This window comes from Oikeobacillus pervagus (assembly GCF_030813365.1).
In the GTDB taxonomy this organism is placed as follows: Bacteria; Bacillota; Bacilli; order Bacillales; family DSM-23947; genus Oikeobacillus; species Oikeobacillus pervagus.
Genome location: NZ_JAUSUC010000013.1, coordinates 1 through 83,344, shown reverse-complemented (window position 1 = coordinate 83,344; position 83,344 = coordinate 1). Strand labels below are relative to the sequence as shown.

Sequence of the window (83,344 nt, the reverse complement as noted above, 5' to 3'; positions counted from 1 at the left end):
CACCAAGCGTTAGCGCGGTAGATGTAAAAAGTGTACAAAATAGAGTGCTTAAAATATTGGTGTAAAAGCAACACCGAGAAAAACTTGACACATACAATTTTCTTCGAACATAGACATCGTTAACAAATGTCTTTACACTAGTAATGTACGATTACAATTGGAGGGAAGCATATGAAAGCATATTTACAAAAGAAGGGGATCTCACTCTCTCCTAAAGTTTATTTTGTTGAAGCCTTAAGCTATATGGCTCTTGGGCTATTTGGGTCATTAATCATAGGGTTAATTATACAAACGATCGGACAACAATTTTCACTCCCATTTTTCATTGAAATGGGGAAATTGGCAATGGGGTTAATGGGGCCAGCCATTGGGGTTGCGGTCGCATTTGGATTAAAGGCTCCTCCTCTTGTACTTTTCGCAAGTGTGGTAACTGGGGCGGCTGGGGCGGCACTCGGTGGACCAGCGGGCAGTTATGTAGCCGCTCTTCTATCAACTGAAATCGGAAAATTGGTAAGTCAAACAACCAAGGTAGATATTATCGTGACCCCTTTTGTTACGATTTTTTCAGGTTATGCTGTGGCCGCTTTTATTGGGCCGGAAATTGCAACATTCATGAAAGTCTTTGGTGGGTGGATTGAATGGGCTACCATGCAAAAGCCTATTACAATGGGCATACTTGTGGCAACTTTAATGGGACTTGCCCTAACTGCCCCTATTTCTAGTGCCGCCATTGCGATGATGTTAGATATTAGTGGTCTTGCGGCTGGTGCAGCCACGATTGGGTGTAGTGCCCAAATGATTGGTTTTGCGATTAGTAGTTATCGGGAAAACAAACTTGGGGGCTTTATAGCACAAGGCTTAGGGACTTCGATGTTGCAAGTACCGAACATTGTCAGAAGCCCACTTATTCTGATTCCACCGACAGTAGCAGGGGCAATATTAGCTCCAATTGGGACGACCATTTGGCCGATGCTAAATAATGCCGCAGGAGCAGGAATGGGGACAAGTGGATTAGTTGGCCAGATCATGACATTTACTGTTATGGGGTTTAGTGGGGAGATTTTATTGAAAGTTCTCATCCTTCATTTTATTGGTCCACTTGTGATAAGCTTAATCATATCCGAATGGATGAGAAAAATGGGATGGATTAAGTATGGTCAAATGGCCATTGAAACTGGAGGGAAATAAAATGGAAAAATTAAAGTCTATTGAAGAATTCTCAACTTTAAAAAATAGTGGAAAATACATATTCTTATTTACAGCGGATTGGTGTCCAGATTGTCAAGTCATTAAACCGTTTTTACCAGAGATTGAGGAAAGTTATTCACAGTTTACATTTATTTATGTTGATCGTGATGATTTTATTGATTTATGTGGAGAACTAGATGTGTTTGGGATTCCGAGCTTTCTTGCCTATGATCATGGGCAAGAGTTGGGGAGATTTGTAAGTAAGGACCGCAAATCAAGAGAAGAAATCGAACAATTTCTTGAAAGCCTAAATAAATAAACAATGAACAGCCCTACGATAAGTCAACATCAGCTCATGGACTACCTCGCTCGTGTTTCCTTTATTCCAGTCGAAATAGAGAAGGAGAGGGAAAATGGATACGAAATCAATGAGAAAAGAGCTGGAAAATCGATTGAAAAAAGAAAATCGTATTTTCAGCTTTGATCGAAAAAATGATGTGTTGCGTATTGAAAATAAAATAACAGGTAAGGGGATTGACATCTCTCTTCCAGGTATCATTGCCAAATGGCACAGAAAAAAAGAAAAGGCTATTGAAGAAACCGTTTATTATGTGGATGAAGCCATAGAAGTCATGGGGACAGATCCTATACTTAAAGACCGGGAGAAAAAAATCTTTCCGGTTATTCGCTCTCGTTCTTTTCCAAAGGAATCAAGTGAAGGGGTCGCTTTTTTATTTGATGAACATACAGCGGAAACAAGAATTTATTATGCACTAGATTTAGGCACAACTTATCGATTGATCGATGAGCAGTTGATCAATAAAGAGAAATGGAAGGCAGATCATATTCGTGAGATGGCCAAATTTAATGTTCGTTCATTGCCATCTTCACTTAAGAAGGACGAGGTAGCTGGTAATCTATTTTATTTTTTAAATACAAATGATGGCTATGATGCAAGTCGAATACTGAATGAAAAGTTTTTGAAGGAAATAAGTCTAACTATTGAAGGGGATATGACTGTCGCTGTTCCCCATGCGGATGTATTGATTATAGGAGATATCCGCAATGAAACAGGATATGATATTCTTGCTCAAATGACGATGAGTTTCTTTACAAATGGTGCTGTTCCAATTACAGCATTGCCATTTATTTATGAAAATGGAGAATTAGAACCGATTTTTATTATGGCAAAAAACCGGAAAAAATAAAAAGTAAGCAGGTATAATGTACGCTTTTATCGAAATAGAACAGGGATCACGATCAATGTAGATGACTGATTTAAAGCGATTAAATCCGAACCGATAATATTTTTTGTCGAGTTCGGATTTTTTCTATCTTTTTTCCCATCATGAATTTCCCTATCGAAACGTTTCGTCAACTGTTAAAATATAAAGTGCAATTTTATTCAGTGAGCTTTTTTTCTCACTGAATGTTAGTTGAACTTGCCACGTTAAAGAACGCCACGTCCTGTGGCTTAGCCTGGCTAGGCTACCCGCTTTAAGGGTGGCAGTAAATGATTCTCTAAAATAAGAAAGAGTGATAGTGTTGAATTGGTTTAAAAATTTATTTAATAGATCTCGTCATGAAGACGAAAGCGAGGATTTTGAACAAGAAAATGTCAGGAATGGCCATGATGACTCGAATCATCACGAACATCAAGAAAAGCATCGTTCAAATGATGTAGAAGCGCGCATGGTATTTCAATATCCGAAAGGGAATTTTCGATTTCCGGTCATTCCAGACGATAAAAAAGAACGTTCTGCACGCAGAAAGAGACAACAATCAGGCGTAGAGGAACAGGTGGCCCCATTATATTCACAAGAAACACGGAAAATAAAGAAGACAAATACAGCTCTGCCAAATAAGCCAAAACAAAAGGAATTCCGTTCGAAAAAACCATTTCGTCCAACTGAAATTCCTTCCCCGATTTATGGCTTTCATAAAAATAATTTAAAAAAACAGAAAGAGCAAACTGAATATGAATTAAAAGATTCATTCTTAAGGAAAAATCACCTAGATCATAAAAGTAGAAAAGAAGAACTTATTCAAAAGCAGGTTGCAGAAGAAATGGCTGCGACGCTTTCCACTCAGCAATTAACGGAAAAGGAACCGGTTGTTTCGACTGATCAAGAGGAAAGACAAACGAAAAAAACAGAAGAGACTTTATCCCGTTATGACTTGGAACAAAATGAGGGGATTTTAATGGATAAGCAAGAAGAAATCCAAAAATCGGACGGCCTTTCTACCATAAAGGAAGTGGAGGACTTAATAGATTCTTTAGATTCCTCATTAGAAGAAAAGGAATCAATCGACGATTCTGACCTAGAGGAAACGTATGTGACTGACAAAGAAGGAAAGGAACGAGGATTAGAAGGGATTGAAGAAATTCATCAAGATTCTGTCGAGATTCACGTGGTTGAGGATCCTTCGGGGCATGAACCTTCTCACATCAGTGAATCTGCAAAACTAGAGAAAGAACACGAAATCAATGAGTCCGTAAAGCTAGAGAAAGAAAATGAAATCAATGAGGCTATAGATGAAACACCTGAAGAACATCTTCCTGAGGTGGAACAACAGGATCATGAATTCGAAATGAAAGAGGAGCCAGTTGAGAAGTCTAATATCGAACAAGAGCAAACGGCTGTACATACAGAGGAATCGACAAATAAGGAAGAGCAGAAAGCCGTTGCAAATGAAGAGAAACCGGCTAAAAAACGGACACATCTTCCGTTTAATGTGCTGATGTTAAAACAAGATAAACGCTATTTCGAACGAAAGCAACAGCTGAATCAAATGAAAGAGAAAGAGGCCAAACAGACCAAAGAGGAGCTCGTTAAAGAAGAAGAGAAAGAAAAGCATGAAGATTATCAGTACCCTTCTTTCGATTTTTTAAATCCTCCAATCGAAAAAAATTCTGATAACCGATGGATTGCCGAGCAAATGGAAGTATTGGATCGGACTTTAAAGAATTTCAATGTGAAGGCCAATGTAGTTAATGTAACGGAAGGACCATCTGTTACACGATTTGAAGTTCAGCCTGAGCCGGGTGTGAAAGTAAATAAAATTACAAATTTAATTGATGATATTAAATTAAGTTTGGCCGCAAAAGATATTCGAATGGAAGCACCTATTCCTGGAAAGCATACGATCGGAATTGAAGTTCCAAATAAAGAAAGCCGTCCAGTACTTATAAGGGAAATCATTGAAAGTCCTGTATTTACGAAGAGTGATTCTCCTCTAACGGTTGCTCTTGGTTTAGATATTTCAGGAGAACCGATCATTACAGATTTAAGGAAAATGCCACACGGTTTAATTGCAGGGGCTACAGGGTCTGGTAAGAGTGTTTGTATTAACTCCTTATTAGTAAGCTTGTTATATAAAGTATCTCCACGGCAATTAAAGTTGATGTTAATTGATCCGAAAATGGTAGAACTTGCGCCGTATAATGGCATCCCACATTTAGTCAGTCCGGTTATTACCGATGTAAAAGTAGCAACTGCCGCCTTAAAATGGGCTGTAGAAGAAATGGATAGACGATATGAATTATTTGCCCATTCAGGTGCTCGTGATCTAAAACGATATAATGAAAAAGTCGAGAAAAAAGGGAATAAGTCTGAATATTTACCGTATATTGTCATTGTTATTGATGAATTAGCAGATTTAATGATGATGTCACCTGCTGAGGTGGAGGAAGCGATTTGTCGGATTGCCCAAAAAGCTCGTGCGTGTGGAATTCACTTGATTGTGGCTACTCAGCGGCCATCGGTGGATGTAATAACAGGATTAATTAAAGCGAATATTCCAACGAGAATCGCTTTCTCCGTTTCTTCCCAGGCAGATTCGCGGACCATTTTGGATAGTGGTGGAGCGGAAAAACTTTTAGGAAGAGGAGATATGCTGTTCCTAAATAATGGGTCATCACAATCATTACGATTGCAAGGAACCTTTGTATCAGATGATGAAATCGATACAGTCGTAGAACATGTTCGAAACCAGCTTGAGCCTCATTATTTATTTCAACAAGAAGAACTTTTACAAAAAGCGATTGTACAAGAGGAAGAAGATGAGCTTTTTATGGAGGCATGTGAATTTGTTATCCAACAAGGCGGAGCATCAACCTCCCTACTACAAAGACGATTTCATATAGGATATAATCGGGCAGCTAGATTAATAGAAATAATGGAGGCGCAGGGAATTGTTTCAGAACAGAGAGCGGGAAAACCGAGGGATGTGCTTATTTCTTTAGAGGAATTAGCGGAAATGAATGACACTAGTGCATTCTAAATTTCCGTGGTATGCTTTATACTGTTATTTAAAAATGTTAATTTATTAAATAGAAATAAGAGTACGAAAACCAAAAAGAATAGAAAGAAAGGATGATTGAGTGGGGAGCTTTAGGCTATGAAGGAGATGGAATTAAAGGGGCAGGGAAATTAAAACGTTTGACAAACGAAACGTTTAAGTTTGACCCGCAAATTAAAGAATTTAAAAGGAAAGTATCTTTTTAGATGTTTGTGGGGTTGGAAGTAATTTATTAAGAGTTCATATAGGATTCACAGGAGATCTCGTTCCTCGCAATAACCAGCATCAAGCAAAAGCAGGAATAAGACATCGTCCGAATTCAAGGCTAGAGAAAGTGGATGAGAAATGAATGGTTTCCTGTTGAAGCAGGCAATTAGCAATTCAATCCATTCTAATATATTTTTTGATAACTAATAGACATGGCTATTTTGTATAAAGAAATGGCCGATTTTTTAAGGAAAAGCGCTTATTTTTGAATGCAATATGTTCATGTTTTCAATAAATTCGCGATAATGAAAAATAATGCTATAATAATTGGATGATACATGGAGTACGTGTCCCATCCATAAATGGCAAAATTCACTTCTGTACATATACTGCTTACAGAACAGATAGACGATTGTTGGAGGTTCTATTATGTCAATATATCATTTTGTAGGAATAAAAGGTTCGGGAATGAGTGCCCTTGCACAAATTCTTTATCAAATGGATTATGATGTCCAAGGTTCTGATGTAGAAAAATATTTCTTTACTCAAAAAGCGTTAGAGGAAAATGGAATTCCAATCCTGCCTTTTCAAAGATCTAATATCAAGCCTGGTATGATTGTCATTGCTGGCAATGCTTTTCCGGACACACATGAAGAAATTGATGAAGCAATAAAGCTAGGGATTCCTGTCGTTCGATACCATACCTTTTTAGGTGATTTTATAAAGAAATTCATCAGTGTGGCCGTAACAGGTTCACATGGAAAAACGTCGACAACAGGGTTATTATCCCATGTAATAAGTGGCGCCAAACCGACTTCTTTTCTTATAGGTGACGGTACGGGAAAAGGTGAGAAGGATGCGACCTATTTTGTCTTTGAGGCCTGTGAATATCGTCGCCACTTTCTTTCCTATTTCCCTGATTATGCGATTATGACGAATATTGACTTTGATCATCCGGATTATTTCGCAAATATTGATGATGTTTATTCTGCTTTTCAAGAAATGGCCATGCAAGTAAATAAAGCCATTTTTGCCTGTGGAGATGATGAGCAGCTTCAAAAAATACAGGCTCAAGTTCCTGTTGTCTTTTTTGGATTTGATGAGGAAAATGATTTCCAAGCTCGTAATATAGAAAGAAGCACAACCGGTACGACATTTGATGTATTCGTACGAAATACATTTTATTCAACTTTCCATATCCCGACATTTGGTGATCATAACATATTAAATACATTGGCCGTTATAGCCCTTTGTCATTATGAAAATATCGATACGGATATTATTCAAGAATACTTACAAACCTTCCCGGGCGTCAAACGACGTTTTTCTGAAAAAGTGATGGGAACTCAAATCATTATTGATGACTATGCTCACCATCCAACAGAAATTAAAGCGACGATTAATGCAGCAAGACAAAAATACCCTGGAAAAGATATTGTATGTATCTTCCAACCTCATACATTTACAAGAACGCAAACTTTTTTAGCTGATTTTGCTCAAAGTTTAAGTACAGCAGATGCTGTATATTTATGTGATATTTTCGGGTCGGCTCGTGAAAACCATGGGAAATTATCGATTGTCGATTTACAGGAGAAAATCGAGTCATCGAAGATCTTAACAGAGAACGATACCTCTCCATTATTAAAACATGAGGACGCGGTTTTGATTTTTATGGGAGCTGGAGATATTCAAAAGTTCCAAAAAGCATATGAAGAAGTATTAAAAGCAACTTTATAATCTGTCTGTTTTTGGAGAGACATCTTGAAAACACGTCGGCTATTCGGCGTGTTTTTTGACATTTCAAGAAAATGTCAAAAAGATTCCTTATTTTTAAGGGAAGTTACGGTTGTTTAATAGTTTAATCTTGAGGGAAATAAATAAATATCATATGATAAAACGAAGGAATAATCATCCAAAGGGATAATCGAGCAACTGGTGGAGGTGTATATTAAATGATTATTATATTATATGTAAGCGTAGCTGTAATTGCATTGGCATTTTTAATATTAGTCATCAATCTGTCTACCACTTTAAAATCTGTTAGCACTACATTAAACAGTGTTTCAAAGACATTGGATAGTTTAGAAGGACAACTTCAAGGGGTTACGAAAGAAACAGCTGATTTATTGCATAAGACCAATGAACTTGCAGAAGATGTTCAAAAGAAAACAGAACAATTAAATACGGTTGTATATGCTGTAAAAGATGTAGGGACAACCATTCAAACATTAAATAATTCTGTTAAAAAAGTGACCATGAATGTTTCATCACAAGTAGAAAACAACCAAGATAAAATCTCTCAAGCAGTTCAGTGGGGAAGTGTCGTCAAACAAATTGTTGATAAGTTTAAAGCAAAAAAAAATCATCCGATAATTGAAGATGATACTTCTATCCAAAAGCAGCCAGTCCGATCAGATGGGACTGAATAATCCTGTTAATAAGTAGGTGTTCGTTCTTTCATCATCTTTATAAAGTGTATGTCTTTTTAAATAGTATGGTTAATGAACGACAATTGGTTAAACACCGGTTGATTCTATTCTAACAACAAAAAACTCGCACCTCATGAATGAAGTAAGAATGCATCTATTTAACCATAAAGTTACCTGCAAGTAGTAATCAAAAAATAGGAGAGAGGATGGATATAATGGCAAACGAAAATAAAAAAGTGAAGACAAATGATGAAAATATGAATACGAAGGATTTTCTAATTGGGGCTCTAGTTGGTGGAATTATTGGAGCTACAACGGCCCTTTTCCTTGCTCCGAAGTCGGGAAGAGAACTGCGGGATAATCTTAATGGACAAGCTATCAATCTGAAAGAAAAAGCCACATCATGGACAGAAACGGCTAAGGAAAGAGGATGCGAAATGGCCTCCATAGCTAAGGAGAAAACAGGGGCGATTTCAAAAACGGTGCAAGATCAATCAAATGATTGGATTAGCAAAGTGAAAACATTAAAAAAATCAACAAAAAATGAAGTTGATGAAATCAATGATTCTACAACAGAAGATTGGACAATCAAGCTAGATGAGGCAAAAAAAGCTTTTGATGAAACCGAAAAAGCTTACCAGCAATAATTAAAAGCAAATGTAAAATGAAGAGATATGGCTAGAAATAATAATAAAAGCGGCAAAGTGGATTTTCCATTTGCCGTTTTTTTTATCGTTTTTTTTGTCGCTAATGGCCAAAGGATTTCTAAATGATCACCAGCTTGAATAGGATCGTAAAAGGTCGCTTCTACATTATTCTTTAATAATATAAATGTTCCTTTTGCATTTTCAGGCATATTCACTTCAACATGGCGAAACACATCTTGAAAAATAAAGGAATCGAATTTTTCAGTTCGAACCGTAATTTTATCTTCCATATGAACGAGGTCCTGCTCGGTTAATTTTTGCTTATTTCGGTAAAACTCTGTAATGTTCTTCGTTATGGTAATGTTCTTGCCGTTAAATGTAATCGGAATGGACTGTTTCAATTTGTATTTTTTCAGCTCTGCAATATTTTGAACTGTAAGATGAATCATTTCATAAAATTCGATTTGATCTCCATGCTGAAGTGGATGTGTAATCTCTCCTCTTTTGTTGTTAATCATTAATTTGGCTGAAAACGTTGGAAAGAAGGTCTTTTTCTGGTTTAGATGAATAAAAAAAGGTTTTAGCTCTTTCAACCAATGTTCTTTCTTTTCTTGGATAAAGAGTTCTTGAACTGTTAAAAAACTCGTTTCAATTATATCCCCATCGATCACCCAATCATTATGTTCAACTATTTCACCGTTTTTCATTATCATTAAAGGGATTTCTACTTTTTTCTCATTTAAGAAGACATCTATTCGTTCAGGATCATTAATTAAATCTTTTATTTTAACAGCAGCATCTTTCCCGTCTTCCCCTTTTTTCACGATAATCTGATCGCCGTCTTTTATGGGGTCATCTATTTGGCAAGCATTCCCGTTTTTTAACAAAGTAGGTGGCTGCCCATATTGACCAGGAATGGTGATCAATTGCCCGTTGACTGTAGTCATAATGGCTGCGCCTGGTTTTCCATAAAGTTTGTTCACCTTTATTCCGGATGCGAGCAAGCCATCCCCGACTGTTAAATCCTTCAATTCGAACAGCCGAACAGGTTCTTCATTTAAGTAAATCGTTTTATAGTGAACGGGTGCCTTTCGTGCTGCAATGGCAATGCCGACCGGTGTAACTAGAGTAGGTGCATGAGTTATTTCCGGGTGAATCGTTAAACTTTGGATAGCATCTGATCCTCGAATGGCTACACGATTCGAAGGTAATTGGAGTTTTTCGCTAAGCCGTTTTGGTAATTCAGGTGTTAAACTTCCCCCACCCACAAGCATGACTGCTTTAGGAGGTTGGCCGTTATTCAGTTTCAATATTTCTGTCGCAATAGCATCCGTTAATTTATCAATGGCAGGACTTATTTTTTGGATGACTTCCTTTCGTGGAATCGTACTGTCAAATCCTAATATGTCCGTGATGGTGATTTCTTCATCGGTTATTAAATTTCTTTTAACATTTTCAGCTACTGGAAAATCGAGTAGATACTCATCACTTAGGCTTTCAGTAATTTCGTCTCCCGCAATGGGGACCATTCCATAGGCGATAATCGTATTATGATTGGTCATCGCGATATCAGACGTCCCAGCTCCAATATCCACTAAAGCGACATTTAAACGACGCATGGAGGGGGGGATTAAGATATTAATCGCAGCAATCGGCTCTAATGTAAGTGCCTCCATCTCTAATTGTGAACGATTTAATGCAGCAATTAAGGATTCAACAACAACACGTGGAAGGAAAGTTGCAATAATTTCAACAGAAGCTTCCTCTCCTTGTTGATCAATTAAACTACCAATCTTCTCACCATCTAACCGATAGTAAAGAACAGAATATCCGACACAATAATAATGATAATGCCGATCTGATTGATCTTTACTAGCTGCTTGAGATTGGGCTTTTTGAACGGCAGAAAGCTCCAAGTGAAGAATGTCATCCTTTGTGATGATTGGCTTTCCTTTAATGGAGATGGTTTTCGTTGCGGTTTCTGTTCGTAATGCTCGACCTGCAGCAGCAACGCAGACCCTATGAAGTGGACCGTGTTTTTCTTCCAATATTTCTTTAATCTCAGTAATTAATTTTGAAACAGAAAGAATATCATGGATTTGACCATCAAGCATTGCGCGCTTATCATGTTCTTTCATCGCTATATCAATAACATGGTAACTTTCACCATCCACTTCTAATATAATGCCTACGACAGAACGTGTCCCAATATCAAGGGCAAAGATCTTTTCTTGAGGTTGCAAATATAACACCTACTTTACGAAGTATTCACAAGGTACTTTATCACTTAAAAGCGTTTAATAATTAAAGTAAAATTATCGTGACAATTCAATTTGAATGATTTATAATAATCCTAATATATACAAAAATGTATCACAGTTTTTTCTAATATTAAAGTTTGAAACTTACAATTTTTTCTTCTTAGATCGGACAGCAATGAGCGAATACAAAAAGACAATTGAACGAAAGGATGGATGACAATGAGTAACCGAGGGCTTGAGGAATTAAGAAACTCAGTAGATGAAATCAATCTTAAGCTGCTTGACTTAATAAATGAGCGTGCAAGTCTTGTACAAGAAATTGGACGTGTGAAAGAAAAGCAAGGTGTCAATCGATATGAACCTGTTCGGGAAAGAGATATGCTTAACTTAATTATTGATCATAACGATGGTCCTTTCGAGAATTCAACTATAGAGCATCTTTTTAAGGAAATTTTTAAAGCTGGTTTAGAATTACAGAAGGATGATCACCGAAAAGCTTTACTTGTTTCTCGTAAAAAGAAACCTGAAGACACGATTGTCAACATTAAAGGTGAAAAGGTTGGAAATGGTACACCAACCTTCGTATTCGGACCATGTGCTGTTGAATCATATGACCAAGTGGCTCAGGTAGCTCAAACTATTAAAGATAAGGGCTTAAAATTGATCCGCGGTGGAGCTTATAAACCACGTACATCTCCTTATGATTTCCAAGGGCTAGGTGTGGAAGGTCTTAAGATTTTAAAACAAGTAGCTAAAGAATTTGATCTAGCTGTTGTGAGTGAAATTGTAAACCCTGCTCATATCGAAAAAGCACTTGATTATATTGATGTTATTCAAATCGGTGCTCGTAATATGCATAACTTTGAATTATTAAAAGCCGCTGGCGCTGTGAATAAACCGGTATTATTAAAGCGTGGATTAGCTGCAACAATCGAAGAATTTATTAATGCTGCGGAATATATTATCTCTCAAGGAAATGATCAAATTATCCTTTGTGAACGAGGAATTCGTACGTATGAAAGAGCTACTCGAAATACATTAGATATTTCTGCTGTACCAATCTTAAAACAAGAAACACATTTACCTGTATTTGTTGATGTTACCCATTCAACTGGACGCCGTGATCTATTGTTACCTACAGCTAAAGCTGCTTTAGCTATTGGAGCTGACGGAGTGATGGCAGAGGTGCATCCAGATCCAGCTGTTGCCTTATCAGATTCAGCTCAACAAATGAACTTAAAGCAATTTGATGAATTTTATAATGAAATTCAAAAGTTTATGCCAGTAAGAGCTTAGTACCGATTTCTGGAAAATCTAATGATGCATTAGTAAATGTAAACTCCCTATGACGAATTGTGATAGGGGGTTTTTTCATGGTTAGGAAAATAAAAATGATCAAGGCGCTTTCGCTTTTGAACGTCTAGCTCCAGCGCCTATCGTCTAGCGGATTACTTCGTCTTTTCCCTACGATAAGTCAACATCAGCTCGCAAAACCGTCTCGCTGTGTTTCCTTTATCTTGGTCGAAACCTACGAAATCCGTACGCCGATGAGCAAGGCGCTTCCGCTTTTGTTTTTTATTTTAATATACTTTTTACAAAAAATTGATCTTTCTTTACTTTCTGAAAGTTGGTTAGAAATTGCATAGTTACTGATACTGTCGTATGATAATAAACATAATTTGGTTAAATTAAATCTATATTTCGAAAATATTATGAACTTTTTATGTGGAAAATAACTTCTTTGACTTTTCTCATATAAAATAGAGTGCATAAATGTGGCCTTTTAAGATTAGGAGTGATTGGTGATGAATGTAACAATATATGATGTGGCAAGGGAAGCAAATGTTTCAATGGCTACCGTCTCAAGGGTGGTAAACGGTAATCCCAATGTGAAACCCGCAACAAGGAAAAAAGTATTGGATGTCATCGAAAGACTAGGATATCGCCCGAATGCAGTGGCCCGGGGGTTAGCTAGTAAAAAAACAACGACAGTTGGTGTGATTATTCCTGATATTTCCAATATTTTTTATGCTGAGCTTGTGAGAGGGATAGAAGATATTGCGACAATGTATAAATATAATATTATTCTAAGTAACTCAGATCAAAATAAGGAGAAAGAACTTCATTTATTAAATACAATGCTAGGCAAACAAGTGGATGGAATTGTATTTATGGGAGGACAAATTAGTGAGGGACATGTGACAGAATTTGAGCGCTCTCCTGTTCCTGTCGTGTTGGCTGGGTCTGTAGAACCTTCAGAGAAAATCCCATCTGTTAATATCGATTATAACCGAGCAGCTTATGATGCGGTCTCCTTACTTGTGAAAGAAGGTCATAAAGATATCGCCTTTATCGCAGGTCCTTTTAACGATACGATCAATAAAGAGCTTGTGTTAAGAGGGTATGAGCAAGCACTACAAGATGCCAATCTTCCAATACGTGAAGAGCTGATCGCAGAGGGAGATTATACATATGATTCCGGGATTGAATGTTGGCAAAAATTTTATGAGTCTCCTCTTAAGCCTACAGCGATCTTTGTTAGCAATGATGAAATGGCATTAGGGGTCATTCATGGAGCACAGGATGCTGGGGTAAAAGTCCCGGATGAATTAGAAGTGATCAGTTTCGATAGTTCTCGATTAGCCTTAATGGTACGTCCACAGCTTACGTCAGTCGTACAACCTCTTTATGATATTGGCGCTGTATCGATGAGGCTTTTGACCAAATTTATGAATAAAGAAAAAGTAGAGGATCATATTGTTGTTCTTCCCCATCGAATCGAAAAAAGAGGGTCAACAAAATAAAAAATTTGCCGATATATGTAGTAGAAAGAGTTCTTTAAAGGAAGGAAATAGGGGAATCAATTATGAAAAAAATAGATGCACTTACACCTATTGGACTTTTATTTGGGATTATACTACTTATTTTGGCCATTTTTACAAGTGGTGGGATGTCTGGCTTCAGCTCTTTTTTACACATTCCTTCTTTTCTCATTGTGTTTGGTGGGGTAACGACAGGGCTTTTAATCAGCTTTCCAGTTAAGGATATTAAGCATATATTCGTCGTCATCAAGCAGGCCTTTAATGTCGAAAATTATCAGCTTCAAAGTTTAATCGATATTTTTGTTAAACTTTCAGAAAAGGCACGACGCGAAGGATTGTTAGCCCTCGAAGCCACGGTAGAGGAAGTGGATGATCCCTTTATACGAAAAGGAATTTTATTAGCAGTTGATGGAATTGAGCAAGATATGATTGTCGATATTATGAATGCAGAAATATTAGCATTAGAGGAGCGCCATCGAAAAGGAAGAAGCCTTTTAGAAAAAGCGGGAGATTATGCACCTGCATGGGGAATGGTTGGGACATTAATTGGTCTGGTTTTAATGTTAAATAATTTGAATGACCCAAAGTCATTAGGTCCTAATATGGCCATTGCGATCCTCACGACATTATATGGTTCTTTATTGGCCAATATGGTTTTTATTCCGTTGTCATCCAAGTTGCTCTTAAAAACTGAAAAAGAAGTGTTCTTTAAACAGGTCATTATCGAAGGTGTTATTGGAGTGCAGTCTGGACAAAATCCTAAACTGTTACAGGAAAAACTATATGCCTTTTTATCTGCAGAAGAGAAGAATAAGGTATTTGCTCGTCAGGAATCAGCTGAAAGGACTGTTCAATCATGAATATGCGAAGACGGCCACCTGAAAAACCGAATGGTGCACCGAAGTGGATGGTTACGTTCGCAGACTTAGTAACACTTGTTTTAGTCTTTTTTATTTTACTCTTTTCAATGTCGCAAATTGACCAATTAAAATTTAAAACGATGATTGAATCGTTTAAAGATAAACCGATCATGGAATTCTATCCATCTATTATTCCTGCAGATGAACCTTCTTCTTTACCTAAACCTATAAAAAAAGAAGAAGATGGACAAGGTTCTTTAGATAAGCTGTTAAATGAAGTTCAGGCTTCTCTCAAAGAGTACGGCTTAGAGGAAGTAGCCACAGCCACAAGAACAGAGCGAGGGGTGGTACTCGTTCTTCAGGAGCAAATATTATTTGATACTGCAAAAGCAACTGTGGTCGAGGAGGCTTATCCATTTTTAAAACAGCTTGGAAAAATGTTAGCAGGGAAACCTAATATTGTGAAAATTGAAGGCCATACAGATAATCGACCTATTAAAAATGATCAGTTCCCTTCTAACTGGGAACTTTCAAGTGCCCGTTCCAGCAGTGTGATCCGTTTTTTAGTAGAAAATGAGAATTTAGATCCAAGTCGGTTTATTGCTGTCGGATATGGATCCACTCGACCTGTTGTACCAAATGATAGTGAAGAAAATTTCCAAAAAAATCGGCGAGTGGAAGTGATTATTTCTGATCCAAAATATGATGATAATGACGCTGAATCTACCATGAAATAAAAATTTGAGCAATTGATTCCCCGCCAAGTTTATGGACGGGGATTTTTTAAATTTAAAAAGCAGCAATTGATGAAAGATCTCAATTGTTGCTTTTTAGGCTTGTCTTATTTAAAAAGTAGATGAAAGATTGAATTGAAATTTATTTTTTAGATCTATGTCTAATGGGGTATAGTAGCTTCTCTAATGTCAGCTGATTTTTTTCTTCAATTTCAGCCTTTCTTGGTATTGGTTTATAAATTGTTTCAGCGTCTTCCCATGTAGTTGGAAGGGGAAGGGAGGTTAGCTTCTGCCAATAGGATACCCATTCTTCAGGTAAAGGGCCAGAAAAATGGGAGTTTTCAGTCATCTCTAACCAGATTAACGACCAAGCCCTTGGAACGACTCGCCAAATATCATACCCTCCACCCCCAACAGCAATCCATCTTCCATCACAATATTGATGGGCTATTTGATGAGCTAATTTTGGGATTTGGCGATAGATTTTCATTGTGGCCGATAAATGTGTCAAGGGATCATAATGATGGGAGTCGGCTCCATTTTGAGTTAGGATGACATCTGGTTTAAAGAAATCGGCTATTTCAAGGAATGCTGTTTCATAAGATTGAAGCCAAGATTCGTCTTCTGTAAAAGCATCTAAAGGAAGGTTAAATGAATAGCCATAGCCACGTCCATGTCCTCTTTCATTAATGCTCCCTGTTCCTGGAAATAAGTATCTACCTGTTTCGTGAATGGAAAAGGTACAAACATTTGGGTCATCATAAAATGACCATTGTACACCATCGCCATGATGAGCATCTGTATCGACATACAAAACCCTTGCATGATATTTCTCTTGTAAATATTTAATGGCTACAGAACTATCATTATAAATACAAAAACCAGATGCCTTGCCGCGAAATCCATGATGGAGTCCACCACCTAGATGCAAGGCATGGTTTGATTTCTCTGACATCACATAATCAACGGCTGTTAAAGTGCCCCCTACTAATAGAGAACTAGCATCATGCATGCCGTTGAAGATTGGGGTGTCTTCCGTTCCTAGACCATAACCTTCAGCTATTTCTGGCAACAGTTCTCCTACACTAGCTTTTTTCACTGCTTCAACATAAGCTTTGTCATGGTTCAGCCATAATTCTTCTTCTGATGCGCTTCGAGGTGAAATGATACATTGATCATCAAGTGCGTTCAATTTCCTTAATAAATCGATAGTTAAAGTTAAACGGAATTGATTAAATGGGTGATTTTCCGAAAATTTATAGGATAGCAATTGATCGGAAAATACAAAGACTGCATCATGATTCATGATGAAATCCCAGGCATATTTGGCCAGAGGACCATATACCCGTCTTTCTTCAAGTCATCGATAGTACCAACAGGATTCATCGTCCGAACCCGAAAAACTAAAATTTTATACCGATCATCTGATTTATCAGGGTAAACAAGCACACTGTGGATCATAGAATTTCGTTTTTTAATAATTTTTACAACCTCATAGAGCACACCAGCTTTATTCGGGACTTTGATTTCAAATCTTGAACCAGGTTGATTAGCTCCCGTAAGTTCTACAAATGTCCGCATTACATCCGTTTCTGTCACGATTCCAACAAGTTGATCCTCATTTAAAATAGGTAGACATCCGATATTATGCTCATAAAAGATCACGGCTACATCCTCAACAAAATCTAATGGATGTCCTGTAATTACATCCTTTTTCATGAAAAGATGAATAGGTTTCGATAATAAATCTTCTTGTGATTCTTTTTGTAAAATAGATGGGATAGCTTCTTTTATATCTCGGTCAGAAATAAGTCCGATTAATTTCAAGTTGTTATCAATTACAGGAATATGGCGAATTTTGTTTGTTCTTAATAAATGAAGTGCAGTTTTGATTGTAGCATCTGGTTGAAGGGTAATAAGGTCCTTCTTCATTATTTCTTCTATTATCATTCATTAACCCCCTACATTCAAATTTAACAAAAAATTAATACATAAATCGATTCATGAACCGGAGTTGATCGAATTTCTGGATGGATTCTTGATTCACTCGGTTCCCAACCCTTACCATCAGACAATTTGCTGGATGTGAACTAATTTCTGGATCATCAGTGGCAAACCATTCTAGACCTCCAGCGTTCATCATTCTCTCCATCATCTTTCTGTAGTCCCATACATTCAAACCTGTCCCTTTCAAGTCCCAATGCCAATAATATTCAGTTGTGATGATAATATAATCTTCCATTGCATGGTCCATCATCGACACTTTAAGCAATTGTTTTCCGACAGAACATCCACGAAATTTCGAACTAACTTCTATAGCTCCTAATTCGATAAGATTTTCCATTTTTCCTTCCGACCATCGTTCTAAAGGATCAGGATATAAAAAAGTAACATAACCAACTACGGTATCTTCTTGTTTCGCAATGATGATTCGTCCTTCAGGTAAACTTGCAATTTCTATTAATGCTTTATGTTGTTGTTCGGGTTGTCGAAATGCTACTAAATCCTCATGAAAGTTAAGATTCGACAAGTACTCTGGAGAAACTGGTCCTTCAATTAGTAAGGTTCCCTTCGGAGTCTCGAGTTCCCTAGCATGATAGGATTTAACATGTTTCATTTGGCCACCACCTTAAAATTTCCATAGCTTTATTATACATAAATCTAAGGGGAATAAAGCGTTTTCACAAAGTTTTCAGACATTATTTTCATCGGGTTAGATTTTACCCCCGCAAAACTTGTTCCTAGGATCTGAAAGCACTTTTTTGTAACCATTGTTTTTACGCAACCCCCATTTTTCAAACCATTTCTTACATTCATCAACATACCATCATTGCTTTTAACCATATATACTATACCTATTTTCTTCAAATGATTCTATTGGACTAGTGTAGTTTTTCGATTGTTATAGAAATGCATATTATTTGTCACAGAAAAGACAAATTTATTTACTTTTTTTCTTTTTGTCGTTATGATTGAACTATAGGAAACATTGAATTTGAATATTTCTAAAATTGTGAAAAATCAAAATTTGTTATATAATAAATTTGTAATTTCTTACATAAGGGGGATGGTCAAATGAAGTTGGAAGCGTTACCAGTGATCAAAGGGGATTTTAATTTACAAAATTATGAAGAAACTTACAACACATTTGATTGGCAAGAAACTGAAAAAAATTTCACATGGTCTGAAACTGGAAAAGTCAATATGGCTTACGAGGCGATTGATCGCCATGCAGAGTCTGATCGAAAAGATAAAATTGCACTTTATTACAAAGACCCTGAAAGAAATGAGAAATATACATTTAAAGATATGAAGGATTACACAAATAAAGCGGCAAATGTTTTAAAAACTTATGGAAATGTTTCAAAAGGGGATCGAGTTTTTGTTTTCATGCCGCGTTCACCAGAGCTTTATTTTGCTGTGTTAGGAGCGATCAAAACAGGTGCGATTGTTGGCCCATTATTTGAGGCATTCATGGAGGGGGCTGTACGCGATCGTTTACAGGATAGTGAAGCAAAAGTTCTCGTTACGACACCTGAATTGCTTAAAAGAGTTCCAGTTGATGAACTTCCTGCCTTGAAAACGGTTTTCTTAGTAGGAGAAGGGATTAAGGAAGATGAAAAATATATTAATTTCTTAGAGAAATTAAATCAAGCGAGCGATCAATTTGAAATTGAATGGGTCGATCGAACAGATGGATTGATTTTACATTATACTTCTGGATCCACTGGAAAACCTAAAGGGGTTTTACATGTTCATAATGCTATGATCCAACATTATCAAACAGCAAAATGGGTGTTGGATTTACAGGAAGAGGATATTTATTGGTGCACAGCTGACCCTGGTTGGATTACAGGAACGTCTTACGGAATATTTGGCCCGTGGTTAACAGGAACGACGAATGTCATTGTAGGTGGCCGATTTAAACCTGATAATTGGTATGAAACGATTCAGGACTTTGGTATTACTGTTTGGTATAGCGCTCCTACAGCCTTTCGTATGTTAATGGGAGCTGGAGATGAAATTGTAAAGAAATTTGACTTAAGTTCCCTTCGCCATATTTTATCCGTTGGGGAACCGTTGAATCCTGAAGTAGTTCGCTGGGGAATGAAAGTCTTTAATCTTCGTATTCATGATACTTGGTGGATGACGGAAACGGGTGCACAGCTTATTTGTAATTACCCATGTTTGGAAATTAAACCAGGTTCCATGGGCAAACCAATTCCAGGTGTAGAAGCTGCAATTGTTGATAATCAAGGAAATGTACTGCCACCAAATCGAATGGGGAATTTAGCCATCAAAAAAGGCTGGCCAGCGATGATGCACTCCATCTGGAATAATCCAGAGAAATATGAGTCTTATTTCATGCCTGGTGATTGGTATGTATCAGGTGATTCCGCTTACATGGATGAAGAAGGATATTTTTGGTTCCAAGGTCGTGTTGATGATGTAATTATGACATCTGGAGAGCGTGTTGGACCATTTGAAGTAGAGAGCAAATTGATCGAGCATCCAGCCATTGCTGAAGCGGGGGTTATTGGAAAACCAGATCCAGTTCGGGGGGAAATTATAAAAGCATTTGTTGCGTTAAGAGAGGGAATTGAACAAACGGATGAACTAGTTGAGGAAATTCGCCAATTTGTTAAAACTGGTCTATCAGCACATGCAGCCCCAAGAGAAATTGAATTCCGTGATAAATTGCCGAAAACACGAAGCGGGAAAATTATGCGCAGGGTTTTGAAAGCTTGGGAGCTTGACCTTCCAACTGGAGATTTATCGACAATGGAAGACTAAGAAGAAAAATTTTTATTGAAAAGGGTGTCAACTAAACTGCGACACTCTTTTCTGTTAATTCATTACTCAAAAAAATTTGACATGTAATGGTTCATATGATAAAAATACTTATATATCCAATTGCATAGTGAAAGGCGACGAAAGGATTCAGTAGTTTTACTATCCCTGTTAGTAGAGAGTCGATGGTTGGTGAGAATCGATACAAATAGTAAAACGAATTACCTCCTGGAGCTGTTGTTGTGAAAATCGAAGTAGCGACAAACGGATGAACCGTTACGTATTTAAGTGGAGAATATTTATTATTCTTAAGTTGGGTGGTACCGCGCATACTGCGTCCCTGCATTTTTGCAGGGGCGCTTTTTTGTTTAGGAAACTATAAAATTTAGAACTGTGGATAACCTTTTAAAAAATGTTGTCCACAGCAAGTGGATTTATCCATTTTCTTCCTAAAACACGAAAAATTTTATGGCATAAGGAGAAAGAAAAATGAATTTAATTGAAGAGTTGCAAGGTAGAGGGATTGTTTACCAACAAACAGATGAGAAAGGAATTCAAGAACTTTTAGAAAAAGAAAAGATTGCTCTTTACTGTGGTGTCGATCCGACTGCAGATAGTATGCATATTGGTCATTTGTTACCATTTCTTACATTGCGTCGTTTCCAACAGCATGGTCATAAGCCGATTGTGCTAGTAGGTGGAGCCACCGGAATGATTGGAGATCCTAGTGGAAAAAAAGAAGAACGTAAGCTACAAACGATTGAAACCGTACAACATAATGTTTCATGTATCAAAAAGCAGTTAGAGCGAATTTTTGATTTTGATGGTGAAAACGGAGCGATGATGGTTAACAATTATGATTGGACAGGTTCGATGGATATCGTGACATTCCTCCGCGATTATGGGAAGCATTTTGGAATAAACTATATGTTATCAAAGGATATTGTGTCTTCCCGGTTAGATGTAGGTATTTCTTTTACTGAATTTACCTATACGATTTTACAATCGATGGATTTCTTACATCTATATGAGAATTACCAATGTAAAATGCAAATTGGTGGAAGTGATCAATGGGGCAATATTACAGCCGGTTTAGAGCTGATTCGTAAAATGAAATCTGAAGGAACAAAAGCATACGGATTGACAATTCCACTTGTAACGAAAGCGGATGGAACGAAATTTGGAAAAACAGAAAGTGGTGCGATTTGGTTAGATCCGGAAAAAACAACTCCATATGAATTTTACCAATTTTGGATCAATACCGCAGATGCAGATGTTGTGAAATATTTGAAATACTTTACTTTCTTATCTCTTGATGAAATTGCGGAACTTAAAAAATCTGTTCAAGAAGAACCACATTTAAGAAAAGCACAAAAAGCATTAGCAGAGGAAATGACTCGTCTGATTCATGGAGATGAGGCATTGATGCAAGCTGTGAAAATATCTCAAGCCTTATTTAGTGGAGAAGTAAAAGAATTATCAGCTGAAGAAATTAAGCAAGGGTTTAAAGATGTTCCGTCTTTTGAACTAAAGAGTGAAGAAGAAACTGGATTAGTGGACCTTTTAGTTCAAGCAAAAATTTCTTCATCTAAACGCCAAGCGAGAGAAGATATTCAAAACGGAGCCATCTATATTAATGGGGAACGAGTGACAGATACAGCATACATGTTAGGGGATCACGATAAAATTGAACAACGATTTACCATTATTCGTCGAGGAAAGAAAAAATATTTCTTAATTAAATATTAATGAAAAAAGTTCACCTGTTCAAAGGTGAGCTTTTTAGATATTTTTTCAAAGGATAAAAATCAATTCGTGCACTGTGGGAACTAGCGCAAATCTAATGAGTTATGACGCATATAAACCGAGGAAATAGGCAAAAAACATGGGAAATGATGCATATTCTAACTATTGTGGTGCAAATCTGTTCGGGAAATGTGCATATCCATGAAGTAAGTAGTTTATTGTATATACTACCACAACACCCCCTCTAACAACCTTCCCTAATTATTGGGGGAAGAATAGTGAATTCATAAGGCAAAAGAAAGAAAAAAATCTGTTAACCTCTCAGGTGAATCCCGTCTACACATTATAAAGAATATTTTCCCCAGGTGCCAAATCAAGAATCCTAAAACAATGCTAGTGCCCCAAAGTGCCCCTAAAGTAATACGTTAGTTTACATTAATTTTACACATATCCGGAAAACAACAAAAAGCCCTGAAAAACCTTTAATATCAGGGTTTTCAGGGTCTTAAATACTGAATTACAAAATCTAGTTTTATTAACGAGAGTAATACTCAACGATGAATGCTTCGTTGATTTCAGCAGGAAGTTCAGAACGTTCTGGTAAACGTGTGAATGATCCTTCTAATTTCTCTTCGTCGAAAGTTAAATATTCTGGAACGAAATTGTTCACTTCAAGTGCTTCTTTTACAATAGCAAGATTGCGTGATTTTTCACGAACGCTAATTGTTTGGCCAGGGCGAACTTGGTAAGATGGAATGTCTACACGACCACCATCAACGATAATATGACCATGGTTTACAAGTTGACGTGCTTGACGGCGAGTACGAGCTAAACCAAGGCGGTAAACAAGGTTATCTAGGCGAGATTCAAGAAGGATCATGAAGTTTTCACCATAAACCCCTTTCATTTTACCAGCTTTTACGAAAAGATTACGGAATTGGCGTTCAGTTACTCCGTACATATGACGAAGTTTTTGTTTTTCTTGTAATTGAAGACCATATTCAGATAATTTTTTACGTTGGTTAGGACCATGTTGACCAGGTGCGTATGGGCGCTTTTCTAGTTCTTTACCTGTACCACTTAAAGAAATGCCAAGACGGCGAGATAATTTCCAGCTTGGACCAGTATAACGAGCCATGAAAGACTCCTCCTTTGTTTTTATTTTGTTGTAAAATAAAAACAGGTGTGAAACAACAGTTAAGGCTATTTTGTTTTCATGTACCATCGCCCTAGCAGCAAAGGGTTACGCGATACACCTCAAATTAGTTATAGAACATAATGAAAGTAGTATGGCTGCATCTTTCATTGATCTAATAAGAGGAACAAAATAATCACAAAAGGGTGTTCACAAAGGCTGCATTATTTTACACAAAGTCTATTATAATTTTTATTTAGGAAAGAGTCAAGGATCTGTTGATAAGTATTATAAGTTTATCCGTGTGAGGTTGCTAATTATTCAATTCATGCATATCGCTAGGAAATATGATATAATTTGGTAATGAAAATATATATATATTTCATATACATCTTTACTTAATTTTTTATATAAAATTAAGTCTATTCATCCTTCCGTATGATTTTTCATAAATAAATAAGGAAGGATTTTATGTTAAGGTAAAGCGATCCATAATTGGGATGAATCTTTTATTTTGTAAAAATAGGACGTGGGTGTTTTGAATGGGTCTAAATAATCAAATTGATTTTATATCTATATATAAAATGAAATTATATGATTTTATCATTGCTCAACAACACTTTTGTTTTAGAAGAGAACCATTTATTAAAGGATGGAAAAAGGTGATTAAGGAACTCTTTTCTGCTGAAAAAATTGAAGTATTAAATATGCAGATTAAAAACTATTTGTACCATGATCACCATGCTAATCATTTAATTTCAAATGAAATAAAAGACTTGTTTGGCGAAAAATTCATCATTCGATACAATATACTTCAAAATACGGTTTATTTTTCACAATATTCAATCGGAATTCATTTGGGTAATGAAAAAAAGTCCTTCGGTTATTTATTTATTAAAATGGATCATTCCTTCTTAGATTCTATAACAGAAGATGAGCTTATTTCATTCATTTCGGTCAGTATTGATCTATTTAAAAGCTGTGAAAACCAACATCATATTGTAGATGAAGAGCACCGTTATAAGGAATTATTCCGGGTTACGGAGAAATTTCATTCATCCATGGATATCGAATATGTACTCGACGAAATTATTTCAACATTGGAAAGGGTCTTTCCTTCCTATACGTATCTTTTTCTTCTGTCCATTGAATATGTCTATGACGATCTACCTATTGAAAACTTTGACTTCGAAACAGCCAGTTCTTCGGCGATGGAGGCCTATTTAAATGGGAATTCCAAACTGGAAGTGCTCATGAATGGAAATTCTAATTTTTATGTCCCTCTAAAGGGGAAACAAGGAGTTTACGGGGTTCTTCAAGTGAAAGTACCGGAAAGGTTAATTTTAAAAGAGGATGAAAAAGAATTTATTCGTCTTTTAGCCAATACGGGTGGAAGTGCGATTGAGAATGCCAAGTTGTATGAGCAATCAAGACGACTGATTTCCGACTTACAACTTATAAACGAAACCTCCCATCAATTAAATTCGAATTTACGCTTCTCAGATACGATCCAATTTTTGCATTCGCAAATTGTTCACTCCTTTAATGCTGCAAAGGTAGGATTTGTTTTTATAAATGATTCTTCTTATCATATTATTGAAGGAAGTTCCGCTACTTTCTTCCGGAAAGATGGAAAGCAATATATCGATTATGTTGTCAATAAAATAATAAAAGAAAAGGATTCTTTGTATATCGGGGACACTACAGCTAAATTACATATGAAATCTTCTATTTACCAATCTTTAATGGCCGTTCCCATGATTGAAGGAGATGAATTAAAAGGATTTTGCATTGTGTTAAAAAAAGAGAAATATGGATTTACATTTGAAATGTATAAGCTATTGCAATCTCTCATTCATCATTCTACACTAGCATTAACCAATTCGATGTTGCGTGAGAAATTAGAAAAGTTAGTCATTACCGATCATTTAACCAAATTATATTCCCGGAATTACTTAGACGAGACCATTAGCCATTCTTTTCAAAATGATGCAAGAGGTGTTTTTATTTTAATAGATATTGATAATTTCAAAAAAGTAAATGATACATTAGGTCACCAAGTAGGGGATGAGGTGATTGTTCAGGTAGCCAAGTTGATGAAAAAAAACATTCGGCAAAGTGATGTGGCGGCTCGTTGGGGAGGGGAGGAGCTGGTTATTTATTTATCAAACCTTTCGTTAGAAGATGGGATCTCCGTTGCCCATAGACTAGTAAAAGAGGTTGCTATAACGACCAAACCAAGAATAACGATTTCATGTGGGATTTCTTATTGGTCAAGAGAAAAAAACATCGAAGTGAAAAATCTCTTCAACCTCGCCGATGAAGCCTTATATATTGCGAAAAAGACGGGAAAAAATAAGGTTGTAGTTTACAAGTAAAAATAGAAAATGAATAATCCATCATTACAGAGAATGGTTTTCAATGTTGGTGAGAAAGATGATCACCATGTTGAAAGGATTCCTGTAATTTTTTACCCGGTTGAAAATTCAGAATATATAATTAATAAAAGATGAATATCTATTCTAATTTAAGGAGGCTCACCAATGAGCAAAAAATTTCAAAGATTTGAAACAAAAGTAATCCATCAAGGCTATGATTCGAAGCAATATTCTGATAGTTTAACTCCTCCTCTCTTTCAAAGTTCAACCTTTGCTTTTGCGAATGCAGAACAAGGAGAAAAAAGATTTGCGGGTGAAGAAGCGGGATTTATTTATAGTCGCCTAGGGAACCCAACAGTGCAACTATTAGAAGATCGAATTGCTTCATTAGAAGAAGGAGAAGCAGGATTAGCATTTGCATCGGGAATGTCAGCTGTATCCGCGGTTTTGCTCTTTTTAACGAAAACAGGGGATCATGTTTTATGCTCCCAAGGATTATATGGTTGTACATTTGGATTATTGCAACTGATCAAGGAAAAATATGGGGTGGATCATTCATTTTCGATGATGGAAAGCGAAGAAGAAGTGAGGAAAGCACTCAAGCCAGAAACAAGTTGTATTTATATTGAAACCCCGATCAATCCTACTATGAGATTAGTCGATTTAAAAATGGTTGTAAAAGTGGCAAAAGAGCAAGGAATTCCAGTTGTGGTCGACAACACCTTTTGCTCTCCTTACCTTCAAAAGCCCTTAGCTTTAGGTTGTGATATTGTCCTCCATAGTGCGACGAAATATATTGGGGGACATGGTGATGTGATTGCTGGAATTGCGGTTGGAAAACGTGAAATCATGGATCAAATCCGGGTATCTACATTAAAAGATATTGGAGGGGTTATTTCACCATTTGATGCATGGCTTTTATTAAGAGGACTAAAAACTCTTCCTATACGAATGGATCGTCACTGTGAAAATGCAAGTAAAATAGCGAATCTGCTTAAAACGAGCGATATGGTAGAGGAGGTATTTTATCCAGGTGATGAAAACCATCCACAATACGAAATCATGAAAAATCAAATGTCTAAAGGTGGGGGAATGATCTCTTTTACTATGAAAGGGAGTAAAGAAGAGACCCAAAGATTTTTAAATCAATTAAAGATGATCAAAATCGCTGTGAGTTTAGGGGATGCGGAAACATTAATTCAACATCCTTCTACGATGACCCATTCGGCTGTAGATGAACAGTCACGAAAAGCGATGGGGATCCCTGATCATTTAATTCGTTTATCTGTCGGTTTGGAAGCATGGGAGGATATTTGGGAAGATCTTAAGCAAGCGTTGGAAAAAATGAAAAAGTGAACAGGGTTTTTTTAAAGAAAAAGGTTGTTACACTTATTTTATGTAACAGCCTTTTTTTCTTAAACAGAAAAAAGATTAGTCTTTATTTTTTCCTAAAAATGGTGTGAGAGTTTCGACGAATTTCTGCAACAATCTTTCATCTATTTCATCAAATCTATTTTTTTCAGGACTATCAATGTCCAGGACACCAAAGAGTTGACCATCTATTAGGATGGGGATGACGATTTCTGATTGCGAGGCTGAATCGCAAGCAATATGACCTGAAAATTCATTCACATCGGCAACTCGTAATGTTTTTCCCTCTTTTGCGGCAGTCCCACAAACACCACGACCTAAAGGAATTCGGATACAAGCTGGCAATCCTTGGAATGGCCCGAGTACAAGTTCATCCCCTTCTAGTAAATAAAACCCAACCCAGTTGACCCGATCTAAAAAATAGTTTAATAAAGCACTGGCATTACTTAAATTAGCGATCGTATTATACTCATCCTTAATTAGAGCCAATAATTGTTTCGTTACAAGATCGTATTTTTCCTCTTTGGATCCCTTATATTCTTCAACAATAAACATAAACTTCCCCTCTCTTACATAAAGTAGCAGATTTCACCAAAATTCCTATTGAGAATTGAAAACTGTCGAGAAATATAGGCAGGAAATGTCTTCAATTTTCCGAAAGATAACTATATAAACCTATCTGTAAAAATTCGACAGTTGGAAATAAAGATTGTTATATTTTTAACATAACCATTTACAAATTTCAAGGGAATAAAAGAAAGGTAGGGCGAAGATGAGCAGAAATAAAACAAGATCAGATATTATTGAAGCAGCCGTTGAGCTCTTTAATACGAAAGGTTATGCGGGTACATCTGTTCGAGATATTTCTAAAAAGGCCAATGTAAATGTCGCTAATATATCGTATTATTTTAAAGGAAAACAAGGTTTGTTAGAGGAATGTTTGACTAGTTTTTTTGAAATGTATTTAACGAATTTAGAAAAAGAAGTCTTTTTATTAGAAACAACTTCTCCGCATGAATGCCTTAAAAGAGCTATTCGGAATATTCTTACCTTCCAACGTGAAAATCATTTATTAACCCGTTTTGTTTGGAGGGAGGTTACGATTGATTCGCAAATCGTCCGTGAGATCATTTCCTCCTACTTAGTAAAAGAAAGGTACTTTTTTAAATCGATTATTGAAAAAGGGGTACAGGAGGGAGCGTTTGTCAATTTACCAATCAGTTTAGTGATTATTCAATTAAAGTCTATGCTCTCGATGCCCTTTTTGAATAGTCAATATTTACGAGAGGTTTGGCAAGTATTCCCTCATGAGAAGTACTTTATTGATAAGTATATGGTGCTGATAGAGAGGTGGATTGATGAAACATTATCCACCCCTACAACAGCAATTAATATGGATAAAAAAGGTGTTATATGATTAATAACGATCTGCCTTGATGAAGATCCTTTGCTTGATGGGCATCCGAACCGTAAACTAACGGAATGCCCATCTTTTTTGCCTTCTCTGCAATATCATTTGAAGGATATGGCTCCCCACAAAATGGCTTCATAACGCCAGCTCCATTATAGTCTAGAGAAAATCCTCTCTTTTTGATTTCATTTAAAATTTCATCCATGACTGAAGTGTATTCCGTGTGAACGGGGTATTTTTTTTGAAATTTACGCACAAGGGTGATGTGACCAATCCGTTTTGGTCTGTATTCCCCTAAGTCAACACGAATAGATTTTAATACGGTTTGATAATAGGCCTCATAGATGGCTTCTACTGATCCAAATGTCGAAATCATTTCATTGAATAAATCAGGACTGTAATCGAGACAGTACCATTCAGAATCTTTTTTTAAAAAATGGACAGATAGAATGGAATCATCTAAGAAAGGCCCATACTCATTTAAAAATTGTTTCGTTTCTTCCTCAAATCCCTCGATATAATCTACTTCTAATCCGACTGAAATTTCGATCTTATTCTTATACTCCTCTTTCAATTCTAGAACTTTTTGAATATAAGGTTTTAGTAAATCGAGTTCCATTCCACTATCTTCTGTTGGGGTGCTATCATGAAAACCGGCAGGCAATGGAGCGTGTTCAGTAAAACTTATTCTTTCATAACCTAGTGAAATCGCATTTTCAATATATTGTTCAAATGAATCTTTCGAGCCATGAGGACAAAAAGGGGTATGGATATGGCCATCTACTTTCATTGAATTCACCTCATTTATTATGATAGTTTTATTGTATCAAAATTTTTCTTTTGTTTGTCGCATCAGAGCAGTCGCCTCCGCTTTTTAATTAATCCAGCTGCGGCTCCTAGGGGCTCGAGGTCAAATGCCCATCCTTTCTGTGGCAAAGTACGCCACGCCAAGGCTGGTCATTTGCTTGTCGCCCCTGAACAGTCGCCTCCGCTTTTTGTTGAATCCAGCTGCGGCTCCTTGCTGCTCGAGGTCAAAAGTCAATCTCCTACAGAAGGGAAGGTCATCCTTCTTTCGGAGCTTGCCTTTTGCTTGTCGCAGCAGAGCAGTCGCCTTCGCTTTTTATTTAATCCAGCTGCGGCTCCTAGGGGCTCGAGGTCAAGTGTCAATCTCCTGCAGAGGGAAAAAGCACCCTCTTTCGGATCTTGTCACTTGCTTGTCGCCCCTGGACAGTCGCCTTCGCTTTTTAATTAATCTAGCTGCGGCTCCTAGACGCTCGAGGTCATCTGCTCATCCTTTCTGTCGCAAACTGCGCGACGCCAAGGATGATCAGATGCTTGTCGCGTCTGATCAGTCGCCTTCGCTTTTTGTTGAATCCAGCTGCGGCTCCTTGCTGCTCGAGGTCAAAAGTCAATCTCCTACAGAAGGGAAGGTCATCCTTCTTTCGGAGCTTGCCTTTTGCTTGTCGCAGCAGAGCAGTCGCCTTCGCTTTTTATTTAATCCAGCTGCGGCTCCTAGGGGCTCGAGGTCAAATGCCCATCCTTTCTGTGGCAAAGTACGCCACGCCAAGGCTGGTCATTTGCTTGTCGCCCCTGAACAGTCGCCTCCGCTTTTTATTTTTGTTACCAAAAAAATAGAATTTATTAGTCAAAAATTTTCATTTACATGGTATCATTAAGTTATTAGGAATTTTTTTGGATTGATACGAATATATGCAATGGGCGTATGAGGAACAGGAGGCTTACGATGGAATTTGTCATCGGTGCAATTCTTTTAATTTTCACCTTGTCAATAATCGGATACATTATTAGAAAAAAATATATAAAAGAATTAAATCAAATAGAGTTACGTAAAGTTGAAACAATGAATAGACCTGTTATAAATGAATTATCGAAAGTGAAGCAGTTAAATATAACAGGACAAACAGAGGAAAAATTCGAATATTGGCGACTCATATGGGATGATATTGTGACGGAAGAGTTACCAAAGATTGATGATTTATTATTTGATTGTGAGGAATATCTTGATCGATTTCGATTCAAAAAAGCGAAATCTGTTCAAATAGAGATGAATCATCGGTTGCTTGAAATTAACAAAAAAATAGATCAACTATTAACGGAAATAAATGAATTAGTGGGCACTGAAGAACAAAATCGAATGGAAAATGAAGAATTAATGGAAATATATCGTATTGCGCGTAAACAATTACTTGCACATCGCCATACGTTTGGGAAAGCCGCAGCAAAGATTGAGTCAAAATTAGATGCTTTTTCTTCATTATTCGAGCAGTTTGAAGAACTAAGGGATCAGGGGAATTATATAGATGCCAGAGAAGTCATTTTGAAGATTCATAATGATCTTCATGAATTGGTTCATAAGATGGATCGTATTCCTATACTTTTATCTGAAAGTCAAAGTATTTTACCATCGCAGTTAAATGAAATAGAAGATGGTTATAAAGAAATGGAACAAGAAGGGTATTTATTAGATCATTTACAAATTGAGAAACAGATTACACTTCTCCGTAAAGAAATCGATCGCTACCAATCATTAATTGAATTAACAGAAATCGAAGAAGTAGAAAATAGTATGGTAGAAGTGAAGGAGAATATTGATCTTCTATACGATTTATTAGAGAATGAAGTGGAATCTAAACACTTTATTTTCAAAAATAGCAATGCAACGCTGGAAAAAATTCAGTCTATGAAAAAGGAAAATGAACAGCTGAGGGAAGAGACGGAATTTGTTCAACAAGGTTATCATTTACTAGAGAATGAGTTAGATGTGCCAAAAAGATTAGAAAAAGAAATTGCGCAAATGGAAAAACGATATGAACTTCTTGCACAAAAAATATTCGATCAACGCTCTGCTTACTCGTTATTGAATATTGAATTAAAAGAAATTCGCCAAATTTTGGAGCAATTACAGAAAGATCAACAGTCCTTTACTGAATTTCTTCAGACTTTAAGAAAAGATGAGATGGAAGCTCGGGAAAAAATGACTCTTCTCAAAAAGAAAATCATTGAGGCTAGTCGATTAGTGACTAAAAGCAATGTACCTGGTTTACCTGATTACTATATTTCCCTCATGGAAAATGCGAAGGGAAATATTGAAGAAGTGAATCGTTGTTTGAATGAAAAACCATTGACGATGAAATCAGTCCAAGAACATTTAGAAATTGCCGTTGATTCAGTGGATAACTTATATGAAAAAACAATCGAATTAATTGAACAAGTCTTAATGGCAGAAAAGATTATACAGTATGGGAATCGGTATCGAAGCACGAATTCCTATGTGTCGGATCGGTTAAATGAAGCCGAAGCGTATTTTAGAAACTATGAATTCCGTCAAGCGCTTGAGCAAGCCGCTACAGCTATTGAAAAGGTAGATTCCAAAGGGTTAAAAAAAATCGAAGAAATGATCAATGATGAGATTACGATAAAGGAATCATAATGAACTTCCAAAAAAATAAAAGCAGGTGAGAAAGAAAAATCATCTTTCTCCACCTGCTTTTATTTTTGCTTAGCGAATTCTCCGTCTTCTTCCTCCGATAAGTCAACATCAGCTCGTGAAGGCCCTCGCTCTCGGTTCCTTTATTTCAGTCGAAACTTGCGAAATCCGTACGCCGATGAGCAGGCGCTTACGCTTTTGTAGTTTCTGCTGCTTTTCCGGCTAATCTAAAAAGAATGGCTAAAATATATCCTATAATTGCCCCAATGATGGCTGGTACAATCCAGCCAATTCCTTCATTAAATAATGGTAACTTGCTGAAAAGTGAAGATAGAAAATCGGATTGGATTCCTAGTACATTTAAGCCGTCCATTACACTTAACACTCCTGTAGGAATTAAAGAACAGTAATAAACAATTGAATAACCATTGAATAAAGAATGAGCAAAAGATAAGAAAATGAGAACAATCGCGATTGGATAAATCATAATTAAAACTGGTAAAGAAACTTTAATTAATTGAGTCAAACCAATATTTGCGATGAACATGCTGAATATTGATAACACAATCACAATAAGGCGATATGAAACGTTAGGCATTAATTTATGGAAATATTGTGCGCATGATGAAACTAATCCTACGGAAGTTGTAATACATGCAAATAAAATAGCTAAAGCTAATATTGTTTTCCCAATTGTTCCATATAAATAAGTAGTCGATGCAGAGAGGATGGCTCCCCCATTTTCTTGCATCCCAATGGCTTGGGGGCTCGTAGCTCCGATATAAGCAAGTGCTAAGTATACTAAGGTTAAACCAGCAGCAGCGATAAATCCTGCCTGAATGCAAATTTTTGTAATCGACTTCTCAGATTTGACACCTAAATCTTTAATCGCAGTTATGACAACGATTCCGAATACCAATGCTGCGATTGTATCCATCGTTAAATATCCTTCAATAAAACCTTTAAACACAGGGCCTGTTGCATATTCCTTACTAGCTGGCAATGGTTCTCCCATCGGTGAGATAAGGCTTTTACTAACGAGAATAGCCAAAATAATTAATAATGCAGGTGTTAAGATTTTCCCGATTCGATCGACCAATTTGGTTGGATTCATCGATAACCAAGCCGTTAAGGAAAAAAAGATGATTGTAAATAATGCTAATGGCAAGGATGAACCTTCTAGTCCTTCATTTAAAAATGGAGAAATAGCGATTTCGAATGCGACGGTTCCTGTTCGTGGAATCCCGAAAAACGGGCCAATAGCTAAATACATAATAACAGTAAAGACCACTCCAAACTTTAGCGAAACACGGCTAGCTAGTAGTTGTAAATCTCCTCCTGTTTTGGCAATCGCAATCACTCCCAATAAAGGAAGTCCGACACCTGTAATTAAAAAGCCTAATATTCCTTTCCACATATTAGCTCCTGCTTCTTGTCCTAAAAAAGGTGGAAAAATCATATTTCCCGCACCTAAAAATAAGGCAAAAAGCATGAGTCCAATGGCAAAGGTATCTTTAAATGGCAAAGATTTTTTACTCATGAAAGGTTCCTCCCTAAGTTGTAATAATTATTAGAAAATTTAGTATTTTTAAATAACAACATTATCAAGCGCATACCCTATTTTACAGATTGTATTCAAAAAATCAAGAAGAACTTTCTATCTTGATATATTAAAACATTATTTTAAAAAACTTAATGACTATGCCATCTACGTGAAATTTGAATATAACTAGAGGAGACTTCGGAACGGAAGAAGCAAATAAGTGGAGAAACAACGTCCACTGTTAGAAGTTCTACTTTATTTAGCTCTGTTGAGTATGGTAAGATAAATAATTGCAAATAGATTAAACTGAAGATGGTGTACGAAATGATTTATTTTGATAATAGTGCTACGACAAAACCATATCATGAAGTGTTGCGAACCTTTGTTAAAGTAAACGAGCAATTTTACGGAAATCCTTCTTCCTTACATCATTTTGGTGTACAAGCGGAAAAGTTACTGTCCCAAGCAAGAAAACAAATTGCGACCTTGATGAATGTGAAGGAAAAAGAAATCTTTTTCACTTCAGGTGGAACAGAATCTAATAATTTGGCGATAAAAGGTACAGCCATTCATTATAGAAATCGAGGTAATCATATCATTACTTCTAGCATCGAACATCCTTCTGTTCTTCTTGCATGTGAACAGTTAGAACAGCTTGGCTTTCGTATTACGTACTTACCAGTCAATTCGGAAGGAATTGTGAAAGTGGAAGACGTCGAGCGGGCTATAGACAATGAAACCATTTTAGTCTCGATTATGCATGTAAATAATGAAATTGGTTCAGTTCAGCCAATTGATCAAATTGGAGAACTTTTACGAAATCATTCCAAAATCTTATTTCATGTGGATCATGTCCAAGGAATTGGAAAACTTCCGTTGCTTTTGGGTCATAACATTGATTTATGTACGATTTCTGGTCATAAATTTCATGGATTAAAAGGAACAGGAGCTCTTTTCATCCGTGAAGGAGTAAAACTTTCCCCCCTTTTATCTGGTGGGAGCCAGGAGCAAAATATAAGAAGTGGAACGGAAAATACGGGTGGAATGGTTGCCATGGCAAAAGCGTTAAGACTAACGGAAGAAAATCGAAAAACTAAGAGGACAGAAATGCAAAAGATCCATCAATTTTTACGAGAGGGGTTATCGGTTATAAAAGATGTAACGATTCATACCCCTTCTCGTCATTTTGCACCTCATATATTGAATTTTTCAGTTGCTGATGTGAAAGGGGAGGTATTAGTGCATGCCTTAGAGGCGGAAGGGCTCTTCGTGTCGACAACAAGTGCCTGCTCTTCCAAAAGAAATACACCGAGCAGAACACTTTTAGCCATGGGAGTTCAAAAAGAAGAGGCGGATGGAAGTATTCGGATCAGCCTATCTTATGAAAATACAATGGATGAAGCAAAACAATTTATCGAAATTTTTAGCCAAATATTACCAAATATTACAAGGAACTCGAGGGGTTGACTATGAGTTACGATCGTGTATTAATTCGTTATGGTGAGATTTCAACTAAAGGAAGAAATCGCAACCATTTCATTTCAAAGATGAAGCAAAATATTCAAAATGTCCTTCGAAATGTTGGAAATGTAAAAGTTCATTCAAATCGAGAGCGAATGATTGTCTATTTAAATGAAACTCCTTTTGAACCTGTAAAGGACAAACTTTCTACTATTTTTGGTATTCAATCTTTTAGTCCGGTTGTTAGAACAGAGCAAAATATGGAAGAAATGAAAGAAGAATCATTAACTTTAATGAAAGAACAATTTAAAGATGGGAAGACTTTCAAAGTTTCAACTCGCCGTTCTGATAAACAATTTGAATTTGATACGAATGATATTAATCATGCTATTGGGGGACATATCCTAAAAAATATCCCAGGTATAAAAGTGAATGTAAAACAACCTGATATCGAATTATTAGTAGAAGTAAGAAAAGAAGGAGTCTTCCTTTCATGTGAAAAATATGAAGGAATGGGGGGGCTTCCAGTCGGAACAAGTGGAAAAGCCATGCTGCTTCTTTCCGGTGGAATCGATAGCCCAGTTGCTAGTTATTTAATGATGAAACGTGGGGTTGAAATTGAAGCCGTGCATTTCTATAGTCCACCCTACACAAGTGAACGAGCTAAACAGAAAGTAATCGATTTAGCACGAATTTTGACAAGCTTTGGGGGATCTATTAAACTGCACATCGTCCCATTTACAGAATTACAAAAAACAATCTATGAACAAATCCCTGAAAACTATACCATGACGTCTACTAGACGAATGATGCTGTTGATCGCAGATGAAATTCGTCGAAGAAATAATGGTTTAGCGCTCATCACAGGGGAAAGCTTAGGGCAGGTAGCGAGCCAGACGATGGAAAGTATGTTGGCGATCAATGATGTAACATCTACGCCGATTTTACGACCACTTGTTGCAATGGATAAACTAGCCATTATTGATATTGCAAAAGAAATTGGAACATTTGAAACATCCATCCTCCCATATGAAGATTGTTGTACGATTTTTACACCACCATCCCCTAAAACGAAGCCAAAGCTTGAGAAGGTTCAACATTACGAAAGTTTTGTTGATTACACACCATTGATTGAAAAAGCTGTGGAAGAAACAGAAACAATCTATATTTCTAGTAAAGAGCAGGATCCAGTAGATGAATTTGCCGATTTATTTTAGTAGGAAAACTTCTTAGGTGATGATCGAGCATATTTCATAAGATAAAAAAGGAGCAACTATTAATAAGTTGCTTCTTTTTGTCCCTTTGAAAAAATAATAGAAAATTGACAATAATTTAATATTTCAAATTATGAATATTTTTAGTATAATGAAAGCGTATTCAAAAAAGGGGGTTATGGAATGAGAAAAGAAGACTTAATTGCACCTGAGAAATATAATATTGTGATGGAGTTTGAAAGAACTGCGGAACAAAATCCAACAAAACTAGCGTTAAAATGGGAAAATGAACAAGGGGAAAAAAGGGAGATTACATATGGAGACCTAATGAAAGGTGCTAACCGCATCGGGAATGCCTTTTTAAAGAATGGTCTGAAAAAAGGGGACTCCATTTTAATCATTGTTCCGCGTTTAATAGAGGCATACCAAATTTACATTGCTGCATTAAAGTCTGGAATCATTATTATTCCAAGCTCCGAAATGCTTCGTACGAAAGATTTAAATTATCGTATTGAACATGGTGATGTGAAATCAATTGTGTCATATGCACCATATTTATCTGAATGTAAGCAAGTGGAAAAAGTAGATGAGTTAATAAAATTTGTATTCGGTGGGGAAGAAGAGGGTTGGATCAATTTAGAGAAAGAAATGGAAGTTGTTTCTGATGAGCTAAAGGTAGCAGATACGAATCGAGATGATATGGCATTTTTACCGTATACATCCGGAACGACTGGAAACCCAAAAGGAGTTGTGCACACTCATGGATGGGGATTTGCCCATTTAAAAACAGCGGCTCCTCATTGGTTATGCATTGAAGAAACCGATACTGTTTGGGCTACAGCAGGTCCAGGGTGGCAAAAGTGGATTTGGAGTCCATTCCTATCTGTATTAGGTTCTGGAGCAACGGGTTTGATCTACAATGGAAGATTCGAACCGAAAAAATATTTACAATTAATGGATGAAAATAATGTAAATGTATTATGTTGTACACCAACAGAATATCGTTTAATGGCAAAAGTGGATAATTTATCTGAGTATAAATTAGAAGGTTTGCATAGTGCTGTTTCAGCTGGAGAGCCACTAAATCGTGAAGTAATCGATACTTTTAAGAAACATTATAATGTAGTCGTACGTGATGGATATGGGCAAACTGAAAACACTCTATTAGTAGGGGTCACAAAAGGAATGGAGATTCGACCTGGGTCCATGGGGAAACCAACGCCTGGAAACCGAGTGGAAATTGTCAATGAAGATGGTGAAGTTTGTCCAGTAGGTGAAGTGGGAGATATCGCTGTTCATATTGAAACACCTGCACTATTCAAGAATTATTTTAAAGACCCTGAACGTACAGCGATGCAGTTCCGCGGAGAATACTATATTACAGGGGATAAGGCGAAAATGGATGAGGACGGCTATTTCTGGTTTGAAGGTCGAGGAGACGACATCATTATTAGCTCGGGATATACGATTGGACCATTTGAGGTTGAGGATGCATTAGTAAAACACCCGACTGTTAAAGAATGTGCAGTTGTTGCGAGCCCAGATCCAGATAGAGGTCATATTGTAAAAGCATTTGTCGTATTAAGGGAGGATGTAAACCCTGAGGATCCTAAGCTAATTCCTACATTGCAAGATCATGTAAAGGAATTAACAGCACCATATAAATATCCTAGAAAAATCGAGTTTGTTCAGGAATTGCCGAAAACCACTTCAGGGAAAATAAGACGAATTGAATTAAGAAAACAAGAAATGGAAACCTCAAAATCATAAGATATAGAAAAGCACGATATTAGGAGACAGTTTTAATAAGCTGTCTTTTTTTGTTTTCTAGGAAACTATACTACGAAATTCGTTCGTCGATGGTCAAGACACTTGCGCAGTTGTTCTTATTAACAAAACTAATAAATATAAAATTATATTGTCGTGACGGTTCCTCACCATGTATAATAGGAATATTTCGAGTATAGAAAGAATTGAGGCGACAATTATGAAACATAACCTACGAGCAGGTGTCCTTTATGTTGGAATGGCGTATTTAATTTGGGGATTATTTCCACTCTATTGGAAATTGTTGCAACATGTTTCTTCGGATGAAATTCTTACAAATCGAATTGTATGGTCGTTTGTGTTTATGATTCTTTTATTGGCGGTCATTAAAAAGTGGAGGATTTTTCAAGAAACGTTCAAGGAGATTATTCAATTTCCGAAAAAAGGTCTGGCATTATTTGTAGCTTCTGTTTTAGTGAGTGGGAACTGGTTCATTTATATTTGGGCTGTAAATCATGACAGAATTATTGAAACAAGTTTAGGTTATTACATAAATCCTTTAGTTAGTGTGTTATTAGGAGTTTTAGTTTTGAAAGAGAGTTTATCTAAAGCTCAAATTTTAGCCTTTATACTGGCCTTAATAGGTGTCCTGATTCAAACATTATCATATGGCGAATTTCCTTGGGTTGCATTAGGAGTAGCCTTCACCTTTAGTTTCTATAGTTTGGCTAAAAAAATGATTAAAGTCGATTCATCTGTTGGCTTAACACTGGAAACCATGTCCATTACGCCATTTGCCATCCTCTTTATGATGATCCTTTCCCAAAGAGGGCAGCTCGCATTATTTCATCAATCATTGTCTACTGATTTATTACTAATAGGCGGAGGCATATTAACCGCGATCCCATTGCTTTTCTTTGCGAAAGGAGCTCAACAAATTCCACTTTATTTGGTCGGGTTTTTACAATATATCACACCAACAATGACATTACTTCTTGGAATTTTTGTATATAATGAACCATTCACTACGAATCAATTAGTGTCGTTTATGTTTATTTGGACAGCATTATTCTTATTCTCCTTGTCCCAAATGAAATGGGGCAAAGCGGTCGTAAGGAAGAAAGCAAAAAATGAGTTTTTAGCATAGCCGATCAAAATAAGAACTGTCCCATTTGATGATTTTTTAATATGAAGGAAATCATAGGAAACTAAAATTTTAGAATAGTGGATACTCAGTTAAAAAAATGTTGTTCACGTCAAGCGGATTTCTCCATTTTCTCCCTACGATAAGTCAACATCAGCTCGCAAAACCGACTCGCTCTTGTTTCCTATATCTCAGTCGAAACCTACGAAATCGTATGTCAATAACCAGGCGTTTCCGCTTTTGTTTATAATTACCTAAAAATTTGTTAAAATATTTTTATATGTTGGTTTTATCGTGATTTTGAAACTTTTTATGATGTCAATCGTTATAGTTTATGGGAGGTTGTAAAATGAATAGAAAAAGGATCATCGCTTTAGTCATTGCCATTAGTGTATTTTTTGTCTCCATTATTGTCAATTTTGCAAGTATGGCCTTTACGACAGATATTACGAAAGCGTTAGACACGATGTTTAAAGGGAGTGACCAGGAATTTATTGAAACAGTAAAAGAAGATGGAAATGAATTTAAAAAAATAGCTGTTCTTGAAGTAGAAGGGGTTATTCAAGACACGGGTACTACTGGTTCGATGCTAAGGTCTGCTGGTTATAACCATCGCTTTTTTATGGATTTATTAGATCAAGTTCAACATGATGATACGGTCAAGGCGATTGTATTAAGAGTGAACTCTCCTGGTGGTGGAGTTGCAGAAAGTGCAGAAATCCATGATAAATTAAAGGAAATTAAACAAAAAGCGAAAAAACCAATTTACGTATCCATGGGTAGTGTTGCGGCTTCAGGAGGGTATTATATTTCAGCTCCTGCAGATAAAATCATGGCAAGCCCAGAAACGTTAACAGGATCTTTAGGCGTTATTATGCAAAGTGTAAACTATTCGAAATTAGCTGACAAGTTTGGTGTTGATTTTGTGACAGTTAAAAGTGGACCTTATAAAGATATTATGAGTCCAACAAGACCTATAACAGATAGTGAAAAACAAATTCTTCAAGAGATGATCAATAATACTTATAACGGGTTTGTAAAAGTGATCTCAGAAGGCCGTAAAATTCCTGAAAGTCAAGTAAGGAAGATTGCGGATGGGCGAATATATGATGGTCGCCAAGCAAAAGAATTAAAGTTAATCGATGATTTTGGTTATTTAGATGATACGATTCAACAGTTGAAAAAAGATCATCATTTGTCTGGAGCCGAGGTTGTGAAATATGAACAACAACTAGGTTTCTCCTCTTTGTTCAGCGCAAGTGCACAGAAGATTATAGGGAAAGATGCAGAGATGCATGATTTAATGAAAGTATTATCGAATCCTAATTCACCTCGATTAATGTACTTATACGCGGAATAGGAGGAGTCAGAATGGATCAAGATCAATTTTTATCAGAACAGCGGGATCAAAACCAGCCAGTGGAACATCCTACGCAACAAGTTCCTATAGATGTTCATTATGCTGGTTTTTGGATGCGTTTCTGGGCTTATTTAGTTGATTTAATTGTAATAGGGAGTATTTCACGATTGTTTATCTATCCCACCTTTCGTTCAATGGGATTAGAAGTCGTTTCAGATTCTATCTTTTCCCCAGTTAATATTGCAACAGCCATCGTGTTTTATTTGTACTTTATATTGTTTACAAAGTATATAGGTCAAACATTAGGAAAAATGGTTTTCGGTTTAAAGGTTGTCCCGGTAAATCAAGAGAAGTTATCGTGGGGGACGGTCCTATTTCGAGAATTAGTCGGTCGATATATATCTGCGACGTTAATATTTCTTTATTTGCTCGTGGCGATTTTACCGAAAAAACAGGGACTTCATGATTATTTTGCGGATACAGTGGTTGTCCATGAACGGTCTTTATTATTAAGTAAACCTGCTTATTAAAGCAGGTTTATTTTTTTTGTTCTTTGTCGATAATGGCAAGTTGAAAGGGAGTGAAAGAATAAATGACAGTCGTTTATATGATCATTTTTATTTTGGTCGCACTTTTTTTCATTTTTCTTTTTTCAAAACTAATGGTGCTTCTTTCGATTTATCATGGACAAGATAATGACCATATTACAATAGAATTTATGCTTTGGTTCGGATTAATTCGATACAAAATTGACATCCCTTTCGTGAAAATAATCAATCACGATGAAAATATTGTGCCTACTATCGCTTTTCGAAAAGAAGAAAAAAATCAGGGAAAAACTTCAAATGAAAAGCAAGAGAAATTAACCCCACAGGAAATGGTCAGAAGAATATCAAACATAAAAGAAATCGTTCAACATGTATTTGGTATGAATATCATTATAAAGAAATTCTTAAAGAAAATCTCAATTGAAAAGATTGAATGGCATTCATCAATCGGTGTGCGTGATGCAGCTTTAACAGGTATATTAGTCGGTTCACTTTGGGCTGCCAAAGGGGGATTGATAGGGATTATAAGTAATTATATGACATTAAAACAAATGCCGAAGATATCGATTACCCCTTCCTTTCAAATTCCCCTATCACAAACTGAACTCACATGTATGGTTCATTTTAGGATAGGAAATGCTATAGCTGTAGGCTTGAAAATATTTAAATATTGGCGCGGATCGAAAAAAAGTTTGAAGTTCATGCTGCCGAAACAAGGTTCTCGGGAGAAAGTGAACAAAGCTACCTGATGTTGAATTTTAATGCAGACAAAATGGGAGGAGACAATATGACAGATCATCCAATACAAGGTTTGATGTCGACGGCCATGGAAAATTTAAAAGAAATGATTGATGTGAATACGATTATCGGTGATCCTGTAGAGACCCCAGACGGAAGTGTTATCCTTACTGTTTCCAAAGTAGGTTTTGGGTTTGCTGCAGGTGGAAGTGAATTTATCATTGAAAAGAAAGGGCAAAATGGGAACCAGTCACAACAACAAAAGCAGCCATTTGGTGGCGGTAGTGGAGGCGGAGTATCAATCACTCCAATTGCTTTTCTCATTGTAAATAATCAAGGTGTAAAAATGTTACACTTAGATGAAAACACTCATTTGCTCGACAAAATCCTAGATCTTGCACCAGGCGCCATCGACAAAATCCAATCGATGTTTAACAAAAATAATTCTAGCCAAAATCAACAAAAAAGTATGAATTCAAATCAAAATAGTTATCCACAACAAGACCTTGGTATATAGTTAAGGAGAGAAAGGAACTTTCAAACTAGAAAGTCACCTTTCTTTTTCTATGAGAAGGGAAAGGGATTAAGTGAAAATTCATTTCATGGGATTTTATATCCGTTACGATATGATAATGAATATTATTTGCTTTTCATTTCCTCTTTTCAGTATGATGGAAAGGAATTAAAAACATTTATTGGAGGGATCTAGATGGCAAATGTCACATTTAAAGGGAATCCGATGACACTTGTTGGACAAGAAGTGAAAGTGGGAGATACTGCTCCTAATTTCACAGTATTGGCGAATGACTTATCAGAGGTTACACTGAATGATAGTAAGGGAAAAGTTCGACTCATTAGTGTCGTCCCTTCCATTGATACGGGTGTTTGTGATGCTCAAACTCGTCGTTTTAATGAAGAAGCATCGAAACTTGATGCGCAAATTTTAACCATTTCAGTTGACTTGCCATTTGCGCAAAAGCGTTGGTGCGCTGCAGCAGGAATCGAAAACATTCAAGTGCTTTCCGATCATCGTGATTTATCTTTTGGAGAAGCCTATGGTGTCCATATGAAGGAATTACGTTTGTTAGCACGGTCTATTTTCGTCGTGGATAGTCAAGATAAGGTTACATATGTAGAGTATGTGAAGGAAGGTACGGACCATCCTAATTACGAAGCTGCCATCGAAGCGGCAAAATCTGCAAAGTAATGGAATAATGCCGGACGAGATTGTTTCGTTCGGTTTCTTTATTTTGAAAGATAAGAGAGGGGAAATCATGATGAAAACACATGTCCCAGTAGAGAGATTATTTAATCAATTTAATGAAATCGCTATGATTCTACAGGAGGAACTATCATGTACCTATTTAGAAGCATTAGCTGAAACGGTTGAAGATATTTTTCATCACAAGATTCTACAAGAAGAGTTAAGTGATTTCACAAAGAAAAGGGTTATGAAGATACTTGAGGAAAACTCCCTTGATTTTTTTACGAAGGAACAAATACGAAAAGCGTATCAATTGGCGATTTTAAAAGGGATGAAGGAATATGTTCAACCAAATCATCAAATGACACCCGACTCCATTGGAATGTTCGTAAGCTTTCTAATCGAAAAATTTATAAACGAACAAAATGAATGGACCATCATGGACCCAGCTTGTGGAAGTGGCAATTTATTAGCCACGATCTTGAATCAACTACAAGGCAAGCAATTGGAAGCTTATGGCCTTGATATAGATGATTTATTAATTAAATTAGCTTTTCTTGGGGCCAACTTATTAGAACAAACTGTGCAATTTTATAATCAAGATTCTTTGGAGCCAATGTTTGTTAACCCAGTTGATGTAACGGTATGTGATTTACCAGTTGGTTATTATCCGAATGATGAAAGAGCAAAAGACTATGAAGTTAGTGTGGAAGAAGGCCATACATATGCTCATCATTTATTTATTGAGCAAAGCATCAAACATACGAAACAAGGAGGATACTTATTTTTCCTTATTCCAAATGGATTATTTGAGTCAGAACAAGCACCAAAACTTCATGAACTATTAAAAAAATATGTGCATATACAAAGCGTCATCCAACTCCCTATATCAATGTTTAAAAATAAACACAACGCCAAAAGCATTTTGATTTTACAAAAGAAAGCACCTTCCATCCAAGCACCAAAACAAGTATTACTAGCCAATCTACCATCATTAAAAAACAAAGAAGCAATGGAAAAAATAATCATCCAAATAGACGCATGGATAAAAGAAAATAAAAAATAAAAAGCGGAGGCGACTGTCCTGCTGCGACAAGCAAGTGACAAGATCCGAAAGAGGGTGTTTTTTCCCTCAGTAGGAGATTGACACTTGACCTCGAGCAGCAAGGAGCCGCAGCTGGATTAAATAAAAAGCGGAGGCGACTGATCAGACGCGACAAGCATCTGATCATCCTTGGCGTCGCGCAATTTGCGACAGAAAGGAAGAGCAGATGACCTCGAGCGTCTAGGAGCCGCAGCTAGCTAGATTAAAAAAGCGGAGGCGACTGTTCTGCTGCGACAAGCAAGTGACAAGATCCGAAAAAGGGTGCTTTTTCCCTCAGTAGGAGATTGACACTTGACCTCGAGCCACAAGGAGCCATAGCTAGATTAAATAAAAAGCGGAAGCGACTTCCCAGACGTGACAAACAAATATGATATACTAAAAAAACAATTGAAAACTTCTATGTAGGAGGTTTGGTGATGGCTTGGTCCAATAGAGATGAAGTGGTTTGGAATGAAATTGTCGAATGGGAGAAATCATTATATCAATATGAAGGAAATGATTTGACCAATACATATGTAAAATGGTTAGATGCGACTTTTTCAACCATTCCTGAAGAGGTGCAACAAAAGTTTTATTCAAAGTTAGATCAATGGTTATTCCATTTACATTCATTATTGCAAGGTTCAACTATTCAAAGTGAGGCAAGAGAACAAATTTTATCGTCGGCTCGTTCCTTTCATCCGGCTCTACAGGATCTTTCCGATATGAAAAAATTAACGATTGATCAGCTGCATTATTTAAATCAGCAGCACACAGCAAGGCATCGACTATATTCCTTCATACAAGGAGGGGTCACGGGTTCAGGTGGAGGAGTCACAATGATGACGGACTTCCCATTAATGGCCATTATTAATTTACGAACCGTCCAATTAACGGCAATGACCTATGGTTATGATGTCAGGATTCCGTATGAGATGATGATGTCATTAAAAGTGTTTCATGCGGCAACTTTACCGAATCATATGAAAATGTATGGATGGGAAAACTTATTGGATGATCTTGAGACGAAGGATTCATTATATTTTTATGATGGTAGTGAGCAATTAACGAATGCCACTTGGTTACAGGAACCGCTGAAACAAATCATGAAGTTAATGGCAATTTCTTTATTCAGCAAGAAAAAAACATCCAAATGGCCGATCATCAGTATGGCAATTGGGGCCGGAATCAATTACCAGTTAACAAGAAAGGTCACACAATATGCAGAAAAGTATTATCAATACCGTTATTTACAAGCGAAAAGAGAGGATCAATCGTGAGTGTAATCGAACATAAAAAGAATGCAGCGAAACGAATAGTGGTTGGAATCATTACTATTAGTGATACGAGGACAAAAGAAACAGATAAAAGTGGATTACTTATAAAAGATCTTCTTCATCAACATCAACATGAAGTCGTTTTTCATGAAATCGTGAAAGATGAAAAAACACCGATTCAGTCTACTATTCAATCGTTCATCAATTCAGGACAAATCGATGTCATTCTTCTAAATGGGGGAACTGGACTGGCCCCTCGAGATGTAACGATTGAAACGGTGCAACCAATGTTTGAAAAAGAAATATCCGGATTTGGTGAAATATTCCGAATGTTGAGCTATACAGAGGATATTGGTTCTGCAGCGATTCTTTCAAGAGCTGCCGCAGGTGTATTAAAGCAAGTGGCGATATTTGCTATGCCTGGGTCTACAGGTGCTGTGAAATTAGCTATGAATAAATTAATTCTCCCAGAAATAGGGCATATTGTAAGTGAAATAAAAAAAACAAAGTAAAAGCCAGTATCGAATAGGATGCTGGCTTTTACCTTGTTTTGGTTTAATCTAATCTTTAGAAAATGAAATTTGGGGATCGGTTCGAAACCAAATCCATAAATCATTAATCGTAGAGGCTAGATGACTAATTTCACTGTTTAGGCTGCATGACTTTTGAAAGTTCTCCTCTTCCTCTAATTGGCTTTGCTTGTAATTAATCAGGTTTTCAATTTCTTTAATACGATCGGGAATTTTTCCTCGAATGACTTCCCAATTATCGATGATTTTCTTTTGTTCCTCTTCCTTATAATCCTCCCAATTTTTCGTCCATGCAGGAATGCGAATACCGAGACGCTTATTATAAATGAAAGTCAATTTTCTCAGTCCTTTTTTTATTTTAGCGGTTAAAATTAACAATTGGATTGGCACTATTGCTAGGCGATGTACATGTTCACTATTAACTTTATTCTAGCCCTTCAAATGGTGCAATGATGATTCCGCAAATTCTTTTCTGATCTGTAAAATATGATTTTCCATTAAATTCTTCGCAAGTTCGCCATTGCCAGAAGCAATCGCTAAATAAATTTGTTTATGTTCATCGATCGTATCCTCTATACGTTCAGGGTTTGAAAACCTTTGCATACGAGTAGCCCGGATGTTATCTTGCAGTTGCCCGTTAAGTGTTTGAATTAATGTTAAAAAGATCGTGTTGTTAGAGGCGCTGACAATATTGATATGAAAATTCACATCTGCTTTCAATCCCAATTCCACATCGTTTTTGGCAATCACCATGTCTTCAAGCGCTTGACGGATTTTCTCCAAATCTTTTGAGGTTGCTCTATGGGAAGCAAGGTAAGCGCACTCCATCTCAAGCACACGGCGAAGTTCAAGCATTTCATAGACGAGTTTTCTCTCTGTATTTACAATAGCAGAGGAAAGCTCCTCTCCGAAAGATTGAAATTCTATTGATTTTATAAAACTACCACTTCCTTGCCTAGTCTCAATGATCCCTTTCATTTCTAATTTACGAAGTGCTTCCCTTACCGATGTTCGACTAACCTTGAATTGGCTAGCCAGTTCCCTTTCAGTTGGAAGTTTATCTCCTTGCTTCATATCACCGTTTAAGAAGTGTTCTTTTAGTTGATCCACAATCACTTGGTAAGTTTTTTTCTTTGATTGCGGTGCCATTTAAGTCACATCCTTCTTCATCACTTAAATTGTAATTATCATACCGGAACTAAGTAATTTAATCAATTTTACGAAATGTTTCAATTATTGATATTTTCAGACATATAGGTATAATAAAAATGGTTAGACCAATTAAAGTTTGGTAGGACCAATTATATTGATAAAAACGAGTTTCTAAAAAAATAAAGCGGGGGAAAGAGTAATGAATAGAGCAACAGATGAATTTGTAGCAGAATTAAAAGAGATTTTATCAGAGAGTCAAGTTTCGATAAATGAGACGGTTTTGGAGCAGCATAGCAAAGATGAATCCTATCATGCGATCAGTAAGCCAGATGTCGTGGTGTTTCCGATGACGACTAAAGAGGTGAGTGAGGTAATTAAGCTCGCAAATCAGTATCAAGTGCCGGTCGTTCCATTTGGTCTTGGTTCAAGTTTAGAAGGACATGTCATCCCGTATGATCGGGGAATGACCATCGATTTTTCACTTATGAATAAAGTATTAGAGATCCGGGAAAATGACTTTCTAGTAAAGGTTCAACCTGGAGTGACACGCTCACAATTGAATAAAGAGTTAAAAAAATATGGTTTGTTTTTTTCAGTCGATCCTGGGGCTGATGCGACGATGGGAGGAATGGCAGCAACAAATGCTAGCGGAACTACAGCGGTCAAATACGGTGTCATGCGCGACCAAGTTCGTGATTTAGAAGTGGTTCTTGCAGATGGTTCTATTATTCATACAGGAAATTTAGCAGCGAAATCTTCTTCTGGTTATCATTTGAATGGTCTTTTTGTTGGGTCTGAAGGGACATTAGGTTGTTTTACGGAATTAACATTAAGAGTTTACGGGATCCCAGAATACATATTGGCGGCCAGAGCATCCTTTCCAACGGTTGATGATGCGGTAGAAGCGGTTGTAGCTATTTTACAGGCTGGTATTCCAGTTGCAAGAGTGGAGCTTGTAGATGAGCCCTCTATGAAGCAAGTAAATCAATATAGTGAAACAGACTATAAAGAACAACCGACACTATTTTTAGAGTTTCATGGGAATGAGGCTGGATTAAAACAGGATGTCCAATTTATGAAGGAAATTGTTTTGGATAAAAACTGTGTAGGGATCGAATTTGAAACAGACAATGCTGCCCGCCACCGGTTATGGGAAGCTCGTCATCATTTAGCTTATGCATATGTTCATGGATATCCAGGGAAAAAGCTAATGGTCACAGATGTATGCCTTCCAATCTCTGAATTATCGGGGGCTATTCACCATTCAAGAAAGACGCTTGATTTATTAGGATTAAATGGGGGAATCGTTGGCCATGTTGGAGATGGAAACTTTCATGTTCTCTTAATGATTGACATGAATGATAAAGAAGAGGTGGCCAAAGCAGATGATTTTAATGAACAGATTGTGATGTATGCATTAGAACGTGGAGGAACTTGTACAGGAGAACATGGGGTAGGCATAGGGAAACAGAAATACCAAGAAAAAGAGCATGGAGAGGCCCTGAATGTTATGAGAAAAATCAAACAAGCACTTGACCCACACCATTTATTCAATCCTAATAAAATTTTGAAGATGGGGAAATAGGGCTATATAGATGAAGATTCTAGAAACCATCAGTATGTTAGCTGGGAAGTATTTTGCTCTTTGGGTCATTTTAATTGCTTGTATTGCTTTTTTTATCCCTGCCCCATTTTTATTTTTTAAAGGATATATTACGATCCTATTAGGAATTGTGATGTTTGGGATGGGATTAACACTAAAGGCGAATGATTTTAAGATTGTATTTACTAAGCCACTTCCGGTCATCATTGGTGTTTGTGCACAGTTTATCATCATGCCGCTCACTAGTTTTGCGATTGCGTATTTATTGAATATGCCAGCCGAATTAGCTGCGGGACTCGTGTTATTGGGATCTGTTCCGGGGGGAACCGCTTCAAATGTAATGGTGTATCTAGCGAAAGGGAATGTACCATTGTCGATCGCGATGACATCGGTTTCTACTTTATTAGCCCCAATTGTTACACCATTTATTTTGCTATGGTTGGCTGGACAATGGATGCCTGTAGATACAATGGCGATGTTTATGTCTATTATTCAAGTGATCATTATTCCGATTATTTTAGGCCTTGTCGTTCGAAGATTTTTACCAAGTGTAGTGGATAAAAGTATCCATGTGATTCCCTTAATTTCGGTCCTTGCGATTATTACGATCGTTTCGGCTGTCGTTTCTGGGAATGCGGAAACAATCGCTTCAGCGGGATTCATTATTTTCATGGCTGTGATGCTTCATAATACGTTCGGGTTATTCCTTGGGTATGTTGTGGCACGTATACTCGGCCTGGATGAAAGTAATCGTCGGGCGATCTCCATAGAAGTTGGCATGCAGAATTCTGGCTTAGGAGTCGCTTTGGCCACCGCTCATTTTGGTCCATTAGCTGCATTGCCAAGTGTTGTTGGTGCTGTTTGGCATAATATTTCTGGACCGATTCTCGCCACATATTGGTCGAAAAAGCCTGTGGAGCAAGAGCAACTATCTCATTCACATCCATCCAATCATACGAAAGATGCACATATTTAATGTGTAAAACAGTCTTTTCTTTGTGAAAAGGCTGTTTTTAAGAGATGTAGTATCCAATTAAACTAATAAATTTAAAAAATAATAAATTTTTATGCAATAACTACTTGAAACGTATGGGAGAAAGTGATATTCTTTATTCATATTAAACAGGAATAAAAATAAAATTATATGAATAATTATACTTTTCAAGGAGGATATACATTATGGGAAAAAAAGTCGTTCTTGCTTATTCTGGGGGCTTAGATACTTCCGTAGCGATACAATGGTTAATTGATAAAGGGTACGAAGTGGTTGCATGTTGTTTAGATGTAGGTGAAGGAAAGGATTTGCAGTTTGTCCAAGAGAAAGCATTGCAAGTAGGTGCGGTTGAAAGTTATATGATCGATGCAAAAGAGGAGTATGCAAATGATTATGCATTAACAGCTCTTCAAGCACACACACTATATGAAGGGAAGTATCCGCTCGTTTCTGCACTTTCTAGACCACTTATTTCTAAAAAATTAGTTGAAGTAGCTGAGAAAGAAGGAGCAGTTGCAGTCGCACATGGATGTACGGGAAAAGGAAATGACCAAGTGCGTTTTGAAGTATCTATTAAAGCATTAAATCCAAATCTTGAAGTGCTAGCTCCTGTCCGTGATTGGAAATGGTCAAGAGAAGAAGAAATTGAATATGCAAAAGAAAGAGGAATCCCTGTTCCAATCAACTTAGATAGCCCATATTCAATTGACCAAAACCTATGGGGAAGAAGTAATGAGTGTGGAATTTTAGAAGATCCGTGGGCTGCGCCACCAGAAGATGCTTATGATTTAACAGCAAGTCTTGAAGATACTCCAGATACACCAGAAATCATTGAAATCGGATTTGAAAAAGGAGTTCCTGTTACACTAAATGGAAAATCTTATACATTGGCTGAATTAATTCTTGAATTGAACGAAGTAGCTGGAAAACATGGAGTTGGAAGAATTGACCATGTAGAAAACCGTCTTGTAGGGATTAAATCAAGAGAAGTGTATGAATGTCCAGGCGCAATGACATTAATTACGGCTCATAAAGAACTGGAAGATTTAACACTAGTAAAAGAATTAGCACACTTCAAACCGATCATCGAAAAGAAAATGACGGAGCTTATATATGAAGGATTATGGTTCTCACCATTAAAAAGTGCGCTTCAAGCATTCTTAAATGAATCTCAAAAATTTGTAACAGGTACAGTACGTGTGAAATTATTCAAAGGGCATGCAATCGTTGAAGGAAGAAAATCAGATTTTTCCTTATACAATGAAAAATTAGCGACTTATACAAAAGAGGATGAATTTGATCATAATGCAGCGGTTGGTTTCATTGAACTTTGGGGACTTCCAACAGTTGTGAATTCAATGGTTCATCAAGATAAGGAGAAGGTTCAAGCATGAAAAAATTATGGGGCGGACGTTTCCAAAAATCAGCAGAAAAATGGGTAGACGAATTCGGAGCTTCCATCTCATTTGACCAAGAATTAGTGTTTGAAGATCTTGAAGGAAGTTTGGCTCATGTTACCATGCTTGGTAAGTGTGGGATTCTGACAAATGAGGAAGCAGAGCAAATAAAAGCGGGATTAAACAAATTAAAAGAAAAAGTCCTTAATGAAGAACTTTCTTTCTCAACGGATCAAGAGGACATCCATTTAAATTTAGAAAAACATCTTATCGATGAAATTGGCCCAGTCGGTGGAAAACTTCATACAGGAAGAAGCCGTAATGACCAAGTTGCGACAGATATGCATCTATATTTAAAGAAGCAAGTGTCTTTCATTATTGAATTAATCGAGAAGTTTCAAGAAGTAATCCTAAAAAAAGCTGAGGTGCATGTTGAGACACTTGCACCTGGCTATACCCATTTGCAAAGGGCCCAACCTATTTCCTTTGGCCATCATTTAATGGCGTATTTTTGGATGCTTCAACGGGATAAGGAACGTTTTCAAGAGGGAATAAAGCGTACGGATGTTTCACCACTTGGGTCAGGTGCCCTTGCAGGAACGACATTTCCGATAGACCGTAAGTTGACGGCATCCCTTTTAAATTTTTCATCTGTTTATGAGAATAGTATGGATGCTGTAAGTGATCGGGATTTCATTTTAGAGTTCTTGAGTGCCTCTTCCATTATGATGATGCATTTATCTCGTCTTGCCGAGGAAATGATTCTTTGGTCAAGTCAGGAGTTTCAATTTATCGAAATGGATGATACATTTTCCACGGGAAGTAGTATTATGCCACAAAAGAAAAATCCTGATATGGCCGAGCTTATTCGTGGGAAAACGGGACGCGTGTATGGAAATCTATTCTCCTTGTTAACGGTTCTTAAAGGTTTACCATTAGCCTACAACAAGGACATGCAGGAAGATAAAGAGGGAATGTTTGATACTGTACATACGGTTATCGGCTCATTGAAGATCTTTACAGGCATGATTGAAACGATGAAAGTAAATGAAAAGCGTTTGCATGATGCTGTTCACCATGATTTTTCGAATGCAACAGAATTAGCAGATTATTTAGCAACAAAAGGCATTCCATTTAGGGAAGCTCATGAAATTGTTGGGAAACTTGTTCTCCATTGCATTCATAATCAATGTTATTTAGCCGATTTGTCCATGGAGGATTTAAAAGAAGCTTCACAAGTTATTGAAGAAGATATCTATGAAGTGCTATCCCCTTTCCAAGCAGTGAAGAGAAGAAATTCTCTTGGCGGAACAGGGTTCGAGCAAGTGAAACAACAAATTAAAACAGGACAACAATTGATTTAATAAAAAAAGGGCTGTTGTTATGCAGGATAGCCCTTTTTTTGTTATTTCTCTATTGAATGGTTGGAATCATGGGTTTCAGCTTTAAGGGACGATCCCTGTTTGAAATAAAAAAGCTGTCCTAGAAGGAATCCCCTTTTTAGGACAGCTTTTTCTATTGGTGATCTTACCTTCTTATTCTTTATCAGTTCGTACAACAAGAACATCGCAACGGGCGGAACGAATAATATGTTCGGAAACGCTTCCAATTAAGAAACGTTCCACCGCATTTAATCCTGTAGCCCCACAAATGATTAAATCTGCTTCCACTTTTTTCGCAATATCTTTTGAAATCACTACTTTTGGTGAGCCATATTCAACAAAAGTGTTAATAGATGTGACTCCTTTTTCTTCCGCTTGTTTTTTATAGTCATCAAGTAATTCATTTCCATATTTTTCGGCACGCTCAGCAATAGAACGGTCATACGCTTCAATAGCAGCGAAAGAGCGAGTATCAATCACATGTACAAGGTTAATAGTTGCGTCATTACGTTTTGCAATTTCAATTGATTTTTTAAATGCCCATTCTGCTTCTTTAGAACCATCAACTGCAACAACAATATTTTCATATTTCATTGTCATAGCTTATACCTCCCTTTTACTAGATTTTACAATAAAAATGGTTGAATAGCAGTAAGTTTTTATCAAATTCTATAAAAGAGTTACAAAATTTTGTCTTTTATTACGAAAAGGTGAACAAAGGAGTGAAGAAGTTGAAATTACGTGAAAAGAATGAAGTTTTTTCTTTCGATTCCCAAGCTATCCAAGAAGTAACAGACCAAATAATGGAGGCTTATTCAACTGGAGTCGTTGATCATTTTGATCAGGGGAGAGAAATCGAAGTGGTTGAAAAGGATTTAGGTTAGGGATAAAGAGGGGGCTGTCTCAAAATTTTCTATGACCTTTAGGATCAAGGAAGGGATGAGACAGCCTCCCTATCATCCTGCCTTAACGGGCAGTAAAACCTCCACTGAATTATTTAACTATTTGTAATTCTTTCGGAAACTTAGTTAATACTTCAACACCTGTTTCCGTCACATATACATCATCTTCAATTCGTACACCTGCGATTTCTGGTACATAAATACCAGGTTCAATTGTAAAGACCATTCCTTGTTCGATTTTGAGTTCGTTTGTCTCTGTTAGGGAAGGATATTCATGAACACTAATTCCTAAACCATGGCCTAAGCGATGAGGGAAATAATCTCCATAGCCTGCTTCCGCAATGATTTTTCTAGCGGTTAAATCTAATTCTTTTGCTTTTACCCCTGGTTTTACTGCATGAACGGCAGCTTTTTCTGCTTTTAACACCGTTTCGTATATTTCCAATTGCTTATCGTTTAGATCACCATAAGCTACAGTTCTAGTGATGTCAGAACAATAGCCTTCATATACGACTCCTAAATCGAATAAGACAAGATCTCCTTTTTTCACTTTGGTTACTCCTGGAGTGCCATGTGGAGAAGCTGCATTTTTCCCAGTTAGAACCATTGTTGAGAAAGACATTTCCGCAATCCCTTGCTTTTTCATTTCAAATTCAATCGCGGCAAGGATCTCAAGCTCAGATTTCCCTTCTGTAATTTCATTTACCCCTGCTTGAACAGCCAGATCGGCATATTCAGCGGCCTTTCTTAATAAGTTGAGTTCGTGCTCATCTTTGATCATTCTAAGTTGATGAAGCTTTTCTTCTGCGCCGATAAAAGCAGCATCGGAAAAACAATATTGTAATTGTTCAAAACGTTCCACGTTTAAATGCTCTTTTTCAATAGCGATTTTACGAATAGATGAGACACGGCTATTTGTGCTTCTTTCAATCATTTCCCATGGGTTTTCAATATCCGTGTAACCGATTAACTCATATCCCCATCCAGCTCGCTTCGCATCTTCAATTTCCATTTGGGGACAGATTAGAAAAGGTTCTTTTTCAGCGAACACCCCAATGGCTAACAGGCGTTCATTAGGGTCACTTCGAAAACCACTTAAGTAAAACACATTATCAGGTAAGGTGATAAAGGAAAAATCAATCTCTTTCTCTTTCATCCAGTCCATTAGATTTTCAAGTCTTTGATTCATGTTGTATGATTCCTCACTTATAAAAATATTTACTATATAAAAGGGTATCAAAACTGATAGGGGAATGTAAACTTCCTGCCTATGCAGTTGATTATTTTGCAGGAAAAAGCTACAGTTTAAGCGAATATGTGCAAAGGAACATTGTATAAGGAAGGAGTTTTCATAAATGAAAGTATCATATCACGGACATTCAGTCGTCAAAATTGAAACAAAAGGTAAAACGATTTTAATCGATCCATTTATCAATGGAAACGAATTGACTGATTTAAAAGTAGAAGATGAAAAGCCAGATGTCATCATTTTGACACATGGACATGGAGACCATGTGGGCGATACGGTTGAATTAGCTAAAAGAAATCAATCGCTCGTGATCGCAGTGAATGAACTAGCGGTTTACTTAAGTCACCAAGGTTTAAATACCCATCCGATGCATATTGGGGGTTCTTATTCATTTGATTTTGGAAAAGTGAAATTCACGCAAGCTTTTCATGGAAGCGGTTTAGAGACAGTGGATGGAGAATTTTTATATATGGGAATGCCAGCAGGGGTGTTAATGATGGTAGAGGGGAAAACGATTTACCATGCAGGGGACACAGGCCTATTCTCAGATATGAAATTAATTGGGGAGCTTCATCCGATCGATCTAGCTTTCTTGCCGATTGGGGATAATTTCACAATGGGTCCAGAAGATGCTGCCTTAGCAGCTAAGTTTCTAAAAGCGAAGAAAGTGGTTCCAGTTCATTACAATACCTTCCCACCAATTAAACAAGATCCGCAAAAATTCCTTACTTTATTAGAAGGTGACATTGGAAAAGTGATGAATCCTGGGGATGTTCTTGACATTTAAATTTCGACCTAGATGAAGAATGGGGTTGTCCTCAAAATAATGCTAGCTCTCTCGAATTTAAAGAGTAGAAATGAAGTTAGCACTATTAGGGACAACCTTTTTTCCCCGTTTATCCCACCTTAAAGGGCAGTAAAACCTTTTATAAAATTTTCTGTTCTGTGCCCGGATTTTAACATGAAATTGCAAATCCCCTCTTGGAATTATTTTCCTTATAACCCAATCGTTTTCACTTCCATCATAAACTTCTCTATCCTATGAAACTATCGGAATATGCCTAACGGTAAACTAAAGCATCTTTAAGGGAGCATGATGTTAAGTAATAGGAAAGTTTGGATCCATGGCTTTTTCTTTTAATCAATAATAGCGTCGGATATGCATAATATGTAGAGAAGGGGGAGTAAAATGAGACAGAAATACATTTTAATCTTACTACTTGCAGGTCTGTTACTTTATTATGCTGTTCCACGATTAAATATTTATGCTTCTGGTATAGAGGGGCTTTTCTCGGTGGTTTGGCTTGTATTTGCCATAATTGTGATTGCTGGCAATTTATCTGCCTCATTGTATAGTCCAACAAGAGTGGAGAAACTTTCCACATCATTATCAACACCTAAGAAAATAAAAAAAGATTCCATGCGATCATATGGGTAAGCTAAGCAATGTTTCTTTTAAAAAAGAGGGGATATGGTAAACTATACTAGATGGGCGATTGTATCCAATAAGGATGGACGCCCACTTTTTTTATGATTAAAGTTTCATGCACTCGACATTATTGAATCGCATAGTCATTCATTTTATAATATAGATACTGGATGAACGGGAAAGGAATAGGTGAAGAGTTTGGCTACTAAACATGAACAAATATTACATTATATTGAGGGATTGTCTATTGGAGAAAAGATCTCTGTCAGGCAAATTGCGAAAGCGTTAAGTGTCAGTGAGGGGACTGCTTATCGTGCAATTAAAGACGCAGAAATTAAAGGATTTGTGAGTGCGATTGAACGTGTAGGGACCATTCGTATCGAACAGAAGAAAAAAGAAAACATTGAAAAGCTCACATATGCCGAAGTGATTAATATCGTGGATGGGCAAGTATTGGGTGGTCGAACAGGACTTCATAAGACATTGAATAAATTTGTCATTGGGGCCATGAAGCTTGATGCGATGATGAGATATACTGGGGCAGGAAACTTATTAATCGTCGGAAATCGGACGAAGGCCCATGAACATGCGCTACAAGCTGGAGCCGCTGTATTAATTACAGGTGGGTTTGATACTGAAGAACATGTAAAAAAACTAGCGGATGAATTAGAGCTTCCCGTTATTTCGACAAGCTATGATACTTTCACCGTTGCCACGATGATTAATCGTGCGATCTATGACCAACTCATCAAAAAAGAAATCACGCTTGTGGGGGATATTCTTACACCATTAGAGAAAACCGTTTATTTAATGTTAGAGGCGACGGTTGAAGAGTGGATCGATAAAAATAAAGAGACCTTTCATAGTCGCTTTCCAGTAGTTGACAGACAAATGAAAGTTCAAGGGATGGTTACAGCGAAAGACATTATGGGATTTGAATCCGATTTGTCCATTGAAAAAGTGATGACCAAAAACCCTATTACTGTAAGCGTACGTACAAGTGTTGCTTCAGCAGCTCATATTATGATTTGGGAAGGAATAGAAGTTTTACCTGTAGTAGATGATCAAAATAAATTGCAAGGAATCATTAGCCGTCAAGATGTTTTAAAAGCATTGCAAATGACACAAAGACAACCTCAAGTTGGAGAAACGATTGATGATATTGTGACAAATCAATTAGAAATGGTGGATACGAAAAAAGGCAATCAAGATACATACAAATTTGAAGTAACACCACAAATGACGAATCAGCTTGGAACGATTTCCTACGGTGTGTTTACAACCATAGTAGCAGAGGCGGCCAATCGAGCATTGCGACTATTGAAGAAAGGGGACTTAGTAGTCGAAAATATTACGGTCTATTTTTTAAAACCGGTTCAGATGGAAAGCATGATTGAAGTTTGTCCAAAGGTTTTGGAAGTAGGACGTAAATTTGGAAAAGTGGATGTGGAAGTTTTTAATGAAGGAACCCTTGTTGGGAAAGTATTAATGATGTGCCAGCTTATCGAGCGCAGCTAAAAAGCCGCTCCTATTAAAAGGAAACGGCCATTTTAGGATTGCGGACGGGAATCCTCTACCTCATTAGAGGAGAGATGAGAGTACGCTTTTGTCGAAATCCCCTTGTGGGATGGCAAGACAAAACATGATATACTACTTACAAGAACAAGTGTTCTTTGAAAACTGCATTATATGGGGTTGTGGTGAAGAAAGAACAGTCACCACGTAAAATAATGCCTGTCATGTGGGAAAGACCCACTCATTTGAAACCATTGCAAGGTTCGGAATGAACCTTCGTGGAGGGCAGGTCGATAGACCACCCGATGAAGCGAGAAGCTCAGTCAATTCATTGACGGGTAGTTCACTTTATTCTAGCTCTTCTGCTTCTTTTTTCACATATGGCAAATGAAAGCGGTAAGATTTCATTCCAGCCCAAAAGCTTGCAAAACCAATGAGGACAAAAACACCTGCTACGATAAACCCCACTGTGGTTTGTTGAATGAAAACAGTATTAATACCAAATAAACCGACAAATAACCCAAGTGCCATACTAGATTTAGCTGAAAGCCATTTCTTTTCCATTGGAAGACGGCTTCGGACGTACTTAACTTTATAAAAAATATAAAAAGAAAAAGAAACGACGATAAAAAATACTAAAACGGGCATCTCTGTATAACCTCCAAATGAAACAATCGTTGTTCTTTTATTTTAACGATTTTGTCGAATAAATTCTACCATTATATAAGAAGGGGATTTCAGTATGAAAAAAAAGATATTAGAAAAAGTGAAAGAGTATTCTACGATTATTGTGCACCGACATGTTCGACCAGACCCAGACGCATATGGTTCGCAAGGGGGATTAGTTGAAATCTTAAAAACATCTTTTCCAGATAAACAAATTTACGCAGTTGGAAATGATGAGCCTTCTTTATCTTTCATGAGAAAGATGGATGAAATTTCTGATGATCAGTATGAGGGTGCACTTGTGATTGTTTGTGATACGGCCAATCAAGAGCGTATATGTGATAAACGTTATTCTCTTGGTAGCTATTTAATTAAAATTGATCATCATCCGAATGAAGATCCATATGGTGATATGAGATGGGTGGATACATCGGCAAGCTCTGTCAGTGAAATGATTTATAATTTTTATTTAAGCCATAAAGAGGATGGATTAAAGATGACGGATGAAGCGGCACGGCTACTTTTTGCGGGAATTGTCGGGGATACAGGAAGATTTATCTATCCAAGTACAACAAATAAAACATTTGACTATGCAGGAGATCTAATACGGTATGATTTTGACCGAACCAATTTATTTAATAAAATGTATGAAGTCGATCCTAAAGTATTAAAGCTACAAGGATTTATTTTACAAAATTTCGAGTGGCGTCCAAATGGAATTGCCTCAATGGTCATCCGAAAAGAATTATTGGAACAGTTTGATGTTTCCGTTCCAGAGGCGTCTCAACTTGTCAGCAGTTTAGGAAATGTAAAAGATATAAAAGCATGGGCATTCTTTATTGAAGAGGATGATCAGATCCGTGTTCGCCTTCGTTCAAAAGGACCGATTATAAACGAAGTGGCCAAGAAATTTAATGGTGGCGGTCATCCACTTGCAGCAGGAGCTTCCATTTATCATTGGGAAGAAGTAGATGAGGTAATGAAAGAATTAGAGTCGATTTGTTAAAGGGATAGAAAGAGCGGGGAGTACCTGCTCTTTCTATTAAGTCGCAAGCCGTAACTCTAAATAAATTTGTACTTTTGTAAAAAAATATATCTCTTTCACTTTCACATTATATCTCTTATCATTTATTTTCACCGTTTTGTTTTCAATGGTTTTCTTAATAAGATCTTTATTTTGATACACCGTATTTAAATCCTTTGCTAAAAGGACATTCAAATCTTCCTTTATCATTTCTTCCACTTCAAAGATACTATGGGAATCCTCAATTTTATATCGGTCAAAATTGGTGATCTTCACTTCGACCTTTTGAACAGTCAGCATTTCTTGATTCTTTTTATTCAACTTCTTAAATTCCTCTTGCCAGATCGATATATGTGATTTTAGATCTGTGATATCTGCTTTTTGACGTTCGATGATATTCGTTTGCTCCTCTTGAAGGACCCCAAACATGTAAATGAAAATAAGCCAGCTTATACAACCACCGATGGTTACTCCCGATAAGAAGATTTGCCAATTTTTCTTTTTTGAAATTTGCGGAACTCTCATGAAGATATATGCTCCTGTGTGAACCAAGAAATAATAAGAGCCGCTGTCTGTGCTCCACCCATGGCAGATAGTATAAATAAAAACTGTTTAAATAAAGTTTTCGTATCACCATCAAGAAACCCTTTTTCAAAACTATATAATGTATCAAAGGTTCCTCCGATACTGGCAATAATCGCCCAAATTCTTAAACTACTAGAAATTTGATAAATTTCCGTTAAGGGTGGTTTTCCTGTAATAAAGGAGGCTAGCCCTCCAATAAATGACCCGCCAAGCATAACACCAAGTGCAATAAAAAAACATTTAAAAAACTCTGGAAAAAAGGCCTCTGCCAATAGAATCCACTCCATTCATTTACATGATCTTTCTTTTGTATGAAACACCTCTTCTATCAATATATGGACATCTCTACCTATGTATGAAAAGAGAACATATTTTCCTTTTATCATTTTCACCTCTATAATGAATTCAAAAGAGTGTTTAGAAAACGGAAGGCCCCCAACGATTCGAGGGGGGCGGCTAGACAAAGAAAAGGGTGTGTGTGACCTTGTCATTTGTTCATTTACAAATAACAACAGGTTATAGTCTTTTATCAAGTACGATTTCAATCGATCAGCTCATTCATCGAGCGAAAGAGCTCGAGTTTCAGGCGCTTGCCATTACAGATCGAAATGTCATGTATGGTGTCATCCCTTTTTATCAGGCCTGTAAAGAGAAAGGGATTAAGCCCATTATAGGTTTGACTTTAGATGTGTTCAGTGTAACGGGGGAGGAGCAATCGTTTCCTCTTGTTTTACTTGCTAAAAACCAAAAGGGGTATCAGAATTTATTAAAGCTTTCTAGCGCCGTCCAAACGAAATCGAAAACTGGAGTACCGGCTAAATGGTTAAAAGCGTATTCCGAGGGTTTATTGGCCTTTACTCCTGGATTAGAAGGGGAAGTGGAATACCATTTACTCCATGAAGACATTGCAAAAGCAGAACAGGCGATTTTGACATACCAAAAGTTTTTTGCAAAAAATTGTTTTTATTTAAGTCTACAAAACCATCAAAAGGTTGAAGAGAAGAAAATCCTTCCCCACTTGCTTTCTTTAAGTGAAAAATTACAACTACCATGTATAGTCTCGAATGATGTGAGATTTTTACATAAAGAAGATTCCTTTGCTTATCAATGTGCCCTTCTGATTCGAGACGGAAAAAAATTATCAGAAGAGAGGGAAGAGCAAGTTATCGGGGAATATCATTTAAAAACAAAAAAAGAGATGCAAGAACTTTTTGAAGCCTACCCAAGTGCACTCCAATCTACAATCGACATCGCAAAACAATGCCAAGTCGAAATCTTATTTAATCAAACATTGCTTCCGAAGTATCCAGTTTCTGAAGGGAGAAGTGCGAAGGATGTATTATATCAACTTTGTTATTCAGGATTAAAAAAAATTGGCAAAGAAAATGAGAAAACATATGTCGAAAGACTTCAATATGAACTGGATATTATCACTCGAATGGGATTTAGTGATTATTTTTTAATTGTTTGGGATTTTATGAAATATGCAAGAGAACAAGGAATATTGACAGGGCCTGGGAGAGGATCAGCTGCAGGGTCTCTAGTGGCCTATGTTCTTCAGATCACAAAGGTAGATCCTTTAGAGTATGACTTGCTATTTGAACGTTTCTTAAACCCGGAAAGAATTACCATGCCTGATATTGATTTAGATTTCCCTGACCATCGTAGGGATGAAGTGATCGAATATGTGAAAAATAAATATGGAGATTTACATGTTGCACAAATTATTACGTTTGGAACATTGTCAGCCAAGGCTGTGATGAGAGATGTTGCCCGTTCATTTGGTTTTAACACGAAAGAACTTGAGCAACTTTCAAGAATGATTCCGACGCGATTGGGAATCACATTAAAAGATGTCTATGATCAATCAAAGCCATTTCGAGATTGGGTACATGAATCAAAGAATCATGCAAAATTATTCCAAACCGCTTTAAAATTAGAAGGGTTACCGAGACATACATCAACACATGCAGCGGGGGTCGTGATTACAGAACGTCCGTTAGTGGAACATCTTCCCGTCCAAGAAGGCAATAATGGGATCTTTTTGACGCAATTTCCTATGGATATATTAGAGAAAATCGGTCTACTAAAAATTGACTTTCTCGGCCTACGTAATTTAACGATTTTGGAGAGAATTATGGAATCCATTTATTTCTCAACAGGTCAAAAGGTAGATCTTTCACGAATCCCAATGGATGATCCAAAGACTTTCCAACTATTAAGTGATGGCCATACAACGGGAGTTTTTCAACTAGAATCAGATGGAATGAGAAAGGTTTTATCCACTTTAAAACCGACTGAATTCGAAGATATTGTGGCAGTAAATGCCTTATACCGTCCGGGTCCAATGGAAAATATTCCAACATATATTGAACGTAAGCATGGGAAAAAGGTGGAATATCCTCATGAAGATTTGAAAGGGATTTTACAAAAAACGTATGGGGTGCTGATCTACCAAGAACAAATCATGCAAATTGCCTCTAAAATGGCTGGTTTTACATTAGGAGAAGCAGACCTATTGCGTAGAGCGGTAAGTAAGAAGAAAAAAGAAGTATTAACAAGTGAAAGAAAGCATTTTGTTAAAGGGTCTTTGGGGCGTGGATACAGTGAAGAAACCGCCCATGATATGTATGATCTTATTGTTCGATTTGCCAATTATGGATTTAACCGAAGTCATGCGGTAGCCTACAGTTTTATTGCTTACCAACTTGCCTATTTAAAAGCTCATTTCCCCGTGTATTTTATGGCCGCATTATTTACATCTGTCATTGGAAATGAAGAAAAAATAGCTCAATACGTGAAGGAAGCAAAGGAAATGGGAATCAACATTTTGCCACCTTCCATTCAAAAAAGCCAATTCCCTTTTCGAGTAGAAAAAGACGGAATACGCTTTAGTCTTGGCGCAATTAAAGGGGTAGGAGTAGCGGCACTCAGAGAAATCATTAGTGCGCGAAAAGACCGCTCTTTTCATGATCTATTTGACTTTTGTTTAAGGGTGTCCCCCTCAGCTGTGAATCGAAAGACGATAGAATCACTTGTTTTTTCTGGGGCGATGGATGATTTTGGTGTCGACCGCGCTACATTATTAGCCAGTATCGATCCCGCTTTAGCCCATGTTGAAATTGTCAAACCATTCCAGGATGAACAGAGTGATTTATTTGACGGGGAAGAATTTTTCCCTAAGCCAAAATATACAGAAGTCGATCCGCTTACATTAGAACATCAATTGTCATTTGAAAAAGAGGTGTTGGGCCTTTATTTGTCCAATCATCCCGTTACGCCGTATAAAGATGTTTTTTCAGTATTATCAACGGTTTCGATTATCGATGTAAAAGAAGGAATGCGAAATATTCGGTTGGGAGTCATGATGAATGATATGAAAACGATTCGGACGAAGAAAGGGGAAGTAATGGCTTTTCTCACTTTATCTGATGATACTGGGGATATAGATGCCGTTGTATTTCCAGAAGTGTATAAACGGAACTCGGCTAAATGTCAAAAGGGCAAGATCGGTCTATTAGAAGGGAAAATCGGAAAACGAAATGGGAAACTGCAATTCATCGTTTCTGCTGTATTCCAGCTAGAAGAAGCCATTGAATGGACAAATGAGGCCAAACAACGATTATATTTAAAAATAAACGATCATAATGAAACAAAGGACATCTTAAATCAAGTCTACTCTATATTAAAAAAATATAGAGGGAACACCGTCGTTATTTTATTTTATGAAAGCAATCATCGAACCATCCAATTAAGAAGGAAAAATTGGGTGGAACCAAATGATTCATGTTTGGAAGAGCTAAAAAAAATATTGGGAGCTGAAAGTGTCGTTTTAAAGCCCTTTATAGAGCCAAGTTAGGATGTGGAAGGGTTAATTCACTTTACATGTCCTATACTTATATTATATAGTATACAAAAATGTGGTCTGACCACCTGATGGTAAAGTTGTTGTGAAGGAGTGAACCGATTGTCTCTTCGTGAGGAAGCATTACATATGCATAAATTAAACCGAGGTAAATTAGAAACAGTAGGAAAAGTACCTTTAAAAAATCAAAAAGATTTAAGTCTGGCCTACTCTCCGGGAGTGGCTGATCCTTGTAAAGAAATTTATGAGAGACCAGAAACGGTTTTTGACTATACAATGAAAGGGAATATGGTAGCGGTCGTCACAAACGGAACAGCTGTCCTTGGCTTAGGCAATATTGGGCCAGAAGCTTCTTTACCTGTAATGGAAGGAAAAGCCCTTTTATTTAAGAACTTTGCGGGTGTTGATGCTTTCCCTATTTGTTTAAATTCGAAAGATACAGAAAAGATTATTGAAGCAGTGAAATTAATGGAGCCTACTTTTGGTGGGGTCAATTTAGAAGATATTGCAGCACCGGATTGTTTTGTTATTGAAGAAAGACTGAAAAAAGAAGTGAATATCCCTGTTTTCCATGATGACCAGCATGGAACCGCTATTGTAACGGTAGCAGGATTATTGAATGCATTAAAATTAGTTGGGAAAAAAATTACGGATATTAAAGTTGTGGCAAGTGGTGCAGGTGCAGCGGGGATCGCCATCATTAAGCTTCTCGTAAGCTTTGGTGTTCGCGACATTGTGATGTGTGATTCTAAGGGAGCGATTTATGAGGGACGCCCTTACGGAATGAATAAAGTGAAAAAAGAAGTGGCTAAATTTACGAACCGTGGGCATAAGCAAGGGAGTCTTGCAGATGTGTTAAAAGATGCAGATGTCTTTGTTGGGGTTTCGGTAGCAGGAGCTTTAACAAAAGAAATGGTACAATCAATGAATGATCAGCCTATTATTTTTGCCATGGCCAATCCAACACCGGAAATTATGCCAAATGAGGCGAAAGAAGTGGGAGCAAAAGTAATCGGAACAGGACGTTCTGACTTCCCTAATCAAGTCAATAATGTGTTGGCTTTTCCTGGTATATTCAGAGGAGCGCTCGATGTGCAGGCAACACATATTAATGAGGAGATGAAACATGCAGCTGTAAAGGCCATCGCTGATTTAGTTTCAAAAGAGGAACTTTCAGCAGATTATGTGATTCCTAGTCCATTTGATCCTCGGGTGGCCCCGGCTGTTGCAGCAAGCGTAGCAAAAACAGCTATGGAGACAGGAGTAGCAAGAATTAAGGTGAATCCATCCGAAATTCATCAAAAAACAGTGGAACTAGCGACAATCGGTAAAGGTGAGTGACTCTATTAGTGGAGAAAAAAGCAACCTCAAAATTTGTAGAAATCGTTGATCAAATTCGATTAATGATTTCTACAGATGGTTTAGTTTCAGGAGATAGACTGCCTTCTGAAAGAGAATTGTCTGAACGGTTGAATGTAGGGCGCTCCTCTGTAAGAGAGGCATTACGTGCCCTAGAACTGCTTGGACTTATTGAAACGAGAAGAGGCGAAGGAACCTTTGTAAAGGAATTTCGCGATCATCGACTTGTCGAATTATTAAGTACATTTATTTTACAAGATGAACGAACGAAGCGGGATGTTCAATCGACAAAACAAATTGTCGAGCTTGGCAGCTTTTTTCTCATCTTAAAAAACAAAAATCTGTCATGGCATCTTGATATTCTAGAAGAATCTGTGCAGAATGAAACTTGGACAGAGATGGATTTTTTCTCCTATTTACTAGATCTGGCAAACAATCAACTTTTAAAGAAAATATGGTATATCATTACAGACTATGCCCAATCGATCCAAAAGCAAGATCGTTTATTACTAAATAAATCCTATTTTCTCGAATTGATTGGGGCATTTAAGACTAGAAATCTAGCCGAAGTATATGAAAAATATTATAAAATACAAAATTTGTCGAAAAACAATTGATAGATTTTTACATTCTTTTTAACTGATATCGTGTAAAGTGAAAAATAGTAAGAAATTGAAGGCCTTGCAAGGGGGGACTAGCCTTGATTAAAGAGTTATTTAATAAACCGAAGAAAAAGAAATATGCAACGATTCCTTCTGAAAGCGCAAAGCATGTGCCAGAAGGAATTATGACGAAATGCCCGCAATGTAAAAAGATTATGTACACAAAGGAATTACATAAGAATTTACATGTTTGTTTACATTGTGGATATCATCATTCAATGAATGTATTTGAGAGAAGGGATTCATTCATTGATGAAGGTACTTTTGAAGAATTTGATGCTGAATTAATATCAAGTAATCCATTAAATTTTCCTAATTATTTAGAGAAAATTGAAAAAGATCGCAAGCTAACGAATCTAAATGAGGCCGTACTTACTGGGAAAGGTCAAGTAAATGGTCATGAGATTGCTCTAGCAATTATGGCGGCGAATTTCCGGATGGGGAGTATGGGATCTGTAGTAGGAGAAAAAATTACAAGAGCGATTGAATATGCAGATCAACATGGAATCCCTTTTGTTATTTTTACTGCTTCAGGTGGAGCACGTATGCAAGAGGGGGTTCTATCTCTTATGCAAATGGCCAAAACAAGTGCTGCTTTAAAACAACTTAGTGAGCATGGTGGATTAATTATTTCCATTATGACCCATCCAACAACAGGCGGTGTTTCGGCAAGTTTTGCTTCACTTGGGGACTATAATTTTGCCGAACCAAAAGCATTGATTGGCTTTGCTGGAAGACGAATTATTGAACAAACGATTAGGGAAAAGCTCCCTGAGGATTTCCAAACAGCCGAATTTTTATTAAAGCATGGACAATTAGATGCGGTGATTCCTAGGCTCGAACTAAAGGATAAAATATCAACCATTTTAGATATTCATCAGTCAGGTGGTGAAATAGCATGGTAAACGAACTTGAGTTTGAAAAACCAGTTGTTGAGTTAAGGAAGAAAATTGTGGAATTAAAAGAATATACCGCAAAAGCGGATGTTGATTTGAGCGAAGAAATTGAAAAACTTGAAATGAGATTAATGAAGCTTGAAAAAGAAGTTTATGAACATATGAAACCTTGGGATCGAGTTCAGATGGCAAGACATCCCAATCGACCGACTACCCTTGATTATATTCAATATTTGTTTACTGATTTTATGGAACTACATGGAGATCGATGCTATGGAGATGATCAAGCCATCGTAGGGGGAATTGCGAAATTCCACGGGCTAGCCGTTACAGTGGTTGGTCATCAACGGGGAAAAGATACGAAGGAGAATATTCGCCGTAATTTTGGAATGCCACATCCAGAAGGATATCGGAAAGCATTGCGTCTGATGTATCAAGCTAATAAATTCGGAAGACCGATTATTACTTTTATTGATACGAAAGGGGCTTATCCTGGAAAGGCTGCCGAGGAAAGAGGTCAAAGTGAAGCAATTGCCAAAAACCTATTCGAGATGGCTGGCTTTAAAGTACCGATTGTTTGTATCGTAATTGGAGAAGGTGGAAGTGGTGGTGCCCTTGGAATCGGGATAGGGAATCATATACACATGCTCGAAAATTCTACTTACTCTGTTATTTCTCCAGAGGGGGCCGCATCTATCCTATGGAAAGATGCTTCACTAGCAAAACAAGCGGCGGAATCGATGAAGATCACCGCGCCAGATTTAAAAGAATTAGGAATTGTCGATGAAATCATTCCAGAAGTTCGTGGAGGTGCTCATCGAAATATTCAACAACAAGCTGAAAATATCGATGCCGTGTTGAAAAAATCATTAAAAGGATTAGTAAAACTAGACCCAGAACAATTAATTCAACATCGTTATGAAAAATATAAAAGAATAGGTGAATTTACCGACTTAACGGAATTAGTTGGGGCGAATAAATAACGTGCTGTTTTTACAGCACGTTTTTATTTATCCACCAAACTAGTCTTTTAGATAAAGTAAAACGGTTGCATTTCACCGATTATTCTGGTTTTTACTAGAATAGAGTGAAAAGATTGTGATTGGGCATTACTTCGTGGTATTTTAACAATAAAGGGATTCTATTTTTCATCCATTCATCCCTTCATACATAATAGATGAAGGATATCTGGTTGTTTGGATAAGGAAAAGAATACCGTACATAATATTAGAAGTCATTTTTCACTTTCTAGAGGGGAAAGGTTTCCGCTTTTGTACACTCATAAGATAGAAAGTTATGAGGTGATAGGATGAAACGTATTGGAGTTTTGACGAGTGGTGGAGACGCTCCTGGAATGAATTCGGCTATCCGTGCGGTGGTTAGAAAAGCAATCTATCACGGGTTAGAGGTTTTTGGGATCTATCAAGGGTATAACGGGCTAATAAATGGAATGATTAAGAAATTGGAATTAGGTTCCGTTGGTGATATTATCCATCGGGGTGGAACCATTTTGCGATCAGCTCGTTGTGCAGAATTTAAAACTCAAGAGGGACAGAAACAAGGGATTGAACAATTGAAGGCTTTTGGGATCGAAGGATTGGTTGTGATTGGTGGGGATGGCTCCTATCGTGGCGCCAAAGCGTTGACTGACCTTGGTTTCCCGTGTATAGGAATTCCAGGAACGATTGATAATGATATCCCGGGTACAGAGTTTACGATTGGGTTTGATACAGCTTTAAACACGGTGATTGATGCGGTCGATAAAATCCGTGATACAGCAAGTTCGCATGAGAGAACGTTTATTATAGAAGTGATGGGACGCGGTGCAGGCGATTTAGCTCTTTGGGCTGGACTGGCAGGTGGCGCTGAAACGATTATTATCCCCGAAGATTCCTATAGTATGGACGATATAAAACGCCGGCTTTTAAAAGGACATGAACGTGGAAAAAAACATAGTATCATAATCGTTGCTGAAGGGGTAATGAGTGGAAATGAATTTGCACAAAAATTAAAAGAAGCAACGAATATGGAGACAAGAGTATCTGTTTTAGGCCATATTCAAAGAGGGGGTTCTCCTACAGCGGCTGATCGAGTGTTGGCAAGCCGATTAGGTTCAAGGGCAATTGAACTTTTGCTTGAAAACAGGGGAGGGCTTGCTGTTGGAATTGAAAAAAATAAAATAGTTGAACATGATTTTTCTGAAATATTTAGAGAAAACCATCAAGTGGATCTCAATATGTACAAGTTATCGAAAGAACTATCTATTTAAATAAGTTCAAAAGTTAAGCTAAAAATATGTCTGAGGAAAAATCAAATATTGAAAATAGCCAAAAACTTGGGTAAACAAATGCGTTAGCGGATAGACGTAATACATGAACTTTAGGAAATGAGCAAATCCCAAGAATAAAGCGCAAGTCTATGTAGGAAATACTCAAAAGCCCAAAAGTCCGTGGGAATTGTTATAAAAAGGCCCTGGTACTACCTGCACGCTAGTGGCCTCCATAAGAGGCACAACGCGCTATCTATTTGTAGAAGTTCTATCAATTATTGAGGTTTCATTTCATTATTTAGGAGGTAATTAAACCTATGAGAAAAACAAAAATTGTCTGTACAATTGGACCGGCAAGTGAAAGTATTGAAATGTTAGAAAAACTCATTAGTGCAGGAATGAATGTAGCCCGCTTAAACTTTTCTCACGGAAATCATGAAGAACATGCGGCACGTATAAAGAATATTAGAGAGGCATCAAAAAAAGCTGGAAGAACAGTTGGAATTTTACTGGATACAAAAGGTCCGGAAATTCGTACGAATAACATGGAGAACGGTGTGGTTGAACTTCAACAAGGGAAAAATGTGATTGTCTCTATGCATGAAGTGCTAGGTACTCCTGAAAAATTTTCTGTTACATATTCGGGCTTAATTGATGATGTGACTAAAGGGTCTAAAATATTACTAGATGACGGCTTAATCGGTTTAGAAGTCGTAAGTGTTGATAAGCAAAAAGGAGAAATTTTAACAAAGATTCTGAACAGTGGTACATTAAAAAATAAAAAAGGGGTAAATGTTCCAGGGGTTTCTGTTAATTTGCCTGGAATTACTCAAAAAGATGCGGAAGATATTATGTTTGGAATTGAACAAGGCATCGATTTTATTGCAGCATCCTTTGTTCGAAGATCGTCCGATGTGTTAGAAATTCGCCAATTGCTTGAAGAACATCAAGCGCCACATATTCAAATTATCCCTAAAATTGAGAACCAAGAAGGTGTCGATAAAATTGATGAAATTCTTGAAATCTCCGATGGATTAATGGTAGCCCGCGGTGATCTTGGGGTAGAGATTCCGGCTGAAGAGGTTCCATTAGTTCAAAAACAATTAATTAAAAAATGTAATGAATTAGGTAAGCCTGTAATTACAGCTACACAAATGCTAGATTCTATGCAACGGAATCCCCGTCCAACAAGAGCAGAAGCAAGTGATGTGGCGAATGCCATTTTTGACGGGACAGATGCTATTATGTTATCAGGTGAGACAGCAGCTGGAAATTACCCATTAGAAGCGGTAGAAACGATGCATAATATTGCATCAAGAGCTGAAACAGCGCTTAATTTTAAAGAAATTTTAACGACCCAAAGCAAAAATACTCAACATAATATGACAGATGCTATTGGGCAATCAGTTGCTCATACTGCCATTAATTTGGATGTGAATGCGATCATTGCCCCAACTGAAAGTGGACATACAGCCCGAATGATTGCTAGATATCGTCCAAAAGCTCCTATTATCGCTGTGACCTCTGATGAATCAGTCTCAAGAAGATTAGCTTTAGTATGGGGAGTGTTCTCGCAAATTGGCCAAAAAGTTAAAACAACAGATGAAATGTTAGAGCTTGCCGTCGAAGAAAGCTTAAATACTGGATTAGTGAAACATGGGGATTTGGTTGTTATTACAGCTGGTGTTCCAGTTGGCGAAACAGGAACAACCAATTTAATGAAAATCCATGTTGTTGGCGATATTGTAGCTAAAGGTCAGGGGATTGGTCGTAAATCTGCTTATGGAAAAGTGGTTTTGGCCAAAAATGCTAAAGAAGCTTTAGAGAAGGTCGATGAGCAAACGATTCTCGTCACCATTGGTACGGATAAAGAAATGATGCCAGCGATTGAGAAATGTGTGGCTGTAATTACAGAAGAAGGTGGTTTAACAAGTCATGCCGCAGTTGCGGGAATTAACTTAGGAGTCCCGGTTATCGTTGGAGTTGAAAATGCACTCGCCCTTTTAGAGGATGGGGAAGAAGTGACAGTAGATGCATCTAGAGGTGTCATCTATAAAGGTCATGCGAGTGTGCTATAGGACCAAACTTTGCTTTATATTGGAATCGTATCACTAAGTTTAAATAAAAATATTCTCCCTCAGTTATACTGGGGGACTTTTTTTCATATGATTGTCATTGCACATTTAATGAAGGACCAGCCCAATACGATTCATTTTAAAAGGGGAAATGAACATGCGCGTACTTATACCGTTATTAGTCATCATTCCAGCTTTAGAAATTGGCGTGTTACTATTATCAGGAAAAACGATCGGTGTATGGCCTACTGTCCTCTTAATCATTCTAACGGGTGTAGTAGGGGCCTATTTAGCGAAAAGACAAGGGATGGCAGTGATTCGAAATGCACGCTTAAATTTTTCAAATGGAAAAATGCCTGGGGAGGCTTTAATGGATGGAATCTGTATTTTAATCGGTGGGATTTTATTGCTTACCCCTGGATTTATTACAGATTTGACTGGCTTTTTATTACTTCTTCCATTTACAAGAACGTATATAAAACCTTTCATGGTGAAAAAGATTAGAAAATGGTTTGATAACGGGAATATCATTATAATGAAGTAAAGCAATCGGTGAGGAAGCCGATTGCTTTTCCCTTTCGTGAATAATTCGTTCTATTTCCCAGCGAAACTTATATATTTTTGATCATTTAAAGGGAAGAATTATTGGAATCTTCTCCTTTTATATATTTCCAAATGTCTCTAAACACATCTGCTTCATGTAAGGTTTTTAAAATAACAAGCGTGACAGGTCCAATAATCAGACCGAGAAATCCAACTAATTTAAAACCGACAAATAAAGCAATTAATGTAGCTAACGGGTCAAGCCCGATGCTAGAGGAAAGAACTTTTGGCTCCATAATTTGACGTTGTACAATAATAATAATGTAAAGAACGAGAAGTCCAATAGCTAATGAAAGATTACCTGTAATCACTTCATAGATAATCCATGGAACAAAAACAGTGCCTGTTCCTAAATAAGGTAAAATATCTACAATACCTGCAATAAGCGCAATCGTAATCGCATATTTGACACGTAAAATTAACAGCCCGATCAACACAATCACTGTGGTAATAGAGATTAAGGTTAGTTGTGCTTTAATAAATCCAAATAAGGCTTTTTTTAAATCTTCAAAAATTCTTCTACCACTAGATCGTGCTTTATCAGGTAAATAAGGAGTAAAGCGCGTTTTTAAACGATTCCAATCTTTGCTTATGAAAAAAGTAGCTAATAGAGAGAAAATTAAAACCGTTGCAGCATTAGGAATCCATGTAATTAAATTTGGAAGCCCTTGAAAAAGATTTTGTAAAAAGCTCCCGGCCGTAGAAGCAATGCTTTGACCGACGGATTGAATATTATCAATGATGGTTTCTTGTTGATTCATTTCTAAATTTTTAAAAATAAGCGTCGCTTGCTCGTATATGGGAATGATTTGTGCTGTGATGAAATTTTGTATAAATTGTACTAATGTTTGCACATGACCTGGCAATACATTTCCTAAATAATTGGCCCCTGAAACGATCTCTGTGATCAAGAGTGTGATGATACCAATAAAGGCTCCCATAATGATCATAATGGAGACTATGACAGAAGCGGTTCTAGGCATTTTTAATCTTCTTTCAAGAAAATCAACTAAAGGGTTAATGGATAAAGCAATGATGAAGGCAATGATGAATGGATAGGTCACTTTTGAAACAAATAATAAGCCGTAAGCAACGGCGAAAATCGAGCCAACAATGATAAAAAAGCGTAAAACCCGGTATAGTTTATCAGGATTCACCATAAATCTCCTCTCATTCTTTTCTACTTTCTATCTCTCGCTTCATAAAAGGGTGTAATCGGCCTAATCTCATTAAAAACTGTGATTCAGTTTAGTTTTCATTCGCCAACTCTTGATGTATCCTTATTTTAACGGTTCATGAAAGGAAAAAAAAGTATTAAGCATAAGATGGAAAGATCCCAGAAGAGAGGGAATCATGCATGAAGGGTCTCATACCTCCAAATTTCATTTTTTATCCCGCCTTAACGGGCAGTAAAACCTCCACCTCAAAATGAAAGAAGATAGGTGGAGAATCACTGTCCCTAAAGGTCCGATAAGTTCAACTAATATTCAGTGGGGGATGAAGGAAACCCCCACTGAATGAAGTTTCACTTTATATATTACCTTTCGGATTTTTTTGTATAAATCATGTCCATTGTGGTAATCTAACAATTGAAGGGATGAATATTTATTCATGATGCAGGCTTACTTGTTTTTACTTTTATTATTAGGCATCAGTCTTATTGTTAAAAATCAATCACTCATAGTTGCCGTAGCGTTCCTTTTGCTGCTTAAAATTTTTAGTTTGGACGGAAAAGTAATGAATATCATTCAAGCAAAAGGGATTAACTGGGGAGTGACCATCATAACAGTGGCTGTCTTAGTTCCAATTGCAACGGGAGAAATCGGATTTAAAAACTTACTAGATTCTCTTAAATCTCCTTATGCATGGATTGCCTTAATTTCAGGAGTTGTTGTGGCGCTACTAGCGAAAAGTGGGTTAGTATTATTGGAAAATGATCCGCATATTACGACAGCACTTGTCATTGGAACGATCCTTGCGGTGGCAGTTTTTAAGGGAGTAGCAGTAGGACCATTAATTGGCGCTGGTATTGCTTATACATTGATGAAATTATTTAGCTTCTTTCAAGGAGCATAAATTTGGATTTGGATCATCATCGCTCCAAATTTATTTTTGTGAAAAAATATTTTATATTAATAAGGATTCACAAAAGTCAGAAAAATGATTATAATAAGCATGTAAGCGCATCCTTGTTATTTCGACAAATTTGATATATAATTTATGAAGAATTGAGCAAACGCTCGCTAGTAATTATAAGTTATTAAGGTGTATAATAAGTGGACAATGGGGAAATTAAGGCAAAGGAGAGAAAATTATGACAGCAACTCGTGGTTTAGAAGGAGTAGTAGCAACCACTTCTTCCGTTAGTTCTATTATTGATGATACTCTTACATATGTAGGTTATAACATCGACGATTTAGCCGAGAATGCTTCTTTTGAAGAAGTCATTTATTTATTATGGCATCGCCGCCTTCCTACAAAACCGGAATTAGAAGAATTAAAGCAACAACTTGCAGATAATTATGAAATTCCTCAAGAATTGATCAATCATTTTAACATGTATCCAATTGATAAAGTCCATCCTATGGCAGCGCTTCGTACTGCAGTTTCCTTCTTAGGTTTATATGATGAAGAAGCAGACGTAATGGAAACTGAAGCAAATTATCGTAAAGCAATTCGTTTACAGGCAAAGCTTCCTACTATTGTAACTACATTTGCTCGCATTCGAAAAGGCTTACAACCAGTCGCTCCTAGAAAGGATTTAAATTTTGCTGCAAATTTCTTGTACATGCTTTCTGGTCAAGAACCAGCTGAAATTGAAGTCGAAGCATTTAACAAAGCATTAGTTCTTCATGCAGACCATGAATTAAATGCCTCAACATTTACAGCTCGTGTATGTGTAGCAACACTTTCAGATGTATACTCTGGTGTTACATCTGCTATTGGAGCCCTTAAAGGTCCTCTTCATGGAGGAGCAAACGAGCAAGTTATGAAAATGCTTACAGAAATTGGTTCTGTTGAAAATGTAGAACCTTATATTCAAAATAAACTAGACAACAAAGAAAAAATCATGGGATTTGGTCACCGTGTATATCGCAAAGGAGACCCTCGTGCAAAGCATCTAAGAGAAATGTCTAAAAAGTTAACTGAACTAAGCGGAGAACCTAAGTGGTATGAAATGTCTTCAAAAATTGAAAACATTGTTACAACTCAAAAGAATTTACCGCCGAATGTTGATTTCTACTCCGCATCCGTTTATCATAGTTTAAAGATTGACCATGATTTATTCACACCAATCTTTGCTGTTAGCCGTGTATCTGGTTGGCTTGCTCATATTTTAGAGCAGTATGAAAACAACCGTTTAATTCGCCCACGCGCTGAGTACATTGGACCTTCTCTACAATCCTATGTACCAATTGAACAACGCGGCTAAGTATATATTTACAAATAGAGCAAATACTGGTGTAATATAATAGAGTACCCAAAGGTTAGAGGCTATTTACTCTAACCTTTGATTCTGAAATTGGAGGTATTAGGATGTCACAAGGCGAAAAAATTACAGTTCAAAATGGAGTATTAAATGTACCGAATCATCCAATTATTCCGTTCATCGAGGGAGATGGAACAGGTCCTGATATTTGGGCTTCTGCTGTCCGTGTTTTGGATGCAGCTGTAGAAAAAGCTTACAATGGTGAACGAAAAATTGAGTGGAAAGAAGTTTATGCAGGGGAGAAAGCATTCAATAAGACTGGAGAATGGTTACCGCAAGAAACGTTGGATGTTATTAATGAATATTTCATTGCTATTAAAGGACCATTAACAACTCCAGTTGGCGGAGGAATTCGTTCATTAAACGTTGCTCTTCGTCAGGAACTTGATCTTTTTGTATGTCTTCGTCCTGTCCGCTATTTTGAGGGAGTTCCATCACCAGTAAAACGCCCTGAAGATACAGATATGGTTATTTTCCGTGAAAACACAGAAGATATCTATGCTGGAATCGAATATGCTAAGGGATCAGATGAAGTTAAAAAACTAATTTCTTACTTGCAAAATGAATTAGGTGTTCAAAAAATCCGTTTCCCTGAAACATCAGGAATTGGAATTAAACCTATTTCAGAAGAGGGAACAAAACGTTTAGTTCGTTCTGCTCTTAATTATGCGATTAAAGAAGGCCGTAAATCCCTTACAATTGTACATAAAGGTAATATTATGAAGTTCACTGAAGGTGCTTTCAAAAATTGGGGATACGAATTAGCTGAGAAAGAATTCGGCGACAAAGTATTTACATGGGCTCAATATGATCGTATCAAGGAAGAACAAGGGGTTGAGGCTGCAAACAAAGCACAATCTGATGCTGAAGCAGCTGGCAAAATCATCGTAAAAGATGCGATTGCGGACATTTTCTTACAACAAATTTTAACAAGACCACGTGAATTTGATGTTGTTGCTACAATGAATTTAAATGGAGACTACATTTCAGATGCCCTTGCTGCACAAGTTGGTGGTATCGGAATCGCTCCAGGAGCTAATATTAACTATGAAACTGGCCATGCCATTTTCGAAGCAACTCATGGTACTGCTCCTAAATATGCTGGATTAGATAAAGTAAATCCTTCTTCTGTCATTTTATCAGGCGTTCTTATGCTTGAACATTTAGGATGGAATGAAGCAGCACAATTAATTACAAAATCAATGGAAAAATCAATCGCTTCTAAAGTAGTTACATATGACTTTGCTCGTCTAATGGATGGTGCAACAGAAGTGAAATGTTCAGAGTTCGGAACAGAATTAATTAAAAACATGGACTAATGGGTTGAGAAGAGGTTGTTCTAAAAAGGTGTTTCCTTTTTAGAACACCTCTTTATATAAATTTCATTTAAGGGGGGAGCTCAAAATGACAATGAAACGCAAGAAGATTTCAGTTATTGGAGCAGGTTTTACTGGAGCAACAACTGCTTTTTTAGCTGCACAAAAAGAACTTGGTGATGTTGTATTAGTTGATATCCCACAAATGGAAAACCCTACTAAAGGGAAAGCATTAGATATGCTCGAAGCTAGTCCCGTTCAAGGATTTGATGCAAATATTATCGGTACTTCTAATTACGAAGACACAAAAGATTCAGATGTAGTCGTCATAACTGCTGGTATCGCTCGTAAGCCCGGCATGAGCCGTGATGATTTAGTTCAAACAAACCAAAAAATTATGACCTCTGTAGCTAAGGAAGTAGCTAAATACTCTCCTAACTGCCATATTATCGTATTAACAAATCCAGTCGATGCAATGACATACACTGTCTTTAAAGCAACAGGTTTCCCTAAGAACCGTGTTATTGGTCAATCTGGTGTGCTTGATACGGCTCGTTTCCGTACTTTCATCGCGCAGGAATTAAACCTTTCTGTAAAAGATATTACAGGTTTCGTTCTTGGTGGACATGGAGATGACATGGTACCATTAGTTCGTTACTCATATGCAGGCGGTATTCCTTTAGAAACTCTAATTTCAAAAGAACGTCTTGAAAAAATTGTTGAACGCACTCGTAAAGGTGGCGGTGAAATCGTTAACCTTCTGGGGAATGGTTCTGCATACTATGCACCTGCGGCTTCACTTGTTGAAATGGTAGAAGCAATCGTGAAAGATCAACGTCGTGTATTACCTTCTATTGCTTATCTTGAAGGTGAATACGGATATGAAGGAATTTACCTAGGAGTACCAACAATTCTTGGTGCGGAAGGGATTGAAAAAGTAATCGAGCTTGAATTAACAGCCGGAGAAAAGGCAGCTCTTGACAAATCTGCTGATTCAGTACGAAATGTAATGGCTTCATTAATTTAATCATATAAAATTGATTGATAAAAGGAGACTTTCTTCAGAGGGAGTTTCTTTTTTTTTGCCCAGGAAGTTTTTTAGGATTGCGGACGGGAATCCTCTACCTCTTTAGAGGAGAGATGAGAGTACGCTTTTGTCGAAATCCCCTTGTGGGATGGCAAGACAAAACATGATATACTACTTACAAGAACAAGTGTTCTTTGAAAACTGCATTATATGGGGTTGTGGTGAAGAAAGAACAGTCACCACGTAAAATAATGCCTGTCATGTGGGAAAGACCCACTCATTTGAAACCATTGCAAGGTTCGGAACGAACCTTCGTGGAGGGCAGGTCGATAGACCACCCGATGAAGCGAGAAGCTCAGTCAATTCATTGACGGGTAGTTCACGGAGACGGAAGTTGGGCAATAGGGGAAAATGAATTATTGAACAATATCATCAGTAATAGTTTTAAAAAAACTTCTGTTGATCCCACCTTAACGGGAAGGAAAACTTCTACCTCAAAATAATTTGGAAACAAAGAAAATAGATGGATATTCTGATAGCTTGTTGGGATTTTTCCATAACTCTACTATAATAGAAGAAGAAAATATTTTTTTGGAGGAGCTTATGGGGAAAACAATTCTCGTAGTAGATGACGAACAGTCGATTGTCACATTAATTAAGTACAATTTAGAGCAATCTGGTTATAAGGTGATTACTGCGTTTGATGGAGAGGAAGCTCTTTTAAAAGCAATGGAAGAATCACCAGATTTAATTATTCTTGATTGGATGTTGCCAAAACTGGATGGAATGGAAGTGTGTAAAAATTTAAGACAACAAAAATTACTAACACCAATTCTCATGCTAACAGCCAAGGATGAAGAATTCGACAAGGTTTTGGGACTAGAATTAGGTGCAGATGATTATATGACGAAACCATTTAGTCCTCGTGAATTACTGGCTAGAGTTAAAGCAATCTTACGGAGATTGCAAATCCCAGTGAAAGAAGAAACAGAAGAAAGCGGAAAAAATTCCTTACAAGTCATTGATTTACAAATTTATCCTGAGCAATATGAAGCTTATTTTAAGAACGAATTATTAGAATTAACACCGAAGGAATTTGAGTTGTTACAATACCTGGTTGAGAACAAAGGAAGAGTCCTAACCCGTGATCAGTTATTAAGTGCGGTGTGGAAATACGACTTTGCTGGTGATACCCGAATTGTGGACGTACATATTAGTCATTTAAGAGAAAAAATTGAAGAAAATACGAGAAAACCTCAATACATTAAGACAATTCGCGGCTTAGGATATAAATTAGAGGAACCAAAGACTTTATGATGAAGTTTCGTACGAGGCTAATCCTCCCGCTAATCTCATTAATTGTCCTCGTTTTAATTAGTTTGGGGCTATTATTGGGACAACTGTTTAAAAGCTATTATTTAAGTACTTTTTCAGATCGACTTCATAAAGAAACAAAAGTGATTGCTGAACAAATCAATGCGAATGGTGGCCTTTCAAATGTAAAAGAGAAATTATTAAAGCATTGGAGCAGGACATTAAAAGTTCACATCACTTTAGTAAATGAAAAAGATGCTATTATTTATGACAGTGGTGAAACAGTTCATACTGATTTTGAAGCACATGAACAGGTAGTCGATGAAATTATACGAAAATCTTCTTTCCCAAAAAGACTAAAAGAACCAATACTAGCTGATGATGTCCAATATTATTTAGAGCCGGTTAAAAGTAGTTCAAGCGACGGGAAAGAGGGATTATTAATTGTCAGTACAGAAATAGATGAACTAACTTATATCTATAAACAAATATGGGTCATATTATTAATTTCCTTTGGACTATCGTTATTATTAATTATTTTACTTGGAGCCAAAATTACGAATCGTTATACAAAGCCGATTGAAGCGGCAACAGAGGTAGCGATGGAATTAGCGAAGGGGAACTATCGGGCAAGAATCCATGAAAGTCCTCCAGATGAGATAGGCACTTTAAATACATCGATTAATATACTGGCTCGAAATTTACAAGAACTTTTCCAAAGCCAGGAAGTCCATCAAAACCGACTTATGACATTAGTTGAGAACATGGGAAGCGGATTATTGCTCATTGATGACCGTGGTTTTGTGTTAATGATCAATAAAGCTTATAGAGAGTTATTTCGGGTGTCGGAAAAAAATATCTTGACGAAGAGATATCATGAAGCTTTGGAACATCCAGAAATAATAGAAATTGTTGAACAAGTTTTTATGACAGAGCAAAAAGTTCGGAAAGAATTAATTTTGCCACTAGCGATTGAACGAAGACAATTTGAGATCCACGGAGTTCCGATTATTGGAACGAATGATGATTGGAAAGGTATATTAATTGTTTTTCATGATATAACCGAACTAAAAAAATTAGAAAGCATGAGGAAAGACTTTGTAGCGAATGTTTCTCATGAATTAAAGACGCCGATTACGTCCATTAGAGGATTTACCGAAACATTACTAGATGGGGCCATACATGATCAAGAAGCGTTAATTTCATTTTTGCAAATCATATTAAAAGAAAGTGAACGCATGCAAACGTTGATTAAGGATTTATTAGATTTATCCAAAATTGAACAGAACGGTTTTGAGCTAAATATTGAACATGTCTATTTGCGACCTATTATACTAGATATTATTGATACGTTAAATAATCAGATGGAAGAAAAAAACATCACCTACACGATGAAGGTCGATTCACATTTATATGTTGAAGGGGATCCTTACCGATTAAACCAAGTATTTATGAATTTAATTAACAATGCGATTGTTTATACACAATCAGGTGGGAAAATTAATATAGATGCTCATGAATCTGAAAAGGAAATTATCGTGAATGTGAAAGATAATGGAATCGGAATATCTCCTGAAGAAATTCCCCGAATTTTTGAAAGGTTTTATCGAGTCGATAAAGCAAGAAGTCGAAATTCCGGTGGTACGGGGCTAGGATTAGCCATTGTAAAACATATCATTGAGGCTCATGGAGGAATCATTATTGTGACAAGTGAAGTGGATAAGGGAACGACCTTCACCATTAAATTTAAAAAACATCGGAATAATAAATGAAAATAGTCGTTGTTTTTCCTTTTTTTACTCACATGGTAGAATAAAGGAAAGACTCGGCTTTTTTATTGTATAGGAAACAATAAAGTTTAGAACTGTGGACTATTTGCTCTCGTTTCCTTTATCTCAGTCGAAATCTGTACGCCGATTTAGCAAGGTGCTTCCCGCATTTGTTCTTTTAAAGTAAAATGACCTTATCAAAATATGAGGAATTGAAAGGCAGGAATAAAGATTGGAAAAAAAATTAGTGTTAATTGATGGGAATAGCATTGCATATCGTGCTTTTTTTGCATTGCCATTATTAAATAATGATAAAGGTATCCACACAAATGCTGTATATGGCTTTACAACGATGTTAATGAAAATCTTACAAGACGAAAAACCGACTCATCTGTTAGTTGCATTTGATGCGGGTAAAACCACTTTTCGTCATAAAACATATGGGGAATACAAGGGGGGAAGACAGAAAACCCCACCTGAGCTATCCGAACAGTTCCCGTTTATTCGTGAATTATTAACCTCCTACGGAATTTCACAATATGAATTAGAACAATATGAAGCAGATGATATTATTGGAACATTGGCGGGACGAGCAGAAAAGGATGGATTTATCGTCAAAATTTATTCAGGGGATAAGGACTTAACCCAATTAAGCTCCCCGACAACGACTGTATGTATAACGAAAAAAGGGATATCAGAAATTGAAGAATACACCCCAGAACATATCCAAGAAAAATACGGAATTAGCGCAGAGCAAATTATCGATATGAAAGGGCTTATGGGGGATAGTTCTGATAATATACCAGGAGTTCCAGGTGTAGGGGAAAAAACAGCGATCAAACTTTTGAAGCAATTTCATTCCGTGGAAAACTTATTAACCTCAATTGATGAAGTGAGTGGAAAGAAATTAAAAGAGAAGCTGGAAACGAATAAGGACCTAGCTAAAATGAGTAAAGAACTTGCGACGATTATGAGACAAGCTCCTGTTCAAGTGACATTAGATTCTTTAAAATATGATGGGCCGGATGATCAAAAAGTATATCAAATTTTTAAGGAACTTGGTTTTAATTCATTACTTGAAAAAATAAATCCTCATTATGAGGATGTGCAAGAGAAGTATGAAGAAATTCAATTTGATATCGTTCATGATATTTCATCAGAAATCTTGCTAGATGAAAGCTTTTTATATTTAGAAATGCTTTATGATAATTATCATGTAGCAGATATTGTTGGACTTGGCTTAGTAAATGAAAAAGGACGTTACTTTTTGCCACTCGAATCTGTCCTCTCATCTTCAGAATTTAAGGAATGGGCTTCAGATGAAGATAAGAAAAAGACGGTCTATGACGCAAAGCGAACAATTATTGGGCTGAGAAAACATGACATCGATTTAAAAGGGATCAATTTTGATGTTCTCATTGCTTCTTATTTAATTAATCCATCTGAATCACCGACTGATTTTTCGGAAGTGGCTAAACTTCATGGGGAACGAACGATTCGTGCTGATGAAATTATATATGGGAAAGGAGCAAAATTAAAGCTCCCTGAGGAACAAGTGTACGGCGAACATATCGTTCGCAAGGCAGTGAAACTTGAAAACTTAAAAGAAAAATGTATAGAAGAATTAAAGGATAATGACCAACTTGAATTGTTCTATGATTTGGAAATGCCTCTTGCCTTTATTTTATCAGAAATGGAATCTACAGGAGTCCAAGTAGATGTTGAACGATTAAAGCATATGGGGATCGAATTAAAAGAACAATTAAAGAATATTGAGGACACAGTTTTTGAATTGGTGGGCGAGAAATTTAATTTAAACTCACCAAAACAATTAGGAGTCATTCTATTTGAAAAACTGAAGTTACCTGTCATTAAAAAAACAAAAACAGGGTATTCCACTTCAGCTGATGTATTAGCGAAACTTGAAAATCAACATGAAGTGATCGGTCATATTTTACATTATCGTCAATTGGGAAAATTGCAATCGACTTATATTGAAGGATTATTAAAAGTTGTTCATCAAGATACGGGAAAAGTCCATACACGATTTAATCAAGCTCTTACACAAACAGGAAGATTAAGCTCCACCGATCCAAACTTGCAAAACATTCCGATTCGATTAGAAGAGGGAAGAAAAATCCGTCAAGCCTTCATCCCTTCTGAAAAGGATTGGGTCATTTTTGCGGCAGACTATTCGCAAATCGAATTAAGAGTATTAGCTCATATTGCGAAAGACGAAAAGCTCGTCCAAGCGTTCAAAGCGGATATGGATATTCATACAAAAACTGCTATGGATGTATTTCATGTTGAAAAAGAAGAGGTCACAGCCAATATGAGACGCCAAGCGAAAGCGGTGAATTTTGGAATCGTTTACGGTATCAGTGATTTTGGTTTATCACAAAATCTTGGAATTACGAGAAAAGAAGCGGGGCAATTTATTGAACAGTATTTTGCTTCTTTTCCTGGAGTGAAGGAGTATATGGAGGAAATTGTTAGTGAGGCGAAACAAAAAGGATTTGTCACAACATTGCTCCACCGCCGACGTTACATTCCTGAGATCACAAGCCGAAATTTCAACGTCCGCAGTTTTGCTGAGCGAACAGCTATGAATACCCCAATTCAAGGAAGTGCAGCAGATATTATTAAAAAAGCGATGATCGATGTGGCCAAACGACTAAAAACAGAGAACCTACAATCCCGTTTACTACTACAAGTCCATGACGAACTCATTTTTGAAGTCCCAGAAAACGAAATAGAAAAAATGAAAACCATCATACCAGAAGTTATGGAACACGCCATAGAACTAGACGTACCACTAAAAGTAGACTACTCATACGGACCAACATGGTACGACGCAAAGTGATAAGAAAAGCGAAGGCGACTGTCCTGCTGCGACAAGCAAGTGACCAGCCTTGGCGTGGCGACCTTTGCCACAGAAAGGCTGGTCACTTGACCTCGAGCAGCAAGGAGCCGCAGCTAGACAAAAAGAAAAGCGGAGGCGACTGTATAGGCGCGACAAGCAAATGACCAGCCTTGGCGTGGCGACCTTTGCCACAGAAAGGCTGGACATTTGACCTCGAGCGCCTAGGAGCCGCAGCTAGCCAATAAGAAAAGCGGAGGCGACTGTATAGGCGCGACAAGCAAGTGACAAGATCCGAAAGAGGGTGCTTTTTTCCCTCTGTAGGAGATTGACACTTGACC

At 37.0% G+C, this 83,344-nt stretch carries 71 protein-coding genes, 1 pseudogene and 1 other annotated feature; of the genes and pseudogenes, 56 read left to right on the top strand and 16 right to left on the bottom strand.

Going from position 1 to position 83,344, the window contains the following annotated elements; translation table 11 throughout:
* Positions 1-171: 171 nt before the first annotated feature.
* From J2S13_RS07085 to J2S13_RS07050, 9 genes and pseudogenes are all read left to right on the top strand, one after another.
* Complete coding sequence (locus tag J2S13_RS07085; protein ID WP_307257043.1) at positions 172-1,188, top strand: PTS sugar transporter subunit IIC; 1,017 nt, start codon at positions 172-174, stop codon at positions 1,186-1,188.
* Position 1,189: 1 nt separating this feature from the next.
* Positions 1,190-1,507 carry a thioredoxin family protein gene (locus tag J2S13_RS07080; protein WP_307257042.1) on the top strand — a complete coding sequence of 106 codons (318 nt, stop codon included), beginning with the start codon at positions 1,190-1,192 and terminating at the stop codon, positions 1,505-1,507.
* Positions 1,508-1,601: 94 nt separating this feature from the next.
* Entirely contained in the window at positions 1,602-2,396 is a 795-nt protein-coding gene (locus J2S13_RS07075) for a DUF1444 domain-containing protein (protein ID WP_307257041.1), read from the top strand.
* A 337-nt stretch (positions 2,397-2,733) separates the two neighbouring features.
* On the top strand, positions 2,734-5,472 hold the full coding sequence (locus J2S13_RS07070; protein ID WP_307257040.1) for a DNA translocase FtsK: 2,739 nt from the start codon (positions 2,734-2,736) through the stop codon (positions 5,470-5,472).
* Between the two features lie 92 nt (positions 5,473-5,564).
* Entirely contained in the window at positions 5,565-5,696 is a 132-nt protein-coding gene (locus J2S13_RS07065; protein WP_307257039.1) for a hypothetical protein, read from the top strand.
* A pseudogene (locus J2S13_RS16885) lies at positions 5,696-5,839 on the top strand (nicotinate phosphoribosyltransferase); the annotation flags it as partial. The gene J2S13_RS07065 and the pseudogene J2S13_RS16885, both read left to right, overlap by 1 nt.
* Before the next feature lie 287 nt (positions 5,840-6,126).
* Positions 6,127-7,434: a UDP-N-acetylmuramate--L-alanine ligase gene (murC, locus tag J2S13_RS07060; RefSeq protein ID WP_307257038.1), complete on the top strand. Its 1,308-nt coding sequence runs from the start codon at positions 6,127-6,129 to the stop codon at positions 7,432-7,434.
* A gap of 215 nt (positions 7,435-7,649) precedes the next feature.
* The gene (locus J2S13_RS07055) at positions 7,650-8,126 is read left to right on the top strand and encodes a DUF948 domain-containing protein (RefSeq protein ID WP_307257037.1); all 477 of its coding nucleotides are present in this window, start codon (positions 7,650-7,652) and stop codon (positions 8,124-8,126) included.
* A gap of 215 nt (positions 8,127-8,341) precedes the next feature.
* Positions 8,342-8,773, top strand: a complete 432-nt coding sequence (locus tag J2S13_RS07050; RefSeq protein WP_307257036.1) for a YtxH domain-containing protein — start codon at positions 8,342-8,344, stop codon at positions 8,771-8,773.
* On the opposite strand, the gene J2S13_RS07045 is transcribed toward J2S13_RS07050, so the two are convergent.
* Positions 8,761-11,016, bottom strand: coding sequence for a cell division protein FtsA (locus J2S13_RS07045; protein ID WP_307257035.1), 2,256 nt, complete (start codon positions 11,014-11,016; stop codon positions 8,761-8,763). The two genes, J2S13_RS07050 and J2S13_RS07045, sit on opposite strands and share 13 nt — an antisense overlap.
* 237 nt (positions 11,017-11,253) lie before the next feature.
* Between J2S13_RS07045 and J2S13_RS07040 the strand changes: the two genes are divergently transcribed.
* From J2S13_RS07040 to motS, 4 genes are all read left to right on the top strand, one after another.
* A complete protein-coding gene (locus J2S13_RS07040) occupies positions 11,254-12,330 on the top strand; it encodes a bifunctional 3-deoxy-7-phosphoheptulonate synthase/chorismate mutase (RefSeq protein ID WP_307257034.1) in 1,077 nt (358 codons plus the stop codon).
* 509 nt (positions 12,331-12,839) lie between these two features.
* A complete protein-coding gene (gene ccpA, locus J2S13_RS07035) occupies positions 12,840-13,838 on the top strand; it encodes a catabolite control protein A (RefSeq protein ID WP_307257033.1) in 999 nt (332 codons plus the stop codon).
* A gap of 62 nt (positions 13,839-13,900) precedes the next feature.
* The gene (gene motP / locus J2S13_RS07030; RefSeq protein ID WP_307257032.1) at positions 13,901-14,716 is read left to right on the top strand and encodes a flagellar motor protein MotP; all 816 of its coding nucleotides are present in this window, start codon (positions 13,901-13,903) and stop codon (positions 14,714-14,716) included.
* Entirely contained in the window at positions 14,713-15,453 is a 741-nt protein-coding gene (gene motS / locus J2S13_RS07025; RefSeq protein ID WP_307257031.1) for a flagellar motor protein MotS, read from the top strand. The genes motP and motS overlap by 4 nt, the downstream gene beginning before the upstream one ends.
* A gap of 139 nt (positions 15,454-15,592) precedes the next feature.
* Here motS and J2S13_RS07020 read toward each other — a convergent pair whose 3' ends face one another.
* The 3 genes from J2S13_RS07020 to J2S13_RS07010 are packed head-to-tail and all read right to left on the bottom strand — an operon-like array spanning position 15,593 to position 18,067.
* Positions 15,593-16,756, bottom strand: a complete 1,164-nt coding sequence (locus J2S13_RS07020; RefSeq protein WP_307257030.1) for an acetoin utilization protein AcuC — start codon at positions 16,754-16,756, stop codon at positions 15,593-15,595.
* Complete coding sequence (locus tag J2S13_RS07015; protein ID WP_307257029.1) at positions 16,753-17,400, bottom strand: acetoin utilization AcuB family protein; 648 nt, start codon at positions 17,398-17,400, stop codon at positions 16,753-16,755. The genes J2S13_RS07020 and J2S13_RS07015 overlap by 4 nt, the downstream gene beginning before the upstream one ends.
* Before the next feature lie 34 nt (positions 17,401-17,434).
* Positions 17,435-18,067 carry a GNAT family N-acetyltransferase gene (locus tag J2S13_RS07010; protein WP_307257028.1) on the bottom strand — a complete coding sequence of 211 codons (633 nt, stop codon included), beginning with the start codon at positions 18,065-18,067 and terminating at the stop codon, positions 17,435-17,437.
* Positions 18,068-18,525: 458 nt separating this feature from the next.
* Between J2S13_RS07010 and acsA the strand changes: the two genes are divergently transcribed.
* Both acsA and tyrS read left to right on the top strand, forming a co-directional pair.
* Positions 18,526-20,244: an acetate--CoA ligase gene (gene acsA, locus J2S13_RS07005; RefSeq protein ID WP_307257027.1), complete on the top strand. Its 1,719-nt coding sequence runs from the start codon at positions 18,526-18,528 to the stop codon at positions 20,242-20,244.
* 128 nt (positions 20,245-20,372) lie between these two features.
* Positions 20,373-20,586, top strand: a binding site (T-box leader).
* A gap of 144 nt (positions 20,587-20,730) precedes the next feature.
* Positions 20,731-21,990: a tyrosine--tRNA ligase gene (tyrS, locus tag J2S13_RS07000; protein ID WP_307257026.1), complete on the top strand. Its 1,260-nt coding sequence runs from the start codon at positions 20,731-20,733 to the stop codon at positions 21,988-21,990.
* A 532-nt stretch (positions 21,991-22,522) separates the two neighbouring features.
* On the opposite strand, the gene rpsD is transcribed toward tyrS, so the two are convergent.
* The gene (rpsD, locus tag J2S13_RS06995; protein ID WP_307257025.1) at positions 22,523-23,125 is read right to left on the bottom strand and encodes a 30S ribosomal protein S4; all 603 of its coding nucleotides are present in this window, start codon (positions 23,123-23,125) and stop codon (positions 22,523-22,525) included.
* Between the two features lie 539 nt (positions 23,126-23,664).
* Between rpsD and J2S13_RS06990 the strand changes: the two genes are divergently transcribed.
* Positions 23,665-25,500 (top strand): sensor domain-containing diguanylate cyclase, encoded by a 1,836-nt coding sequence (locus J2S13_RS06990; RefSeq protein ID WP_307257024.1) that lies wholly within the window; start codon positions 23,665-23,667, stop codon positions 25,498-25,500.
* 165 nt (positions 25,501-25,665) lie between these two features.
* Positions 25,666-26,856 (top strand): methionine gamma-lyase, encoded by a 1,191-nt coding sequence (gene megL, locus J2S13_RS06985; protein WP_307257023.1) that lies wholly within the window; start codon positions 25,666-25,668, stop codon positions 26,854-26,856.
* Between the two features lie 75 nt (positions 26,857-26,931).
* Here megL and msrC read toward each other — a convergent pair whose 3' ends face one another.
* Entirely contained in the window at positions 26,932-27,426 is a 495-nt protein-coding gene (msrC, locus tag J2S13_RS06980; RefSeq protein WP_307257022.1) for a free L-methionine (R)-S-oxide reductase MsrC, read from the bottom strand.
* 217 nt (positions 27,427-27,643) lie between these two features.
* Here msrC and refZ point away from each other — a divergent pair, with 217 nt between their 5' ends.
* Positions 27,644-28,288, top strand: coding sequence for a forespore capture DNA-binding protein RefZ (refZ, locus tag J2S13_RS06975; protein WP_307257021.1), 645 nt, complete (start codon positions 27,644-27,646; stop codon positions 28,286-28,288).
* Here the strand turns inward: refZ and hisJ are convergent.
* A complete protein-coding gene (hisJ, locus tag J2S13_RS06970) occupies positions 28,281-29,072 on the bottom strand; it encodes a histidinol-phosphatase HisJ (protein ID WP_307257020.1) in 792 nt (263 codons plus the stop codon). The genes refZ and hisJ overlap by 8 nt on opposite strands.
* A 541-nt stretch (positions 29,073-29,613) precedes the next feature.
* Between hisJ and J2S13_RS06965 the strand changes: the two genes are divergently transcribed.
* Positions 29,614-29,958: a hypothetical protein gene (locus J2S13_RS06965; RefSeq protein ID WP_307257019.1), complete on the top strand. Its 345-nt coding sequence runs from the start codon at positions 29,614-29,616 to the stop codon at positions 29,956-29,958.
* A 68-nt stretch (positions 29,959-30,026) separates the two neighbouring features.
* Positions 30,027-31,733, top strand: coding sequence for a septation ring formation regulator EzrA (gene ezrA, locus J2S13_RS06960; RefSeq protein WP_307257018.1), 1,707 nt, complete (start codon positions 30,027-30,029; stop codon positions 31,731-31,733).
* A 187-nt stretch (positions 31,734-31,920) separates the two neighbouring features.
* Here the strand turns inward: ezrA and brnQ are convergent, their stop codons facing one another.
* Complete coding sequence (brnQ, locus tag J2S13_RS06955; RefSeq protein ID WP_307257017.1) at positions 31,921-33,270, bottom strand: branched-chain amino acid transport system II carrier protein; 1,350 nt, start codon at positions 33,268-33,270, stop codon at positions 31,921-31,923.
* Between the two features lie 327 nt (positions 33,271-33,597).
* Between brnQ and J2S13_RS06950 the strand changes: the two genes are divergently transcribed.
* From J2S13_RS06950 to J2S13_RS06895, 12 genes are all read left to right on the top strand, one after another.
* Positions 33,598-34,740: a cysteine desulfurase family protein gene (locus J2S13_RS06950; protein WP_307257016.1), complete on the top strand. Its 1,143-nt coding sequence runs from the start codon at positions 33,598-33,600 to the stop codon at positions 34,738-34,740.
* Positions 34,741-34,742: 2 nt separating this feature from the next.
* Complete coding sequence (thiI, locus tag J2S13_RS06945) at positions 34,743-35,951, top strand: tRNA uracil 4-sulfurtransferase ThiI (protein WP_307257015.1); 1,209 nt, start codon at positions 34,743-34,745, stop codon at positions 35,949-35,951.
* A gap of 180 nt (positions 35,952-36,131) precedes the next feature.
* Positions 36,132-37,718 carry an acyl-CoA synthetase MbcS gene (mbcS, locus tag J2S13_RS06940; protein WP_307257014.1) on the top strand — a complete coding sequence of 529 codons (1,587 nt, stop codon included), beginning with the start codon at positions 36,132-36,134 and terminating at the stop codon, positions 37,716-37,718.
* A gap of 217 nt (positions 37,719-37,935) precedes the next feature.
* Positions 37,936-38,862 (top strand): EamA family transporter RarD, encoded by a 927-nt coding sequence (gene rarD, locus J2S13_RS06935; protein WP_307257013.1) that lies wholly within the window; start codon positions 37,936-37,938, stop codon positions 38,860-38,862.
* A gap of 346 nt (positions 38,863-39,208) precedes the next feature.
* Positions 39,209-40,219 (top strand): signal peptide peptidase SppA, encoded by a 1,011-nt coding sequence (gene sppA / locus J2S13_RS06930; protein WP_307257012.1) that lies wholly within the window; start codon positions 39,209-39,211, stop codon positions 40,217-40,219.
* A gap of 11 nt (positions 40,220-40,230) precedes the next feature.
* Complete coding sequence (locus J2S13_RS06925; RefSeq protein ID WP_307257010.1) at positions 40,231-40,749, top strand: RDD family protein; 519 nt, start codon at positions 40,231-40,233, stop codon at positions 40,747-40,749.
* Positions 40,750-40,811: 62 nt separating this feature from the next.
* Positions 40,812-41,516, top strand: coding sequence for a DUF2953 domain-containing protein (locus J2S13_RS06920; protein ID WP_307257009.1), 705 nt, complete (start codon positions 40,812-40,814; stop codon positions 41,514-41,516).
* 38 nt (positions 41,517-41,554) lie between these two features.
* Entirely contained in the window at positions 41,555-42,022 is a 468-nt protein-coding gene (gene ytfJ / locus J2S13_RS06915) for a GerW family sporulation protein (RefSeq protein ID WP_307257008.1), read from the top strand.
* A gap of 192 nt (positions 42,023-42,214) precedes the next feature.
* Positions 42,215-42,712, top strand: a complete 498-nt coding sequence (gene tpx / locus J2S13_RS06910) for a thiol peroxidase (protein ID WP_307257007.1) — start codon at positions 42,215-42,217, stop codon at positions 42,710-42,712.
* A gap of 70 nt (positions 42,713-42,782) precedes the next feature.
* Positions 42,783-43,775: a class I SAM-dependent methyltransferase gene (locus J2S13_RS06905; RefSeq protein WP_307257006.1), complete on the top strand. Its 993-nt coding sequence runs from the start codon at positions 42,783-42,785 to the stop codon at positions 43,773-43,775.
* A gap of 455 nt (positions 43,776-44,230) precedes the next feature.
* Positions 44,231-45,073, top strand: coding sequence for an EcsC family protein (locus tag J2S13_RS06900; RefSeq protein ID WP_307257005.1), 843 nt, complete (start codon positions 44,231-44,233; stop codon positions 45,071-45,073).
* A complete protein-coding gene (locus J2S13_RS06895; RefSeq protein ID WP_307257004.1) occupies positions 45,070-45,582 on the top strand; it encodes a MogA/MoaB family molybdenum cofactor biosynthesis protein in 513 nt (170 codons plus the stop codon). Before J2S13_RS06900 ends, J2S13_RS06895 begins: the two co-directional genes overlap by 4 nt.
* Before the next feature lie 48 nt (positions 45,583-45,630).
* Here J2S13_RS06895 and J2S13_RS06890 read toward each other — a convergent pair whose 3' ends face one another.
* Both J2S13_RS06890 and J2S13_RS06885 read right to left on the bottom strand, forming a co-directional pair.
* A complete protein-coding gene (locus J2S13_RS06890; protein ID WP_307257002.1) occupies positions 45,631-45,936 on the bottom strand; it encodes a hypothetical protein in 306 nt (101 codons plus the stop codon).
* 93 nt (positions 45,937-46,029) lie between these two features.
* Complete coding sequence (locus J2S13_RS06885) at positions 46,030-46,749, bottom strand: FadR/GntR family transcriptional regulator (protein ID WP_307257001.1); 720 nt, start codon at positions 46,747-46,749, stop codon at positions 46,030-46,032.
* A 202-nt stretch (positions 46,750-46,951) separates the two neighbouring features.
* Between J2S13_RS06885 and J2S13_RS06880 the strand changes: the two genes are divergently transcribed.
* The 4 genes from J2S13_RS06880 (at position 46,952) to argH (ending at position 52,110) form a co-directional block, all read left to right on the top strand.
* Positions 46,952-48,337, top strand: a complete 1,386-nt coding sequence (locus tag J2S13_RS06880; RefSeq protein ID WP_307257000.1) for an FAD-binding oxidoreductase — start codon at positions 46,952-46,954, stop codon at positions 48,335-48,337.
* A gap of 10 nt (positions 48,338-48,347) precedes the next feature.
* Positions 48,348-49,331 (top strand): bile acid:sodium symporter family protein, encoded by a 984-nt coding sequence (locus J2S13_RS06875; RefSeq protein ID WP_307256998.1) that lies wholly within the window; start codon positions 48,348-48,350, stop codon positions 49,329-49,331.
* Between the two features lie 203 nt (positions 49,332-49,534).
* Positions 49,535-50,743, top strand: coding sequence for an argininosuccinate synthase (locus tag J2S13_RS06870; protein ID WP_307256997.1), 1,209 nt, complete (start codon positions 49,535-49,537; stop codon positions 50,741-50,743).
* Complete coding sequence (gene argH, locus J2S13_RS06865) at positions 50,740-52,110, top strand: argininosuccinate lyase (protein ID WP_307256996.1); 1,371 nt, start codon at positions 50,740-50,742, stop codon at positions 52,108-52,110. Before J2S13_RS06870 ends, argH begins: the two co-directional genes overlap by 4 nt.
* A 171-nt stretch (positions 52,111-52,281) precedes the next feature.
* Here argH and J2S13_RS06860 read toward each other — a convergent pair whose 3' ends face one another.
* Positions 52,282-52,728: a universal stress protein gene (locus tag J2S13_RS06860; RefSeq protein ID WP_307256995.1), complete on the bottom strand. Its 447-nt coding sequence runs from the start codon at positions 52,726-52,728 to the stop codon at positions 52,282-52,284.
* Positions 52,729-52,850: 122 nt separating this feature from the next.
* Here J2S13_RS06860 and J2S13_RS06855 point away from each other — a divergent pair, with 122 nt between their 5' ends.
* Complete coding sequence (locus tag J2S13_RS06855; RefSeq protein WP_307256994.1) at positions 52,851-53,012, top strand: hypothetical protein; 162 nt, start codon at positions 52,851-52,853, stop codon at positions 53,010-53,012.
* A 109-nt stretch (positions 53,013-53,121) separates the two neighbouring features.
* On the opposite strand, the gene J2S13_RS06850 is transcribed toward J2S13_RS06855, so the two are convergent.
* Positions 53,122-54,219, bottom strand: coding sequence for a M24 family metallopeptidase (locus tag J2S13_RS06850; protein ID WP_307256993.1), 1,098 nt, complete (start codon positions 54,217-54,219; stop codon positions 53,122-53,124).
* A gap of 166 nt (positions 54,220-54,385) precedes the next feature.
* Between J2S13_RS06850 and J2S13_RS06845 the strand changes: the two genes are divergently transcribed.
* The 3 genes from J2S13_RS06845 to J2S13_RS06835 all read left to right on the top strand — a co-directional run bounded on the left by J2S13_RS06845 (position 54,386) and on the right by J2S13_RS06835 (position 57,226).
* Positions 54,386-55,066 (top strand): metal-dependent hydrolase, encoded by a 681-nt coding sequence (locus tag J2S13_RS06845; protein WP_307256992.1) that lies wholly within the window; start codon positions 54,386-54,388, stop codon positions 55,064-55,066.
* 402 nt (positions 55,067-55,468) lie between these two features.
* On the top strand, positions 55,469-55,717 hold the full coding sequence (locus J2S13_RS06840) for a hypothetical protein (RefSeq protein ID WP_307256991.1): 249 nt from the start codon (positions 55,469-55,471) through the stop codon (positions 55,715-55,717).
* Positions 55,718-55,906: 189 nt separating this feature from the next.
* Positions 55,907-57,226, top strand: a complete 1,320-nt coding sequence (locus tag J2S13_RS06835) for a CBS domain-containing protein (protein ID WP_307256990.1) — start codon at positions 55,907-55,909, stop codon at positions 57,224-57,226.
* 345 nt (positions 57,227-57,571) lie between these two features.
* Here J2S13_RS06835 and J2S13_RS06830 read toward each other — a convergent pair whose 3' ends face one another.
* On the bottom strand, positions 57,572-57,871 hold the full coding sequence (locus J2S13_RS06830) for a YtpI family protein (RefSeq protein WP_307256989.1): 300 nt from the start codon (positions 57,869-57,871) through the stop codon (positions 57,572-57,574).
* 94 nt (positions 57,872-57,965) lie between these two features.
* Here J2S13_RS06830 and J2S13_RS06825 point away from each other — a divergent pair, with 94 nt between their 5' ends.
* Positions 57,966-58,895, top strand: coding sequence for a DHH family phosphoesterase (locus J2S13_RS06825; protein WP_307256988.1), 930 nt, complete (start codon positions 57,966-57,968; stop codon positions 58,893-58,895).
* A gap of 36 nt (positions 58,896-58,931) precedes the next feature.
* Here the strand turns inward: J2S13_RS06825 and ytrI are convergent, their stop codons facing one another.
* Positions 58,932-59,438 (bottom strand): sporulation membrane protein YtrI, encoded by a 507-nt coding sequence (ytrI, locus tag J2S13_RS06820; protein ID WP_307256987.1) that lies wholly within the window; start codon positions 59,436-59,438, stop codon positions 58,932-58,934.
* The gene (gene ytrH / locus J2S13_RS06815; RefSeq protein ID WP_307256986.1) at positions 59,435-59,770 is read right to left on the bottom strand and encodes a sporulation membrane protein YtrH; all 336 of its coding nucleotides are present in this window, start codon (positions 59,768-59,770) and stop codon (positions 59,435-59,437) included. The genes ytrI and ytrH overlap by 4 nt, the downstream gene beginning before the upstream one ends.
* A gap of 212 nt (positions 59,771-59,982) precedes the next feature.
* Here ytrH and dnaE point away from each other — a divergent pair, with 212 nt between their 5' ends.
* The 8 genes from dnaE (at position 59,983) to J2S13_RS06775 (ending at position 71,168) form a co-directional block, all read left to right on the top strand.
* Entirely contained in the window at positions 59,983-63,357 is a 3,375-nt protein-coding gene (gene dnaE / locus J2S13_RS06810) for a DNA polymerase III subunit alpha (RefSeq protein WP_307256985.1), read from the top strand.
* Positions 63,358-63,465: 108 nt separating this feature from the next.
* On the top strand, positions 63,466-64,704 hold the full coding sequence (gene ystJ / locus J2S13_RS06805; protein WP_307256984.1) for an NADP-dependent malic enzyme: 1,239 nt from the start codon (positions 63,466-63,468) through the stop codon (positions 64,702-64,704).
* An 8-nt stretch (positions 64,705-64,712) separates the two neighbouring features.
* A complete protein-coding gene (locus tag J2S13_RS06800) occupies positions 64,713-65,339 on the top strand; it encodes a FadR/GntR family transcriptional regulator (protein ID WP_307256983.1) in 627 nt (208 codons plus the stop codon).
* A gap of 83 nt (positions 65,340-65,422) precedes the next feature.
* On the top strand, positions 65,423-66,289 hold the full coding sequence (accD, locus tag J2S13_RS06795) for an acetyl-CoA carboxylase, carboxyltransferase subunit beta (protein ID WP_307256982.1): 867 nt from the start codon (positions 65,423-65,425) through the stop codon (positions 66,287-66,289).
* Positions 66,283-67,263: an acetyl-CoA carboxylase carboxyl transferase subunit alpha gene (gene accA, locus J2S13_RS06790; protein ID WP_307256981.1), complete on the top strand. Its 981-nt coding sequence runs from the start codon at positions 66,283-66,285 to the stop codon at positions 67,261-67,263. The genes accD and accA overlap by 7 nt, the downstream gene beginning before the upstream one ends.
* 326 nt (positions 67,264-67,589) lie before the next feature.
* Positions 67,590-68,549, top strand: coding sequence for a 6-phosphofructokinase (gene pfkA, locus J2S13_RS06785; protein WP_307256980.1), 960 nt, complete (start codon positions 67,590-67,592; stop codon positions 68,547-68,549).
* 317 nt (positions 68,550-68,866) lie between these two features.
* Positions 68,867-70,627, top strand: a complete 1,761-nt coding sequence (pyk, locus tag J2S13_RS06780) for a pyruvate kinase (protein WP_307256979.1) — start codon at positions 68,867-68,869, stop codon at positions 70,625-70,627.
* 154 nt (positions 70,628-70,781) lie between these two features.
* Positions 70,782-71,168, top strand: coding sequence for an FxsA family protein (locus J2S13_RS06775; protein WP_307256978.1), 387 nt, complete (start codon positions 70,782-70,784; stop codon positions 71,166-71,168).
* Between the two features lie 85 nt (positions 71,169-71,253).
* On the opposite strand, the gene ytvI is transcribed toward J2S13_RS06775, so the two are convergent.
* Positions 71,254-72,384 carry a sporulation integral membrane protein YtvI gene (gene ytvI, locus J2S13_RS06770; protein WP_307256977.1) on the bottom strand — a complete coding sequence of 377 codons (1,131 nt, stop codon included), beginning with the start codon at positions 72,382-72,384 and terminating at the stop codon, positions 71,254-71,256.
* Between the two features lie 454 nt (positions 72,385-72,838).
* Between ytvI and J2S13_RS06765 the strand changes: the two genes are divergently transcribed.
* The 7 genes from J2S13_RS06765 (at position 72,839) to polA (ending at position 83,006) form a co-directional block, all read left to right on the top strand.
* Complete coding sequence (locus tag J2S13_RS06765; RefSeq protein WP_307256975.1) at positions 72,839-73,303, top strand: DUF441 domain-containing protein; 465 nt, start codon at positions 72,839-72,841, stop codon at positions 73,301-73,303.
* Positions 73,304-73,541: 238 nt separating this feature from the next.
* The gene (gene citZ, locus J2S13_RS06760; RefSeq protein ID WP_307256974.1) at positions 73,542-74,660 is read left to right on the top strand and encodes a citrate synthase; all 1,119 of its coding nucleotides are present in this window, start codon (positions 73,542-73,544) and stop codon (positions 74,658-74,660) included.
* A gap of 104 nt (positions 74,661-74,764) precedes the next feature.
* Positions 74,765-76,036: an NADP-dependent isocitrate dehydrogenase gene (gene icd, locus J2S13_RS06755; protein WP_307256973.1), complete on the top strand. Its 1,272-nt coding sequence runs from the start codon at positions 74,765-74,767 to the stop codon at positions 76,034-76,036.
* Between the two features lie 85 nt (positions 76,037-76,121).
* Positions 76,122-77,060, top strand: coding sequence for a malate dehydrogenase (gene mdh, locus J2S13_RS06750; RefSeq protein ID WP_307256972.1), 939 nt, complete (start codon positions 76,122-76,124; stop codon positions 77,058-77,060).
* A 603-nt stretch (positions 77,061-77,663) separates the two neighbouring features.
* Positions 77,664-78,377, top strand: a complete 714-nt coding sequence (locus J2S13_RS06745) for a response regulator transcription factor (RefSeq protein WP_307256971.1) — start codon at positions 77,664-77,666, stop codon at positions 78,375-78,377.
* A complete protein-coding gene (gene pnpS, locus J2S13_RS06740) occupies positions 78,374-80,146 on the top strand; it encodes a two-component system histidine kinase PnpS (RefSeq protein WP_307256970.1) in 1,773 nt (590 codons plus the stop codon). The genes J2S13_RS06745 and pnpS overlap by 4 nt, the downstream gene beginning before the upstream one ends.
* Positions 80,147-80,375: 229 nt before the next feature.
* Positions 80,376-83,006, top strand: coding sequence for a DNA polymerase I (polA, locus tag J2S13_RS06735; protein WP_307256968.1), 2,631 nt, complete (start codon positions 80,376-80,378; stop codon positions 83,004-83,006).
* The last annotated feature ends 338 nt before the right edge of the window (positions 83,007-83,344 follow it).

Coding starts and splice junctions, on each gene's coding strand:
- tyrS (WP_307257026.1), top strand. CDS start 20,731: ATGAATTTAATTGAAGAGTTGCAAGGTAGAGGGATTGTTTACCAACAA.
- J2S13_RS06950 (WP_307257016.1), top strand. CDS start 33,598: ATGATTTATTTTGATAATAGTGCTACGACAAAACCATATCATGAAGTG.
- citZ (WP_307256974.1), top strand. CDS start 73,542: ATGACAGCAACTCGTGGTTTAGAAGGAGTAGTAGCAACCACTTCTTCC.
- ytfJ (WP_307257008.1), top strand. CDS start 41,555: ATGACAGATCATCCAATACAAGGTTTGATGTCGACGGCCATGGAAAAT.
- pfkA (WP_307256980.1), top strand. CDS start 67,590: ATGAAACGTATTGGAGTTTTGACGAGTGGTGGAGACGCTCCTGGAATG.
- J2S13_RS06775 (WP_307256978.1), top strand. CDS start 70,782: ATGCGCGTACTTATACCGTTATTAGTCATCATTCCAGCTTTAGAAATT.
- argH (WP_307256996.1), top strand. CDS start 50,740: ATGAAAAAATTATGGGGCGGACGTTTCCAAAAATCAGCAGAAAAATGG.
- J2S13_RS06905 (WP_307257006.1), top strand. CDS start 42,783: ATGAAAACACATGTCCCAGTAGAGAGATTATTTAATCAATTTAATGAA.
- J2S13_RS06825 (WP_307256988.1), top strand. CDS start 57,966: ATGAAAAAAAAGATATTAGAAAAAGTGAAAGAGTATTCTACGATTATT.
- J2S13_RS06745 (WP_307256971.1), top strand. CDS start 77,664: ATGGGGAAAACAATTCTCGTAGTAGATGACGAACAGTCGATTGTCACA.
- J2S13_RS07020 (WP_307257030.1), bottom strand. CDS start 16,756: ATGAATCATGATGCAGTCTTTGTATTTTCCGATCAATTGCTATCCTAT.
- acsA (WP_307257027.1), top strand. CDS start 18,526: ATGAAGTTGGAAGCGTTACCAGTGATCAAAGGGGATTTTAATTTACAA.
- J2S13_RS06920 (WP_307257009.1), top strand. CDS start 40,812: ATGACAGTCGTTTATATGATCATTTTTATTTTGGTCGCACTTTTTTTC.
- J2S13_RS06870 (WP_307256997.1), top strand. CDS start 49,535: ATGGGAAAAAAAGTCGTTCTTGCTTATTCTGGGGGCTTAGATACTTCC.
- J2S13_RS07080 (WP_307257042.1), top strand. CDS start 1,190: ATGGAAAAATTAAAGTCTATTGAAGAATTCTCAACTTTAAAAAATAGT.
- mdh (WP_307256972.1), top strand. CDS start 76,122: ATGACAATGAAACGCAAGAAGATTTCAGTTATTGGAGCAGGTTTTACT.
- brnQ (WP_307257017.1), bottom strand. CDS start 33,270: ATGAGTAAAAAATCTTTGCCATTTAAAGATACCTTTGCCATTGGACTC.
- hisJ (WP_307257020.1), bottom strand. CDS start 29,072: ATGAAAGTAGATGGCCATATCCATACCCCTTTTTGTCCTCATGGCTCG.
- rarD (WP_307257013.1), top strand. CDS start 37,936: ATGAAACATAACCTACGAGCAGGTGTCCTTTATGTTGGAATGGCGTAT.
- accA (WP_307256981.1), top strand. CDS start 66,283: ATGGTAAACGAACTTGAGTTTGAAAAACCAGTTGTTGAGTTAAGGAAG.
- megL (WP_307257023.1), top strand. CDS start 25,666: ATGAGCAAAAAATTTCAAAGATTTGAAACAAAAGTAATCCATCAAGGC.
- J2S13_RS06765 (WP_307256975.1), top strand. CDS start 72,839: ATGATGCAGGCTTACTTGTTTTTACTTTTATTATTAGGCATCAGTCTT.
- J2S13_RS07050 (WP_307257036.1), top strand. CDS start 8,342: ATGGCAAACGAAAATAAAAAAGTGAAGACAAATGATGAAAATATGAAT.
- J2S13_RS07010 (WP_307257028.1), bottom strand. CDS start 18,067: ATGAAACATGTTAAATCCTATCATGCTAGGGAACTCGAGACTCCGAAG.
- J2S13_RS06845 (WP_307256992.1), top strand. CDS start 54,386: ATGAAAGTATCATATCACGGACATTCAGTCGTCAAAATTGAAACAAAA.
- motP (WP_307257032.1), top strand. CDS start 13,901: ATGAAAAAAATAGATGCACTTACACCTATTGGACTTTTATTTGGGATT.
- icd (WP_307256973.1), top strand. CDS start 74,765: ATGTCACAAGGCGAAAAAATTACAGTTCAAAATGGAGTATTAAATGTA.
- ezrA (WP_307257018.1), top strand. CDS start 30,027: ATGGAATTTGTCATCGGTGCAATTCTTTTAATTTTCACCTTGTCAATA.
- motS (WP_307257031.1), top strand. CDS start 14,713: ATGAATATGCGAAGACGGCCACCTGAAAAACCGAATGGTGCACCGAAG.
- ytrI (WP_307256987.1), bottom strand. CDS start 59,438: ATGAGAGTTCCGCAAATTTCAAAAAAGAAAAATTGGCAAATCTTCTTA.
- mbcS (WP_307257014.1), top strand. CDS start 36,132: ATGAGAAAAGAAGACTTAATTGCACCTGAGAAATATAATATTGTGATG.
- J2S13_RS07055 (WP_307257037.1), top strand. CDS start 7,650: ATGATTATTATATTATATGTAAGCGTAGCTGTAATTGCATTGGCATTT.
- refZ (WP_307257021.1), top strand. CDS start 27,644: ATGAGCAGAAATAAAACAAGATCAGATATTATTGAAGCAGCCGTTGAG.
- J2S13_RS07075 (WP_307257041.1), top strand. CDS start 1,602: ATGGATACGAAATCAATGAGAAAAGAGCTGGAAAATCGATTGAAAAAA.
- J2S13_RS07065 (WP_307257039.1), top strand. CDS start 5,565: ATGATTGAGTGGGGAGCTTTAGGCTATGAAGGAGATGGAATTAAAGGG.
- murC (WP_307257038.1), top strand. CDS start 6,127: ATGTCAATATATCATTTTGTAGGAATAAAAGGTTCGGGAATGAGTGCC.
- J2S13_RS06885 (WP_307257001.1), bottom strand. CDS start 46,749: ATGGCACCGCAATCAAAGAAAAAAACTTACCAAGTGATTGTGGATCAA.
- J2S13_RS06850 (WP_307256993.1), bottom strand. CDS start 54,219: ATGAATCAAAGACTTGAAAATCTAATGGACTGGATGAAAGAGAAAGAG.
- tpx (WP_307257007.1), top strand. CDS start 42,215: ATGGCAAATGTCACATTTAAAGGGAATCCGATGACACTTGTTGGACAA.
- J2S13_RS07085 (WP_307257043.1), top strand. CDS start 172: ATGAAAGCATATTTACAAAAGAAGGGGATCTCACTCTCTCCTAAAGTT.
- J2S13_RS06990 (WP_307257024.1), top strand. CDS start 23,665: ATGGGTCTAAATAATCAAATTGATTTTATATCTATATATAAAATGAAA.
- pnpS (WP_307256970.1), top strand. CDS start 78,374: ATGATGAAGTTTCGTACGAGGCTAATCCTCCCGCTAATCTCATTAATT.
- J2S13_RS07040 (WP_307257034.1), top strand. CDS start 11,254: ATGAGTAACCGAGGGCTTGAGGAATTAAGAAACTCAGTAGATGAAATC.
- J2S13_RS06880 (WP_307257000.1), top strand. CDS start 46,952: ATGAATAGAGCAACAGATGAATTTGTAGCAGAATTAAAAGAGATTTTA.
- rpsD (WP_307257025.1), bottom strand. CDS start 23,125: ATGGCTCGTTATACTGGTCCAAGCTGGAAATTATCTCGCCGTCTTGGC.
- J2S13_RS06840 (WP_307256991.1), top strand. CDS start 55,469: ATGAGACAGAAATACATTTTAATCTTACTACTTGCAGGTCTGTTACTT.
- J2S13_RS06965 (WP_307257019.1), top strand. CDS start 29,614: ATGCTTGTCGCGTCTGATCAGTCGCCTTCGCTTTTTGTTGAATCCAGC.
- msrC (WP_307257022.1), bottom strand. CDS start 27,426: ATGTTTATTGTTGAAGAATATAAGGGATCCAAAGAGGAAAAATACGAT.
- J2S13_RS06830 (WP_307256989.1), bottom strand. CDS start 57,871: ATGCCCGTTTTAGTATTTTTTATCGTCGTTTCTTTTTCTTTTTATATT.
- J2S13_RS06900 (WP_307257005.1), top strand. CDS start 44,231: ATGGCTTGGTCCAATAGAGATGAAGTGGTTTGGAATGAAATTGTCGAA.
- ccpA (WP_307257033.1), top strand. CDS start 12,840: ATGAATGTAACAATATATGATGTGGCAAGGGAAGCAAATGTTTCAATG.
- J2S13_RS06925 (WP_307257010.1), top strand. CDS start 40,231: ATGGATCAAGATCAATTTTTATCAGAACAGCGGGATCAAAACCAGCCA.
- thiI (WP_307257015.1), top strand. CDS start 34,743: ATGAGTTACGATCGTGTATTAATTCGTTATGGTGAGATTTCAACTAAA.
- J2S13_RS06875 (WP_307256998.1), top strand. CDS start 48,348: ATGAAGATTCTAGAAACCATCAGTATGTTAGCTGGGAAGTATTTTGCT.
- sppA (WP_307257012.1), top strand. CDS start 39,209: ATGAATAGAAAAAGGATCATCGCTTTAGTCATTGCCATTAGTGTATTT.
- J2S13_RS06860 (WP_307256995.1), bottom strand. CDS start 52,728: ATGACAATGAAATATGAAAATATTGTTGTTGCAGTTGATGGTTCTAAA.
- pyk (WP_307256979.1), top strand. CDS start 68,867: ATGAGAAAAACAAAAATTGTCTGTACAATTGGACCGGCAAGTGAAAGT.
- J2S13_RS07015 (WP_307257029.1), bottom strand. CDS start 17,400: ATGATAATAGAAGAAATAATGAAGAAGGACCTTATTACCCTTCAACCA.